Raw genomic sequence first — 115,343 nt, forward strand, 5'->3', positions numbered from 1 at the left:
ATCGAAGAGCCAACGGCATGAGAGGCTTGCATATCCACTTTCGTGTTTTTGGTGCGAAGATGATACTCCATCTCATCGTTTCTTACCCCTATTGTTACCTCCCCTTGGGCGCCAAGAGCAACATTGCCCTTGGCATCTATATCGGAAGCAGCAATATGGATATCTTTTCCAGAGAGAACAGTGGTCTCTTTTCCAGAACTTAGATGAGAGCCATTGTGTAAAGCAACATGAGATGTTTGATCCCCGCGATGGCTATTGGCACTGTTGCGTGTGGCATCAATAGAAACATTCCTCTCAGCTTGTAAGGAAAGATTATCCGTTGCTTGAACATCAGAGCCTAGAATATTCAAATCTTGTCCAGAGAGAAGTGGGCTTGATGTACTTTGAAAAATATTTTTTTAAACAAATGTGTGAATACACAACAACAAGTGTATTCCGTTTAGGGCGTTCTGTTTTGCATGAGGAGTATGTCCCATTAAAAAATGCAATAAACAAAAATGTAAGACAATGCATCATCTTCATTTTCATTATTTAAAAGACATTACTCTAAATGCTTTTGAAAACCGTAAAGCTAAATTAAAAGAAGATGATAAAGTTGGAAACTAGTTTTTCTTTTTGTAACTTTATATTCTTCTCCAATGAGGCTGTATTCCCGTTTCAGAACTTACTCCAACAGATATACGCAATACGCTCGCTCTAATCTGGCATATAAAAGTAAACTAAAGTTCATCACTGATTATGATCTTGTCCTATTTCTGAGATTAATTAAATACTTTTCACTTAAGCGTAAAATGATAGCCGTAATATAAGATTTTATGTAATAAGTAGTTATAAAATCGATGCATACTACTAATTCGCCTTTTATAATATAAAACTTTTTTTAAGCCTTATAATACAAAATGATACCAATAAAAATTAAGGGATTAAGAGAGATAAAATAGAGAGCTAATAAAATAAAGGCCCCGTTAAACGAGGCCTTAGTATTTTTTGTGCTGATAATTTCATTTTTTCGAAATTAGAATTTGTAAGCGACACCTACACGGAAGTCATTGGTTTTGTAGTTGAATTCACGTGTATCGTTTGCGAATTTCTTTTTACCAAAATCGGAGTAACGGTATTCTGCACGTAAAAGAACGTTGTCTGTCATTGCAAAGTCAACACCGCCACCAATAGTGAAACCAACCATTGTCTTCGTGTCATCAGCCCAAGTACCACCAGTCAAATCTACATTTTGCTTAACTGGTGGGTTTTCCACCACATCAGCATTCTGCTCAACCTTAGCTCTCTCTCCTTTTCCTGCAACTGACTGAATGCCCTGTACCTGCGCATAGGCAATACCACCAGCAATATAAGGCATAATACGGTCAACAGCAGCAAAACCGATACGAACGCGTGTAGCACCAGACCATTTTTCTTTGTAACTGTGCTTTTCCGTTACCTTGTCGCCTTTTTCAAACTGTTGCTGACCTTTTAATTCAACCTTAGCTTTTTCAAGGGCAGCATTAAAATCTGCTGCATTTTTTTCAGTAAGAGTCAATTCACGGGCTGTTTTTGATTCTTCACGGTCCGCCCAAACTGCATCAGTTTCAACACCGAGAATGAGACCATTTCCAAGGTCTACGTTAGATCCGGCATAAATCCCACCCATGAAACCAGAAGGACTAGGTGTATTATCTTTTTTGAAAAGTTCTTTATCTTCTCCTGGAATAGTTACTTTAGTTTTACTCGAAAAGTTACCAACTTGACCACCAAGATAAAAGCCTGTCCAAGAAAATGAAGGGGCTGCTGCGATAACTGCTGGGGCTGTTTCACGAGGGATGATAATATCAGCAGCTTGTGCTGCAGAAGCTGAAATTAAAGCGGCAATAGAAGTTGCTATTAAAGATTTTGTATTCATAATTTTGCTCCTAAATTAACTATCAAACGACCTTACAAGATTACAGATAGAAAAGCTGTAGTAAAAATATCACAATCATACAAATAAAACCCCAGAAAACAGCGGTTTTTTAAAAGTCAATATCTTTTGGAAATTTAATTTTTTATTAATACTTTTTATTCATAATTGCACTTTTGATGAAATTAGAACTTGTAAGCGATACTTACACGAAAGTCATTGCTTTTGTAGACTAGTTTAAGATAATCCTTTTTAAATTCCTTCTTAGCAAAGTCTAAGTAACAGTATTCCGCACGAAGCAGAATATGATCTGTCATCGCGAAATCTATACCACCACCAAGGATAAAACCCTCCATCGTTTTTGTTTTATCAAATACTGTAGCAGAAACTCTTTACTTGGCTTACCCATTTTCCCAACTTTTTTGTTCCTGAAACTTTACCAACACCTTGTATTTGCGCATAAGCAATACCACCAGCCACATAAGGCATAATGCTGTCAGCGACAGAAAAACCAACACGAACCCGTGTTGCACCAGACCATTTTCTTTGAAACCAATGCGATACACTGCTGTGTCACCCTTTTGAAACTTTTCATTTTCATCCAATGTGACACCAGCATCTTTAAATTTATCATTAAAATCATCAATCACAAGAATCTTTGAGACCGTCTTCGTCTCTCCTCGGTCTGCCCAGACTGCATCGGTTTCAACACCTAGAATGAGAACATTTCCAAGATCTACGTTGGAACCTAAATAAATACCACCGATGAAACCGGAAGGCATAGGTAGTGCATCTTTATCTAAAGTTTTTTCTTTTGTCTCAAAATCAAATACATAAACTTTGACTTGAAAAGTTGCCAACTTAACTACCAAGATAAAAACCTGTCTAAGAACACGAAAGAGCTGTGATAACTGTTGGAGCTGTTTTACGAGGAATGACAATATCAGCAGCTTGTGCCGCAGAAGCTGTAGTCATAGCGATAACAAAAGTTGTTACTAAAGATTTTATATTCGTAAACTTTGCTCCTCATTTATTTACGAGCACAGTATTATACGACTACAAAAAAAACGCTGTAGTAAAATGATACAATCATAGGAAACGAAAGCTGACGCAAGATAAAGTCATTTCATAACTTCACGTTTCATAAGAATTTTCATAAGAAATTGTAAGTTACAAGTATGTGTAAATTATTGATTTTATGGCATAATTGTTATCTGTCATTTATAAAAATCTTTTTAAGAAAATCTAAATAATATTTTTTACTCCCCTAATAAATATAGGGTATGTGATAATATAACAACAGAAAAGAATAGAGGCCCTGTCTTTGACAGAGCCTCTTGGAAGTTTATTTCGTTGTTGACGAAATTAGAATTTGTAAGCAACACCTACACGGAAATCATTGGTTTTGTATGCTAATTTATCCCCGTCCTTTACAAATGCTTTTTTACCATAGTCTGAGTAACGATATTCTGCACGCAATAGAACATTGTCTGTCATTGCAAAATCAATACCACCACCTACAGTGAAACCAACCATTGTTTTCGTTTCATCAAACACTTTAGCAGAAGCAATTTCGGCACCATCAGCTGTCGCTGCCTTAAGAGAATCAACCACTTGCAGCTGCGTATAAGCAATACCACCAGCAACATAAGGCATAATGCGATCAACGGCTGCAAAACCAACACGAACGCGTGTTGCACCAGACCATTTTTCTTTTATAGAGGTGCTATCTATACGTTTGTCAGTCGCCACGATACCAGCAATAGTTTTTCCTGTAGCAGGTGTAGCTTTAGCTTCTGTAAGCTCATCTTTGAAACTGTCAAGGCCTGCTTCCCCAATGACTGCTGAATGCGCTTTTGAATCTTCGCGGTCAGCCCAGACTGCATCGGTTTCAACACCTAGAATGAGGCCATTACCAAGATCTACGTTAGAACCTACATAAATACCACCCATAAAACCGGAAGGCTTAGGTGTCCAGTCTTTATCTGTAATTTTCTTTTTTGTTTCTGAATCAACTACATCAACTTTACCTGAAAAGTTACCAACTTGACCACCGATATAAAAGCCTGTCCAAGAAAATGAAGGGGCTGAGATAACTGCTGGGGCTGTTTCACGAGGGATGATAACATCAGCAGCTTGTGCTGCAGAAGCTGCCGCTATAGCGATAACAGAAGTTGTTACTAAAGATTTTATATTCATAAACTTTGCTCCTAATTTATTTATGAGCACAGTGCTACAAGATTACAGAAAGAAAAGCTGTAGTAAAAATGATACAGTCACAGAAAATGGAGGGCACATCCCAGACAAAATCGCTTCATAGCTTGATTTTGTACGAAAAACCTAAAGATATATATATATATAACTTATTGATTTTTAAATGTAATTCTTGTTTATTGTCTATGATTTTTTTAAGAAAACCTGAATAATATCTTTTCATATCCACAATAAATTATGTATTGTGTGATAATATAGCAACAGAAAATAACAGAGGCGCTGTTAAAGACGGCGCCTCTGTTATTTAACTTATCATCTGTTAAAATTTGTAAGCAACACCAACTCGGAAATCATTGGTTTTGTAAGATGTCTCATATTTATCATTTGAGAATTTCTTTTTACCAAAATCAGAGTAACGATATTCCGCACGGACAATAACGTTATTGGTCATTGCTAAATCAACACCAGCACCCAGAGTGTAACCAACAAGGGTCTTTGTTTCATCAGACAAGGTACCAGAAGCTATTACTTTGTCTGAATCTTTGCCTGTTATTGAAATCAATGCAGTATCTTGAAGCTGGGTATAAGCGATACCACCAGCAACATAAGGCATAATGCGTTCAGCTGCAAAACCAATACGTACACGTGTCGCACCAGCCCACTTTTCTTTAAAAGTGAAACTGTGGGTTCGTTTAGCACCAGGTTCAAGCGCATCTTTACCAATATTAATTCCAGATTCTGTTAATATCTTCTTAATATAATTTATGTGATTTGGAGCAATAACATATGTGTTTCCTGTCTTCGTATCATCTTTATTAGACCACATGATATCTGTATCAACACCTAGAATAAGGCCATTACCAAGATCAACGTTGGAACCTGCATAAAGACCACCCATGAAACCAGATAGTTTAGGCAAAAGGTCATCAGGCACTGGAATCTTTTTTCCATTACTGAGAATATCCATTTTCGTTTTACCCGAAAAACCACCAATCTGGCCCCCAACATAAAAACCTGTCCAAGAAAAAGTTGGAGCAACAATAACGGGAGCAACAGGTGTTGGACTTGGGGGAACAATAACATCTGCTGCTTGTGCTGCTGAAGCTGAAACAAAAGCGAAAGCAGAAGCTGTTATTAACCATTTCATATTCATATTTTCTCTCCATAGCTGAATATTTATTTGAACACACCATTTCATATAGAGCCCCATCTTCAGATATCTGTAGCAAAAATGATACACTTATAAAAAAAACAAAAAGCCAATCAAAGTACCCTTAATTGCTTGATCTGTAATAAATGAGAATAAAACTATGCCCATGCACAAATGATCTCTTTTTCTCACATTTGCTCTCCTTTATAAATTTTGTAAAAAAACTGCGTCACAATACCCTCCGTGTAAAGCGTGTGCTATTGGAATGAAAATACAATATATTGATTTATAATGAAAAAATATTTTTTATATTAATTCGTCTGCAATATTGAAGATGTTCTTATCTTAAGCCTTTTTATATTAAAGAAACCAAAACCATCCCCCTGCACCTCACAAACGAGCAAGTGTGTGAATAGCTCTTTGATTGTTTTTTCTTCATTGTAAAGAATGCTTATACCGCATAAAACAAGATCTCCACTACCCCATGGACTGCAACAAGATTACATGCAATTTCATTACACTTGCTCTTTGTTTTTAATTTAGGCATTTATGCCTTTTTGACATACTTACCATTTTTTTCTTCTCTCAACCTTATAGTAAATCTTTTCAGAGCTTCAGCCTTATTTGTAGGATATCATTTCATACTCCTTTACAAGACTAAATTGAAAAAAATGCCTAAAGACAGACAACCGGTATGATAAACATTAAAACTTATATAGAAATCTCCTTAAAGCTGAAAAAACGAGAAATCTTTCTTAAAGTTTTCACACCACACCTTGCTTTAAAAATCATGAATTTGGCAGAAAAAATATCTGATATTTTGAATCATAGACAAATGAATATTTTATAAACTGTAGTCGAAGCATACCATCAAAGATCAAAAGTTTAACATTTTTGTTGCTTCACTCGATTTTGATGAAGTATCCTCTCAGATCCTCTCTGCAAACAGCTTAGTTTCTTGTCAAGAGGATTTTTCTTAACTCCTTACTTATGTGATTCACTTAACTAAAGGCTCTCTGGACAAGCCCTACTCTAAAAACACTTATCAAGGAGTTTTATATGCGCTGTATAGTCACGCTTAAATGACAGTATTTACAGTATAACAGCGTAACCCAAAATCGGGAGGTTATATTTATCCAAACCCATGAATTTTGTAACGAGCGATTGCCATTATACAGAGTATTCTTGCACCGAAATCCACCTCCCCATATCTTTTCCAAATAGTACTCTTCACCCCCTCCTTACACAATTATAATACCCTTTGCGAACAACTGCTCCTCCACTTTTCAAATGATAAAAAATATCTCCTCTCTTCAATTCCCGATCATACGTTAGACCTCTTGATGTTGTTTTCTTACTTTTTAATAACTCATTGGACTTCGTCTAAATAAATCTGGTCGTCTTCCTTTCCTTAATCCTTTTTTAGGCTTTTGAAATCTTTTTTTACCAGAATATGATACAGGTACTAACTCAGCTGCTGTTATGCATTGGTTGTTATGCGTGCAAGAAAGTTCCATTTGAACAACTTCAGAGAAGATCTTGCTCAACTGTTCACTAGAAAAAAGATCTCTAGGAGGAACAAGAGAAGGTATACCCTCTATTAACTTTTGAGAAGACAAGAAAGAAGCACCCTGAGCTACAGAGATTGAAGCAAACGTAGCAAAAGCCGTAATAAAATATTTTATGTTCATAAATTTAACCTCGTATAAATATCCATAATGGATTTTATCTAGTGTCTTCATTGCAAATTTCCAGAAAAAATAGCATGTTTATAGATAAAAAGTGAGAATCCTCAAAAAACAAGGCTTTGAAGCATTTTAATTTTAAAATAAATGCAAATTGCCCCACTTTACAAACATAGAAATCACTTGTTTGGCAATGCATAAAAGCACAAAATATCGTCTGGGGAGAATAAACTACACAAATGTCATATCAACATATTGATTTATAAATCCCCCCTATTGAATGAGCGCTCTCAGTATCATAAGATTATCTTATTTTAAATTCGCTCATTATACATTAAGCAAAATTATTCGCTTACATGTCATAAATGAGGTTGATATATGGATAAGACTCTTGAAAAAAGGAGTTTTATCTTATAAAGTCATTTAAACGCAAAAGTTAACATTTTAACTTGGTAAAAGCATATTCCTTGCTAACTTGTTTCTAGGTCACTTTCTAGGTGTCGTTCTTTGCATTGTTCAGTATAATCGTGGTTATCTTTATATATTAATCATATAATATATTGATTTATAATGATAATATAGCGTTATCCATATTAAATTAGAACTCCGAATACCATAAAACCCTTTCATTCCAAATCTTCCTCATGTTGAATCAACCAAAACCATTTGTTTGTACATTACAAGTGGGGAAGCCTATGTGGAGTGAAACTGTACAATAAAGGACTAAAAATGCCTTTTATGAAACGTCTCCAGTGCCAAGGGTTGTCGCAAAATTGGGTGTTGGCAAAATGTGTGATAGTAGCGGCTTGTTAACTCTATAAGCGTAAGATGGTAGTGTTCAATAGATTTTATATTGGTATTGGAGGCTTTATCGTTATATCTTTTATGAGCACCGCCGTAAAATGAACTTGGGTGTCGGTTTCTTTACAAAAAGTACATGAATTAGCAACACAAATATATTCCGTTTAGGGCGTTCTGTTTTACATGAAGAACGTAAATCCATTAAAAAAGCATGAGGCAATGCGTAATCTCTATTATTTAACAGACATTGCTTTAAATACTTTTGAAAGTCGTAAAGCAGAATTAAAAATGATGGTAAAGATGAGATTGGTTTTTTACATTTACACATTCATATTCTCCCCCAATTAGGCTGTATACCGGTTTCAGAGATTTAAGTCTTCCAACCTACCGTATGTTTCCAGCCTCTCCTCAAAATTGCTTTGTTTCAAATAAAAGCTGTTACAAAAATAAAAAATATGAATTCGCAAAAGTACCTTTATTGCCTAAACTTCAAATGAAATAGCACTTAAGAATTTATTATAATTCTTATCAGAAAAGATGAGAGGATAAAATGCCCATAATGTACAAGCATTTTGTCCTCTCACATCAATAATTAACTCCATTTAAAAGCCAATTTTAAAGTTAGCCATGCGCAAAAATATCAACTTCCGCCCATCCTAAAAGATCAAGCCTAGCTCTCATAGGCAAAAATTGAAAGCATGCCTTGGCAACATTTTCTCGCTCTTCACGTCTTAAACGTTCTTCAAATATAACCTTTAAACGATGCAAATATAACACATCCGACGCAGCATATTCAATTTGTGCCTGTGATAACGTTTCTGCCGCCCAATCCGAAGATTGTTGCTGTTTAGAAATATTCACATTCAGCAATTCATTACAAATTTCTTTCAAGCCATGACGATCCGTATAAGTGCGCGTGAGTTTCGAAGCAATCTTTGTACAAAAAATAGCCTCTGGCATAACACCAAATGTATGTGCTAAAATAGCAAGATCAAAACGCCCAAAATGGAATATTTTTACGACTGCTTTATCTTCAAGAAGCTTGACCAAATTAGGTGCATTCTTTTGTCCTTTAGCAATCTGTATAATATCAGCAGTACCATCTCCAGAAGAAAGCTGAACAACGCATAAACGATCACGATGGGGTTGTAATCCTAAAGTTTCAGTATCAATCGCAACAGCATCAGTTTGATAATTATCTAAGTTTGGTAAATCACCTTGATGAACGCGAATCTCAGCCATTTACCCTCCTACTTGCTAAAGCAGCAAGAATACGCGCCCAAGACCGCTGCCCCTTATGAAACGATTTTAAATTATACTTTTCATTAGGAGAATGAATACGGTCATCAGCCAGTCCAAAACCAACCAAAAGAGTTTCCATACCAAGAATTGACCGAAAATCTGCTACAATTGGGATCGAGCCCCCCATGGCTGTCAAGACAGCAGGCACTTCCCACTCTTGTGATAAGGCATCCTTCGCCTCCTTGATAAAAGATGAATCATCAGAAATCTGAAGTGCCGGAGAAGAACCGTGATTCTTAAATTCAACCTTACAATCAGCAGGAATTGAGCTACGTACATAATCACGCAACGCTTGGCGTATTTTCTCTGGATCTTGCTTATGCACCAAACGACACGATACTTTTGCACTCGCTTGAGAAGCAATAACTGTTTTCATCCCTTCCCCTTCATAGCCGCCACTAATACCATTAATTTCCATGGTAGGACGTGCCCATACAAGCTCTAAAATGCTCCGCCCTTTTTCACCAGCTGGAACGGAAAGTCCTATAGGACCAAGAAAATTTTCAGCAGTACAATTAAGTGCATTCCATGATTGTAAAATCTGTGGAGGTGTTTCTTCTACGCCATCATAAAAACCAGGAAGTGTTGCCCTATTATTTTCATCGTGAAGTCCTGCTAAGATTTTCGTTAAAATACGAATGGGGTTAGCTGCTACTCCTCCAAAATAACCAGAATGCAAATCACGATTCGCTGCTGTGATAATAATCTCTTCTGCCATAATTCCCCGAAGAGAAAGAGCAATAGATGGTGTATCCGCATCCCACATTGACGTGTCACAAACTAATGCATAATCTGCCTTAAGTTCATCTGTATTTGCTTTTAAAAAAGGAATAAGGGAAGGAGAAGCACATTCTTCTTCTCCCTCAAATAAAACAGTAACTTTAATAGGAAGCTGCCCTGTTTCTTTCTTAAATGCACGACATGCTTCAATAAAAGTCATCAACTGACCTTTGTCATCTGAAGCTCCACGAGCACAAATAACTTTCTCTCCATCTCTCTCTTTTAAAGAAGGTGTAAATGGATCATCCTCCCATAAACTCAATGGATCAACAGGTTGAACATCATAATGTCCGTAAAACAACACATGCAAACAATCATCTGAAGGTCCTGGATGATGCCCAACAACCATTGGATGCCCCGGCGTATCACGGCGTGAAGCCTCAAAACCGATGCTTTTTAAATCCTCTACTAACCAATCAGCTGCTTTACGACATGCATCCTTGTAAGCCGAGTCTGTAGAAATCGATTGAAAACGTAAAAGAGAAAAAAGGCGTTCAAGGCTCTTCTCTATATTTCCATCAAGATGTGTTAGTACTTTATTCAGCATAAAAAAAACCTTTCAAGCCTTGTGTAATTATATTATAGATGCGATGACTTTAAGCCTCTTGTAAGATTTTGCAAGACACCTTATTCATTTTTGACATTGTGAGCAGTAAAAACTTGAACGTCCAGCCTGTAAAATGCGCATAATAGGCGCTCCACATTCCAAACATTGCTTGCCTTCTCGTCCATAAACTGAAAAAGTATGCTGAAAATAACCAAGCGAACCATCTATATGCATATAATCACGTAAAGAAGAGCCACCAGACAAAATGGCTTCAGAAATCACATTGCATATATTTTGTGCTAAAGAATCTGCAAATTCACGTGCACGTGCCGTTTTTGATGCCAATGTAAATGCACCACGTTGTGGAGACAAACGACTCCGCCAAAGTGCTTCGCAAACATAAATATTCCCAAGACCTGCAACAATAGACTGATCAAGTAAAACACCCTTGAGAGACATTTTTTTATTAACAAAAGCCTTTTGTAAATAACGACCAGAAAACGAATTACTCATAGGTTCAAGACCTAGCTTATTTAAAAGTGGATGTTCATAAAGCTTATCCGTATCGACTAAAAGCATAAACCCAAAGCGACGCACATCATTATAAATAAGACGATAAACGTCACCATTCTTTGTCTGAATCTCCATGACAAAATGATCATGTTTAACTAATTTACTTGACGCTGAACAAGCTTTTCTTAAAAAATCATTCTCTATACGCCATGAACCAGACATTCCTAAATGGCTTAAAATCGTTTCATCCTGAGAAAGATGAAATAATAAATATTTCGCACGCCGGCCAAGTTCTATAATTGTTCTGCCAATAAGGCGCTCAGAAAAAGCCTCAGGAAAAGGAAAGCGCAAATCTCTACGATTAAGTTTGACAGATACTATCTTTGCATCAGTTACAACGGACTCAAGTCCACGACGAACTGTCTCTACTTCAGGAAGCTCAGGCATTACTCTTCTTTAATAATTATACACTTTCCAATCGTATCTCTGATAAATTGACTTCTTCCCACCCCTCAAAGAACGAAGACTTCCTCTACATCTACTAAACAAATTCTTGATGAGTGGATTTTACTTGGATTCCTACTCATGTGAGTCATTTAACTAAAGGCTTTATGGCCAAACCCTGCCTTGAATATATACCACACACTCTAAAATACTTAACGTATCAATGAGGCTTACATCCCACCCCACCTCAAATGACCGTGTTTTATGGTAACAAAATTAAGCCCATTCACCCTTACGAAATACAGGAACTCTTACACCATCTTGGGTAATGCCATCTATGTCAATTTCACCAGAACCAATCATCCAGTCAATATGAATGACACTTTTATTCCCACCACGTGCTGCAATCTCTTCTGACGTCAATGATGCCCCATCTAAAAAGCATTTGGAATAACACTGCCCTAAAGCAATATGACATGCAGCATTTTCATCAAATAAGGTATTATAAAAAAGGAGGCCACTCTTAGAAATTGGTGAAGAATGGGGCACAAGGGCAACTTCGCCCAACCGGCTTGCACCCTCATCACTTTGCAAAACCTGCTGTAAAACTTCTTGGCCTGTTGATGCACGAGCCTCAACAATACGCCCTGCTTCAAAACGTACTTCAATATTATCAACCAGAGTTCCTTGATAGGAAAGGGGCTTTGTTGAGCGAACGAAACCTTCAACCTTATGAGCATGAGGAGTCGTGAAAACTTCTTCTGTCGGAATATTCGGATTGCAAATAACACCATTTTGAGCAACGGATGCACCACCATGCCATTCATGATCATCTGCCAAACCAACAGTTAAATCAGTCCCTGGCCCTGTAAAGTGTAAGGCAGAAAAACGCTGCTCATTAAGCCAAGATGATCGTTTCTTTAAATTCTCGTTATGGACAGTCCACGCCTGCACCGGATCTTCTCCTGTAACACGTGAAGCAGAAAAAATTGCATCGGCTAATTTTTTAATCGCCTCATTAAGTGGTAAAGAAGGAAACATTGCCTCAGCCCATCCTGCTGTTGGATAAGCAACAATCGACCAATTCATAGCAAAATTTGATATTTGCTTGAGTGCCGGCTGGTAAGCTATTGAAGTGGCTTTATTTAAACGTGAAACCTTATCAAAATCCTGATTGGAAAGGAGTAAAGGATTATCACCAACAATCGCTAAACGCGCTGCCCCATTTTCAAAAGCCTTTGCCATTCCCTCATAAAGCCAAGAAGGGGCACAATCAAAACTAGTTGTATGGGCATTTTCAAACCGTGTAAGCGATAACATATCATCACTAAAAATTGGTGTAATGACACCAGCACCAACCTTATAAGCATGATATGCAATACGCCGAACAAAAGGTAACGCTGAAACTGGAGCAGTTAAAACAAGATCCTGCCCCTCTTGTAAATTCAACCCCACTTTCACTGTAATTTCTGCAAGACGATTAAGCATTTCAGGCGAAATTGTCTCATGAATATCAAAGTACATTACCAATACCCTTCTTTAAATAGAATGCGTTCTTTATGTCGTCATATTATAAATTGTTTTTCAGATCCTTTGAGTTCGCTTTCTCTACGTATATTTATGCGTATCATTATCGCTAAAATTCACTTAATTCATAAACCGCAATGGGTATATCATCCTTCTTTGGTCATGAAAAACTTACTAGTTCCTGTGTCGTTTTTCTAACATTGCAACAATTGCATTTAACTGATCAGATGAAGGTAAAGCCATAATCGTTTTATTTTCCTCTTTCCTAGCTAGATGTTGAGGTGCATAGGCAGGAATAGGAACTTTATCAAGCTGTACCATAGCAAAAGGAGCAGGATGTGCCGTCTTGGACTGTGCTACTTCTGTCAAAGGAGATGTACTTTTCTCTGCCTTTACTCCCCTACTCTCTAAGCCTTCATCTATAAAGCTTGGCGCATGACCAGAACGTTCTTGAGCAAAAGCATAAGCAACATCATAAGGGCGATTATTTGTAGGAACTTGAAGTTCTCCATCACGTGATCGTTTTTCATAAAAAGCATTTCCCCCTGCAACCTGAACATAATGCATGTTTTTATACGGAAAAGACAAACCAGCGGTATGAAAAAACTTAGCGTGTTTAACTTTCTTATCTCGTTCACCCCGTAAAACGGCATCAGCCGCCTCTCTTACACGAGCAACAGATGCTTTCTCCGTCATAGGACGCGTTAAAACACCAGGAGCAAATTGCCTATATTGACCAACAACACCACAAATCGTCTTAGGATAGGCGGTTGAATTAACACGATTCATAACAACCGTTCCAACGGCAATCATTCCTTCACGGCTTGTGCGATTTGATTCAAAATACATCGCTCGCATAAGACATTGACGCTCTGTCAATGGATATGTAACCGTTTTTGTCTTATTATTATCTACTTTTCCAGCATCTAAATAACTTGAAGCACATCCCACAACAACTAACGGCGCTACACAACAGGTAACAAAAACATTCCAACGATTTTTTTTCATCTTATGCAACACATTCCTATAATCTCTGAGATATTCAAGTCTTGAAATGAGCTTTAAATGTATCTCTCAATAAAGTACATAGCTAATTGTTACCACTCAGTAAAATTTTAATACAAGAGGTAATCAAAAAGTATCTATGCAAAATAAAAAATAAAAAACTATTAATTTGCGGATCGATATTGTTATTCTTCATGGCTCAATATAGGCTATAATAACCCACACGTTTCAATTACAATAAAGTAACACTATCCACTTCTTCTACATACGAAAAAATAATACAGATATCCCCTTTAATATAAAATTTTAACAAAATGATCTGAAAGGAAATCCCCTAGAAAACTCCCCTCCTGCCACAATACGAGTGATGATATCATCCAATATACAAATATGTCAAACCAAGAGTTAACAATCTGCCATGCTTCTCTGAAAAAACTCTTTGTTGCTTCTTTGTGCTTTTCCATAGATGGTTATCTTATTCTTTCTATAGCTGCACTATAAGAGAATACTCATATATCTACAAACTGATTTTATATATATAAGAGAAATTTTAATCTATTTTCTTCTCACCTACCCCAACTTTATAAGTAAGGTCATCGCGAGGACGATCAGAGGACATATGGTAACCCGTTATGATATAATGCAGCATTTCAGCAATATTAGTAACATGATCACCAATTCGTTCAATATTCTTTAAACAAAACAGTAAGTGCGTACAAACCGTAATATTGCGCATATCTTCCATCATATACGTCAAAAGTTCACGAAAAAGAGAAGTATACAAAGCATCAATCTTCTCATCACGCTCACGCACCGCGTCAACACGCTCTAATAGGCGACTCGTATAAGCATTTAAGACTTCTTTTAATTGATTGAGTGCTAAAGCTGTAATTGTTTCAAGCCCATGATAAACAGAAGCAGATTGACGTATTTCTGAAAGTGCAACAGTCCTTTTAGCAATGTTTTTTGCCATATCCCCAATCCGTTCAAGATCAGAAGAAATACGAATGGCTCCAATAATTTCACGCAAATCGACAGCCATTGGTTGGCGTTTGCAAATAATAGCAACCGCTTTTTCATCAATGTCACGTTCTGCTTCATCTAAAAACACATCATCGGCAATCACTGTCGTTGCAAGTTGAAGATCACTACACACAACCGATGCGACAGAACGTTCAATCATCCTTTCTGCATGGCTCCCCATTTCTGTAATCCTTACTCTTAAATATTTTAGTTCTGCATCATAAGAACGGACAGTATGTTTCATAGACATATCTTATACTCCTCAATTCACCTATCCAAAACGCCCCGTAATATAATCTTGCGTCCGTTGCTCTTTTGGTGAGGTAAAGATCATTTCAGTCGCACCAACTTCTACCAAATGCCCTAAATGAAACATAGCCGTATATTGAGAAACACGTGCAGCCTGTTGCATGGAATGCGTTACGATAACAATTGTATAATTTTGCCGTAACGCATCGATAAGCTCTTCAATCCGTGCTGTCGCAATAGGATCAAGAGCTGAACATGGCTCATCCATCAAAATAACTTCAGGACTAACCGCAATAGCACGTGCAATACACAAACGCTGTTGTTGTCCCCCTGATAAACTTGTTCCAAGATCATGAAGGCGGTCTTTTACTTCTTCAAACAAACCTGCCTGCCTCAAACTCTTTTCAACGACATCATGCAATTCAGAGCGTGTTTTAACTAAACCATGAATGCGTGGACCATACGCAACATTCTCAAATATAGATTTTGGAAAAGGGCTGGGCTTTTGAAAAACCATTCCAACACGAGCGCGCAATTCTACAACATCAATCCGTGTGTCATAAATATTCTCCCCATCTAAGGTAATAAGACCAGTTGTTTTAGCGCCTTCAATCGTATCATTCATACGGTTAAAACAACGCAAAAAAGTTGACTTTCCGCATCCTGATGGACCAATCAAAGCAGTTACTTGATGTTCAGGAATATCAAGTGTAATACCGTGGAGTGCTTCTTTATCTCCGTAAGAAACCTTCACATCCTGACCGCGCATTTTAATCTTCATTACAAAAATTCACCTTACAAAAATCTTATCAAAGCTGTTGTTTTATTAAAATTACTGGCGGCGTTCAAATCGTCGACGTAAAAAAACCGCAGAAATATTCATGATCGCAAGAAAAATCATCAATACAATAATAGCACCTGATGTCTTTTCAACAAAAGCACGCTCTGCTTCACCCGCCCACATAAAAATTTGAACAGGCAAAGCCGTTGCTGGATCCATGGGGGTCGTAGGAATATTAACAACAAAAGCAACCATTCCAATCAAAAGCAAAGGAGCTGTTTCACCCAAAGCCTGAGCGACTCCAATAATTGTGCCTGTCAAAATGCCAGGCGCAGCTAAAGGAACAACATGATGAAAAATCATTTGTGTTTTTGATGCTCCCAACCCCAAAGCTGCTGCACGAATAGAGAGAGGAACAGCACGCAGAGCAGAACGTGTTGCAATAATGATCGTGGGAAGAGTCATGAGCGCTAAAACAAGACCACCAACAAAAGAGGCTGAACGTGGTAATCCTAAAAAATTAACAAAAAAAGAGAGTCCTAAAAGACCAAACACAATTGAAGGAACAGCTGCAAGATTATTGATATTAACCTCTATAAAATCTGTAAATTTATTTTTGCGTGCATATTCTTCTAAATAAAGAGCCGTTGCTATACCTATTGGAAGTGAAACTAATAAAACGATGCCTATCATATAAAGAGAACCAATGATCGCAACACCTAATCCCGCAGTCTCAGGACGACTTGAAGCGCCAAATGTAAAAAAACCAATATTAAATGTTTTATAAAGCGTACCATCATGCGCTAAACGCTTTATCCATTCTATTTGTCGATTAGAAACTTTACGGTTTTTTTCTGCTACACGCAAATCAATCTGTCCCTTATAAGCAGAATCAATATCCGCAGATGCCAAAACTTTAACTTTTTGCATTGTGCCAATCAGTTTTGGATTTTTTGTCACCATTTCACGCAGTTGAACACGGACACCATTCGAAAACATACGGTTAACGTCTCGAAGAGAGGCTCGATCATTTTGATTGATATTAAGTTTCTTTGCTAAAGCATTGCGTACAAGAAGTGGATAATTCGCCGTCATGAGCACTTGTGGTTTTGTTTTACGTTGACCACTTGGATCAATGATCTTTTCATCCAAATAAATCGACAATGTCATTTCACTTTGAAAAAAAGCTGTATAACCCTGACTAATGATAGACCATAAAAGCGCAAATAAAAAAAACAAACCAATAAAAATGGCAATCAAACCATAGGCACGAAAACGACGTTCAGCCCAATACCGACGATTGAGACTAATATTGCGACGAGGAAAAAAATCTTCATTCATTCATATTGTTCCCGATATTTACGCACAATATAAAGAGCTAGAATATTCATCAAAAGTGTCATAACAAAGAGCGTCATCCCTAAGGCAAAAGCCACCAGAGTTTGTGGAGAATTAAACTCAAAATCACCGGTCAATTGATTAACAATCTTAACAGTCATCGTAGTCATTGCTTCAAAAGGATTGAGTGTTAAGTTTGCTGCAACACCTGCCGCCAAAACCACAATCATTGTTTCTCCAATTGCACGCGATGCCGTCAACAAAATGGCCCCCATAATCCCTGGAAGCGCTGCTGGTATAACAACTTTTTTAATTGTTTCAGATTGCGTTGCGCCTAAACCATAAGAACCTTCACGTAAAATGCGTGGAACAGCCGTAATAACATCATCCGATAAAGAGGAAACAAAAGGTATCAACATAATTCCCATCACAACTCCAGCGGTCAAAACACTTTGTGCCATAATAAAACTAACCCCGTCTGAGAGAGAAGCAGAAAGATCACGTAAAAATGGTCCCACAACCTTCAAAGCAAAAAAGCCATAAACAATCGTTGGAATGCCAGCAAGAACTTCTAACAATGGTTTTACAATTGCTCGCAATCGCGCAGAAGCATACTCCGCCATATAAAGAGCTGAAAATAGTCCTATAGGTACAGCAAAAAGCATGGCAACAAATGCAATATAAAGCGTACCAGCAAGAAGCGGTATTAAACCAAATTGTCCTACTTCATCGCTGGAACCGCTCGCGGAAAAACGCGGATCCCAAACTGTTCCTAAAAAGAAATTTGAAAAGGATACAGACTGAAAAAAGCTTACTGTCTGAAAAAGCATAGAAAGCGCAATGGCTATTGTTGTCAAGACTGCAACAATAGATGCACAAATCAATCCAATAATAATAAAAGATTCAACCTTATTACGCGCACGTTGATGAGGCGCAATTTGCATCATTCCACAGATAAAACCAAAGGACGCAATAGCAAAAAGGAAAACATAACCTATAAATTTAAGCTTTTCAGAAGAAAATACCCACGACTGTGCTATTTTGAACACATCATCTGATGCTTCATCGGGTAAAATCAATCCCTTCGCGAGTAATTGTGCCTGCACTTCCTTATAGGAAGCGGTAGAAAGATTCCCCTCAAAACGATGAATCTTTTTGACGAGACTTCGAAGTGTCTCCCAAAGTAGATCGTGATTTACAAGCTCTGTTACATGCGCACTATACGCCCCCAGCTCTCGAGAAGCATTATATTCTAAATAAATTGTACTCCCAGCATCCCAAACAATTACAAAAACAAAAGCTGGAATAACAGTAATCAAAAATGTCCACCAGCCATAATAATACGCACGAGAATGCATTTTATGTTGTCTGTATTCAAGAATGCGTGCTCGCATATAAGAAATACAAAAGCCACAAAATCCAAAAATCAATAATAGCAAAACAATGAAGGAAATGCGCATTTTATCTTTCAGTTTTTATAAAAAAATAGCACCCAAATTTCCTATCTCAGAAATCCAACAAATTTTCCCTGCAAATTATTTCAATGTCATTACTCGACCAGCAGAAAAATCAGAACGCTGTGCTTGACGTTCCTTTTCAGGAGAAACAATCAAACCATATTCAGCCAAAGGACCCTCTGGACCAATCATTTGATCAGAAAGAAAAAAATCAACATACTCTCGCAAACCTGAAATAATACCTAAATGTGCTTTCTTAATATAGAAAAAAAGCGGACGAGAAACTGGATATTGTCCACTAGAAATCGTCTCAACTGTTGGCGCAAAACCGTTAATATCGGCAACCTTTAGCCTATCAGCATTATTTTGATAAAACGACAAACCAAAAATACCAACCCCTGTTTTATTAGAAGTTAGACGCGCAAATGTTTCAGAATAATCACCATCAATATCAACCGCTTTTCCATCCTTACGTACCGCAATACAAGCAGTGTGTATCTCCTTATCATCCATTCCTAAAGACTTCATCACCTCAACTGCCCCACTCTCTTTACACCCCTTAGTAAGTAATTTTTCCTCAAAAACTTCACGTGTCCCATGCTTCTCTCCAGGAATATACGCTGCTATCGTCCAATCAGGAAGAGCACTATTAACTGCACTCCATTTCAAAACATTATTCGGTTGCAACTTTCCGTCTATAATAATTCGAGCAGCAAGGGCTTTATAAACATCTACTGGCTGTAATTTCCAATCAGGCCCCTTAATATCAGTTGCAAAAACAATGCCATCATACCCAATACGTATTTCCTCAACATCTTTTACACCAGCATCAAAACAAGACTGTAATTCACTCGGTTTCATTGCTCGCGAAGCATTAACAATATCAACAGTGTTCTCCCCAATACCACGGCAGAATTCCTTAATACCAGCTCCTGTTCCTCCCGATTCGATAACAGGAACCTTAAAATGGGGATAAATTTCTCCAAATGTTTCAGCAACAATCTTTTGATAAGGTAAAACTGTAGATGAACCAGTAATCTGTATTTGATCGCGCGCATTGCCTCCATTTGCTGACAGCAGTAGCGCAAAAATCAATCCCACTCCAATTGATAATACTTTGTTCATCTATAAACTCCCTAAAAATTGAAAACAAAGCCTCTTAATTTATATCATACGGTCATTCTAGTTCACATTTGCAACATAACAAATATAAAAAACAACATGGATCATTTTTTTAAAACCATGTTTTTGTCCTCTGTCAAATAAATTCATTTGAACGCTTGAACTCAATAACATCCCAAAACAAATGAGCAACATCTATACCGCAGAAGCGTTTAATTTCACGAATTCCCGTAGGAGACGTCACATTAATTTCTGTTATATAATCTCCAATCACATCAATCCCCACAAAAAGAAGACCGCGTTCCTTTAAGGCTGGACCAATGCGTTCACAAATTTCATAATCACGTTTTGTTAACTCCACATTTTCCGCGCGACCTCCAACATGCATATTAGAGCGCACATCTGTTTCTGTCGGAATTCGATTAATAGCTCCAACAGGTGTACCATCAAGCAAAATAATCCTTTTATCTCCTTTTCGTACTGCCTCTAAATAGCGCTGAACAATAAAAGGTTCGTGATAAATTTCTGCAAATATTTCCAACAATGATGCTAAATTGCGATCATCTTGTTTTAAATAAAAAATACCAGCGCCCCCATTTCCATAAAGTGGTTTAACAATAATATCGCCAAATGTCTCTCTAAAAGCTGTTATTTCTTCAATATCTTTGGTAATTAATGTTTCTGGCATCAGATCAGAAAATTCAGTAACAAAAATTTTTTCTGGACTGTTGCGTACCCATGCCGGATCATTCACAACGAGTGTTTTAGGATGAATACGTTCTAACAAATGAGTTGTTGTGATATAATTGAGATTAAAAGGTGGATCTTGGCGTAAAAGAACCACATCCATATCTGTTAATTCCGTACGAACAGGCTTTTCTAATCGATAGTGGCTTCCCTCTTTATCATGTACAATCAATGGCTCTAGTCGTGCAATCACACAACCATCGTATAGAGATAAACGATCTGGTGTATAATGGAAGAGAGAGTGTCCACGTTCTTGGGCTGCTAAAGCGAGTGCAAATGTCGTATCTCCTTGAATCCGAACTGTTGAAATATGATCCATCTGAATGGCAATTTTCATAAATAAATCCTCTCTATCCTAAAAGCAGACTGGTCTATGCATCATAAACTTAGTAAACAATAAAAGAACTATGACAAGAGAAAATTTATGACACAAGAAACAGATATAAAATTAAACAACAAAGAAATCGAACGCTATGCACGCCACATCATTTTGCCTGAAATTGGTGGTGCAGGGCAACAAAAGCTAAAAAAAGCACGTGTTCTTGTTGTAGGCGCTGGTGGTCTTGGTGCTCCTGTCTTAACCTATTTGGCTGCCGCAGGTGTTGGAACTCTTGGAATTGTCGATAACGACATCGTTTCACTTTCCAATTTACAACGCCAAGTTATTCATAAAACAAATGCAATCAAAAAAAGTAAAACAGACAGTGCTGAAACCACTATAAAAGCAATAAATCCCCATGTTATAGTTGAAAAACACACCCTACGCTTAGACAAAAGTAATGTGGATAAACTGCTCAATGCTTACCACATCATTGTTGATGGAAGTGATAATTTTACGACACGCTATCTTCTTGCTGATCACGCTGCCCAATGTAAAAAACCTTTAATAAGTGGTGCTGTAGAACGTTTTAATGGCTCATTAACCGTCCTTATGCCATATAAAGACAATAATCCTCACTATCGCGATTTATTCCCCACCTCTCCAGCTCACGGGACTATCCCAACATGCGCTGAAACTGGAATCATCGGTGTTTTACCTGGCGTTATTGGAACCCTACAAGCAATGGAAGTTATTAAAATGATCACAAACATCGGAGAGCCATTAGTAGGAAAGATTCTTCTCTATAATGGATTATTAGCGCAATTTAATATTATTACTTATAAACGCTCAAATTATAAAGAAAATACCATAGTTATTAAGGAGCTTGGAGAATCATGATTATGTCCTCTCTTCCACTAATTTTTAGCACTCTCGCAATATGTATTGAAATACTAATTATTTTATCGCAAGTCATCGAAACATTGTAACCAATGAAACCTATTAAATTTATCACAAATATGGCAAACCTTTTGTGAAAAAATAATTCTCTATAATGGATTATCATCATAATTTCATGTCATCGTCTATAAATGGACAGAGACTCGTTGGAACGTAGCTGCTATCAGTATTCTTGTGTAAAAAATTTTCGACGTAGATAAAAATACAATCAGCAGAACTCTATTCAACTATTTTACTATTCACACATAAAAATTGTTTCACATGAAAGTGCTTACTTCAAACCATAACCTATAAATAAATAATCTAAGTCATATTTTAGTGATCGATACTATAAAAGGTCAATGATCTGTCCATACATCTCTAACCTCAAGAGAAAACGTCTATTCATCGAGCATCATAAAATGCAGCTTAGGATTATTGCACGTATAAGAACAATCAATTGTCTCTGTTCATAAGAAAAATACATGGGAATTGATGTAAAAGTACATAGGGATTGATGTGTATAGAAGGATTGAGATAAACTTCATGGAGAGCTTTAATTACATAATTATTGCATTCAGAAGCAGAAAGCTGCGGCTCATGAATTGATAATCCTTCAGCAATAATTTCACAGACAAGTATATGTAGAAAAAGTGAAGCACACAAATCTTGAAAACCAATCCGCAGATGACAGCGTAAAGAGTGCATTTTTATATAAGAGCTCTTTTTATAAAACTATGAAACTAAAATTACAAAAAAATCAGACTTCTTTCTAAAGTTAACATCTATGGTATAAGTTAATTTGGCTCGTTCGCTTTATTATTATCCATTGGTAAAGGAACAGGATGATCGGATAAACTGCGTAAATAAAGCAAAAGATCGGCACGATCTTGGTCATTTTTAATTCCACGAAAAGACATAATAGTCCCAGGAAAAGCTTCACGTGGAGAACGTAGATAACGATCCAAAGTGATAAAATCCCATTTTTGATCAGAATGAGCACGCAATGCCCGTGAATAAGCAAAACCTGCTGCTGATGCCAAAGGGCGGTCAACAATCTTCCAGAGAACTGGACCAACACGCCCTGCTTCATTGCGTCCAGAAGTATGGCATATGGCACATTGGCGAAAAATTTTACGGCCATTTTCAAAATTGCCTTGTTGAAGGCGGCTATTTAGTGATAGAGAAACATCAGGTGCTTTTTGTTTTTCTTGAAATATATCATTCTTGGCAACTGTATGATGATATTGGACTGATGTAGGATGATCGTAAACTATATTGCTGAGTGTGAAAATCCCCACAATAGCAACCAGCACACATAAACAAGCACAAATAAAATAAATAAATCTCGGGCGATTCATAAAAACTCAAATGTTCACGGTTTCATTACCATTTTTAGTTTAAGCTTTTTCTTTATAACACACAATATCATAAATGCATCACAGATGACATTGGGAATCTTACAATGGCTCTTGAACCAATTATTCTTATTCCTGCCCGTATGGGCTCAACCCGTCTTCCTCAAAAAGCTCTCGCTGAAATTGGCGGAAAACCGATGATTGTTCATGTCGCAGAACAAGCCAAAAAAGCTGGAATAGGACGTACAATCGTTGCAACAGATCATAATGATATCGCTAAAGCTGTTGCAGATTATGGGCATGAATATATCATAACACGAGGTGATCATAAGTCTGGATCTGATCGTATTTATGAAGCTTTAGTGCGCATTGATCCTGAACAACGCTACAACGCCATTTTAAATATACAAGGTGACCTACCAACAATCATGCCTCGTGAAATCATTCGTGCACTACGCCCTTTAGAAAATAGCTTTACTGATATTGCAACCTTGGGTGCTCAAATCATTGAAGAAAATGAAACAAGAGATCCCAACGTTGTCAAAATCATTGGTACACCGCTTTCTCAAAATCGCCTTCGTGCTCTTTACTTTACGCGCGCCAAAGCACCTTATGGAGAGGGTCCTCTTTATCACCATATTGGAATATACGCCTATAGGCGCGAAGCACTTGAGAAATTTGTATCATTCAAACCCTCACCACTTGAGAAACGTGAAAAACTTGAACAATTACGTGCATTAGAAAACAATATGCGTATTGATGTGGAAATAGTCGATACAATTCCCTTAGGTGTAGATACACAACATGATCTCGATAGAGTTTGTGAGATTTTAGCATGAAAATACTAAAAAAAACTAATAAAATTTCTTTCCAAGGAGAATACGGCGCTAATTCCCATATTGCTTGCTCCAATATGTTCCCCAATATGGATGCTGTTCCCTCTGCTACTTTCGAAGACGCCCTTAATTTAGTGGAAAGCGGGAAAGCTGATCTTGCTATGATCCCTATTGAAAATACCCTTGCGGGACGCGTTGCAGACATTCATCATCTTTTACCGCAGTCATCTCTTTATATTATTGATGAATATTTTTTACCTATCCATTTTCAACTCATGGTTTTGCCCGGCGTTACACATGACGAAATTAAAACCGTCCACAGCCATACGCATGCCCTTGCACAATGCCGAAAAATCATACGAAACAACGGTTGGAAACCTGTTGTTTCTGCTGACACCGCTGGAGCTGCAAAATTTATTAAAAAAAATGCTAAACGTTCACAGGCTGCCTTAGCACCTTTAATCGCAGCAGAACTCTATGGACTTGATATTCTTGAAAGAGATGTTGAAGATAACCCTCATAATATTACCCGTTTTGTCATCCTTTCACGCTCCAAACGGCATGTCCCCAAACCTCAAAATGGCGAAAAAATCATCACCAGTCTTCTTTTTCGAGTGCGCAATGTCCCCGCTGCTCTCTATAAAGCTATGGGAGGATTTGCAACGAATGGTATCAATATGACAAAATTAGAAAGCTATCAAATTGGTGGAAATTTCAATGCAACACAATTCTTTGTTGATATTGAAGGACATCCTGAAGACCCGATGATGAAACTTGCCTTAGAAGAATTATCTTTCTTTTCTGCAGAACTGCGTATTATCGGTACTTATCCAGCACAAAACGATCGAACATCGTATATATAAAAGCAATTAAGCTGCCATCATTTTTATTGATATCAAAAAACATCATAAAAATTTCATAATGCAACCCATCTTGAAAGGGCTCGTTTTTTCTACTCAACACCCTTCATAAACACTGAAGAAGAAAAAATAGCTCGTAATAGAATATATAAATTATTTTCATAATATTTTCTCACAAATTATATCATGATAAACCGCAATTCAATTCGTATAAAAACCAGTGTAAAAAACACAGTAACCAAAAATAAAAACGCTTGTACCATCTATTTCCCTTTATATATTCAAAGAGAGCTTCTTGAGAAAAGTCATTTCCTCTGACAATTTATTCCAATAAAGATAACGAACTTCTAAATTAGCTCTCAAAATAATTCAAATTATTATATATAATAGAGCATTCAAATCTTTTAGATTAATATCATTCTAAACATGGTTTAAAACTAGAAAATGCAACTTAGCCCTGTTTTTAGCGTTAAGTTTGAGCTTTTATCTTTATAAAAATTGATTTATGATTCACCTCACTTTAGAAAAAGGAGAGGATAATGAAAAAAATCTTCATGCAAGGATTATTAGCCGCAAATATTCTCGCCTACTCTAGTGTTGCGTTTGCTGGCTTTGGTGAGAAAAAATGGAATTTTGGGCTGGATGAAAGTGTTGTGATCATACCATCCGATATAATCCATCAAGGAGCTGAATACTCTTGTAGTATCTTTGAACCGAAGAAAGTATCCTTTACTTTATCGTACTCTAACCCTTCTGATTTAAACAAATTGAGAATTGCTGTTGATGATGAAAAAAAATAACCCATGATAAAGAAAAGAAGATCTTTATCCTAAAAAATATAAAATCTCTTCATATAAGTTTTCCTTCGTCAGGACATTATATTTTTAAAAATATTACGAAGAAAAAAGTTGTTGGAACAAATTGTGACACAGGAGATTATGATTAACAATATTTCTATAACATCTAAATTTGAGTAGAGTTATTCTTTTTTCAGGTATTTTTTCAAGATAGGGCATAATGAGCCATTAAAACTAATCGCTGAAGAGGTTATTTTTATACTAATATGGCAAACCTTAAGCTGCTCATAAGGTTAGATATTAAATAACTTTTGCGAAAACTAAAAGACTAAACTTAAATTGTTCTGTATTTTCTACTATCAGAGCTATTTTTTTAATAAGAATATAACTTCTATCTTCGCAACTGCTTTATTTTAAGTACTATAAAGCACATCGTACCCAAATCACTTAGATAAACAGAAAAGTAAAATTTGCATCTACAGATGCATTCCTCACTGCACTTTAAGTCATACTCATTCAGCTTTTTATAAAAATTTATCTCGCTTTTCCCTCCTTATTAAAGAATATAATTATTTGAAACTATAAAATGTCGCTTATATCGAATAAGAACCATTTTTATGCTTATAAAATCATTACCCCCTTATTTCTATAGCGTTTAATGTTGCATCTTCTCTTGCTGAGTACAATCCCTTAAAAATATATGAAATCTTTTCTCAAATAATGGAAATTCATATATTGATCCATTTTGTGATGAACATCAATGTTTTTTAATTAAAAGAACAAGCATGCAAAAAAAGAGCGATAACATTTACTTAGTATTTATATTCATATATGTTAAAAGCAAAAATATTACATATTTGATATTCTCATTCACTATAGAAATGAAGTGGTTCTCTTGTACGATATTTAAGATATTGACTTATCATTATAAGAGTTCGATTTTTTATAATGAATTACAACCACGAATAAAGTAAGATTCTCTCATCTTAAATCTCATATTGAAATCAATTAAATTTGTTTCCTTGAAAGTTACAAATGGAAGTGATGTGTGAGTAAAAACGATTAAAAAAGGAATAAAAATGCTTCTTATAAAGCCTCTCAAGTGCAAGGGATCGCAACATTGGGAGTTGTTAAGTAGTATGAGGGCTAAAATTTATACTTTTATTAAGCATAAAGAGGATAGTGCACAATGGATTTATACCTCAAGGGAAGCATATATACTATTTATGAGTGGAGTTTGAAATATAGTTAAGAGTATTGAACAATAGCTCTTTAAAAAGCCTGTGAATGTACAACATTAAATGTATTATGTTTGGGATGTTTTGTATAGAGGAGCAACACCATTAAAGCAATATTTTATAATTATTTAAATAGCACTCTTCCCCCTAACTTTCGAATGTTAGCCAATTACATGATCTATATACTTTATTTGCCTTTTTTATCGTTGCAAATTTTTAATCATTCAATTTCGTAGTTTTAGAACAGGCGTATCTATCCTAAAACTCTTATATGTTTCAGCGAATGAGAATAATTATACATTCAGACGATCTTAAGCGAAAAGATATTTTCATACCAAATAAATATGAAGAGCTACTGCTATAAAAACTGGTAAATCCACAATCTCTTTGTTGTTTATATGTCAATAAATTAAACGCAAAGGAAAATTCTTCGTCTTTCTTAGGATATTTTTCGTTTCTGAGCTTGATTTTTCATTCCAAATCGACAATATGAACTTGGGAGGTTGGTGGTGGACGAACTACTCGCCAACTGGGTCAGGTCTGGAAAGAAGCAGCCCCAACGAGTTCTGGTACGGGTCATCGTTCCAACCTCCTATTTTGCTGAAGAAATTATTTTTATGCTGTCTTTTAGCGAGGTATTTTTAATCTTCAGAGCGGCATTTGTATGCAGCAAATAAAGGGATTTGGTTATTTTAAACAAATTGTCCCATAAATAATTTGATTAAGAAAAAATCCTTTTATATGAGACTACAGTATTGATCTATGCTTTTGTATTATCAAAATGTACGCATAAAAAACTTCGAAGTTGGAAATATTCATGGAAAATTTACCGGTAGAAACAGCCTATCGTGTTCTTGCTCGTAAATATCGACCCCAAAACTTCTCTGACCTCATTGGTCAGGAAGCTATGGTGCGTACTCTCACCAACGCCTTTGAAAAAGGTCGTATTGCACAAGCGTGGATGTTAACAGGGATTCGTGGCGTAGGTAAAACCACAACAGCACGTATTTTGGCACGTGCGCTTAATTATAAAACAAAAGATATTGACCAACCAACAACTGTATTGGACTCTCTTGGTGAACATTGCACACAAATTATCGAAGGGCGCCATATTGATGTTATAGAAATGGATGCCGCTTCTCATACGGGCATTGATGATATTCGTGAAATTATTGAACAAATACGCTATCGTCCTGTTTCTGCACGCTATAAAGTTTATATTATCGATGAAGTACATATGCTCTCAACACAAGCCTTTAATGGTTTATTGAAAACTCTTGAAGAACCACCTTCCCATGTGAAATTTATTTTTGCCACAACAGAAATTCGCAAAGTTCCTATTACAATTCTTTCGCGTTGCCAACGTTTTGATTTGCGACGTATTGAATCAAAAGCTTTGAGTGCACATTTGCGCCAAATTGCGAAATATGAAAAGGTAGAAGTAGAAGATCAAGCACTCTCTATGATTGCCCGTGCTGCAGAAGGATCTGCACGTGATGCATTATCCATTTTTGATCAAGCAATCGCCCATAGCAATGGCAATGTTAATGCTATTGCGGTGCGTACAATGTTAGGATTAGCGGATCAAGCACGTATTATTGATCTTTTTGAATTTATCATGAAGGGCGATGTTGTCAATGCGTTACATGAATTACGCAGTCAATATGAAGCAGGTGCTGATCCTCTTACTATATTGACAGAACTAGCCGATTTTAATCATCTGGTCACACGTTTACGTTTTACACCAGAAATAGTGGAAGATTTCTCTCTGACTGAAGAACAACGTTTAAGAAGTTTAGACTTTTCAAAAAAACTTTCCGTTCCTATTTTATCCCGAAACTGGCAAATGTTACTCAAAGGTTTACAGGAAGTTAATCAAACTGCACGTCCTCTTCAAGCCGCTGAAATGCTTTTAATTCGTCTTGCTCACACGGCTGACTTACCAACTCTTGATGAGGCTTTAAAAAAGCTTACGCAAGAAAAAACGCCTCTCACACTGGTTAAAAATTCTTCTCATCAAGAATCTACAAATGCAAATAATATAACAAAAGAAACAATGGTCGGAGCCCATGCTTCCTCGAGCGTTTCAAATATATTAGCCGATCAATCAGATTTAAAAACATCTTTGAAAAACCAATTAGATCATTCCTTACAACCAGAAAATTTAGTTGAAAATCAAAACCACGACAAAATCAACGCCCAAGAAGTAACAGAAATTCTAGAAACTTCTCAATCTACTGATCTTTCTGAAAAGATTGCAAATTCATCGCATTCTGTCACGCAAAAAACAGAAAAGATTACTGAACCTAAAACTCTCGTGATTAATTCTTTGCACGATATTGTTCAATTAGCCGAACAGCATAATGACGTTCCTTTCAAACTCCTTGTTAAAGAATTTGTTCATCCTGTTTCTTTTGAAGCTGGGCATATTACCTTGAGACTTTCTGAAAATACCCCACAATTTCTTGCTCATGATATAGAAAAAAAGATATCTCAATGGACTGAAAAACGCTGGACAATAACTTTTGTTAATGAAGGAGGTGGCCCAACCTTACAGGAGGAAAGTATAGCGATTCAAAAGACTCTTTTTTCCAATGCAGAAACAGATCCTGATATCGCGAAAATCCTCAATCATTTCCCAGAAGCAAAAATTGTCGATATTCGACTCAATAAAGAAGAAAATGATCTTGATTTACTCCCCAATACCTTTAAAAATGCTAATATTTTTAAAAATAAAAATGATATCAATGATGAATAAGGATACCTATTCCTATGCGTGAAATGATGAGCATGATGAAAAAAGCTAAAGAAATGCAAGAAAAAATGCAGAAGATTCAGGAGGAAATAGCTAATCTGCAAGCTGTGGGCACTGCAGGGGGTGGTCTCGTCAATATCACTTTAAATGGCAAAAATATTATAACAGCAATTCAAATTGATCCTTCATTACTCAAACCTGAGGATGCTGAAATTCTTGAAGATCTCATTATGGCAGCTTATAATGAAGCAAGAACAAAAATCGAAGTCGCAATAGAAGAAAAAACCAAAAGTATGACGGCAGGACTACCACTCCCATCAGGTTTCAAGCTTCCATTTTAATGAAACGGATTTTTCCCGTGAGACAAAAATATGTCTAAATACATTGCAGGACCTGAGATTGAACGTCTCATTCAGATTTTATCACGGTTACCAGGTCTTGGTCCACGTTCAGCGCGTCGTGCTGCGCTGCATCTTATCAAGAAAAAGGAGACTTTGCTGGAGCCTTTAGGAGCAGCTATACAAGCAGCTATAGAAAAAGTCGGCATTTGTTCTGTTTGTGGAAATGTCGATACCATTGATCCTTGTTCAATTTGTACAGATTTGCGCCGCGATGATACAACAATCATCGTTGTTGAGGATATTGCTGATCTGTGGGCTCTTGAACGCGCAAAAACTTTAGCCGCACGTTACCATGTGTTGGGTGGACGACTCTCCCCCTTAGATGGAATAGGTCCTGACGAACTCAACATTGCCACCTTAATACAGCGTGTTGTACAAAACCCTATTACGGAAATTATTCTTGCTGTCAATGCGACTGTCGAAGGTCAAACAACTGCTCACTATATCACCGATCAGCTTTCCAATTTTCCAGTTAAAATTACACGACTTGCTCATGGTGTCCCTGTAGGAGGCGAGCTTGATTATCTTGATGACGGAACTTTAGCAGCAGCTGTACAAGCAAGAACAAATCTTTAAAAATTTCTTTCTCTTACCTGTTATTTCGTTTTATTTACTATTATTTCTTTGTATGGGGAAAATATTCAAGTGATAAAGAAAAAACTCTCACTTTTAAACGACTTTGGTCCTGGTATTCTAGTATGTTTACTCATATCAGCCTTAGCTTATGGCTTAGAAGTCGTAGAAAAACAGCTTTTTGGACAAGCTTGGCTTGAAAGCCTTGTTTTGGCAATTCTTTTAGGATCGATTATCCGTAGTTGTTTTCCTTTGCCAACATATTTTCAAAAAGGTATCACCTTTTGTGCAAAAACACTTCTCGAAATTGCTATCGTTCTTCTAGGAGCAAGCATTAGCATTAACGCAGTCCTTTCAGCTGGCTGGAATTTGCTTGCTAGTATCATATTCGTGATATTCGTAACGATTATCCTGAGCTTTGCAATCGGCCGACTTTTCGGGCTTTCTACACATTTAGCAATGCTGGTCGCTTGTGGGAATGCTATTTGTGGCAATTCAGCTATTGTCGCCGTTGCACCTGTCATAAAAGCAAAACATGACGATGTAGCCGCGTCAATTGCCTTCACTGCTCTTTTAGGAATTCTTATTATTTTATTTCTACCCTTTTTACATCCATCTCTGAATTTGTCATTTAGCCAATATGGTGTGCTTGCTGGCATGGTTGTTTATGCTGTACCACAGGTTTTAGCAGCAACAGCATCTGTCTCTTTTCTGAGTGTTCAAATTGCAACAATTGTCAAATTAGTACGGGTTCTCATGTTAGGCCCTGTTATTTTTACTCTATCAATCATTTATCGCCGATCAGCACAAACACGCTTGCGTTTACATACCCTCGTCCCATGGTTTATCATTGGCTTTATTATCATGATGCTTGTTCGCTCAAGTGGTCTTATCCCTGAAAAGGCTATCAATCCCATCAAATTTATTGCCCAGTTGTTTACTGTTATCTCAATGGCTGCACTAGGATTAGGTGTTGATATCCGATCACTAAAAAAAGCAGGATGGCGCGTCATTTTGGCTTCAACCTGCTCCATAATTATTCTCGGTATTTGTAGCCTTATCATGATACAATTAAATGATTTAAATCATATAACATTTTAAATGTGTATTGATTATTATTTTTTCAACGTAGTATGCAATCAACCCAAAGTCCTCATTATTATTAAAATCAGTTCTTTCATAAACCAGAAAAAGTTCTAAAATACTGCTCATTATTCTATACAAAAAATTGAAAGAGCTGATATTTAAGTGAAAACTGTCAAATTTGCTTTTCAGTCCATAATGATTTGCAACAGGGTAGTATCGAAATACGTAACTCATGCAAAACAATGCCATTTCTTTCATCTGCTCTCATTACGCTGAGGTTTTTATATAAAGACGGATAGAATATATTCTTATTTGGAAAAAATGTGGGGTCATAACTTTTCCTCTTTTAAATTACTTTTACTTACTATGTAATACAAGTGGCATCATCGTACTATTTGATAGCTTAAAAGTTGTGACAATCATTACATTTAAACGATTCGTGAAAGGAGTTTTTATTCTTTTCTTCAACAGTTTTGATTCATACGCTAACTCCGCTTGTAATATACAAGCTAATAACTTTAATTGTTTCACCATAAGTAGATTTAAAATAAGAGAATCTTACAATACTCAAGATACTCATTCAAAAAGTGATAAAAATAAGGATTAAATCAACATCTCGTTCTATCCCATAAAAAGATATTGTTGCTTATTGGCACTAGTAACTTTCTTACAAATGAAATATACGATAATGAAAATATTAAAAATACAGCAGGACTTTTATTTATCGTTTTATTCAACTAAAATATTTTTATGCTTATCCTTGCTATAGATACTGCTTCAATTTATTGTGCTGTTGCGCTTATTCGTCATAAATCTGTTATTGCGCGTATCAATGAGCGCATGAACAAAGGACATGCTGAAAAACTTATTGGGCAGATTACACAAATAATGACACAAGCCAATATGACGCTTGATCAAGTTGAGCGTATTGCTGTCAATATTGGACCTGGGTCATTTACTGGTGTACGTGTCGGTGTTGCAACAGCGCGCGCTTTGGCATTAGCACTTGAAATACCAGCTATTGGAGTGAGTGCTCTTGAAGCGTTAGCAGCACAAGTCATAAACAGTAAAAGTACAGCATCGGCAATTACTGTTGTCATTGAAGCAGGGAGAGGGATGTTCTACCATCAAAATTTTCATAATGATCTCACACCTTTGGGAGAGCCGGCATTAAAAACAATTGAAAATATCCTCGAAGATTTGCCAAAAAAAACCCGACTGACTGGCCCAGCTGCTGATGTCGTTGTGGAGCATGTTAAAAACCATAAAATATACGAAAAAATTGTCCTAGAAAAAATCTCCTGCGAAGCGGCTGATATTGTAAACTATGCTTATCTTGCTGCAAACAAACAATCAAAAAATTCACCTCGCCCACTCTATCTACGCAGCGCTGATGCAAAACAACAAACCAATTTTGCTTTACCACAAAAAAAATAATGCCCAAATTTTCATTGACAAAAAAGAATTTTGGAATTGCTCCGCTACAAGTTAATGATAGTGCTTCTCTTCATCAAATTCATCAGCATTGTTTTACACCTTCTTGGGAAAAACAAGCTTTTGATAATTTCTTAACAGATCACTCTATCTTCGGACACAAAGTTTTTCTCATTGATCGCTCTGATCAAATTTTAGGCTTTTGCCTATGCCGTCTCATCCTTGATGAAGCAGAAATCATCACAATTGCTGTTCATCCTCATTATCGTCAACAAGGAATTGGTACCTTTCTTATCGAAAGCACAGTTCACCATCTTCACGACAAGGGCGCCATAAAATTATTCTTGGAAGTAGAAGCCACAAATCTTTCTGCTTTGAACCTTTATCAACGCTTTGAATTTCAAAAAATTTCTGAACGTCTTGCCTACTACGCGTCAAAAAATGGTCGTGGTGATGCAATTATCATGCAAAAAACTTTTAAGCAAATAGATTGAGATTTGTGTAAAAAACATTTACACATGCGCTATGAATAAAATAAATCCTAAAAATACGCCTCCTTTTGCTCCTAAAAAGGTTTTTATCAAAACCTATGGATGTCAAATGAACGTTTATGATAGCCAACGGATGACTGATAGTCTCAGTTCGCAAGGCTATGTGACAACACAAATTCCCAATGATGCCGATCTTATTCTTGTTAATACCTGTCATATTCGTGAAAAAGCAGCAGAAAAACTTTATTCTGATCTCGGTCGTTTGCGCGTTATGCGTCAAGAGCGCACACCTGATAAACCCCTTATGGTTGGTGTAACAGGTTGTGTTGCACAAGCTGAGGGAAGTGAAATCTTGCGCCGTGCTCCAACAGTGGATCTTGTTATTGGTCCGCAAATGTATCATCGCTTGCCAGAATTGTTAGAAAAAGCCAAACAAGGGAAAAAAATTATCGAAACAGACTATGCTGTTGAAGATAAATTTGCTCATTTGCCGCCCCATAATAAACATGCAGTAAGAAAACGAGGTGTTAGCGCATTTTTAACAGTGCAGGAAGGTTGCGATAAATTTTGCACTTTTTGTGTTGTTCCGTACACACGCGGTGCTGAAATATCACGATCCGTTGAACAAATTACTGAAGAGGCCCTTCAACTCATCGAAGCGGGTGTCAAAGAAATTACGCTGCTTGGACAAAATGTCAATGGTTGGCATGGACAAAGTGCTGATGGCAAAACTTGGCGTCTTGGCGATCTTCTTTATCATCTCGCAAAACTCGATGGTTTAAAGCGTTTGCGTTACACAACCAGCCACCCACGTGATATGGATGATAGCCTTATTGCCGCGCATCGAGATCTTGATATGTTAATGCCTTACCTCCATCTTCCTGTTCAATCAGGTTCAGATCGCATCTTAAAAGCCATGAACCGACAACACAAAAGCTCTCATTATCTTCATCTTATCGAAAAAATTCGAACCGTACGGCCAGATATTGCCTTTTCAGGCGATTTTATTGTAGGGTTTCCAGGAGAAACAGATGAAGACTTTGAAGAAACCATTAAACTTATTCAACAAGTACAGTACAGTTCAGCTTATTCTTTTAAATATTCCCCCCGTCCTGGAACAGTGGGAGCCACAATGAAAAATCATGTTGATGAATCTGTAAAAGATGCCCGACTTCAACATTTACAAATCCTTCTCCTTGAGCAACAAAATGCATTTTTGCGTTCTAAAATTGGTCAAAAAACGAACGTTCTCATCGAAAAAACTGGACGTCACTCAGGACAAATGGTAGGGCGTTCCCCTTGGCTTTTACCTGTTGTCGTCGATACAGAAGCCTCTACAGGTAGCGTGATAGAAATTCATATTAAAAATGCAAGCTCAAACAGTTTTGTTGGTGAAGTGACAAATAGATAGACATGCCTCTAACACCTTGTTCACAATAAATATTTTGGAAAACTCTTTTATTTTAAAAGAAAATGATTACATCTAAAGCGTGCACTTTTTGTAAAAAATTGTCTTTTATAAAGTTTACTTAAAAAAATGTGCAATATTTATGTAGATATGGAGAATAGGCTGAAAGCTTCAACCGAAAAAATAAAGCGTATTAAAGAAAAAGTAAATACGTCCCTTGAAAAGGCTGATACCTTGAAACAAACAAGCGCTTCAGATCTGAGCCAAGTTGTTTTGATTTTCGAAAATAATCAATATGCAAAAGCAGTTTTTGGTAAATTTGACGAAAATCTCGCTTATATCGAAAAAAAACTCGAACTTAGTATTCATCCGCGTGGTAATGAAGTCTTAATCCGTGGAAATATTTCCGTTATAAAACGTGCGCAATATGTATTGCAGCAGCTTTATGAACGTGCCAAAACACATCAAGAGCTCACTTTATCAGATATAAAAGGAGCGATTGCTATGGCAAATATACCAAAGAAGCAGAAAGAAGACACAATAACACACAAATCTGCAACGAAACGTATACCAGCACGGTTGAGTACCCATAAAAAAATAATTCATGCAAGAACTCCAACACAAGACGCTTACATAAGTGCTATGGAGCATACTGAACTTGTGTTTGGTGTAGGACCAGCAGGAACAGGAAAAACGTATCTTGCTGTTGCTCATGCTGCAATGCTTCTAGAACGTGGTATCATTGAACGAATTATTCTCTCACGTCCGGCTGTTGAAGCTGGAGAACGTCTTGGTTTTCTTCCCGGTGATCTCAAAGAAAAAGTCGACCCATATTTACGACCACTTTATGATGCTCTTTATGATATGATGCCCGCTGAAAAAATAGAACGCATTTTAGCTTCTGGTGTCATAGAAATTGCTCCTCTCGCCTTTATGCGCGGACGAACACTTGCCCATGCTGCTGTTATTCTTGATGAGGCACAAAATACTACGCCCATGCAAATGAAGATGTTCCTCACACGTCTTGGAGAAGGAACGCGTATGATCGTTACCGGTGACGTAAGCCAAATTGATTTGCCTACAGGGCAAAAATCAGGTCTCATTGAAGCAGTTCGCATTCTTTCAAATATAGAAAATATTGCAATTGTGCATTTTGATGAAAAAGATGTTGTACGCCATCCACTTGTTGCTGCTATCGTTCGTGCTTATGATCGTGATTCCGAAATACAAAATAAAAAAAAATCATTCACACGCGATGCATTAAAAAATGAATTTGATTCATCATGATTATTATTGATATAATGATTAAAAGCGCAGGGTGGAATGATGAGAAAATGCTTTATAATATCACTGAAAAAGCATTAATGACAGCTATGCATCATGTTTCATTGGAAAATGTTGTAAGCGAGATTAGCCTGCTTTTTACGGATGATGAACATATGGCACAAATCAATGCACAATGGCGCAACAAAAACAAATCTACTAATGTACTATCCTTTCCTGCTTTTCCACTTAAAGCTGGAAATCGACCTGGTCCCATGCTCGGTGATATTATTATTGCCCGAGAAACTGTTGTTTTCGAAGCAGAGAAAGAAGGAAAAACATTTCAAGACCATTTAACACATATGATTGTTCATGGTATCTTGCATCTGCTTGGTTATGACCATGAAACTGATGATGAAGCATATAAAATGGAAAAGCTCGAAAGGGAAATTCTTCAAAAGCTTTCCATAAAAGATCCTTACGCATAATTGTCTATCAATGATAAAATTTAACTTTTAAAATCAATATTACCAGCATACCACTTAAAGCCTCTTATTTATCTGTTATAAAAGAAAGTCTAGAAGATTTCAAAACCATGGCAAACAAAATAAATGCACAAAATAATAATCAAGCATCTTCTAATAATGAAAAAGACCCCTCTCAGCAAACGAATCATACAGAAAAATATTCCCTGATGAATCATTTGTTTTCATTCTTACGGGGTCGAAATTGTGCATCTACGTCACTGCGCGATGATCTTACCGTTGCACTCACGACTAACAATGAAAAAGATACCGCCCTCTTCTCACCTGAAGAACGTACTATGCTGCATAACATTTTACGCTTACGTGAAGCACGCGTGGATGATGTTATGATACCTCGTTCTGAAATCGAAGCATTAGAAATAAACACCTCTCTTGGAGAAACCCTTAAATGTTTTGCAAAAATTGGTCATTCTCGTATCCCCGTTTATGCTGAAACTTTAGATGATCCGCGCGGCATGATCCATATCCGCGATATTCTTAACTACATCACTCGCTTTATTATCAATCCAACAAAAACCGAACAAAAATCCGATTTTCTTCAATTAAACCATACAGACTTGCATACTCCAATTGGTGAATTGGATTTGATCCGAACAGTTCTCTTTGTTCCCAGTTCTATGCTTGCAAGCAAATTATTAACACGGATGCAAACTACACGAACTCAAATGGCTTTAGTTATTGATGAACATGGAGGAACAGATGGTCTCGTTTCAATGGAAGATATTGTTGAGTTAGTCGTTGGAGATATCGAAGATGAACATGATAATGTCGACAATGCTATCGTACGTGAACCAAATAATAAATGGCTCGTTGATGCAAGAACTGAACTAGAAGATGTGGAGAAAGCTCTTGGTCCTGATTTTATCGTAGGCGAATATGGTGATGAAGTTGATACTATTGGTGGTTTGATCGTCTCAATTCTTGATCGCATTCCTGCCAAAGGTGAAATTGTCGAAGCTGTACCTGGCTATAGATTTCGTATTTTAGAAGCTGATAAACGCCGGATCAAACGGTTGCGCATTTTTCGCATTCCCAAAAATGAGAATCTTGAGAACAATGCCATCCCTAAAGAATAGTCCAGCGTTTTTAAACAATTTCATCGTTTTTTTATTCTCTGTTACAGGCTGGAAGCGCCAAGCATGGATATTTCTGTGTGGTGCTCTTACTTCTTTTGCACTTCCACCCTTTTATTTAACACCTCTTTGCTTTCTAACTTTCCCTCTCTTTATTGTTTTACTTGACTCAATACAGTCCACCAAAAACAATAAAAAACATTTTTTTACTTACGCTTTAAGCTGTGGAACCTTTGGTTTTAGTTATTTTATTTGCGGCCTTTGGTGGCTATGCAATGCTTTGTTAACAGATCCAGATTCTTTTGGTTGGGCCGTCCCATTAGCCATTTTAGTCCCTCCACTCTACCTTTCTTTTTATTGGTTTTTTTCTGGTTTCATTGTCGGTTTATTATGGACAAAAGGAATAGCACGCTTTTTTGTTTTAGCCTTTGCATTAGGATTATCCGAGTGGTTGCGTGCGTTTTTATTCACAGGATTTCCATGGAATTCTCTTGGCTATACAGCCATGCCAACCCCAGTGTTCATGCAATCTGATGCAATCGTAGGACTTTACGGAATGAATATTCTTGCTGTCTTAGCCTACAGTTTGCCAACTGTTTTATTAACGGATGAAAAAAAGAAAGTGGCACTTTCTCTTTGCTTATCACTTATATTAATTCACTGTGGTTTTGGGTTTTATCGTCTTCATACTATAGAAAACACAGCTGAAGATCAAAAAAGTGCTTATTGGGTGCGCATTGTTCAACCGTCCATCCAACAAAATATAAAATTGCGTGATAATACACGAGAATCTATGTTGGAAGCGCATATGAAGCTAAGTGCAACGCCAACAACCGATCAAAATTCAGAACCCGATTTTATCGTATGGTCTGAAGCTTCCGTTCCTTACCTTCTCTATGATAACTCATCTACCACAATGCGCATTGCCTCTCTTTTAAAACCTAAACAATGGGCTATCGTTGGAGCAATACGCGCCAGCAATGATCTACCTCATTCCCAAACACAATATTTTAATACAATTGCAGTCATTAATGCTCAAGGTAATATTTTAAATACTTCCGATAAACTTCATTTGGTTCCTTTTGGTGAGTATCTTCCTTATCAGAATTTATTGAAAAAAATTGGATTGCGTACCCTTGCCGATAATATTGGTGGATATAGTGCTGCAAGTGTGCGCAAAATTGTTACAATGCCAAACGGATTTTCTTATCTACCCTTGATTTGTTATGAAGCAATATTTCCCCATGAAATGACTTTTAAAGGCTCCCCGCCTCAAGCAATTATTAATATTACAAATGATGCATGGTTTGGTGTAACACCTGGACCCTATCAACATCTTCAACAAGCACAGCTTCGTGCCGTTGAACTGGGAATCCCCCTCATACGGGCAGCCAATAATGGCATATCAGCTGTTATTGATTCTTATGGACGAATCGTTGTAGCTCTTCGACAAAATGCTGTGGGCATTATTGATTCACGAGTTCCATCATCCATTACCCCTATAGGAAGCAATGAATACAGAACTTTCTCTACTTTTATCTTATTCATCCTTATGCTATTGTGTCGTATTGGTTTTGGTTTTACAAAACAGCTTAAATGATTCAAGTGCCCTTTGTACGGTATTATGTTGCGTGTACCAGTAATATTGGGAAAAAATATTACATATTGTTTTAATTATATGATAAATCAACTGCGCATAAATATGATGTTGGTTTAGAAGAAAAATGCTGGAAATAAAGAGTTGCATTATGACCGAAACTAAAAAAAAACCTGACCCTATAGATATCTATGTTGGAACTCGTATCCGTTTACGTCGTAATATTTTAGGACTCACTCAAGAGAAACTAGGTGAAAAATTAGGAATTACTTTTCAGCAAATCCAAAAATATGAAAAAGGAACAAACCGTATTGGTGCCAGCCGTCTTCAAGCGATAGCGGAAATTATGGATGTTCCTGTTTCTTACTTTTTTGATAAAGGTATTACCTCCCAACAAGTAGAGGGTTTTGCTGAAAGTGAACACAATTTTATAGACTTTTGTTCTAGCAGCGAAGGGATTCAACTCATGCGCGCTTTTACAAATATATCTGATGCTAAAGTGCGTCGAAAAATTATTGACTTGGCAAAAGCACTTTCTGAGGAAGATTTGACAAATAAGTTATAAATTAAAATTATATCTTTTCTCTTTTATTCATATACATTTGCATTGACTATTTGCTGTAGAATTAGCAAATGGTGACGACTTTAGTAAGCAATTGATTAAATCGTTGGTTTTCTTTTTTGAAGGAGTTCCTATGCCGCATCAAGATTATCTTTTTACGAGCGAATCGGTATCGGAAGGACATCCTGATAAAATTTGTGATCGTATTTCCGATGAAATCGTTGATATGATCTATAAAGAAGCTGAAAAGACTGGTACTGATCCATGGTTAGTACGCGTTGCCTGTGAAACTCTCGTCAGTGTCAACCGTGTTGTTATCGCTGGTGAAGTACGTGTTCCCGATACGCTATTAAAAAAAGATAAAAATAAAGAATTCATCTATGATGAAACTAGCTTTCCACTCATTAATCCCACACGTTTTCGTACAGCAGCCCGCCGTGCTATTCGTACCATTGGCTATGAACAAACAGGCTTCCATTGGAAAACTGTTAAAATTGATGTTCTTTTGCGCCCACAATCAGCTGATATAGCAAGAGGGGTTGATAATGCTACGGATCGGCATGGTGAAGAAGGAGCAGGTGATCAAGGTATCATGTTTGGATATGCTTGCCGTGAAACACCTGATCTCATGCCTGCGCCAATTTATTATGCGCATAAAATTCTCAAACTTCTTGCCGCAGCTCGTCATAAAGGAGAGGGAGAAACTGGAAAATTAGGACCAGATGCTAAAAGCCAAATAACCATACGTTATAAAAATGGAAAACCGATAGAGGTCACATCCATTGTTCTTTCAACGCAGCACCTTGATGAAAGCTGGGATTCCAATAAAGTACGTACAGTGGTTGAACCTTACATTCGCCAAGCTTTACATGACATTCCCATTGCAGCTCAATGCAGTTGGTATATTAACCCAACAGGAAAATTTGTCATTGGAGGACCTCAAAGCGATGCCGGATTAACGGGACGCAAAATTATTGTGGATACTTACGGAGGTGCAGCACCCCATGGAGGCGGTGCTTTTTCAGGAAAAGATACAACAAAAGTTGATCGTTCTGCTGCCTATGCGGCACGCTATCTGGCTAAGAATATTGTTGCTGCTGATTTAGCAGAGAGATGCACCATTCAACTCTCCTATGCAATTGGTATTGCACAACCTTTATCTATTTATCTTAATCTTCATGGAACAGGAAAAGTCGATGAAAAAGTTATTGAAGAAGCCATCCGCAAAATAATGGACCTTTCACCTACCGGCATTCGAAAACATCTTGACCTCAATAAACCTATTTATGCGAAAACAGCTGCCTATGGTCACTTTGGTCGTAAACCAAAACACGATGGTTCGTTTTCATGGGAAAAAACTGATCTCGTGAAAACGCTTCAAACAATGATCCAAATCCCATGATTAAACATAATATACGTAAGAGTGAAGCATTTTTTGGACGCCGACAAGGAAAACAACTTCGAAACAGTCAGCTTACACGTATACAAATGCTTCTCCCCAATTTGAATATTGATTTAAATGTCCCTCCTCCCTTAAACCTTACATCCTTATTTTCAAGCAAAGTAAGAGAAATTCGACTTGAAATCGGTTTTGGTGGAGGTGAACATTTACTTCATGAAATGGAATATTTTCCAAAAACCGGTTTTATCGGCGTCGAGCCCTTTATCAATGGCATGGCAAAAATATTATCGTCTCTTGAACAGCATCAAAACCATCAAAATCGTCTTCGCCTCTATAATGATGATGCTACACGCCTTCTTGATTGGCTCCCTGATAACTCGCTTGATGGAATAGACCTCTTCTATCCTGATCCTTGGCCGAAAAAGAAACACTGGAAACGACGCTTCATCAACATAAAAAATCTTAACCGTTTTGCTCGTGTTCTTAAAATAGGAAAGTTTTTGCGCTTTGCTAGCGATATAGACAGTTATGTAAACTGGACTTTGTACCATTGTGCACAACATGATCACTTTGAATGGAAAGCAGAAAGCCCTCAAGACTGGAAACTCCCTTATCCACTATGGAGCGGAACCCGCTATGAAGCAAAAGCTTTACGTGAAGGACGAACGCCTGCCTATCTTACCTTTATCAAGAAATAAATGATCAAGCGCTTTTCTCATAAACAACTTGAAAAATTTTGAATTTAAGAGTATCAATAGTTAAATTCTTGGTCTTATGATGAAGAGTGGGCCGTTGGACCCGCTCTTTTTTAATATCATAAAACTGATGAAACCAACTTGGATAAAATGTATGAACGAAGCTGAAAAAATAAGCAATCTTGACGAACCGCGCCTGTTTGAAGAAGATGGTATCGAAGCACAAGTTGCTGCTCTTGTCATACCACTACTTAAACCTTTAGGTTTTCGTTTGGTTCGTGTGAAACTTCTTGGTCAAAATGGTTTAACACTTCAAATTATGGTTGAACGTGCCGATGGTTCTATGACCATAGAAGATTGTGAAACTGTTAGTCGAACAGTTTCTCCCCTCCTTGATGTACAAAATGTTATTGAACGCAAATATCATTTAGAAATCTCATCACCTGGAATTGATCGTCCATTGGTAAGAAAATCTGATTTTTTTCATTGGCAAGGGCATCTTGCAAAAATTGAAACCAAAATAACAATTGATGGGCGCCGAAAATTTCGTGGGACACTTACAAATATCACGCAAGATGGATTTATTTTAAACACTGATAAAGCTGCTTATGGAGAAGCCATGTATACCCCTATTTCCTTTTGTGATATCATAAATGCGCATTTAGTGCTTACCGATGAGCTTATTCGCGATGCATTGAAACAAAATAAAGATTTAAGTCAACAATTCATTGCCGAAGAGAACGCTAACGACTCTATACAGACGCTCAATTTCAAAAAATAATATCACTGGGAAATACCCATCGTGTGGCACAAAGAAGGAGAAAATTGATGGCTACAAGCGCTAACAGGCTTGAGATTCTGCAAATTGCAGATGCTGTTGCACGTGAAAAGTCAATCGACCGTGAAATTGTCATTTCTGCGATGGCTGATGCTATTCAAAAAGCAGCACGTTCTCGTTATGGTCAAGAAACCAATATTCGTGCTGAAATCAATTCTAAAACAGGTGAAATTAAATTACAGCGCCTGCTTAAAATCGTTGATGTCGTTGAAGACTATACAACGGAAATTACTTTGTCTGATGCTCTCAAACGTCAAACAGAAGCAAAAATTGGTGATTTTTTTGCTGATCTTTTACCTCCTATGGATTTTGGACGTATCGCAGCACAATCTGCTAAACAGGTTATTGTACAAAAAGTACGCGATGCAGAGCGCGATCAGCAATATGAAGAATTCAAAAATAAAGTTGGTGAAATTATTTCTGGTACAGTTAAGCGTGTGGAATATGGTAACGTCATCGTTGATCTAGGACGCGGTGAAGCTATTGTTCGCCGTGATGAATTAATTCCTCGTGAATCATTCCGCTATGGAGATCGCATTCGTGCTTTTGTCAATGATGTACACCGTGAAACGCGTGGTCCACAAATTTTCCTTTCACGCACACATCCCCAATTTATGGTAAAACTTTTCACTATGGAAGTACCAGAAATTTATGATGGTATTATAGAAATCAAATCTGTTGCTCGTGATCCAGGTTCACGGGCTAAAATCGCCGTTGTTTCACGCGATGGTTCCATTGATCCTGTTGGAGCATGCGTTGGAATGCGAGGAAGTCGTGTACAAGCTGTTGTTGCTGAATTACAAGGCGAAAAAATTGATATTATTCCTTGGTCGCCTGATGCGGCAACATTTGTCGTTAATGCACTGCAACCTGCTGAAGTTTCTAAAATCATCCTTGATGAAGATGCTGAACGGATTGAAGTTATTGTGCCAGATGATCAACTTAGCCTTGCTATTGGACGACGTGGGCAAAATGTTCGCTTGGCTTCGCAACTAACAGGATGGAACATTGATATTTTAACGGAAAAGGAAGAATCTGAAAATCGTCAAAAAGAATTTACTGAACGGAGTAAATTGTTTATGGCAGCCTTAGAGGTTGACGAAATGATCGGACAGGTTATGGCATCAGAGGGTTTTTCTTCTATTGAAGAAATCGCCTATATTGATCTTGAAGAAATCGCTTCTATTGATGGTTTTGACCATGATACCGCCGCTGAAATCCAAAGTCGTGCCCGCGAATATCTTGATCATCAAGAAAAAGAACTTGATGAAAAACGCAAAAAGCTCGGAGTTTCTGACGAGTTGCGAACACTTCCTGGAATGACAAGTGCTATGTTGGTTGCTGTAGGTCAGGATGGTGTAAAAACAATAGAAGACTTTGCTGGCTATGCCGTTGATGATTTAGCTGGTTGGAGAGAACGTAAAGAAGGTCAAACACAGAATTTTTCTGGTATTTTAACCCCTTTTGACATTACACGCGCAGATGCAGAAGCTATGGTTTTAGCCGCACGTGTACAAGCAGGCTGGATAGACCAAGCTGATCTTGTTACAGAAAATCCTGTAGAAGATGAAAACTCTGCAGAAAATGAAAAAACAGATGATTTGGATGTGGATACACTTTAAATGAATGAACGGACTTGCATTGTGACCCGAAAAAATGCTTCAGCACAAACGCTGATCCGTTTTGTTATTGGTCCCAATAACCAAATTGTTCCTGATCTTAAAGCGAATTTACCAGGACGTGGCGTTTGGATTTCTGCCCATCACGCTGTTATTGAGAAAGCAATCAAACAGAAAGCTTTTCATAGAAATTTTAAAACAGATGTTGAAGTTACACCAAATCTTGTGCATGTTGTTGATACGCTTTTACTAAAAGCCGCTCTTTCAAGCCTTTCCATGGCACGAAAAGCGGGAGCAATTGTTATGGGAGCAACAAAGGTTGACGCTGCTATCCGCTCTGGTAAAGTTATTCTTGTACTTCATGCTAAAGAAACAACAGAAGATGGGAAACGAAAAATTGCACAGGCCATCCATTCAATACAACAACAAACAAATCGGACTATAAAAACCATATCTTTATTTACAAATGATGAAATGCGAGTGGCTTTTGGCTCTAATCCTGTAATGCACGCGGCCTTACTGGACACAAAAGCTGCTGAAGGATTTCTCAAAACGACATGTAGATTGATCAGCTATCGTGACGACAAGCATAGTAAGTCTAGTGAGATGACGGCACAAGCCGTGAAGGAAGTACAATGAGTGAAAATAACAACGACAAAACAACGGTCAAGAAGATACTAACTCTCAAGAGGTCTGTCTTGGAAACGAGCATGGTTAAACAAAATTTTAGTCATGGCCGTACGAAGGCTGTCGTTGTCGAAACCAAACGGCGTAAAATTACGCGACCTGATGAAAAAGCTGAAACCCTACAGCCCATTACAAAGCCGCATGTGGCCCCCCAGCGTTCTAAACCGCGTTTTGAGGAAAAAAAGCCTCAAGAATCTGTGGCCAAAAGCAATCTTTCATCAACTGAAATGGAAGCGAGACTTCGCGCGTTAGAAGAAGCACATATCCAAGAAAGAATAACGCGAGAACAAGCCGAAGAAGAAGCAAGACGCGCTAAAGAGCGTGAAGAAATTTTACAGCAAGAAATTAAAGAAAAAGAAATCCATCTCCAACAAGAAGAAGAAATATCGCCAGTGCAGACTCCACCTGTTCCCCCTCTCATTGAACAGGCAGATATTCCTATTGCCACTAAACAGACAACCGTGGTTGAAAAACGCAAAATAGATGACAATAATGAGGAAGAACGGCATAGTCGACGTGCTAATCCTGCTAAATCAGAAATACGTGTACCCAAAGTTGTCAAAGGAGCTGATGAGCGGAGACGCGGAAAGCTAACTCTGAATAGTGCACTGGATGAAGAAGGAAGCGCACGTGGGCGCTCAATGGCTGCAATGCGGCGTAGACAGGAAAAGTTTAAGCGTGCACAAAATCAAGAACCAAGAGAAAAAATTTCTCGCGAAGTTGTTCTTCCTGAAACGATTACCATTCAAGAGCTCGCACAACGTATGACTGAGCGTTCTGTTGATGTGATTAAATTCTTGATGAAACAAGGACAAATGATGAAACCTGGCGATGTTATTGATGCAGATGTTGCCGAACTCATCGCTGTTGAATTTGGCCATACTGTTAAACGTGTTTTAGAATCTGACGTAGAAGAAGGTATCTTTAATATAACAGATAATCCTCGAAACATGCAGCAGCGCGCCCCTGTTGTAACCATTATGGGCCATGTTGACCACGGAAAAACTTCTCTTTTGGATGCTATTCGTAAAGCAAATGTTGTTTCTGGCGAAGCAGGAGGTATTACGCAGCATATTGGTGCCTATCAAGTAGAACAAAACGGTCAAAAAATTACCTTTATTGATACACCAGGCCATGCTGCATTTACGGCTATGCGTGCACGCGGAGCTCGTGTTACTGATATTGCTGTTCTCGTTGTAGCCGCTGATGATAGTGTTATGCCTCAAACGATTGAATCAATCAATCATGCGAAAGCTGCTGGTGTACCTATCATTGTTGCTATCAACAAAATTGATAAACCAGCTGCGAATGCACAAAAAGTGCGTACAGAACTTCTACAACATGAAGTGTTTGTTGAAACTATGGGTGGTGAAACTTTGGACGTTGAAGTTTCTGCTAAAACTGGTCAAAATCTTGATAAACTTCTCGAAGCTATCCTTCTTCAGGCTGAAATGCTTGATCTGAAAGCAGATCCCCAACGAACTGCAGAGGGCGTTATCATTGAAGCCAAATTGGATCGCGGACGTGGGTCTGTTGCAACAGTTCTTGTTCAAAAAGGTACATTACACCCTTCTGATATTATAGTTGCTGGAAATGAATGGGGTCGTGTGCGTGCTTTGATTGACGACCATGGCCGCCATGTCAAAGAAGCCGTTCCCTCTACACCAATTGAAATTTTAGGCATGCAAGGAACACCACAAGCCGGAGACCGTTTTGCTGTTGTCACACATGAAGCAAAAGCACGTGAAATTTCTGAATATCGACAACGATTAGCACGTGATAAAGCTGTTGCGCGGCAAACTGGTTCGCGTGGTTCTCTTGAGCAAATGATGACAAAATTGCAAACGACTGGTGTTAAGGAATTTTCTCTTATTATAAAAGGGGATGTGCAAGGATCAATCGAAGCAATTGCTTCAGCATTGGAAAAACTTGGAAATGATGAGGTTCGTGCACGTATTGTACATTCTGGTGCTGGAGGAATTACCGAAAGTGATATTTCTCTTGCAGAAGCTTCTAACTCTGCTGTAATTGGCTTTAATGTTCGAGCCAATAAGCAAGCACGTGATTTTGCTAAAACACAAGGAATTGAGATTCGTTATTACAACATCATTTATGATCTTGTTGACGATATCAAGGCTGCCATGTCTGGATTACTCTCACCAGAACAGCGTGAAACTTTCCTTGGTAATGCTGAAATTCTAGAAGTCTTTAACATTACAAAAATTGGAAAAGTTGCAGGATGTCGTGTTACAGAAGGTAAAATAGAACGAGGAGCCGGTGTTCGCCTTATCCGCGATAATATCGTTATTCACGAAGGAAAGCTGAAAACACTCAAACGCTTTAAGGATGAAGTCAATGAAGTGCAAAGTGGTCAAGAATGTGGAATAGCCTTTGAAAATTATGAAGACATGCGTGCAGGAGACATCATTGAGACCTTCCGTATCGAACATATTAATCGCACATTATAAAATAATCCAATAACTTTACTCTGTTGTGAAATGAGAAAAGTTATTAGGTTTTATACACAATATCTCTTTTTACTTATCTAAATGGTCAAAAAAGAGATCTTGTAGCAAGGATAAAACTTTGATGAAAAATGCAGGGCCATCACAACGGCAACTTAGAGTAGCAGAGCAAGTACGTCATGCAATAGCGCATATATTACAGCGTGATATTTTGCTTGATGATATCTTAAAAGATATTGTTATTTCTGTCTCTGAAGTACGCATGTCACCAGATTTAAAAATTGCTACTTGCTTTGTATCACCTCTCAGCACTCTTAAAAATGCTTCTCATACCGATGTTGTTGATACCCTCAATAAACATAGTCGTTTTCTCCGTGGAGAAATCAGTCATGCGTTGCGACAAATGAAATATATGCCAGAACTGCGTTTCCGAATTGATAATAGTTTTGATAATTTTTCAAAAATTGATGCCCTCCTTCGCTCGCCTGAGGTTGCGCGCGATCTTCACCATAGTGATACAGATGAGGATTAAAGATATGGCGCGGCAACACAAGAAAAAAGGGCGTCCTGTTTCTGGCTGGGTCATATTTGATAAACCAAAAGGAATGAAATCAACAGAAGCTGTCTCACAAATCAAATGGCTCTTCCATGCTCAAAAGGCAGGACATGCGGGTACACTTGATCCTCTTGCTTCTGGTCTCCTTCCCATTGCATTGGGCGAAGCAACCAAAACCGTCCCTTACGTGATGCAAGGCAAAAAAACTTACCGTTTTCATATTGCTTGGGGGCAAGAGCGCTCAACAGATGATTTAGAAGGAGAAATAACGAAAACTTCTCTCATACGTCCAACACAAGAAGAAATACTTGCTCTTCTTCCTCAATATACAGGTGTTATTTTGCAAACACCTCCACAATTTTCAGCAATCAAAATTGCCGGAAATCGTGCCTATGATTTAGCGCGTGAAGGGGAAGTTGTTGAAATTCCGCCCCGTGAAGTGGAAATAGAAACTTTCAAGTTATTAGAAATGCCTACCAAAGAGCATTCTGTCTTTGAAATAACCTGCGGAAAAGGAACTTATGTGCGCTCTTTAGCACGCGATATGGGACGTGATCTCGGTTGCTATGGGTATATTGCTGATTTAAGACGTATTGCCGTCGCACCTTTTGATGAAGAAGATCTCATTACATGGGAGGAACTAAAAGCAGCCATTCCGCCAAATAAAAACACTACAGATGAAAATAATCGTTCTTTTGAAAAAAACTTCTCAACACTTGATGAGCTCTTAATTGACACAAGCGCCGCATTGGATTGCCTTCCTCACTATATCCTTAATGAAACTCAAGCACAGAGGATTATAAGAGGCCATTCTATCCTCTTGAATCATCACAAAGTACCTCTTGATGAAAAGGAAGTTTTTGTCCTCTATAAGGAACAACTTCTTGCTATTGGCACTCTCGACAAAGGTCTATTTAAACCAAAGCGGATTTTCACAATTTAATCGATTCTTTTCCCAACCACCTTTTGCGGAAAGATATTTTTCTCTATCAATTAAGAAACATATGGTGCTTTTCATTGTCTATATTTACCGTATTCATATCAAAATTTAAGTCAGTGCTATAAGCTAACACCACCACACACTTTTTCCTCTTAATGTCGCAACAATCCTTGCATTTAAAGGATTCATAAGAGGCTTTTTATTTCTTTTTTAATCGTTTTTTACTCATACTTTAGTCCTCGTTTATAATGTACAAGCAAAGATATGGACTGATTTACTCTAAATAGATTTGAAACGAGAAAAGCTTAAGATTTTCAGAACTATCACTCAACATGAAAAATAACAAATAACCATTATAAATCAATGCATTAAATATTGAAACAGCAATTTTTTTATGATTATGCTAACAAATTGATCGAAATAATATTAATATATTTAATATTTACAAAAACTGTTTTAACCCTAAGGGAGATGATCAGAGGAAACTTTTAAAAGCATCTCATTGGCTTGAGGTATTGTTTGGCGTTCAATCATGCGGTGCACTCTTATACCGTTAGGAGCACAATTTAAATGACGCAGACGCTTATTGACTTCTGCATCTGCTTTTGTACGACGATGATTATGGCGTAGATAATCTACCCATGTTGGCATATGATAAGCCTCTGTCCAATATTCAGGTCTTTCAAGATCTCGTAAAAGGACCCACTGACGCGCACCATCACGTAATCGAATATGGCGTCGACGCGTCATCACTTTGAGAAACTCTTCAAGATCATTTTCATGAATTTTATAATCGATCATTATCATGATCGGGCCACTTCTTGCTTTGAGGTCAAGTAATAATTCCGGCTCTCTAAAATGATCAAGAGGATTTAAATCTATCTGAGGAATTTCTTGAATTCTAAATTTTACCCCCGCAAGAGCACCAAAAATCAAGAATAGAGAACAAACGCTCAAAGCAATTGTTGGAGAATAACCATCAGCCAAAACTCCCCAGACTGCACTTCCAATAGCCATCCCCCCATAAGATGCCGTTTGATAAAGTGCTAAAGAACGTGCAACAACCCAGCGTGGTGTAGAGAGTTGTACAGATGTATTAAACAATGATAATGCCAAAACCCAACATAACCCTGCAGGAAATAAAGCAATATGGCTTATAATCAGTGAACGGCTTATTCCCAATAAAAAGCAAGAAAAGGCAAAACCAATAAATGCACTTGCAATAATTGTTTCTGAACGAAAATGATGCCGTACAACTGCATTAATAATACCTGCTGTCATGGCTCCTAACCCAAAACAACCGAGCAATGTACCATAAAGAAGGGCACTTCCTCCAAGAACTTTATGCGCAACAATTGGCAAAAGTGCTAAAATAGAAATTGCTCCTATACCAAAAAGGAACGCTCGAACCATAATACTCAGGAGATTAGGTGACATCGCAACATAACGCAAACCATCTGAGACAGCTCCTAACAGCCTTTCTCGTGGCAATGAGTTGTTTTCATAATTCGACTTCCAGAAAAACAACGCACCAATAAGAGGAATATAGCTTATAGCATTAAACAAAAAAGCAGCAGATGCCCCCAAAGTTGCAATGATGGCACCACCAATAGCAGGACCAACACTCCGCATCAAATTAAAGCCGACACTATTCAAACTAACAGCAGCAGGAATATTTTCCCTGCTCACAATATCTCCTATCGTTGCTTGCCAAGAAGGATTATAAAAAGCTGTACCACATCCAATCAAAAACGTAAAACATAACAAAAGCCAAGGTGTTAGAAATCCCATATAGGCTAAAACAGATAAACTCATGGATATGACCATCATCATAATCTGCGCACACAACATAATTTGACGCCGATTAAAATTATCCGCTAATGCCCCTGCCATCAAAGAAAACATAACAAGTGGTAATGTTGTGGCACTTTGAACAAGCCCAACCATGGAATGCGAAGAACTAATCAACGCCATTAACCACCCTGCTCCAACAGCCTGTATCAGCCCCCCTAAATTAGAAATAAGAGTAGATGACCATAGATTTCGAAATACCGAATTACGAAAAAGTTTTAATGTTGAAATGCTCTGCATCTTTTTCCTCCAAATCGGTATTTATCATCTTTGTTATCACACACACGCTCATAATCTTTGTATCAAAAGGATGCATAATTCTTTAAAAAACTTCTCATAAAACTCTATTTAAATCAATATTTCAAAACAAAAGCTTTTATTTAAAGAAAGACTTCAAAATGCTGTAAAGGACTAGTATTTTAACCTTCTTTCCTATATAAGGACGAAAATAGGTAAGAGTCTTTGACTCTTCTTGTTTCCTCACAGACCCTTGCTGAACGACATCTCGGCTATGGGTGACTTTATGTTTCTTCGTTTTTGGAAAGGATAATACGATGTCGATTACAGCTGAACGTAAACAAGCTCTTGTCGCAGAATACGCAAATAAAGTTGGTGATACAGGATCACCAGAAGTACAGATTGCTGTACTTTCTGAACGTATTTCTAATTTAACAAACCACTTTAAATCTCACAAAAAGGATAATCATTCTCGTCGTGGTCTTTTGAAGATGGTGTCTCAACGTCGGCGTCTTCTTGATTATCTTAAAGGAGTTGACCAAAATCGTTATCAGACACTTATCAAAAAGTTAGGTTTGCGTCGCTAAAAGAAAAATGGTGGTGGTGTTTAAAAAAAACCACCCATTTTTTCAACGTGTTGCTTTTAATTAAAAAATTTAAAAACTGACAAGTTATTATGGGATAGGACTGCTCATCATTTCGCATTTAAGGCAGTTTACTTCTCTATTCTCGTAACAAAGATAAAAAGTATGTTGTCCACCCCAGAGCTTGGAAATATGCTACGCAAAACCAGAATGTGAGCAATCAAAGATTTAAACACTGGTCATTAAGGATAAAAAATGTTCAAAACGCACAAGATAGAAATTGAATGGGCTGGGCGTCCTCTCACCCTTGAAACAGGGAAAATAGCACGTCAAGCTGATGGTGCAGTGATTGCTACCTATGGAGAAACTATTGTCTTAGCAACCGTTGTATCAGCCAAAAGTCCAAAACCAGACCAGGACTTTTTTCCACTCACCGTTAATTATCAAGAAAAATCCTATGCTGTTGGTCGAATACCTGGGGGCTATTTAAAACGTGAAAGTCGACCAAGTGAAAATGAAACTTTGGTTTCACGTTTGATTGATCGCCCAATTCGTCCCCTTTTCGTTGAGGGATATAAAAATGATACGCAAGTGATTGTTTCCGTTATACAGCATGATCTCGAAAATAATCCCGATATCCTTGCGATGATTGCATCTTCTGCTGCATTGACCCTGTCAGGTGTTCCTTTCATGGGTCCTATAGCTGGTGCCCGCGTTGGCTATTGTAATGGACAATATGTTCTCAATCCTCATATTGATGAAATGCCTGAATCAAAACTTGATCTTGTTGTTGCTGGAACAGAAAGTGCTGTTTTGATGGTTGAATCAGAAGCACAAGAATTACCGGAAGATATCATGTTGGGTGCCGTGATGTTTGGTCACAAAGGCCTTCAACCTGTCCTTGATGCCATTATAAAGCTTGCTGAAGTTGCTGCAAAAGATCCTCGTGATTTTGTTCCTGAAGATCTTTCTGAACTTGAAAAAACAATGCAGAAAATGGCAGAACAGTATATACGAAAGGCTTACACAATTACTGATAAGCAAGAACGTTATGCTGCAATTGATGCACTAAAGACAAAAATCCTCAGTAAATTTATGCCAGAAACAGAAGAAGACTGTAAGTTTAGTGCAGATCAAATTGCAACCGTATTTAAACAGTTGCAAGCAAAAATTGTTCGCGGGAATATTCTTGATACCCAAAAGCGGATTGATGGACGCAATCTTTCTACCGTGCGCCCTATCCAATCAGAAGTAAGTATTTTACCCCGCACACATGGATCAGCACTCTTTACCCGCGGAGAAACACAAGCTATTGTCGTTGCAACACTAGGAACTGGTGAAGATGAACAATATGTTGATTCCTTAACGGGAATGTATAAGGAAACATTCCTTCTCCATTACAATTTCCCACCATTTTCAGTGGGTGAAACGGGACGCCTTGGTTCTCCTGGTCGTCGTGAAATTGGACATGGCAAATTGGCATGGCGAGCAATTCACCCCATGTTGCCAACGAAAGAATCTTTTCCTTATACTATTCGTGCTGTCTCAGAAATCACTGAATCCAATGGATCTTCTTCTATGGCAACGGTTTGTGGGACCTCACTTGCTCTCATGGATGCCGGCGTTCCTCTAGCACGCCCTGTTGCTGGTATTGCCATGGGCTTGATTAAAGAAGGAGAACGCTTTGCTGTTCTGTCTGATATTTTAGGGGATGAAGATCATCTTGGAGATATGGATTTCAAAGTCGCAGGAACAGAAAATGGTATTACTGCCTTGCAAATGGATATCAAAATTGATGGTATTACCGAAGAAATTATGAAAATCGCGCTTGAACAAGCCAAAGGTGGACGAATCCATATCCTCAATGAGATGGCGAAAGCTTTAACCAGTGCACGTGCTGAGCTGAGTGAATTTTCTCCACGAATCGAAGTTATGAATATTTCTGTCGATAAAATCCGTGATGTTATCGGCTCTGGTGGTAAAGTTATTCGGGAAATCGTGGAACAAACTGGAGCAAAAATTAATATTGAAGATGATGGTACCATTAAAATTGCTTCTGCTGATGCTAAAACCATTGAAGCAGCAAAACGCTGGATCCATTCTATTGTCGATGAGCCTGAAGTTGGTGCTGTCTACCAAGGAACAGTTGTAAAAACTGCAGAATTTGGTGCATTTATAAACTTCTTTGGTTCTCGTGATGGACTCGTTCATATCTCTCAGCTTGCATCAGAACGCGTCACCAAAACAACCGATATTGTGAAGGAAGGTGACAAAGTTTGGGTTAAATTAATGGGCTTTGATGAGCGTGGAAAAGTTCGGTTATCAATGAAGGTTGTTGATCAAAAAACCGGAAAGGAAATCACCGGTGATAAAGCGATGAATGAAGAAAAGTGCGTGGATGAAAAAAAACAACCTGAAAATAAGCGCCGCCGTAAGAAAAAAGAAGAGTAAGTTTTTCCTCTTATCGTATCATGAAATGCCATCCCAACATTGGAGTGGCATTTTTCTTTGAAAGAGTCATATGTGTTATTATTTTTGCCTTTTGAAAATCATGAACTCCCATATCCTGATCCAAACCAATGTTGGTTAAGTTTCGGTTTAACAGAAATCCCAGCTCCAGAATGGGCACAGAATTTAAAAGTTATTACGCCTTGGCGACCAGATTTTTTAAAATTTGTCGATACTCAATTTCACTGCTCTCCCCAAATAGATAAAACCTTCAGCTATGATGGTGCATTTTTACATTTGAGCAAATATCGTGGTTTTAACCAAAATTGTTTTCTTGATTTATTAGAATGCGTTAAACCCAATGGATGGATTGTAATCAGTGGGAATAAAACTGCTGGTGCTGCTTCAATGATGAAGTGGGTCAAAACAATTGTTCCCATCACCAACAAATTGTCTAAAAATCATGGTCTTGTATTTTGGTTGCAAGTTCCTCAACAAATTGAGAGACATAACATTGCACAATTGCGCTCACCACCGCTCACTTTTGGTAAATTTCAAACCACTTCTGGTATGTTCTCACACGGACGTATTGATCCGGGATCCGCTGCACTTGCTTCTTATATGCCCAAAGTTATTTCTGGAAAAACAGCTGATTTTGGTGCTGGATGGGGCTATCTTTCTCACGTTGCACTTGAACGAAGTGAAAAACTCACCGCTCTAGACCTTTATGAAGCAGACTACAACGCTTTGAGAGCAGCAAAAAGGCACCTTAAATCCATAACTGCTCCTTTTCCAATTCATTTTTATTGGCATGACCTTGTGCATGAACCTATCACAAATCTATATGACACAATCATTTCAAATCCACCGTTTCACACACAACAAACGACAGATGTTTCATTAGGAAAAAATTTTATTATAAATGCTGCAAAGTGCCTAAAACCAGGCGGCAGCCTGCTTTTTGTTGCAAACCGCCACCTGCCTTATGAAACATTATTAAAAAATATTTTCCGCACAGTGTTGATACATGAACAAGCCCATGGTTTCAAAATTATCGAAGCGCGCAGATAAACAAAACAAGCAATAACTTTCAAAGAATAAAACGGGAAAGATCGATATCAGCAGCAAGCTCACCAATAGATTTTCTCACGTAAGCAGCATCAATTTTAAACGATGTTCCAGCTTTATCGGGCGCCGTAAAAGAAATCTCATCCAAAACGCGCTCCATCACGGTTTGCAAACGACGTGCCCCTATATTTTCAATCCTTGCATTTAAATCTACAGCAATATCTGCCAAAGCATCAATTGCATCATCGGTAATTTCCAAATGAACCTCTTCTGTTGCCATAAGAGCAATATATTGTTTAATCAAACTAGCTTCTGGTTCCGTTAGAATGCGCCGTAAATCTTCCCTTGTTAAAGGGTTGAGCTCCACACGGATGGGCAAACGTCCTTGAAGTTCCGGTAATAAATCAGATGGCTTGGAAACATGAAATGCACCTGAGGCAATAAAAAGAATATGATCTGTTTTGATTTGCCCATATTTTGTACTAACCGTTGTTCCTTCAACCAAAGGCAAAAGATCCCGTTGAACGCCCTCACGCGAAACGGCAGCACTGGCTCCACCATCCCTAGTTGCAATTTTATCAATCTCGTCAATAAAAACAATACCGTCATTTTCAGCAACACGAAGCGCTTCTTGAATAATTTGATCCTGATCAAGGAGTTTTTCAGATTCATCATCAATAAGCGGCTTAAAAGCATCCCTTACTGTCGTCTTACGAACTTTTGTACGACTGCCCATTTTACCCAAAATATCTGATAAATTCATAATACCCATTTGTGCCCCAGGCATACCAGGAATATCAAAGGTTGAAGCACTATTGCTATTATTATCGGCGACTTCAATTTCAATCTCTTTCTCATCCAATTCACCTTCACGCAATTTTTTGCGAAAACTATCACGGGTAGCGGGACTGGCTGTTTTACCAACAAGGGCATCTAAAACGCGCTCTTCAGCATTCACGTGAGCCTTTTCTTTTATTTCATCCCGTTTCTTTTCACGCACAAGAGAAATGGCAATTTCAACAAGATCTCGAATAATTTGCTCAACATCACGTCCCACATAACCAACTTCAGTAAATTTAGTCGCTTCTACTTTAACGAAAGGTGCTCCAGAAAGTTTTGCTAATCGACGTGCAATACCAGTTTTACCAACTCCTGTTGGCCCTATCATTAAAATATTTTTTGGCATAACTTCTTCACGCATCGGCTCATCAAGCTGTTGCCTACGCCACCGATTGCGTAGTGCAATAGCTACAGAGCGTTTGGCATCATTTTGGCCAATAATAAAACGATCAAGTTCAGAAACAGTTTCACGAGGGGAAAATACAACACACATTTAAATAGCTTTCTCTAAAGAAGATAATTCTGCATCCAATGTTTCAATCGTAAAATGATCATTGGTGTAAACACAAATTTTAGCGGCAATAGCCATAGCTTTACGAGCAATAGTTTCTGCATCCAAATCCAAATCCATGAGTGCACGCGCTGCTGAAAGAGCAAAATTTCCTCCAGAGCCAATTGCCATAACCCCATCTTCTGGTTCTAAGACATCACCAAGCCCTGTTAGAGCCAAAGTTACTTTCTTATCAGCCACGAGCATCATTGCTTCGAGACGACGCAAATAGCGATCTGTTCTCCAATCTTTTGCAAGTTCCACACAAGCACGCATAAGCTGATCAGGATATTGCTCAAGCTTTGTTTCCAATCTCTCCAGTAATGTAAAAGCATCTGCCGTAGCACCAGCAAAACCAGCAATAACCACTCCGTTCTTTCCAAGACGACGCACTTTACGTGCATTGCCTTTCATAATTGTCTGTCCAAGAGAGACCTGACCATCCCCGGCCATCACGACTTTTCCACTTTTTCGTACCGTAATAATTGTTGTACCATACATTATGTCTGGCTTATGTTCTGTCATAAGGAAACTCCTTAATATTAACTTTACTTTTTAATATTGATTTCTTTTCATACAATGTAAAACTCAATTACTATTGTCCTATTTAAGAACATATACAGCAAAACACAATGATTCAGCATAACTCAATTTGTTGAAAATGGAAAAATGATATCATTGTTGTCAATGTAAATTACTGCTAAATAGCTTTATATAAACAGTTTGTGCTTTTTAGAGGAAAATTATGAAAAAAATAGCCATAGGGACCTTAGGTGGAACAATTGCAATGACTGCTGATAGTTTTGGTCACATGCAACCGACTTTAACTTCAGATAACCTCATAAAAAGTGTTCCTGATTTAAATAACGTTGCTGATATTCATGCACAAACATTAATGCAAATACCAAGTGGATCTTTATCGTTTCAAATGCTTTTTGAAATAATTAAGTGGGCAAAACAACAAATAAACGCTGGTGCAGAAGGTATTGTTTTAACACAAGGGACTGATACTCTGGAAGAAACAGCTTTTTTTCTTTCTCTTTATTGGCAAGAAGCCGAACCACTCATCATAACCGGTGCTATGCGCATGCCTCATGAAGCAGGCGCCGATGGCCCCGCCAACATTTTAGCAGCCACTCGTGTCGCAGCAGCCACACAAAGTCGTAACAGGGGCGTTCTCGTTGTCATAAATGATGCAATTCATTCACCTTATTGGCTCTATAAAAGCCATACCATCAAAGTCGAAACATTTCAATCAGGTCTTGCAGGTGTTTTAGGAACTATTTTAGAGGGAAAACTTATTTATTTCAATGATCGAAAATTTTTCCCAAAAACGTTTGATCTTCCCCAAAACCATGATCATCAAATTGCACTCCTCTATTCCTCTTTATCATCTGATGCAAAATTAATGAAACTATGCCTTGAAAGTGGGTATTATGCTGGAGTTGTTATTGCTGGTTTTGGTGCAGGACACTGTAGTTTTCAAGAAGCAGACCTTGTACAACAATATGCACAAAAAATACCAATCATTATTGCTAGTCGTTGTTGTAATGGCTCAACAACTCGTATAACTTATGGCTATAAAGGCTCCGAAATCGATATGATTGCTTCTGGTGCTCTCATGTCTGGTTATTTATCAGCCGTAAAAGCGCGTCTACTTTTATGGACTTTTTTGGCGCAAGGGCACTCATTAGCACAAATCCGTGCAAACTGGAATGACTGGACTATAAGTTAATGAAAAATGATCTATTGTCTTAAAAGAAGAGAGCATGCAAAACAAAATTTACTTGAAAATAAAGCCGCTCATCTGTCTGCTCTTAATCAATTGCTGCTGCAAAAAATTCTCGACCAATACAAATGATTGATACGACTATACAAAAAATTAATCAGAAAGATAATCTGGTCAAATCCGTTTCTGACCGATATTCACCCTATCGCGTTTTTACTGCACAAGAATGGTCAGAGTTTCGTGCAGACACACCTCTTACTTTGACTTTTGATGAAATTAAGCGTTTACGCTCTATTGATGATCCTATTGATCTTAAAGAAGTCCAACGCATTTATCTTTCTTTATCGCGTCTATTATCATGCCATGTTGAAGCAGTACAGGAACTTTTTCACAAACGTCAGCAGTTTCTCCATCAAGAAGAGAGTAGAAAAACGCCCTTTATTATTGGAATTGCTGGTTCTGTAGCTGTAGGAAAATCAACCACGGCTCGCATTCTTCAAGAACTGTTGAAAAGATGGACATCTAGCCTTAAAGTTGATCTGATAACGACGGATGGTTTTCTCTATCCTAACGCAATCTTACAGCAAAAAAATCGAATGAATCGCAAAGGATTTCCTGATTCCTATGACATTAAAAAGTTGCTGTGCTTTCTTTCGGCGATAAAAGCAGGTATCGGAAATGTCCGTGCCCCGCTTTACTCACATATGATCTATGATGTTCTAGAAAATCAGACTATTACCATTGATCGTCCTGATATTTTAATTGTTGAAGGTATTAATGTATTACAGGTCAGTGATCTTCCTAAAGATGGGAAAGCTATTCCTTTCGTATCAGATTTTTTTGATTTTTCAATCTATGTCGATGCCGAAACAGAAGTCATTCGTCACTGGTATTTAGAGCGCTTTAAACGTTTGCGTAAAACAGCTTTTCAAAATCCTGAATCCTATTTTCATCGTTATGCCCACCTCAATGAAAAAGAAGCTTCAAAAATCGCTGAGGATCTTTGGCAAACGATTAATTTAAAAAATTTACAGGAAAATATATTGCCAACACGACCACGGTCCAATCTCATTCTACGAAAGGGAAAAAATCATTTGGTCGAATATGTCGCACTTAGACGACTATAAGGATCTCATAACTATGCAGCACCACCACATTCATTTTACCTCAACGCGTATCGATAACAGTTGCCCTATCATCTTGGTAAACCAAAGAACTCTTGCCAACTTATCACTTGATGCGTCAACAACAGCATGGATAAAAGTTAATGACTTTACTGGTAAAGCAGGACAAATACTCTTTATTCCTCACGAAACGGGACATTTAAAAAAAGTTTTATTTGGAATTGGCAATGGTAACGATCCTTTTATCACAGGACTGCTTGCTCAAAAGCTTCCTGCTGGTCAATGGCATTTAGAAGGTACAACCTCTGATGAAATAAATACCTATCTTGGATTGGCATTTGGTAGCTATCAATTTAATCGCTATCGTCAAAATTCTTCTTTCAAATCATTATCTATCCATGTCAATGAGGCTATTGATCTTAATGAGCTCCAACGAATTTATGAAGCTGTCTTTTTCGTCCGTGATCTCATTAATATTCCAGCCAATGATATGAACCCTGATGCTCTCGAAAAAGAAGCTCGAAAACTAGGAAAAACCTACGGTGCTCATATCAAAAGTATTTGTGGAGACGATCTCTTAACCCATAACTTTCCGATGATTCATGCTGTAGGACGAGCAGGCAGCACTGCACCACGACTGATTGAGTTACTCTGGGGGCAAGAACATCATCCTAAAATAACGTTGGTGGGCAAAGGCGTAACTTTTGATACTGGAGGTCTCGATATTAAATCAGCCAATAACATGTTGCTTATGAAAAAAGATATGGGGGGTGGAGCAAACGTTTTGGGATTGGCTAAACTTATCATGGACGCAAAATTGCCTTTCCGTTTACGCGTTTTGATTCCAGCTGTAGAAAATGCAATTTCTGGGAATGCTTACCGACCAGGTGATATTCTCAAAAGTCGTAAAGGTTTAAGTGTTGAAGTAGGTAATACAGATGCTGAAGGGCGAATTGTCCTTGCCGATGCACTCGCCTATGGTGATGAAGAAAGTCCACAATTCATGCTTTGTATGGCTACTTTAACAGGGGCAGCGCGTATAGCATTAGGACCAGATCTTCCCGCATTTTATTGTAATGATTCAATATGGGCACAACAAATTTCTGAATCTGCTCACGCTGTCTTTGATCCTCTTTGGCAAATGCCCCTTTGGAAACCTTACCAAGAGATGTTATCATCACCAATTGCTGATCTTAACAATGTAACTGGAAATAGCTTTGCTGGTTCTATAACGGCTGCTTTATTTCTTAATTCTTTTGTTGAAAAAGCTGAACATTTTGCGCATTTTGACCTTTATGGATGGGTTCCAAAAGAAAAACCAGGATACCCTATTGGTGGATCAGCACAAACTATTCGTGCCCTTTATAATATTTTTAAAAATGAATTTTGACACAAATATCCACAAAAATGGACAATTTTGCAGCTTAAAGAATAATTGGTCTTACACTGTGTTCTTAGTTTTGTTTGAGGATAAAAACCTTACCAATACAGTTTTCATGAGTTTGTTTAAAGGTAAGGAGTAACAAAATGGACAGCAAAAAGATGATCTCTAAAGACCCAAGGCTTTATGCATTCAGAGATGATCTAGCAGATCAACGTCTTGAAACAGAAATTACAGCCCAGCGCTTTGTTCAAGGTGAAAAAAAACGTGTTAATACAGCGGTCGCTGGACTTTTTAAAGAAAATAGTAAAAAAAGTGAAAGACAAACAGAATGCTTATTGGGAGAAGAACTTCTCATTTTTGAACAAGGGGAAACGATGTCGTGGGGGCAATCCCTTAAAGATGGTTATGTTGGTTATATTGATACAAAAGTTCTTTGTACATCAACCATAAAACAAACCCATGTGGTTTCAGTACCACGCACATTTAAATATTTACACGCTGACTTACGTGGACCAATAGTATCCCCATTATCTATGGGAAGCAAAGTCAGTGTTGTTGATGAAATTGAAGTCCGTGACACAATGTATTCTATTCTTGAAAATGGAACAGCAATCATTACGAGCCATCTCAGCCCCATTGGACGCGTATATGAAGATTATGTCACAGTTGCAGAAACCTTTATCCGTACACCTTATCTTTGGGGTGGTATCAGCGGTTTTGGAATTGATTGTTCGGGACTCATTCAGCTCTCTATGATGATGACTGATCAAATAGTTTTACGTGACACCGATATGCAGCAAAAAACTATAGGCAGTCCTCTTACAGATACTGATAAACTTCAACGAGGCGATTTAATTTTTTGGAAAGATCATGTTGCTATTATGGTTGATCATGAAAATATTATTCATGCAAATGGTTTTTCCATGGACGTTATGATCGAGCCATTAGAAGAGGCAATTACGCGTATAGCTAAAAAAAATCAATATCCCATCGCAAAACGTCGTCCAATGCAAGAAACTTAATACATGCCTCCTATAAAAAGTTAATTGAATGTTTTTATTATACAATAGATTGATTTATAAGGATAACTATCCATCATTCGCTCTGCATCAAGCATTCTAAATATCGTAAAATTCTCTTATTTCAAATCTGTTTTTATGTTGAATCAATCAAAATCGCTTGCTTGTTCATCACAAGCGAAATTGATGTATAAGTAAAAATGATTACGAAAAGAAAAAATATCCCTTCTGAATGCTCTCAAATGCCAAGAGCTATCATAACTAACATTGGAACCAGCTTACTCCTTCATAAGCGTAAAGATAGTGGCGCTCAATAGATTTTATCTTATAAGGCTTTACCATTATACCATTCACGAGTGCCAGCACAAAATGGGCTTTGGAATATTGCGAGATGTCTCTTTTAAACAACCCCGTAAATATGCAACACAATGGCGTTCTATATTACGTAAGGGATATGCCCCTCTTAATCAAAAGCAACATTTTTTGAAATTTTTCCTATTATCGATATCTTATGAAATAAATACTCCTAATATCTCTCGATGCATCCAAGACAATCTCTCAATAATAATCGCGAAAAGTATAAATCCATTATCTACCACCATTTTTATGCTTACGAAGCGCGCAAAGGCATCATTATACACTTTTTGCCAATTCTCAATGTTGCGATAACCCTTGGCTATTGAAGAGTGTTCTTTCAGCACGTATTTTATTTATTTCTGTCTTAAATAATTTTATCCACATGACCCGCCCCGCTTGGAACGTGCAAAAGAATGATTTTGATTAATTTAACATAAAACAGATTTGAAATGAAAAAATTTTTTATGACCCTGGACTTCCCCATTCAACATAAAAAAAATTATAAATTATTATTATAACTCAATATATTGATTTATATTTAAACAATATTTCCTTCTTATAACACATTAAAGAAGGTGATTTTTCAATACCTGAACCAATGGTTTATCAGCATCAGGCATAGGGTATTTATCAAGATCATTAATAAAAACCCATTCTAAATTTTGCCCTTCTCGTCCTTGCGCAACGCCCTCATAATGGTCACAAAGATACAATGGCATTAAGAGATGAAATGTTTTATAGCTATGACTTGCAAATGTTAAAGGGTGTAAATTATTTGCCTGAACATACACACCAAGCTCTTCTTCTAGTTCACGAATCAATGAAATTTCTGGAGTTTCACCTTGCTCAACCTTTCCACCAGGAAACTCCCATAAACCAGCCAGCGATTTTCCTTCAGGACGCTTGGTAAGCAAAACACGATTATTTTGATCTAACAGTGCACATGCAACAACAAGAAGAATGGAACTTTTCATACACATATCACTCCCCAATAGGGAACATAAAGATAACTGACTTTTCTATCATATCCCCTCTGCTCCTAAAAGAGCTCACATACCCCATTTGCTCTGAAAAATAATAAACTGTTAAATATAAAGTGCATCCATTAACTTCTGTAATCACTATTGATCATAACGTACTCTTTTGTTAAATCGCAAGACCAAACCGTCGCCGTGCTCTTACCCAAACCGATATCAACACGAATTGTGATGTGCTTACCTTGCATATAAGTACCTATTGTCTCTTCACAATACTCAGGATCTCGTACGCCATTCACGGCCACACGATGCTCACCAAACCAAATCGTCAATAGATCACGATCGACTTCAACACCGGCCTTCCCAACTGCCATAACGACCCGCCCCCAATTCGCATCTTCACCAGCAATAGCCGTTTTTACGAGCGGTGAATTTGCAATTGATAAAGCAATAGTTTTAGCTGCATTGTTTGTTGTAGCACCCATCACATTAACCTCAATTAAATGACGAGCACCTTCGCCATCACAAACAACTTGTAGTGCAAGTTCATGCAAAAGTGCACTCAATTGTTTCACAAAAACTCCATAACGCTGATCAGATTTACTTGTAAGACATGGGAAATGTTCTTTTCCTGTCGCAAACAACATAAGCGTATCTGAAGTTGAAGTATCGCTATCAACAGTAATTGAATTGAAAGAACCCTCAACTGCCTCTGATAACATGGATTGGAGTACATCCGAAGAAATAGTAGCGTCACTAACCACAAATGACAGCATTGTCGCCATATCGGGTGCAATCATACCAGCACCTTTTGCAATTCCATGAATGGTAACACGCTCTCCCCCACAGTCAAAAGTGCGCGTCGCAAGTTTTGGAAATGTGTCCGTTGTCATTATGGCTTTTGCAGCTTCCAACCAATTTCCCTCTTCTGCTGTCTCTGCCATACTTGGTAAAAGATTGACAATACCCGATGCATCCATTGGCTCACCAATAACCCCCGTAGAAGCTATAAAAATTTCATCTCCTCTAACCTTTAAAGCGTTTGCTGCTGCACAGATGATTTCATTGGTTGTGTGCTTTCCTTTTCTTCCTGTAAAAGCATTTGCATTTCCAGAATTCACAACAACACCCCTCGCAACCCCATGAGGAAGCGATGCACGACAATGCTCTACAGGAGCAGACGGACATTTTGAACGGGTAAAAACACCGGCCACACTCACTGGCTTATCGAATATGATGAAAAGAAGATCTGTACGATCTTTATATTTAATCCCAGCTTCAGCTGTTGCTATCCGTACCCCAGATAAGGAAGAAAGCTCCTGAATCTTTTGAGGCGACAAAGGAGAAATTTTCAAAACCACAATATGCTCTCTGTAAAAATAAATGAAATGATTGCAGATCAATAACCCCTCATAGAAAACTGCTAGGCTTTTTGAACAAAACTAACTTAGCAAATTATCTATTAAAGAGGCTATCCACTTATTTTTCCTAGCTATTCTGTATCTTCTTCATCTGATGTCTCATCGGGAAGTAGCGTCCCATTTTGATGAAGCGATTCCATGATTTTTGTAACATTAGGATCAGGGTATTTCACATCCATCTTGCTACGCAAATCAACAATCAGTTCTTGATAGCGCTTTTTTATCAGCTGTGTCCGCAACATCTCTTTAACATCATCAAATGCAGGAGGTTGTTTCAAACGACGATCTTCTAATTTAATAATATGCCAACCAAAAGGACTTTCAACGGGTTGTTTAGTGTATTCGCCAACTTTCAAACCAAATGCAGCATCTTCAAAAGGCTTGACCATTTGACCATGGCTAAAATAACCAAGATCACCCCCAACGGCAGCAGAACCATCTGTTGAACTTTTCTTTGCAATCTCTTCAAAATTTTCGCCTTTATTTAAATGCTTAATGATAGCTTCTGCTTCTTTTCTCGTTTTGACCAAAATATGACGCGCTTTAACCTCATCCTCTTTAGGTAAAGCAGCAACTTCTTGCTTATAAAGAGCTTCCAAATCAGTATCCGATATTTTGTCAACAATCGCCTGTTTAAAATAAAGCTGTTGAAGAACATTGTCACGCATGACTGCCATACGTTTATCGTAAGCTTCTGTCTTATCAAGACCTTTGCTTCTTGCTGCTTTTGCAAGTGCCTGCATATCTAAATAAGCTTTTAGAACCATCATACGACGTTGTTCATCAGGAAAACGTGCTAAATTAGGATTTATTTCAAGTGCTAAATCATCCAATTGGCCTACTGTAATATTTTTCCCATCAATAACCGCCATAACATGAGAAGGAGAAACGGCTTTTTCAGAAGCTTTCTCCAAAGTCTTTAAATCATTCGACGATGAATTCAAACCTTCTTGGGCTCTCACCCCTAAACTTGTACTTGCCAATAAAGTTGATGCTAAAAAAAGCGTGATAAAGTTAAATTTCATAAATATACTCCTTAAAAATGAAGGCAGGTTCAAGATTCCAATTTTCTTTAACATAACACTTTAATCTTTAAACATAGAGAAATAAATTAGTAATTTATTTTAAAAAAGTATAAAATTATCCTTTTATCTCAGTTTCTCCAATCCTATCTAATGCAGATGAAAAGCATGATAATAGAGAAAAATGACATATTGTATCTTAAATTACTTTGTATTGTATCAGTTAAATAGCATACTTAAAGTTGACATAAAGCGCTTAGCCTCTTATCTCTACTTTACAATTAGAGTGAAAAATTGCACACCAGCAAGTATAATGGTACCATCTGCATTTCATGATGTCTCCAATGATATCAGACAACCTGAAGGAAATGTAGAGTATGGGGAGAGCATATGAATTACCCAACAAGAGTGACAACAATTAAAAGAAAGGGCCAGAGATGGTCAGTTTAGGTGTTTTTGCCCGTAAGTTTTTTGGTTCAGCTCATGAGCGACATCTCAAAGCACTCCGCCAAAAAGTTGCACAAATTAATGCTTTGGAAGAACAATTCGTAAAATTAAGTGATGAGCAGCTTTGCCAAAAAACAGATGCCTTTCGTAAACGTCTTAGTGAAGGTGAAAGTGTTGATTTGCTCTTACCAGAAGCTTTCGCGACTGTTCGTGAAGCCGCAAAACGTGTTTATGACATGCGTCCTTTTGACGTGCAACTTATTGGTGGAATGGTCCTTCACGACTGTGGCATAGCTGAAATGCGTACTGGTGAAGGTAAAACATTAATGGCAACTCTACCAATTTATCTCAATGCATTGGAAGGTAAAGGCGTTCATGTTGTGACAGTAAACGATTATCTCGCCAGTCGTGATGCTGAAACAATGGGGAAAATTTTTAGTTTTCTAGGGCTTACAACAGGCGTGATTCTTCATGATCTTGATAGTGATGCCCGCCGAGAGGCCTATGCATGCGACATTACCTATGCCACAAATAATGAACTAGGTTTTGATTATTTGCGTGATAATATGGCCTTCGATCATAGTCAAATGGTCCAACGTGGACATCATTACGCAATTGTTGATGAAGTTGATTCGATTCTTATTGATGAAGCCCGTACCCCCCTTATTATTTCTGGTCCTCTAGAAGATCGTACTGACTTCTATAACCTTATTGATACATTTATTCCTGCCTTAACTCCAGAAGACTATGAAATAGACGAAAAACAAAAAACAACGACCTTTACCGAAGTTGGTACTGAAAAAATTGAAAAAATGCTCGAACAAGCTGGGCATCTTAAAGGTGAGAGTCTTTATGACATAGAAAATGTCGCTATCGTTCATCATGTCAATAATGCTCTAAAAGCTCATAAACTGTTTGCTCGTGATAAAGATTACATTGTTCGCAATGATGAAATCGTTATTATTGACGAATTTACAGGGCGAATGATGCCTGGGCGGCGTTATTCTGAAGGACTTCATCAAGCGTTAGAAGCTAAAGAGCATGTTGCTATTCAACCAGAAAACCAGACACTTGCTTCCATCACTTTCCAAAATTACTTCCGTATGTATAGAAAATTATCTGGCATGACTGGAACTGCAACAACAGAAGCCGAAGAATTCAGAAATATTTATGGTCTTGACGTTGTCGAAGTCCCTACCAATTTGCCAATACAACGTATTGATGAAGATGATGAGATTTATCGAACAGCAGAAGAGAAATATCGGGCAATTGTGCGTGATATCCGTCAAGCACACGAAAAAGAACAGCCTATTCTTGTTGGAACAACCTCTATTGAAAAATCAGAACAATTGGCAGAGCGTTTGCGAAAAGAAGGCATTACCGATTTTAGAGTCTTAAATGCTCGCTATCACGAACAAGAAGCATATATCATTGCGCAAGCAGGAGTTCCTAGAGCTCTCACCATTGCAACCAACATGGCAGGACGCGGTACGGATATACAGCTTGGTGGTAATGTTGAAATGCGCATCCGACAAGAGTTACAGGATATCCCCGAAGGTCCAGAGCGGACAGCTAAAATTGAAGAAATAAAAAAAGATGTTCAGAAGCTTAAAGAAAAAGCTTTAGCGGCTGGAGGGCTTTACGTTATCGCTACTGAACGTCATGAAAGCCGTCGTATTGATAACCAGCTTCGTGGACGTTCTGGTCGCCAAGGCGATCCTGGTCGCTCAAAATTCTTTCTCTCTCTTCAAGATGATCTTATGCGTATCTTTGGCTCTAACCGTATGGATAGTATGCTGCAAAAACTTGGATTGAAAGAAAATGAAGCTATTATCCATCCATGGATTAATAAAGCCCTTGAAAAAGCGCAAAAAAAGGTCGAAGCACGAAACTTTGAAATTCGTAAAAATCTGCTAAAATATGATGATGTCATGAATGATCAACGCAAGGTTATTTTTGAACAGCGTATGGAGGTTATGAACGCAGATGATTTATCAGAAATGATCCTTGAAATGCGCAATGAAGTCGTAGAGGATCTCGTAGAGGCTTATATTCCATCAGGGACATATTCTGAAAAATGGGATGCAAAAACTCTCGAAGAAGAGCTTCAACAACTCTTTAATCTTGAGCTTCCAGTGGAAGAATGGGCAAAAGAAGATGGAATTGCCGAGGAGCAAATTCTAGAGCGTGTATCAGATGCTGTTACAAAACTTGAAAATGAGCGTACTGAACGATATTCTCCAGAAGTTATGGCTTATTTTCACAAAGCAGTATTGCTCGAAACTATTGACACGTTATGGCGTGAACATCTGGTGAGTTTAGACCATTTGCGTTCTGTTGTTGGGTTTCGTGGTTATGCGCAGCGGGATCCGCTCAATGAATATAAGACAGAATCATTTGAACTCTTTCAAAGTATGTTGAAAAATTTGCGCCGAATTGTCACTTCTAAGCTTATGCGCTTTGAAATCATTCAACACCCCACAGAACCGACCATGCCTGAGCAAACTGATGCTGCTTCTTCTGTCTTTAATGATCAAAGTCAAGAAAATGCTCCCACCTTATGGGCACGATCACAAGAAAATAGATTTGTTAATCCACAAGATCGTGACCCTAACGATATAACCACATGGGGAAAAGTTGGACGTAATGAGCGTTGTCCTTGCGGTTCAGAAAAAAAATACAAACACTGTCATGGAGCCTTTGTTTGAAAAGCAAATTATGCAAATGAATAAAAAGCGAAATTATGAGCAAGAATTGCGCACAGCTGGTTTAAGAGTAACACGTCAACGACGAGTTATTCTTGATATTTTGACTGATACAAATGATCATCCTAATGCATTTGAAATTTTTCAGCGTGCAAACAAAATAGATTCGAATATTTCACTCTCAACTGTTTATCGAACCATGAAAATATTAGAAGGAAATGGAACAATTCATCGCCATAGCTTTAGTGGTGGTCCATCTCGTTTTGAGCAAGCAGATGGGCAACATCATGATCATCTCATTGATATAGAAACAGGACAAGTTATCGAGTTTCATTCTGATGTTATTGAAAAGCTGCAAGAGGAAATTGCAAAATCCCTTGGCTATGATATTATTCATCACCGCCTTGAACTTTACGGAAAAAAAAACTCTTAAAAAAGTAATCATATATCATTAGATAAAATACCTCAGGCAAATCAAATTTTATAAAAATTTACCTTTAAAATATAATAGTTTTCATTGGCAAAAAAAAAGAATTGCTTTATTACCCCTCTTTGTATGATGCTATACGGTAATTCATTGCCAATATTATAACAAAAAATCATTGCAACAAAATATTATAAAAATTGTATTATGAAAAATTAGGCCAATATTATCATGGTTTCTTTGCCACAAGATCGTATGAGACAGCTTGAAAAACGCTTTGAAATAATTGAAAGCCAAATGACGACGAATCCAAATGCTGAAACATATGTCAAATTAGCTTCTGAATATGCAGAACTACAACCCGTTATTACCTCTATACGCGCATTAAATGCTCTTTATGAAGAGATTACAGAATTAGAAACGATTATCAATGATAAACAAACAGATATAGAGATGCGTAATCTTGCTCAAGAAGAGCTACCATCGTTATATAAAAAAGTGGAGCAATTTGAAAAAGAACTCCAAATTCTGTTATTGCCTAAAGATGTTGCTGATGAAAAAAACGCTATTGTTGAAATTCGAGCAGGAACGGGTGGCTCAGAAGCAGCACTTTTTTCCGGTGATCTTTTCCGCATGTATGAACGTTATGCCCATGCTCACAATTGGAAAGTAGAAGTTATTTCACTTAGTGAGGGGGAAGTTGGCGGATATAAAGAGATTATTGCTACCATTTCAGGAAAAGGTGTCTTTTCTAAATTGAAATATGAATCAGGGGTTCATCGTGTGCAACGCATCCCTGAAACAGAGACAGGTGGGCGTATCCATACATCTGCTGCTACCGTTGCTGTGCTTCCAGAAGCTGAAGATATTGATATTGATATTCGTCCTGAAGATATTCGTATCGACACAATGCGTGCATCCGGAGCAGGAGGACAGCATGTTAATACAACGGATTCAGCTGTTCGTATCACGCATATTCCAACAGGAATTATGGTCGTACAAGCAGAAAAATCACAACATCAGAACCGAGCACGAGCCCTTCAAATTTTACGGGCACGCTTATTCGATATCGAACGACAAAAAGCGGAAAGTGAACGTTCAGCTTCTCGTAAAAGCCAAGTTGGTTCTGGTGATCGCTCAGAACGTATTCGTACCTATAATTTTCCACAAGGACGTGTCACGGATCACCGTATTAATCTAACCTTGTATAAGCTTGATCGCATTCTAGAGGGAGATCTTGATGAACTTCTTCATGCACTCATCTCAGATCATCAAACAACACTGCTGATGGAAATGGATAATAATTGAGCAAATATTCTTTCAAGAATGTTATCCAACAAATGCAAGAAAAATTGCGCACGAAAGGGATTGCTGAAGCCGATCTCGATGCGAAAATACTCGTTGAATGGATAACAGGAATAAATGCTGCTGAAAGAATTTCTAAACCAGATATGCATCTATCTTCTGAGCATATTATACAAATAGAACAGGCTTTACAACGGCGTATTGCAGGCGAACCCGTTTACCGTATTATAGGAGCACGAGAATTTTATGGTATATCTTTTACATTGTCTCAAGAGACGTTAGAACCTCGTCCTGATACAGAAACGCTGATAGATCTTGTTCTCCCTTTTCTCCAAAAACAGGTCGAAAATTCGAGAAGAACAACATTCCTTGATATGGGAACAGGAAGTGGCGCCATTGCTATTGCACTCCTTAAACAAATTCCCCAATCCTATGCGGTGGCAGTCGATATTTCTGAAGATGCCCTTAAAACAGCGAAAAAAAATGCAAAAAATGCTGAAGTAGCACACCGCTTCACACCTCTTCTTAGCGACTGGTTTGATTCTGTCACAGATCGCTTTGATTTTATTGTTTCCAATCCACCTTATATTCCCGCAAAAGATATCAAAAAACTTGCAAAAGAAGTGCGCTTACATGACCCATTACGCGCTCTGATAGGAGGGGAAGATGGACTTGATTTTTATCGAAAACTCGCCCATGAAGCAGCCAATTACTTAAAAGAAAACGGCTATGTCGCTGTTGAAATTGGTTTCTCTCAAGAAAATGAAGCCTGCAATTTGTTTGAAAAAAATGGTTTTCAATGTTTAGAAGTGCGCAAAGATCTAAGTGGAATACCCCGCGCACTTCTATTTGCATGCAAACATTAAAATTCCCAATCATCATCCGTAGTAGCAACCGCCTTGCCAATGACATAAGAAGAACCTGCCCCTGAAAAAAAGTCATGATTTTCGTCAGAGTTTGGTGATAAAGCTGCCAAAATAGCGGGATTAACACGACAAACCTCAGGGGGGAAAAGAGCTTCAAAACCTAAATTCATTAAAGCCTTGTTAGCATTATAATGAAGAAAAATTTTAACATCTTCTGTCAATCCAAGTGCATCATAAAGATCTTCAGTATATTTGCACTCGATATTATAAAGGTCAAAGAGCAGGTTAAAAGCAAAATCTTTAATTTCTTTCTTTTTGGCTTCATCAAGCTTTGCAAAGCCCAATTGGAATTTATAACCTATATAATAACCATGGACTGCTTCATCACGAATGATTAATCGAATGAGATCTGCTGTATTGGTCAACTTAGCGCGACTGGCCCAATACATGGGCAAATAAAAACCAGAATAAAATAAAAAGCTTTCCAGCAAAGTCGAAGCAATTTTTTTCTTAAGTGGATCATTTGCTTCATAACGCTCAAGTACTAATCTAGCCTTTTTCTGCAAATGAATATTTTCTTCTGACCATCTAAACGCATCATCAACTTCTACCGTCGAACAAAGGGTTGAAAAAATAGAGGAATAAGAACGTGCATGAACAGCTTCCATAAAGGCAATATTCGTCAAAACTGCCTCCTCATGCTCTGTTATCGCATCAGCCAGAAGCGAAATGGCTCCTACAGTGTTTTGAATTGTATCGAGAAGCGTTAGTCCTGTAAAAACACGAATCGTTAGCTTGCGTTCTTCATCCGTTAAGCTTGACCATGAGGGAATGTCATTGGAAAGTGGAACCTTCTCAGGTAACCAAAAATTCCCAGTTAAGCGGTTCCATACTTCAAGATCTTTCTCATCATGTAATCTATTCCAATTAACAGCGCACACAACAGGATTTTTGGTTGTAATCTTTGTCATATGATGATCTCCTATAAACTGCACGAAACACAGCCATCAACTTCTGTTCCACTTAATGCTACTTGCCGTAATCGTACATAGTAAATACTCTTGATTCCCTTTTTCCAAGCATAAATTTGTGCACGGTTAATATCACGTGTGGTCGCTGTATCAGGAAAAAATAATGTTAATGAAAGACCTTGATCAACATGCTGTGTTGCAGCAGCATAGGTATCTATAATTTTTTCAGGACCAATCTCATAAGCATCTTGGTAAAAATTCAAATTCGTATTATCCATATAAGGAGCGGGATAATAAACGCGCCCAATTTTTCCCTCTTTGCGAATTTCAATTTTTGAAGCAATTGGATGAATGGAAGAAGTGGCATGATTAATATAGGAAATAGATCCCGTAGGTGGAACTGCCTGCAAATTGCGGTTATAAAGCCCATACTCAATAACTAATTTTTTGAGTTCCTGCCAATCCTTTTGATCTGGAATAACAATATTATTCCGTGCAAAAAGCTCTTGCACAAGCGGAAATTGCGGTTTCCATTCTTTTTCAATATATTTTTCGAAAAAACGTCCATCTGCATAAGCTGATTTTTCAAACCCTGCAAACATTTCTTGACGTTCGTGCGCAATTAAATTGGAAGCCCGTATGGCGTGATATGTCACAATATAAAAATAGATATTGGTAAAATCAATCGCTTCTGGAGACCCATAATAGATCTGCTCACGCGCTAGAAACCCATGCAAATTCATTTGTCCCAAACCAATCGCATGACTTTCAGCATTGCCTTTCGCAATGGAAGGCACACAAGCAATATTGCTCATATCCGAAACAGCAGTAAGAGCACGAACAGCAGATTCCACGGTCTGTCCAAAATCAGGACTTTCCATTGCTTTGGCAATATTCATGGATCCAAGATTACAGGATATATCACTTCCAATCGTGCGATAAGTTAAATCTGTCTCCAGTTCACTCGCCTCACTCACCTGCAAAATTTCTGAACATAAATTGCTCATACTTATGCGCCCAGCTATCGGATTCGATCGATTAGCAGTATCCTCAAATAAAATATAGGGATAACCGGACTCAAATTGAATTTCCGCTAATGTCTGGAAAAAAACGCGTGCACTTATTTTCTTTTTACGAATCTTTGCATTATCAACAAAAGAACGATAATGCTCCGTTAAAGAAATATCGCTAAAGGGCTTACCTGTCACACGCTCGATGTCATACGATGAGAAGAGATACATATCCTCATTATTCCGTGCAAGCTCAAAAGTAATATCAGGAATAACGACACCAAGCGAAAGCGTTTTGATTCTAACTTTTTCATCAGCATTTTCACGCTTTGTATCCAAAAACTTCATAATATCTAAATGATGAGCATGCAAATAAACAGCCCCAGCCCCCTGTCGTGCCCCAAGCTGATTGGCATAAGAAAAAGAATCTTCCAAGAGTTTCATCACCGGTAAAACACCTGAGGACTGATTTTCTATTTGCTTAATTGGCGCCCCTGCTTCCCGCAAATTCGTTAAACAAAGCGCTACACCTCCACCACGTTTTGAAAGCTGCAAAGCCGAATTAACCGAACGACCTATCGATTCCATATTATCTTCAACACGTAGCAAAAAACACGAAACCAATTCACCTCGTTGTTTTTTCCCAGCATTTAAAAATGTCGGTGTTGCCGGTTGAAAACGTCCTGTAATAATTTCATCCACAAAACTTTCAGCAAGAGCTTTATTCCCTTGTGCCAAATATAAAGCTACAAGACAGACGCGATCTTCATAACGTTCAAGATAACGTTTCCCATCAAAAGTCTTCAGTGTATAGCTGGTATAATACTTAAATGCGCCTAAAAAGGTAGGAAAACGAAACTTAAATGCATAAGCACGTTTAAAAAGCTTTTTAATAAAAGAAAAATCATAAAGCTCAAATAAAGCTTTTTCATAATAACCTTCTTCTATTAAGTAATCTATTTTTTCCTTCAGGTTATGAAAAAAAACTGTATTTTGATTAACATGCTGAAGAAAATATTGCCGCGCAGCAAGCCGATCCATATCAAATTGAATATGACCATTTTCATCATAAAGATTAAGCATTGCATTCAACGCATGATAATCAGTAATCTGATCCGATTTCTGCGATTGTCCTATACCAATTGTTTCCAAAATCTTTCCAATCCCTTTTTTACATAAATAACGTCTTCATCAGTTCCACGCAGCTCAAAACGATAAAGGCAAGGTACACAACATTTTTCAGCAATAATTTTACTTGCTAAATTATAATAGCGACCAAAATTACGATTCCCACCGCCAATAACACCACAAATTAATTTTCGGTTCTCAGCTTCATTAAGAAACTGGACAACGGCTTTCGGCACGGCCCCTCTTCCTTCACCATCTGCATATGTAGGAATAACCAATACATAAGGTTCAGCAACCAATGCAGAAGGCTTTCTTTTATCAATTTTGAAGAGTCGTTGACCAAGCTGCGAGACAAAATGTTCTGTATTACCCGTTGCACTCGAATAATAAACAATAAGCCCCATTAAGCACAAAGACCACTAATCATATCTGGTCTAAAACCAGACCAATGATTTTCACCACAAACAACGACAGGAACCTGACGATACCCCAGAGATTGAACAAAACTGTATGCTTGTTCATCACAGGAAATATCAACAACACGATAATGAATGCCTTTTGCATCAAAAGCGCGGCGTGTAGCATCACATTGGACACAAGATGGTTTGCTATAAATAGTGATCGACATTTTCTTCAACTTTCACAATTCCAAACAATCAACCCTGAAAGGTCAATCTAATAATTTTATAGGTACTCAAGAATAACAAAAAACAGAAATTGTACGCAAAACATGTGGTTATTTTCAAATAATAGACAGCTTCCTGAACATAACAGAATTCCTCATCAAATAACTTCAAAAACTATGATGAGAATAAGCGATTATTCTACAACTTAAACGGCAAAGCCCCCTAGTTATAAAACAATCTTTTGCTTGCATTACAATTCCCTCCTGCTGTCTAAAAAACTAACGTTCTAAACTACCGTTTTTCAAGAGCTCTGTTTACTCTTTTACGGCAAAAATCAATTACAAAAACGAAAGGGAATCCTTCCAAAAGAGATTCTTCAGTAAAAATACTGCTATACCTTTGGCCAATAAACTCTTTACAATAATGGAAATAACTTAGATACCAAACGAAACACACTAACACCCTCTCTTGTGCTTATTTAGAATCACCAATCATTCTGATACTATATATAGTATATACTCTCTCTCTTTCGTCAAGGTGAATTCAATTATTATTTTTAATTTTCCACGATCTTCACACTAAAATTTTCAGTACTCAAAACTATGTAATAATATAACATTTTGTTGACAAACGTTATATTATTACATAGTTTCCAAAATAATAAGCAACGATGGTAAAAAATATGGATCTGTACTTCAATAAAACAACATTAGGCTATAGGAATAGAATAGCAATAAAGAACTTTTCAGCAAAGTTAAAAGCTGGTTCATTGGTTGCAATAACAGGTGATAATGGTGCTGGAAAATCGACACTGCTAAAAGCCATCGCCGGATTGATTAAACCTCTTAAAGGAAAAATTACAAAACCAAAAAAAAGCCGCATTGCTTATCTTGCTCAGCAATGTGATGTAGATCAAACATTTCCAATTGATGTGAAAACGCTTGTAAAAACAGGACTGTGGTCTTTTTGTGGATTATGGAAGAATCAGCGCCCTTATGATTCTAAGATTCAAAATGCTCTTAAAATGGTTGGGCTTACAGAACTCGCACCCCGTTCACTTGAAACATTATCAGGCGGGCAATTGCAACGCGCTCTTTTTGCACGTATCATTGTACAAGATGCCAATATTATTTTACTTGATGAACCTTTCAATGGTGTAGATCATAATACCCAAAAAGACCTTCTTGCACTGATCACATACTGGCAACAGCAAGGACGCACAATTCTCACAGCACTCCATAACCCTCTCATCGTGCAAGAATTTTTCCCCCAAATGATTCAAATTGATCAACAAAACGCCTTTTATGGAGAAACAACACAGTTTTTAAACAACACCATTCATCACGTTATGCCACATCTCATATCCAATTCTTTCCCTATTAGCGCACAAAAACAAAATCTTCTCATCAATGATTCTCTCTTTCTTAGGTTATAAGACGTGTATGCATTTTTTCTTGCCCCCTTTGTTGATTTCCAATTTATGCAAAACGCCCTTATCGGTTCTATTTTTCTGTCTATTAGCACTTGTCCTGTTGGTGTGTTTTTGATGCTCCGTGGAATGAGCTTGACAGGAGATGCTATCTCTCATGCCATTCTTCCTGGTGTTGCAACTGCTTTTCTGATTTGTGGTTTTTCCCTCATATCTATGACACTTGGTGGCATCTTCGCTGGTCTTATTGTTGCTTTAGCAACCATTTTGATTTCACGAAACAGCTTTCAGAAAGAAGATGCATCCATGACCGTCTTTTATCTTATTGCACTCGCGGCAGGTGTTATTATTATCTCACTGAAAGACTCAACAATTGAGCTGCTTCATCTCTTATTCGGATCGGTTCTTGCACTTGATGCACAAGCCCTTTGGTTAATCGCTACTATAATGCTGATTACACTATGCAGCCTTTGTATTTTTTGGCGTGCACTCGTTTTAGAAAGCTTTGACCCCCTCTTTTTTAAATCACTCTCTCCATTGAGTAAATATATTCATATTTCATTGCTTGGACTTGTGGTGTTGAATCTGGTTGGAGGCTTTCAATCATTGGGAACATTACTTTCCGTTGGCATTATGATGATTCCAGCCATTACAGCCCGTTTTTGGTTTTCACGGCTAGGCCCTATTTGCGCGCTTTCCACTCTTTTTGGAATCATTTCTAGCGTATGTGGTCTCCTGCTTTCTTTTCATCTTTCACTTCCCTCCGGCCCTGCTATCATCATTGCCGCAGGATTTATTTATCTCGTTTCCTGTTTGATAAGTCCACGTGGCTTTATTGTAACATGGTTTCCCCACCTCTTTTATACCTCCTCACTTTAAGGAAAAAATGTGCCTAAGTTTGCTCAAAAATTTGTTCTTCTTGGAGCTTTATTGCTTGCTCTTTCTCCATTTTCTGCTTCTGCACACAATAAAATCAAAGTTGTTGCGAGCTTTTCTATTCTCGCAGATCTCGTAAAAAATGTAGGAGACAACCATATCTCTATGACTACTTTTGTAGGTCCAAATGCGAATACCCACACTTATGAACCTACCCCCCATGATGCTCAAGCGCTTAGAAATGCTCAAATTATTTTCATCAACGGGCTTCATTTAGAAGGATTCATTGATCGCCTCATTACAGCAAGCGGTACAAAAGCACTTCTTGTCGAAGTTAGCGCTAACATTCCCTCTCTCAAAATGAAAAATCAAGAACATAATGCCCATCACCACCATAGCGTTATTGATCCACACGCTTGGCAAACAATTCCCAATGTCAAAATCTATGTGAAAAATATCGCTGCTGCTTTTTGTAAAATCGATCCACAATCCTGCACCAGCTACAAAAAAAATGCCGAAACCTACATCCAAAAACTTAAAATAGCACAAGATACCCTGAAAACAAAAATTGCTACCATTCCTAAAGATAAACGTATCATTATCACATCTCATGATGCCTTTGGCTATTTTGCCAAGGAATATGGTTTTACTATCCTTGCCCCTCAAAGTGCTTCAACAGAAACTGAAGCAACCGCAGCCGATGTTGCTAAACTTATAAAACAAATTAAAGCGAATAAAGCAACTGCCCTATTCGTTGAAAATATCTCTAATCCCCGTCTCATAAAACAGATTGCAAAAGAAACAGGTTTAACAATTGGTGGAACACTTTATTCTGATGCATTGTCAAACAAAAATGGCCCTGCAGCAACTTATCTCGATATGATGGAACACAATGTGAATACCATCATTGATGCTATCACAAAACATTAAGATCTTCTATAAAAGAGGTAAAAAAGAGTTCATAAAATCGTAGGTCTATGATTATGTTACTAATGATGCTCCAACAGCTATAATTGATAACATTGATATGAAATAAAGTTACTTTTACAGAGAAATTTATACTCTATAGATTCTAAGATAGATAAAGTAAGTGGATTTATTGCCTCATGGTGCCCAAACTGTCAGCAGTAGCATTCTATTTTTCAATGCTTCTTTTACAATAACTCTCGACACTTGAAACGATTCATAAGAAGAATTTGGTGTCTTTTTCTTAAAGTATTTTTATCTATCCAACTTCATTTATAACACGCAAGTAGAATTAGTGTATGAATAAAAACCACTTGAAGAAAAAATGCCTCTTATGAAGAGTCTCAACACAATAATTGTTGCAATGTTGGAGACTGAAAGAGAGTATGATGATGGCCCCAGCTTGCATTTTTATAAGCATAAAGATGGCGATACACAATGGATTTTATGTTATACTACTTATAAACGACTGCGTGAACAAATAGTTGGAACAACCTTGCAAGATATTTTTTAAAAAAAGTGCGTAAATTGGCAACCCAATAGCCTTCTGTTTAGGTATTCTGTTTTGTATGAGAGATGCAATTCTATTCAAAGAACGTAAAAAAATGTGTTCGGCAATGCTTAATCGCCATTATGTAAGAGACACTGGCTCAGATGTTTTTGAAAATTGCAATACTAAATTAAAAGATGATGCTAAAGACAGAATCTATTTTTTATCTTGATGCTTTCATATTCCCCCCCCTAAATTAAGCTGTCTCCTCATTTTAAAAATTACACAAGCAGATAAGCTTATTCTACTCTGGCATACAAAACTGAATACAGCACTGAACCGTCTTCATATTTGTCTCAAACATACTGCTGTATAAAGTTTAGGTTGATTTATAAGCAACAAAAAGCACGCGCTTTATAAGAAAGTAATATCATAAAACCATTAATAGACTGGTAATATATTGAAAAAATATACCAGCTTTTATAAAATGCTTTGTAAAACAATAATATAACTGTCTTTGTCTCTGCTGATTCTTATAGGTGTTCGCATCGATCCCTTATGCTATATTCATAAAGATCTGTTTGAGGATGATCTATAGGCAATTTTTAACTCAAGAATATAGAAAAGATCGATGAGATGTTACAGATGTGTTTCATCTGCTTTTATCGTTAAAAGTAATGAAAATTCTAAAACAAGCACGCCTTCTATCTCTCAGTGATTTTTTTGCAACTTATCAGATACCCTCGCTGAGAATTGCATAGTGATTTACATGAGAAAAAAATAAACTTGCAGCATGCGCGCATAGGTTTCTCTCTAATTTATGTGATTGGTAGAAAAAACAAATGCTTCTTATAGGAGCTCTGAAACCATTTTAGATCATATGGCCAGCGGTAAAATAGAATGCGCCTATTTTCGTACAGACTATTTAAAACAGCGTCGTATTTTGTGGATCAAGTAGACTTCTTATGTTAGGGGTCAAAGCCAAGATATGGGGCGCATCCTCCCTTATCTGTGACTCATTTTTTCTCTCTATTTCTCTCATTTACTTTTATAATACACATAAATTATTACATCAAGAAACATATTATAATATGTTTTTTTATAACAAAATTATAAATGAGTAAAAATATGGTTAATAAAGATTTATTCTATATTGATATTTTTTTATAATGAAAATGATGTTTGAAAATTATATTCTTCTTACAGACCGTGAAAATGCAAAATTTCTTCATATAAATGTTTTGACATTCTCAGCGCCATGGGACAATGGATCATTACCAAAACTGTTAAAATTTTGTTTTTAATCCCATCGGTTACAACCTGAGTTTGTAAATGTAATCGAGAAAGTCAAAACACAACATTATCATGACGCAGCATAAAAGAGAGTCGTGTCACATCAAGTAATGCTTACTTATTATTTGTGCGCTTTCCTGTGTTTTTATTAAAAGTATGAAAATTCTGATGAGCAACTGTGAAACTTAGTTTTTGACCATAGTCTTGTGTCAAGCGTTCTTTTATTTCAATCGTAAAGATGATACCATTCCAACGCGTTAAAACATGGCAACCTGTTCCAATAAGCTTGATAAGCTCAATTTTTGTGTGAAAGACAGGCCCTTTATCTGGATGTTGTCCCAATAAGATTATTTCAGGTCTGAATGCCAAAAGATCAGTTTCTTCGCCATAAGAAAATGAATGCCCTAAATGTTGTTCTAAGACATGGCGATCAAGAAAATTCATAGGAGGAGAACCAATAAAATCAGCAACAAATGTTGTTGCTGGAGTATCGTAAATTTCCATTGGTGTTCCAATTTGCTCGATAGCTCCTTTATTCAAAACGACTATTCTATCAGCTAATGTCATAGCTTCTAGTTGATCATGGGTAACATAGAGGCTCGTTGTTCCTAATGAACGCTGTAGTGTTTTTATTTCAATACACATTTGCGCCCGTAATTTTGCATCAAGATTTGAAAGAGGTTCATCAAAGAGAAAAACACGGGGTTGACGTACAATCACACGCCCCATTGCAACACGCTGACGTTGTCCTCCTGATAATTGTCGTGGTTTACGATCAAGAAATGGTTCTATCTCCAAAAGCTTTGCAGCATGTGCGATACGTTTTTTAATTTCTTCTTTAGGAGTTTTACGATTTTTAAGACCATATTCTAAGTTTCCACGAACTGTCATATGGGGATAAAGGGCATAATTTTGAAAAACCATAGCGATATCACGATCAGCTGGTTCACGATCATTGATACATTCGTTATCAATGCATAATTCACCTGAAGTAACTTGTTCAAGTCCTGCTATAATACGTAATAAGGTCGATTTTCCGCACCCTGAAGGACCGACAAGAACAAGAAGTTCTTTATCGGCAACAGTTAAATTTAAATCATCAATGACCAGAATGCCGTTGTCATACTGTTTTTTTATATTTGATAACTGGATTATGGCCACAATTACTTCTCCGTTTCAATAAGGCCTTTGATAAAAAGCCGCTGCATGAAGATAACAACAAGAACAGGGGGAACCATGGCAACAACCGATACTGCCATGAGTATATTCCATTGAGGATCATGTTGAAGTGATTCGACAATAAGCTGTTTTAAAATAATAAGGATCGTTTGATGATTTTGATCCGTTGTGATGATAAGAGGCCAGAGATATTGTATCCATCCATAAATGAACATAATGATAAATAAAGCAGCGATATTGCTTTTACTAAGAGGAAGAAGAATATCCTTAAAAAATTTAACTGGACCTGCACCATCAACACGTGCCGCCTCTAAGAGTTCATCTGGAACAGTCAAAAAAAACTGGCGAAATAAAAATGTAGCGGTTGCAGATGCAATAAGTGGAATAATCATTCCACTATAGGTGTTAACCATCCCCAATTTCGCAACAATCTCATAGGTTGGAAGAATACGAACTTCGACAGGGAGCATCAATGTAACAAAAATAAGAACAAAAGCAGTTTTTCGGAAGGGAAAGCGCATGTAAATAATTGCATAAGCAGACAAAAGTGAAATAATAATTTTTCCAACGCTAATCCCAAGAGCCATAATGAATGAATTCATTAAGAGTGGCCAGAGGTTGGGCAAACCCAGCTGTGCAAGGCCATCACCAAAGATTGTTTTATAATTTTCCAGAGCATATTTCCCAGGCAAAAGAGGAAGTGTTCCTGAGTTAAATGCTGCTGAACTATGAGTTGATGCAATGATAGCAACATAAACTGGAAAGCAAATAATGATAATACCAACAATAAGAGTAATATGGGTTAGAAATTTCAAAACAGGGCGATTTTCAACCATAATTTGTTTCCTAATATTGTACACGGCGCTCAATCCAGCGAAACTGGATAAACGTTAAGACAATAACCATCAACATCAATATTGTTGATTGTGCTGCTGATGCACCGATTATTTGATTTCTAAAGCCATCGTCATATACTTTATAGACGAGGATGCTCGTTGCACGCGCAGGACCTCCAGAAGTTGTATTATCAATAATACCAAAAGTATCAAACATAACATAATTGACATTGACAATAAGAAGGAAAAACGTCGTTGGTGAAATTTGCGGGAAAACCACTGTCCAAAATCGTTTAAAGGGACCAGCACCATCAATGGCGGCTGCTTCTATTTGAGAACGCGGAACAGACTGAAGACCTGTAAGAAAAAAGAGAAAATTGTAAGAAATTTGTTTCCAACTAGCCGCAATGACAATAAGAATCATTGCTTGAGTGCCATTAATACGATAATTCCATAGCACCCCTATTTTCTCGAGAAAAAAAGGGATAATTCCGATGGTGGGATGAAAGATAAACAGCCACAATATACCTGCCAATACTGGAGCAACAGCATAGGGCCAGAGCAAAAGCATTGTATAAGCCTTTTTTGCACGGATGACACGATCAACACAGACAGCTAAGAGAAGTGATATTGTCATTGAAGCGACAGTAACTGAGATGGAAAATACTGCGGTTGTAAGAAGCGATTGCCGATATGTAGGATCAGAAAGAACGGTTAGATAATTCTCAAAACCAATAAAGGTTGTTGTAAAGCCAAAAGGGTCTTCACGCTCAAAAGATGATTTTATTGCTTGAGCAGCAGGCCAAAAGAAAAACAAAAAAGTCACAAGAAGCTGAGGAAAAAGCAGTCCGTAAGAAAGTAGACTATTTTTAAAATATGCATGTTTTTCTTGCATTCGTAGGGCTCTTTAAATGTAGAGACTTTAAAAAGTAAACAAAAAGGACTCAACCGTTTTTGTTGAGTCTTTTTTGTTTAACAATAAAACGAAATTAATGATTAGATCTTTCAAATTCACGCAAGAGTTTATTTCCACGTTCAACGGTCTCATCTAAACCATCTTTCGGCGTTTTTGAACCACTAAGAACAGCTTCCAACTCTTGATCAAGAATGGCACGAATTTGTGGTAAATTACCAAATCTTATCCCTTTTGAGTTAACTGTTGGTGGATTAAGATTAATCTGTTTGATAGCTATATCCGCACCTGGCGTTTTTTCATAGAAATGTTGTTTTTTGCTCAATTCATAAGTCGCTTTTGTGGTTGGGAGATAACCTGTTTCCTGATGCCATTTTGCTTGATTTTCTGTTTTTGAAAGAAATTTAAGAAAAGCGGCTGCCCCTGCATATTCCTTTGGAGTATGGCCCTTAAACGCCCAAATAGAAGCTCCCCCAATAACTGAATTTTGTGGTGCTCCTTCTGTATCCTTATAGTACGGTAGCATACCAACCCCCACATTAAACTGAGCTTCAGAAACAATCCCAGCATGTGATCCTGAAGATTGCATAAAAATTGCACAATTTTGTGCCATAAACATTGGTGTTGAATCTAATGCACCTGCTGGACCACCATAACGGAAAATACCTTGATCAGACCACTTTTTCAGGTCAGCCCACATACGCACTTGTAAAGGTCCATTAAATGTAAGTTCTGAATCAAGTCCTTTAAAGCCATTTTCCTTCGTTCCAAAAGGAACATTATGCAACGCTGAAAAATTTTCTATACCGATCCATTGAGCGGCATAAGCCATTGTAAAACCACAATTTGCCGCTTTAGTCTCAAGAATTTTCTTGGAAAAGTTTTCTATATCTTGCCACGTTCTAGGAGGCTGTTCTGGATCAAGCCCTGCTTTTTTAAAGATATCTTTGTTATAATAAAGGATGGGTGTTGAAATATTAAATGGCATAGAGACGATACGTCCCTGTTCATCGGAGTAATAACCACTAATAACAGGGAAATAATCTGTAGGATCAAATTCTTGTTTTGTATCAGCCATAAGTTGATAAAATGGGTAGATTGCGCCTTTTGCAGCCATCATAATTCCAGTACCAACGTCATAAATTTGAGCAAGTACTGGCTGTTTCTTTCCACGAAATGCTGCAATGAGTGAAATCAATCCCTCTTCATATTCACCGCGAAATGAAGAAACAACTTTATACTCAGATTGACTTGCATTAAAATCGTTAATGAGACTTTCAGTTTGCTTTCCTAATTCACCACTCATAGAATGCCAAAAGCTGATTTTTGTCTGTGCAAAACTTTCTGTCATCCCCGCTGTGGACATTATGATAGCAACCGTGGCCGCTATGGAAAGATAAAAACGACTCATGCTTCACCCTTTCTGAAGTGATGGAATACAAACTACCCCCTAAATTTATAGTATTACACATGAACATGCTATGACAGTTTTATTTCAGAAACATATTCTCTCATTTAAACAGGAACCACCTAAAGGTCAAATGAATTTATTTAAATTTATTTATTTTCTTTTATAAGCTTTCTTATATATTCACGAAATACGCGTTTGTAACTATCTGAAAAAAGTGAGATGGCTTAAATAAGCAAAGTCACTTGGTAAAAAGATATGGATCGTAAATATCATTCAATGACTATTTTAATATCTGGATTTACTTTTTTAAAAAGAATTGTTTATTCCTTTATTATTTGTCTTATAACTTTCGGCTTATAACTTTAACACGATGTTGCTACTGAATTTAAAGAAGAGACAAATAGAATTTTTTTAAAATTAAGAAAATCATTTTGAAGCGCTTAATAGTCTCTTTCCCTGTAACAAGATCACACCCCTCATGCAAAACAAAATGACACTGTATGACCAATTTCCATGCTGTTAAAAAATCTTTCAATACATCTACATTTCATGATAGAACCTGTAAAATAAGCCATAAAGCCTCTCCATTAAAGTATATAAGACTTTTTGTATGCCATCATTTTTACACTTCATAAAAGTGCAAAACGACATCATCATATGAGACCCTAATGCTTAATAAGCCGTGCATTTGAAATACGTTAAATGAATATTTTTATTCTTTTCTCAATCATTTTTTATCCACACACCAACCCTACTTGTAATGTTCAAACAAATGATTTTGATTGATTCATTGTAAAAATATTTGAAATAAGAGAATCTTACGTATTAAGGTCTCTTACTCACATGAGTAAAATATTAATTATCATTATAAATCAATGTATTATTGTTATATATTAGATAATTTTTCTTCTTTCATTACGCTAACTTTATGAAGATATATAGTTCCTTTTGTGTTGATGTATTTTTACCTTTGTACACACAATTGCAATGCGAGATCAGGTTGATCTGTCGTAATATAATGTACAGGCATATCAAGCCAATATGATAACCGAGCTTTTCCATTAATTGTCCATACCCCTACAGTAAAACCAGCCTCAAGAGCTGATTCAATAAAGTTCTGTGAAACAATAGAGCCATCTAAACTTAGGTCAGAATAACCTAATTGCTTCCATTCAGAAAAATGACGGTACATATCACCTTCAAAATTATCAACACATGGACCAGATGGTATTCCTGCTTCAATAAAAGGACGAAGGATAAAAGGATCAAAACTAATTGCAGAAACCCGTTCTGATAAATTTCGGCTTTTTATTAGCGCAAGCGCTTTTTGGGATAATATTGTTTCGCGCTCCACTTCACCGCATGTCTTGATTTCAAGATGCAATGCAACATTCGTTGGTGCTAAAAGATCAAGCACTTCTTCTAATAAGGGAGGTGCTTCTTGGCTTCCTTTTACGCAGAGTTGTTTGCGTGTTTCATTATCAATGTCATGAATATACCCCTTTTTTCCAACCAATTGGTCTAGACGGAAGTCGTGAAAGACAACCACTTCACCGCTTTTTAGCAAATGAACGTCGCATTCAACTTCATCAACACCTAACGCTATAGCATTATTAAATGCCGAAAGGGTATTTTCAGGATAAAGATGAGCTCCTCCACGGTGTGCAACAATTTTTTTCTCAGACATGCAAAATCCCACACTTCTCAATTTTAAACGATATTGACGTACAGATTGTCAGATAAAGGCTTATATCATATGAAAATACACAATCATTTTTAAATGATTTTTTCTACACTTCTCAAATATCAAACCCTCAGTCATATTTTATTCTTAAAAAACTTATCCTTCATTTTAATTATTCCCATTCAATAGTACTAGGAGGTTTTGAGGTTACATCATATACAACACGATTAATCCCTCTAACTTCGTTAATAATACGTGCTGCTGTCTTACTTAAAAACGCCATATCATAGGGATAAAAATCAGCAGTCATTCCATCTACAGATGTGACGGCGCGAAGAGCACAAACAAATTCATAAGTGCGATCATCCCCCATCACGCCAACAGTTTGAACAGGAAGAAGAACAGCAAAAGCTTGCCAAATTTCGTCATAAAGACCAGCTTTATGGATTTCCTCAAGGTAGATAGCATCTGCTTCACGTAAAATTTCTAATTTTTCACGGGTCACAGTACCTGGACAGCGAATTGCAAGACCGGGACCTGGAAAAGGATGGCGACCAATAAACTGCTCCGGTAATCCTAACTCTCGCCCTAGCAAGCGAACCTCATCCTTAAAGAGCTCACGCAACGGTTCTACAAGTTTCATATTCATCTGTTCTGGTAGCCCCCCCACATTATGATGGCTTTTAATGGTTACCGTTTCACCAATAGCAGACACACTCTCAATAACATCTGGATAAAGTGTTCCTTGTGCTAAAAACTCTGCACCTCCTATTTTTTTAGTTTCTTCTTCGAAAACTTCAATAAAAAGGCGACCAATCGTTTTGCGCTTTTTTTCTGGATCTGTCTCACCTTCTAAAGCATTAAGAAATATATCGGCAGCATTAACGTGAATAAGCTCTATATTATAATGATCACGAAAGAGCGTGAGAACTTCTTCAGCTTCATTCTTGCGCATCAGCCCATGGTCTACCAAAATGCATGTCAGTTGATCTCCTATGGCTTCATAAAGGAGTACCGCTACAACAGATGAATCCACTCCCCCTGAAAGACCACAAATCACACGACTTTTCCCAACTTTTTGTCGTATCGTAGCAATTGCCTGCTCACGATAAGAAGCCATTGACCAATTGCCTTTAATAGCAGAGATCTTATGAACAAAATTTTGCAAAAGTTTTGTACCATCCGGTGTATGGATAACTTCAGGATGAAACTGTACCGCATAAAAATATCTTTTCTCATCAGCAATAGCCGCATAGGGAGCTCCTTTTGAGGTTCCTATGACACGAAAACCTTCTGGTAAAGCTGCCACACGGTCACCATGGCTCATCCATACTTGATAACGAGAACCTTTTTCCCACACTCCATCAAAAAGGGCACTCTCTTCTTGAACTTCCAAAAAAGCACGCCCAAATTCACGCTCATGTCCAGCTTCAACCTTTCCTCCAAGCTGAACACACATGACTTGTTCACCATAGCAAATGCCCAAAATCGGAACACCCGCCTCAAAAATTTCCATTGGAGCACGCGGAGAGCCCTCATCAATAACGGAATAAGGACTTCCTGATAAAATAATAGCTTTAGGATTTATGCGGCGCACAGCTTCTAAAGCCAATTGAAAAGGAGTAATTTCACAATACACTCCCATTGCTCGTACCCGTCGTGCAATAAGTTGTGTAACTTGTGAACCAAAGTCAATAATAAGAACAGTGTCTGGATGTGATATGCTCATAGAAAACCAATCAACAATTGTAAAAGAAAACTCATGAGAGTTATGATTCAATCTTTCTCTTTTCACAAGCCTGTTTTCTTAAGAAAAAGATTATTCTCGTAAAGTTTATGATAAAAAGTGTAAGAATATGGATCAATGTTTTTTTTGCAACACAGATAAAAAGAACCCATCTGTTTGTGTTGTGGCCGGCGACAAAGTAAGTCCATAATTTGAAAAAACTGGTTGCACAGGAGAAAAACTAAAATGTTTCTGCCAAAGCGCTGGCATATCTATTGGAGAAAAATGAGAATGTTGTTGAAGGAAATGGGAAATTTGTTCCTCATTTTCATCTGTAAAAAGAGAACAGGTAATATAGATTAGGCGCCCATTTGGCTTAAGATAAGCTATCGCTTCATTCAAAATATCCCTCTGTTCTGTTTGGCGTTGTTTCACCTGTTCTAATGTTAAACGCCATTTCGCATCTGGACGACGACGCCATGTTCCTGTCCCACTACATGGTGCATCTAGTAGAACTCTATCCATCTGGCCTATTAATGGCTTCAATTCTTCTTTTTGTGCTCGTGTTTGTACATTACGAACACCAGCGCGTCGAAGACGATCAAAAATAGGAGCTAAGCGCGCTTTATCAAAATCATAAGCATAAATTTGCCCACGATTGTTCATATCGGAAGCTAAAGCTAATGTTTTGCCCCCAGCACCTGCACAATAATCTAATACCTGCATGCTCTCTTGCGCTTCCACAAGGTGAGCAACAATTTGAGATCCTAAATCCTGTATTTCAAAGTGTCCTTTTTGAAAAGCTGGTTCCACTTGAACATTGGGATGACGATTAAACTTTTCAATCGGTGCAATTCTTAAAGCTTGCCCAAACCATGGAAAAGATTTAAGTTTGGTTTTTGCTAATTCTTTCAGCACCTTTTCTGGTGTTGCCTTTAGGTTATTTACCCGTAGGTCTAAAGAAGGACGCGTTGCTAACGCAGCCGCTTCAGTGATCCAATTATCACCAAATAAAGGACGCAGATGCGCTTGACACCATTGCGGAATATCACCACGAATATAGTCTGGAGCATCCACTAATTGCTGACCTTGCCACGATTTACGCTGTTTAGCCCCTAATAACTGCGGTGCAAACCGATCTTCTGCCAATTCACCGTCAATTTGCTCCAGCGTCATTTTTTCAGAATCTAATAAGGCACCAAAAACGATATCTCGGATATCATCACTCTCCATACGCCATTGTAAAGAATAACGTCGTCTTAAAACATCATAAACGATTGTACCAATAGCTGCACGATCACCTGCTCCAGCAAAGCGATGAGAAAGACCCCAATCCTTTAAAGCTTCTCCTACTGGGCGATGCTTCACTTCTATCTCTGTGAGAACATCTATTGCTGCTTGCAAACGCCCACCTAATCGCATTCATTTCTCCCATTAAAATAATAAAATTTTAAATCATCTAAAAAAATAATATTAGCCTTCTTGCCAATGAAACCTTCTCAAAGCCATAAAAAATTTACATTCAATATTAAAATGATCTGATCATACTTTTTTATAAGATCCAATTTAGAGTATCTAAATTTTTCCTTTCATCTTCTGCCCATTCGCTTTTTATCCTTCTACCTCTTATGCTAAAAGATACGTAGCCATCCATAAAGAACTTATTTCCGCCATGCATTACGAAAAAACCAAACTCTTTAATTTATTTGCGTAAAATAAAATTTACGAGGATTGTCTGAACAATAGAAAAAAATCAAATATCTCCCATCTTTATATGGCTATCCTTCTGAAAAAATAGAAAAAATCTTCTCATAAAATTAAACAAGTTCATCTTACGTTCAACAAAAAATTAACTTTTTAGAAAATGCTTGGAACCACTATTTGGCATGACCGTTTTTACTCTAATGGCAACTGCCAGACAATTTTAAAGGAGAAAATAATGACTTATAATAATGGAAAAACAACTTCGTCTAAAAGCCGTCATAATACAATGCCCTCAAACAACGGAAAGAAATCCGTCCAAAGTGATCAGACAAACACTCGCCAACGTGCGTCAAAGACTGGACGGAAGACAACAAAAAGTTAATTCTAATTTTATATAACTTATTTCATATAGTCTTAACAGAAAGAATTAGAGTTTTAACCTCTAATTCTTTCCTTTTTGGGATTATTACACCAAATTACAAACAGAAAAAAGCGCAATCTCTCTTTCTTGTTCTCGGAAAATTTTATATTTATGCAATATGATATTAGGCTCTTGTATCTTTAAACTGGTCCACGATAATTTGGACTCTCTCGTGTGATAGAAACATCATGCGTATGACTTTCATGGAGTCCCGCATTCGTAATACGTACAAACGTTGCTTTTTCACGAAACTCTACGAGATCTTTTGCTCCAACATACCCCATCGAAGCACGAAGTCCACCAGCAAGCTGATGTAGAACTGATGCTATAGGACCTTTGTAAGCCACCTGCCCCTCCACACCTTCAGGAACTAACTTAAGTTCATCACGAACATCATCTTGAAAATAGCGATCTGCCGATCCTCGTGCCATAGCACCAACAGATCCCATGCCGCGATAAGCTTTAAAGGATCGTCCTTGATAAAGATAAACTTCGCCAGGACTTTCTTCTGTACCCGCTAAAAGAGAGCCAATCATAGCAGCACAAGCCCCACCTGCTAAGGCTTTAGCAAAATCACCGGAAGCTTTTATCCCCCCATCAGCAATAACGGGAATGCCCGCTTTTTCAGCAACTTCTGCAGCATTCATAATGGCTGCAAGCTGAGGAACACCAACACCTGCAACAATTCGCGTTGTGCAAATAGAACCAGGACCAATCCCAACTTTTATAGCATCCGCACCACTGTCAATCAAAGCCTGTGTTGCTTGAGCAGTCGCCACATTACCAGCAATAATAGCTGGAGAAAACGTCATTTTTTTAATACGCTCAACAGTGTCTAATACACGCTGAGAATGTCCATGTGCAGTATCAATTACTAGAATATCAACGCCTGCATCAATTAATCGTTCAGCCCGCTCAAACCCATCGTTCCCTACACTACTTGCAGCTGCAACACGCAAGCGACCTTGTGAATCTTTGGCAGCGTTTGGATTTAATTTTGCTTTTTCAATATCCTTAACTGTTATCAGTCCGACACAACGATTCTGTTCATCCACAACTAATAATTTTTCAATACGATGATGGTGTAAAAGATACTTCGCTTCATTGAGTTGAACATTTTCACGCACTGTGATTAAATTTTCATGCGTCATTAATTCATAAATTTTTTGTTTGGGATCCGATGCAAAACGCACATCCCTATTTGTCAAAATGCCAACAAGCCGTCCAGCAGTTTCACCTTTAGCACCATTTTCAACAACCGGAATACCGGAAATACCATGAGAGCGCATCAAAGATTTTGCTTCTTCAAGTGTTGCATCTGGTCCAATGGTGACTGGATTAACAACCATACCAGATTCAAACTTTTTTACTTGGCGAACTTCTTCTGCCTGCTCTGCAGGAGACATATTACGATGAATAACCCCAAGACCACCAGCTTGAGCCATAGCAATTGCCAAACGCGATTCTGTTACCGTATCCATTGCCGCAGAAAGCAATGGCAAATTGAGCTTAATATCCGCTGCAATGCGCGTACTGAGATCCACTTGACTAGGCATAACAAGAGAATGACCGGGTTGTAAAAGTACATCATCAAAAGTCAGTGCCAATGCACCTGTCCCCGTTTCAACAATCTTTGCCATATCAAAATTCCTTTTATAATAAAACACCGCAAGAAGCTTTAAAATACAACTGCGGTTCTCATACATGGTAGATTGGCAAAAAATTATGCCATGCTACAAACAAAATGAAAAGAAAAATAAATATTTTTTTTAAGTGTGGTTTATAAAAATTTACAATTGTGATTCAATAGGTAACCAACTTATTATTTTTGCAAATGCGCGACGCCAAAAATTACTTTCTGGCTCATAGTCAATGCTATATTTTTTTTCATTTTCAATAAAATCCCAATAAATACGATTATTATCACCAAGACGCAGATGATAGCTCATTTCCCCTGTGGTTTCTTCAGAAAACAACAAATCTAATCTTGCTGTAATGGGAGCACATTCAAAAAGAATGCCCATTTCTGTATTTAATGATGCTGATCTTGGATCAAAATTTAAAGATCCAATAAAAGCTGTTTTACGATCAATTAAAAAAGCTTTAGCATGTAAACTTGCCTTACTCGATCGAAACAATCGCAACCCATGAGTATTGCCTTCCGCTTTTAATTCATAAAGATTAACACCACTTTTCAACAATGCCTTACGATAAGGTACATAACCACCATGCACTAATGCTACATCAGTAGCAGCTAAAGAATTTGTCAGAATTTTGACATCAACACCCTTTGAAACCAAATTACTAAAATTCTGCGTGCCAACCTTACCAGGAACAAAATAAGGTGACGTAATCTGAACCGTTTTTTTGGCATTTCCAATAACCTTTGAAAGTGCCTTCATAAGCCAATTGCTTGCTTTTTTACGCAATGCTTTTTCTGGAGGGTCAGAAAGAACAACAACTTTGTCTGCTAAAAATAACCGCTTTCCTGTTTGGATAAAACAATTAAAGTTAATGTGCTCTTTGACATAATCTAAATAAACTTTTGCAACCTTGGAATCACGAAACTTTCGTAATTTATCTTTCCAATAGCTAAGATCACTTGCGCTTTTAGGAACAACTAAAGTATGAATTGGCAAAACAACAGCACTATTCCAAAAATCATCAAAGATACTTTCTACCTTTTTAACAGAAGGACCGATTAACATCAAATCTAAATCTCGAAAATGGGATTCTTTACCAGCATCAAAATAAGAATCTGCAAGATTACGTCCTCCTACAAAAGCGACCCTGCCATCAACAATAAAAGCTTTATTATGCATTCTACGTGTTACAGTAATTGCCCGTAATATAATTTCTAAACCACGGCGTAAACCACCTTTACGCGATCGCCCTGGATTAAACATTCTCACCTCAATATGAGGATGTCTATCTAGCGCAATATAAGCTGGATCACGTGCCTGAGCATTAATATCATCCAAAAGAAGCCGTACCCGAACCCCTCGATCAGCTGCCTCAACTATTTCACTTAATAATAGGCGCCCCGTTAAATCATCATCCCAAATATAATACATCAGATCAAGGCTACGCCCAGCCTCTGCAGCTCCTATTGCACGAACACAAAACGCATCCAAATTGCTGATAATGAGGGAAAGGGCATCTTTATCAATCCCCAATCCATTTTCTTCCTCAGCTAATTGACTGACGATACGATCAAGCTTAGTTTCATCTTTCTGAATAGGTAACGCATAAGAACATTGCCCCCTAGCATTTTTCACAAAACGCCCATAGGTGTAGATTGCCAACATAGATGCAATAAAAAAAAGAGGACAAAACCAATAACAATCTGTAAAAGAGTCAAAGAGGGTAAACTTTCTATTTTAAACTATCACATCATCAGTAATGCAAACGATAACACTAATCACTTTATCTTAATCGTATAGCAGATAAAATGCCACTTCTTGCTTAAGAGAGTATAAATTTAATATTGATGATACAAAAATTTTAGCGGTAGTATTTAAAAGTTTTTAAAAATGCTTCTCTGTTTTAATAAATGTAAACTTAACTAAAATTGTATAAATTGAAACAAACGATTAAAATAGTCACATAAAATTTATATTTGATTTAAATCTACAAAATCATCCTCTATAGATAAATTTTACAATAAATGATTGTTTTCTTAAGCTTCCTCCACGGAATTTATCAAAATCCACTCTATTTTTTTGAAACGCATGCTTGTCATGAAGAGAAATTTGTTATGAATTTTACTTTCGTTCTTGATTTCTTATTGCTCTCAATTCTTCCATTTTTCTATAAAGTGTAGAGCGACCAATATGAAGGCGGCGCGCAATCTCACTCATATGTCCTTTATAATGTTTAATCGCTTTCTCTATAATATCATGTTCCATCTCTGCAAAAGTACGTACATGCCCATCAGTATTCAAAAATTTTATCGATTCTTGCTCATTATCTTCTTGCATATTACCCTCAATGATATTGGGAACACTCATTAATGAATTTCCCATTAATTGCGGAAAATCTCGAACAGTTAATAACGGTCCTTCACTGAGTAAAATCGCACGAAATAAAAAGGTTTCAAGCTCATTTCTATTGCCAGGCCAATCATACTGCATAAGCAAGGAAAGAGCAGAGCCTGCTAAACCATGGACATGTGATCGCCCTGTTTCTGTGATAATGCGATCAATCAAACGTTGTGTGATCTCTGGAAAATCATCCCTTAATTCTCGTAAAGCAGGGACGCTAATAGACAAGTGAGAAAATTGTTCAAACAAACTATGCAAAAAAAAGTTCTCATTAACCAAGTCCTTTAAACGCGATGTTGAAATAGCGATGATCCGAAAAGGAAAAAAATCTCCTTTTGTATCCCTTTCCCTTTCTTTAAGGTAATGAGCAAACCGTTTTTGCTGTATGGGCTCAAGTCGATCAATATCACAAAGGCAAAGTGTCCCTTTTTCAAGAGAAGAAACCAATGGTAGGAATTCTTTAAACCACTGCTGATTTTCTTCTTCTGGATCAACGATGGCTGAACATTGAAAGCGAACAAAAACACCCTCCGAAAATAATCCCTCATGATGAATAATCCGAGCTAATGTCTCACGTCCTGTTCCAGCTTCCCCCTCTATCAAAAGATTCTGTAAAGAAGTTGCTGCTTGTCTCGATTGTTCTAACACTATCTGCATAGCTCTACTTTTTACGCAAAGATCAGAAAACCGTAAATGATTCTCTTTTTTTCGCCGAATATCTCGAACCTCATGCTCCAAGGCAGAAATAAGAGCAAGGATATCCAAAGTAACTCTTACGCGTAATAATGTTACTGGATGGATCCAATAATCAATAGCTCCAGCTGTTAAAGCTTTCTGGAGTAAATGCTGATTCTCTTGTTGTGCTATAACGACAATAGGAACAGAAACACCAGCAACTCTAATCATTTTAATCAAATCGCTCACACTCAAATCACTCATAACAACATCAAGGAGTGCAAGCACAATGTTTTTACGCCTGTGTAAAAGATCAATCGTACGGAGACCATTTTCTGCTTCAATGACACGATAACCAAAACCTCGCAGCATAGAAGAAAGTTCTATACGTCTTCCATAATCTTCACTCGCAACAAGAATGGGACCAACCATAATGTCAATAATCTCCTTTGAGACTACTTAGCAGCTTAATATAAAAATTGTTGTAAACCATAAGAAATATTTTACCTCTTGTGTTTCACTTACGAACTTCATCAAGCTGTCAATTAAATACAACATTAAGGCATTTTTTTCCATTTTTTTGCTTTTTCATTGATTTTTATCAAATTTTTCATATTGACTCATGGGGTAATTTAATAATGTTATAGAAACTAGAGAGCAAAATAATCTAAATAGAGTGCAATAAATGAAACATCCCTATCATATTTTATGTCTTACAATTACCGCCTTGCTGTTAAGTGCCTGTAACTTTTCGCGATATTATAACTCAAATATGCCAACTGGAATTGATGGAAAATGGGTTGATGAGAATGGTATTATTTCTTCTTTCCACAATGGTGTTTTTGAAACGCGTGCAGCAGATACAGAAGAAAAACTATCAGAAGGAGCATATAATTATCTCAATGCCCAAAATATAGAAATTGAAATACGCTCTATTCTCCGTGGAACAATTTCTAGAGTCAATTGTACAATGTCATATGACGCCACACAACTTCTCTGCACCTCACATACAGGAGCACAGTTTTTCCTTAAGCGGAAATCTTAACAAAGTACAAGGGAAACCTCTCTTAAGAACAGAGGGAGCACACACATTAAGCAGAAGGCGATATCCTTTCTCCTCCTGATAGAAAATCCTCTCTAAAATACGCAAAGAGGCTAGTATAATCTAGCCCCTGAGAATTTTTTAAACATTATGAAATGCGTAAAATAATCATTTTCTTCCACAAAATATCAATAAAGCCACCTCACAATAAAATTGTAACTTTGTATCATTCAATCTATTTCAACCTATAACATTTTATTTGATAGGGAAGCTTAATCTAAGCAGCGCCAATGCGCAAAAGATCATGAAAATGAACAATTCCTATCGGTTTTTTATCTTCAACCACAAAAAATGCACCAATCTGATGATCATTAATAAAAGCTGTTGCTGCACCAACAAGTGTATTTGGCTTTACAACTTTAGGAGCTTTGGTCATCACCTCGTCAACATTAAATTTTGATAAATTAAAATGAATGTTACGTGCAAGATCGCCATCAGTTACAATTCCGATTAGTTCACCTTCTTGATTCACAACACCAACACAACCAAAATGTTTTTCCACCAAAACATTCATCGCTTCAGTCATAGCTGTTCCCTGCATAACCAAAGGAATATTATCACCCTCATGCATAATATCACACACGTATTTAAGGCTTGCACCAAGAGAGCCACCAGGATGATATATTTTGAAATCCGTTGCGGTAAAACCACGCATTTCTAAAAGAGAAACCGCTAATGCATCTCCCATTGCCAATTGCATAATTGTTGAAGTTGTAGGGGCTAAACCATGGGGGCAAGCCTCTTCTATCTTTGGTAATAATAGCACAATATCAGCTTGTCGTCCTAACACAGAGTGCTTACTTGATGTCATCGCAATAAGAGGAATACGAAAACGCGCCGCATAACTCATAATACCACTTAACTCTTGAGTTTCACCAGACCATGATAAAGCAAGAATAACGTCATCAGAACCAATCATACCAAGATCACCATGATTGGCTTCTGCAGCGTGCACAAAAAAGGCAGGTGTTCCAGTTGAGGCTAAGGTTGCTGCAATTTTTGTCCCTATATGACCACTTTTTCCAAGACCAGTAATGACCACATGTCCACAAGCATTTCTAATAGTTTGAACAGCCGCTTCAAAAGAAGAAGAAAGACTTTCCAGAAGAGCTTTTTCAAGGGCTTCAAGCCCCTGCTTTTCACTAGCAAGTGTTTTAAGCGCTGATGCAACTGCACCTTGCAAAGCCATATGAGGAGACGGTATTGTCATAATCAAATTCGATCAATAAAATTAAGTGAGAGATCTATATCACTTTTCAACATTAATGGTTTCTAGTAAATTTTTCAATGAAGTAGAAACGTGGCTGTGCATATCAGCGCGTGCCAAAGAAAATGCAACGTTGGCTTCAATAAAACCAGCTTTAGAACCGCAATCAAAAGTGCGCCCTTTTACTTGCAAACCCCAAAAATCTTGCTCATTTGAAAGCCGTATCATAGCATCTGTTAATTGAATTTCATTTCCTGTTCCCCGTTCTTGAGTGGAAAGAATATTAAAAATTTCTGGCTGCAAAATATAACGTCCATTGATGTACAAATTTGATGGTGCCGTTCCTTGTACTGGTTTCTCTACCATTTTTGTGATTTCAAAACCATTTGCAATCTGTTTGCCTTTCCCAACAATACCATATTTATGTGTTTCTCTAGGATCGCATTCCTGAACTGCTATAATATTTCCCCCACCCACCTTTTCATAAAGGCTCATCATTTCAGAAAGACAGCCCTTTTTCGCCTGTATCAACATATCGGGTAATAATAAAGCAAAAGGTTCCCCTGCAACTAATTCACGCGCACACCAAAGAGCATGCCCTAATCCCAAAGGTTGCTGTTGCCGAGTGAAAGAAGTTGACCCTGGTAATGGCTGTAAACGGTATAAGTGTGCAAGATCTTCTTTCTTTCCACATTCAGCAAGTGTCGTGTATAATTCAACTTGCGCATCAAAATAATCCTCAATGACTGCTTTGTTACGTCCAGTCACAAAAATAAAATGCTCAATACCAGCTTCCCTCGCCTCATCCACAACATATTGAATAACAGGTTTATCAACAACTGTTAGCATTTCTTTAGGAATCGTTTTTGTCGCAGGAAGGAAACGCGTACCAAGACCTGCTACTGGGAATACTGCTTTCCGGATTTTACGCACACTCACCCTCCTCAATGAATTCATATAACTTTTTTGTTTTATTTATCATATGTTTTTACGAAATGGTAAAAAAGATATCTTATTGTTTTGATTATCATTATAATGGGCAATCAAAAATGTAAAAAGAGTCTGAGAATTTATTGAAAGGATTAAAACGAATTATTTATTTCAGTTTTTTCCTCTTCTTGATCATATTATCGATTAAACTAAATACAAAATAAAGTTATTGCACATCTAATGAATTGAATATTAATGGGGATTTCAAAATGCAAAAAACAGAATTGAAGAATCTCTTTTTAGAGGAGTCAATAACTTGGAGAACTCTTTTCACTGTCTCTGCCGTTATTTTTTCTGCTTTTTTTATGTTTTTTATATCCCTTTCATATGCTGATAGCGGATTTAAACACTGGATTAAAGAATTTAAAAAAATAGCTATTGCTCACAATATTACCCCTTCTACGTTTCATATGGCGTTTAAAGGTGTTAATGCCATTGATCCAGAAGTTCTAAAAAGCGCCGCATACCAACCGGAATTTGTTGCTCCTTCATGGAACTATTTCGATAATCGTGTCCATGATATTGCAATTGAGGAAGGACGGCGCCAAACTCAAAAATGGAACAAATGGCTTCTTCAAATTGAAAAACGTTTTGGTGTTGACCGCAATATTCTGCTTGCTATTTGGTCAATGGAAAGCAACTATGGGAAGGTTTTAGCCAATAAAAGTGTAATGCGTGATACCATTCGCTCTCTTGCAACTTTAGCCTATGCTGATAAAAAACGTGGAAAATATGCATATACACAGCTGATTGCTGCTATGAAAATTCTACAAAGTGGCGAAATTAAACGCTCTCAACTCACAGGATCTTGGGCCGGTGCATTGGGGCATACACAATTTATTCCAAGCAGTTATCTCACCTATGCAGTTGATATGGACCAAGATGGACGGCGTGATATCTGGAACTCTGTTCCAGATGCTCTGGCTACTGCAGCTAACCTTCTCCACAAAAATGGCTGGCAACCTAATCTTATTTGGGGAGTAGAGGTAAAAGTGCCGCAGGGGAAAAACCTTCCTGAAGGCTGGTATTCCTTTGAACAATGGAAAAAATTAGGTGTAAAACACGCAAATGGGCATCCTCTTCCTACATTAGCTGAACAAGCAATATTAAAATATCCAGATGGAGCAAAAGGACCTATATTTTTAGTCACAAAAAATTTCTTTGTTCTGAAACATTATAATAATGCAGATCGTTATGCATTTGCTGTTGGCCTTCTTGCTGATCGCATCGCTGGACATCCTGGATTGGTGCATAATTGGCAAAGACCTTTTCAATCTATTACTTTCCAAGAATGTAAAGAACTGCAATCGCGCTTAAAGACACTGGGCTATTATAAAGGGAATGTTGATGGAAAAATCGGAACAGCCTCTCGCGAAGCAATTAAAGCTTTTCAACTCCGTCACGGACTAAAAGCAAATGGATATCCATCATCTCAAGTGCTTTTTCTCCTTCGCAAACAATAATGGAGAATAAGGTTTTGTCTCTTTCTCGCCTGATATACTTGACATTATTGCTGTTTTCACTTTCTATTGTGGGAATCTTACAGCCATCCCCAAGTAAAGCAACGAACTTCTTCAAATGGTTGTCACAACAAAACAAACAGACACAGCAGCCACCGCAAATTATAGAACAAAAAATAGACAAGCCGCAAAAAAAGATCGTAACACAAAAAAACATACAAAAGCTAAAAAATGAGAATGCAAAGCGCATTCTTGTCATAGGGGATTTTGCAGCTTCTGCTGTTGCTGATGCACTTAAGAAATTTTTTATAAATAATAGCGATATCGTTATCATGAACAACACAATGCCAGCTTCCGGCTTAGTTCGAACGGATTATTATTCTTGGCAAAGCAATATTTCTAAACTCATTGACCAAAATAGCCCCGATGTTATTATCATGATGATCGGTGCAAATGATAATCAACCCATCACAGACTCTCATAACATGATTAACACAGATCAGTCAGAATGGATGCGCATCTACAAACAAAGAATTATCGAAATTACTGAAAGTCTTCACGCCTCTGGAAAATCATGGATATGGATAGGTCAACCTTCTTTTGAAAATGACCTTTTGACACAAAAAATGAAAATTTTTAATGCGCTCTATAAACAAGAAACAGAAACAGCAGGAGGGTATTTTCTCGATATCTGGAGCGGCTTTAGTGATGAAGAAGGAAATTTTTCTTTTTCAGGCTATGATATTAATGGAAAAATAACCAAATTACGCACCAATAATGGCATGCATTTCACCCCTGAAGGAAAGAAAAAACTTGCCTCTTATTTAGAAAAACCATTGAAAAATATTTCAAATTTTTATGCCTTTTCTCATGAAAATTCTTACTCAACCGATCAAGTTATTCAAAAACTTATACAAGAATCAGAGAATCAAGAGCGGAGTAAAATTATGCGTCAGCCTCCAATGAGCCTCGATGATATGGCACAAAAAAACACTCACCTTTTAGGCAAAAGAAAGTCAAGTTTTATAAAAAAATCATGGTTTCCACCAAATGGGCATCAAAAAGATCGAGCTGATAATTTTTCTTTCCCATAATGTCTATTTAAAATACAAAATCTATTTTCCTCTATAAACAAAAAGCGAATAAGATAAAAAACTCTGTTTACAGAGCTATAATGAAGAGAAAATTTGCATAAATCGCAACTGCACCTTTCGAATAATATGAAAACGGCATGGTGTTAACCATACCGTTATATCTTATAGTCCACGTTTGTTAATCATTGCCTCTGGTAAAGGCATTCGTCCCCGAAAAGCTTTATAAAGCTCCTCTGGATCACGACTTCCTCCAGCGGAGTAAATAAAACGTTTCAACTTATCAGCAAGCTCTGAATTAAAAACATCTCCCGTTTCTTCAAAAGCTTGAAAAGCATCAGCATCAAGGACTTCCGACCACATATAAGAATAGTAACCAGATGCATAACCATCCCCCGCAAACACGTGCATAAAATGTGGGGGACGATGACGCATAATAATTGTATCAGGCATTTGCAGCTTTTCTAATTCTTGGCGTTCAAACACTGTTGGATCAGTGACTGTTTCACCTTGATGAAAAGCCATATCCACTAAAGCTGATGAGATAAATTCAACGGCAGAAAATCCTGCATTAAATGTCTGTGCTACTAAGACTTTATCTATCAACTCTTGTGGCATAGGATGGCCTGTTTTTGTATGTATAGCATAAGATTTTAATATCTCTGGTACTGTTAACCAATGTTCGTAAAGTTGAGAAGGTAGCTCAACAAAATCACGTGAAACAGATGTTCCCGACACAGATGGCCATGTGACATCAGAAAGCAAACCATGCAATGCATGTCCAAATTCGTGGAAAAGCGTACGTGCATCATCAAGTGATAAAAGAGCAACTTCCCCTTTAGGTGGTTTAGCAAAATTACAAACATTGTAGATAATAGGCTTTTGTCCGCCATCCAATTTATGTTGTGATTGCAAACTACTCATCCACGCACCGGAGCGTTTTGAAGAACGCGCAAAATAATCACCAATAAAATGCCCAAGTAGACTTCCATCAGACTTTTTTACTTCCCACAAACGTGCATCAGGATGCCAAAGTGTAACAGCGTTTTTTTCTTCAAATGTAATGCTAAAGAGTTTTTCGGCTACCCCAAAAGCCGCTTTAATCATAAGATCAAGCTGAAAATAATATTTAATCTCAGCGCTATCGAAAGAAAGTTTTTCAGTGCGAAGCTTTTCAGCATAATAACGCCAATCCCAAGCAGCTAAAGATTCATTGCTGCCCTGATTGTTGGCAAAATTTTGTAAGTCAATTTGCTCAGTAGAAGCTTTCGCTCTTGCGCGCTTCCATACAGGCATAAGCAAATCCATAACGGAATCAACACTTTTAGCCATAGTATTATCGAGCTTCAAATCCGCGAAAGATTTATATCCCAATAATTTAGCCTGCTCATCTCGAAGCGCAACAATCTCTACAATAATTGTTTTATTATCATTCTTGTTATTATTTTCACCACGTTTAGCCCAAGCTTGGAATGCAACCTCACGCAAATCACGACGATCAGAGAATTTTAAAAAAGGTTCAACAATCGAACGTGCTAGTGTTAATGCATACGCTTCTTCATTGCCTCTTTCACACGCAATTTCCTTCATTGAAGCAATGAGATCTTGCGGTAAACCAGATAAGTCTGTTTGTTTTAAAAACAGAATCCATTCAGCTTCATCATTTAAGACATTTTGTCCAAAAGTAGCATTTAAAAAAGCAAGTCTTTCATTAATTTCCAAAAGCCGTTTCTTAGCTTTTTCATCGAGTTTTGCCCCATGACAAACAAACTTTTTCCACCATAATTCAAGAACACGTGTTGTTTCACTCTCAAATGTGCTCAGCTGCGACTGTTTATAAAGCACATCTATTTTCGCAAATATCCGCGCATCCATCATCATTTTTGAAGAATAACGAGAAAGTTTTACAACGAACTCTTGCTCTAGCTGTTGAATTAATACATTCGTATGAGCACTGGTGCGTAAGAAAAATATTGAACAGACACGATCAAGCGCTTTGCCGCAAAGCTCAAAAGGCTGCAAAAAATTCTCAAGCGTTGGTGGTTCTTGCACCATCGCAATTGCCTCTAGTTCTTCTTCTGCTTCTTGAAGTGCCTGTTCAAAAGCGGGTTTAAAATCTTCATCACTTATAGAAGAAAAATCAGGAAGACCTGAAAATCCCTTCCAGTCCAGCACTGCTGCTTTTGTCATAATACTTTATGTCTCCATTATAAATTTAAACTGTAACAATTATCTTTACGACACAAATTGATAACATACTAAAACTATTTCGTGAGTTTCAAAACTACCTTTCAAAACGCTATTGAATAAAAAACCTGAAAATCGTAAAGCTCTTCCATTTCAAACCATATTATATTGAAGCAATAAAGATTATTCGCTCGCACATCACAATAGAATTGCATATTAACAAAAACACTTGGAGAAAAGCATAATCTCCACTCTTTATAAAATATTGCTGTAGATTCTTTTGAAAATCGCAAACTGCATTAAAGAAATGATGGTAAAATCAGAACTGATTTTTACATTTACGTTTTTATATTATCCTCAAATTAAGCTGTATTCTCGTTTTAGTGATTCAGAAACTTGTTTATAACTTATAATTTACCCTTGACTTTACTTCAAATATTAACAATTGGGAATATAGCTGGGGAGTTTTTTAAATCTTCCATAAACTTTTGTTTTTATCTCATCTATTATCTAGATTTACAACTCTCCAACTCTTCAGGAGGTACTTTATCATGACTGAAATCAAAACGGCCTTCGACTTCAAAAATTTTTCTACTGAAGCTCTCGCTGAAAAGTTAAAGAACCAGCATTTTGCAGACTCTATTGATATCATCAATGACCTCGATATCATGGAACGTGTAACTATTCTTAGTCTTCTGCCACTTGATTATGTTATCGAACTTTTTGATAAACCAGAGCTTGAGCAACCTGCTGCCATCCTAGAACTTCTCCCTATAAATCGTGCTGTTGAAATTCTTGATGGCATGTCTGCTGATGCTGCTGCAGACGTCTTTCAAGAAATGGATAAAGAAACCCGCACACGACTTTATGCCTTGCTTAACCCCTTAACGCGCGCTGAACTTAAAAAACTCACCAGTTATCCTGATCATACAGCAGGAGCACTGATGACAACAGAGTTTATAGCCGTTCCTTCAAACTGGACCATACAAAAAACTTTGGATCACATTCGTGAGGTCGAGCGAACACGTGAAACAGTTTATACCAGCTATGTAATTGATCCCAAAACAGGTACTCTTCTCAAAGCTGTTTCCCTGCGTAACCTTATTCTTGCCTCACCTGATGAACAAATTCTTAATGTCCCTACCCATGACTCGCCCATTACAATATCACCCTTCACACATCATGAAGATATCGCACGCCTTTTCCAGCGCCATGATCTTCTCTCTGTGCCTGTAGTTGATGAAAGTAACCATGTCATTGGCATTGTAACCGTTGATGACGTGCTTGATACTATGGTCGATGAGATGAATGAAGATGCCTATAAATTTGGGGGTATGGAAGCGCTTAATAAGCCCTATATGCAAATTAAGTTTCCTGAAATGATGAAAAAACGTGGCGGATGGCTCGCTTTACTCTTTATCGGTGAAATGCTGACAGCAAGCGCTATGCAACATTTCGAAACAGAACTCGAAAAAGCGATTATTCTTACACTGTTCATACCTCTCATTATGAGCTCAGGAGGAAATTCCGGCTCACAGGCTACATCCCTTATTATCCGTGCATTGGCTTTACGTGAACTCACGTTGAAAGACTGGTGGAAAGTGATCATTCGTGAAATTCCAACAGGACTATCCCTTGGTCTCTTACTAGGAATTATTGGTATTACGCGCATTGCTCTTTGGCAAAAACTGGGTATCTACGACTATGGCCAACATTGGATTGCTATTTCGACAACAGTGGGTACAGCTTTAGTTGGAATCGTTACCTTTGGTTCTCTTTCTGGATCTATGTTGCCTTTTATTCTTAAAGGTTTAAAATTTGATCCAGCAAGTGCTTCTGCTCCTTTTGTGGCAACTTTAGTAGATGTCATGGGCATTATAATCTACTTTTCTGTAGCTTCTCTCATTTTGTCAGGAACTCTTCTTTAAACATGTAAAGTAAAAACTCTTACTTATGGAAAAATCTTGTCATGTAACCTAAGATTCTTTCCATAAGAGAATAAGCTTTATTATTTATTTTCTAGCGCACCGCTCTATAGATAATTTATTATTTTTTTGAATAACAGCTCCGAATAACGTAATTTTACCTCATCATAAAGCTTCTCATATTAAATCGATTAAAGTCATCTTCTTGCCAGTCACAAACGAGATCGGTGTATGGCTAAAAACTATTCAAGAAAAAATAAAATACTTCTTATATCCTCTCTCTCTCGTATCAAAAACTGGCGCAATATTGACAGCTGAGAAAGAATAATAATGATGATACTCAACAGGCTTTATATTTCTTCACAAAGGCGTTAATAGTATACTATTCGCGTATGTTATATCATTTATGAGCCCTATCATGGAATGGATGTAGTGTACGTTAAGCAGTCTCTCTTAAGTACATGAATATGCAACAAAAAGTATATTCTGTTTAAAGTGTTCTGTTTGGCATAAAAAGCATACTCCTATTAGAGAGTGCAATTAACAAAAGTGTAAGGCAATGCACTATCTCCATGGTTTAAAAGATATTACTTTAGATGCTTTTGAAATCATAAATTGGATTAACAGCAAAGATGGGAGATTTTCTTTGGATGCCTTCATATTCTTTCTAAATAAGACTGTATGCCGGGTTCATAAATAAATCAAACAGATATAACTCTTGCCCTAATCTGGCATACAAAAGCTAGAACCTTCTTATAAAATTCTTAATCGTCTCAATATTTACCTCAAATACACGATTGCATTAGATCTGGATTTTGATTGACAAGTTATGGAATAAGAAAAAGCTTTATTTAGAATAAAAATGTTGTAAAGTTGTCAATAAATTGGCTATGGATTGAGAGATATTCCGGATTTTTATCAATCTCTTTGCAAAACAACAACAACAATACCGCTAGCTTTATACTTACTTACTCTTACAAGAATTCATATAAATTTCTTGTGTCATATTGATAAAAATCAAATTGACTGTGATTTTTGGGATAATTCTTAGCTCGAGAATAGAACATACGTACTATAAAAAACTTTTACGAAGCTTCAGAAATTGAAGCTCAATAGAGCCTTAAAGACTTGGATAAATAGTTTTGCCATAAAAATATTGCCTCCATCTTCCAAAATTATAAAAAAACATGTAAAAGGTTTTCTAATAGTCAGGCAAAGAATGTAAAGACTTTGCCTCAAATGAAATTTCATTAAACGAAAAGAAGAAAATTTATGCAATTGCGTAACATTGCCATCATTGCCCACGTTGACCATGGGAAAACAACGCTTGTAGACGGGCTTCTCAAGCAATCAGGAAACTTCCGTGATAATCAGCGTACAAGCGAACGTATGATGGATTCAAACGATATTGAGAAAGAACGCGGAATTACAATCCTAGCGAAAGTGACATCTGTTGTTTGGAAAGATACTCGAATTAATATTGTTGATACACCAGGTCACGCTGACTTTGGTGGAGAAGTTGAACGCATCCTCAATATGGTTGATGGAGCCATTGTACTTGTTGATGCTGCTGAAGGACCAATGCCACAAACAAAATTTGTCGTTGGCAAAGCATTGAAAATAGGATTGCGCCCTATTGTTGCTATTAATAAAATTGACCGACCGGATGCACGCGTTGATGAAGTCATTAATGAGGTTTTTGACCTTTTCGCTGCTCTTGACGCAACCGATGAACAGCTTGATTTTCCTATTCTTTATGGATCTGGACGCGATGGATGGATGGCTGAAGCCCCTGAAGGACCAAAAGATCAGGGATTAGGTCCTTTATTTGATCTTGTGACGCAGCATGTCCCTTCTCCTAGTGTAGCAGAAGGACCGTTTCGCATGATTGGAACTATTCTTGAAGCGGATCCGTTTTTGGGACGAATTATTACAGGACGGATTCATTCTGGCTCTTTAAAACCCAATCAAAATGTCAAGGTTCTTGGACAAGATGGAAAACTTTTAGAAACTGGGCGTATTTCAAAAATTTTAGCATTTCGTGGCTTAGAACGGCAACCTATTGAAGAAGGAAGTGCTGGTGATATTGTTGCGATTGCAGGTCTACAAAAAGGTACCGTTGCTGATACTTTCTGTGACCCTACTGTCAATGAACCCCTTACTGCCCAACCAATTGATCCTCCTACTGTTACTATGAGTTTTCTCGTCAACGATAGTCCCCTTGCTGGAACTGAAGGCAATAAAGTAACAAGTCGTGTCATTCGTGACCGATTGTTAAAAGAAGCAGAAGGCAATGTCGCTCTTAAAATTGAAGAATCAGCCGATAAAGATTCTTTCTACGTTTCAGGACGAGGAGAATTACAGCTTGCAGTTCTTATTGAAAATATGCGCCGTGAAGGATTTGAGCTTAGTGTTTCACGTCCACGTGTTGTTATGCAAAAAGATGAAAATGGAATAACTCTTGAGCCAATCGAAGAAGTTGTTATCGATGTTGATGAAGAATATTCCGGTATTGTTGTACAAAAAATGTCTGAACGTAAAGGCGAAATGGTGGAGTTACGTCCTTCTGGAGGTAATCGTGTCCGCCTTGTCTTTTATGCCCCAACCCGAGGACTCATTGGTTATCAATCTGAACTTTTAACGGACACACGTGGTACAGCAATTATGAATCGCCTTTTCCATGCTTATGAACCTTATAAAGGAGACATTGCTGGTCGTGTTAATGGTGTTATGATTTCAAATGACAACGGTGAATCTGTCGCTTATGCTCTTTTTAATCTTGAAGATCGTGGACCTATGATCATCGATGCGGGTGTAAAAGTCTATCAAGGTATGATTATTGGCATCCACTCACGAGATAATGACTTAGAAGTTAATGTGTTAAAAGGGAAAAAACTCACCAATATGCGCGCTTCCGGAAAAGATGAAGCCGTAAAGCTAACGCCTCCCATTAAAATGACGTTAGAACGCGCCTTATCGTGGATACAAGATGATGAGCTTGTGGAAGTAACCCCTAAAAATATTCGTCTCCGCAAACTCTATCTTGATCCTAATGAACGTAAACGTTTTGAAAAAACACGTGCATCAATTTCAAATTAATTTCATAATCTCTTTGGTAAAATATTTATAAAATATTTAATTGTATTGAGCCTCACTATATTCCAGAAAGGATGTCTCTATGAATATTAAGGAAATACCCGTAGGCAAAAATCCACCAGAAGATATTAACGTTATTGTGGAAGTCTCCCTTGGTGGGCAACCAATAAAATATGAGATGGATAAAAAGTCTGGTGCATTATTTGTTGACCGTTTTCTTCATACATCAATGGTTTATCCTGGAAATTACGGTTTTGTCCCTCATACGCTTTCAGATGATGGTGATCCTATTGATGTCCTTATCTGTAATACCCGTCCACTTATGCCTGGTTGTGTTATCAATGTTCGCCCCATCGGAGCTCTAATGATGGAAGATGATGGTGGTAAAGATGAAAAAATTATTGCCATTCCCACTACAAAATTAACAAAACGCTATATCAATATTCATGACTATACAGACCTGCCCGAGATTACACTCAAACAAATTGAACATTTCTTCAAGCATTACAAAGATCTGGAACCTGGAAAATGGGCTAAAATTGAAGGATGGGGTGATAAAAACTTTGCTCATGAATTAATTAAGCAAGCTGTTGAGCGCAATAAAAAAGTATAACGATTTTAATAAAATAAAGCCTATAAAAAATAGGCTTTGTTATTTATTTTTTCTACGAGATGTAATCTCTAAAGGATTGCCATATCTGCTTTAGCTTTTCTAAATGTGTTGAAAAGTAAAGTTGTTTGTAGCGAGATATTGCGCCGCTTTTCAGAGAAATAGAAGAAGATGGGATTTTCCACTGCTTCGCAAGAAATTTAATGAGAGCTTTATTCGCTTTTCCATCTTCAGGAACAGCCCGAAGGCGTATAACCAGATATTGTTTTTCACCATCCCTACATTCAATCCCTATTATTTTGTCAACTGATGATTTAGGAATGAGATATACAAACAAAATCAAGTTATTTTCATCAACTTGATAAAACATGTATTCGCCTCAAGTAATATTTCTATAAATACATGTTTGCGTAAACGCGCCACATGAAAGTACGAATAAAATAAATAATAATAAAAACTATAATAGGTGAAATATCAATTGTTCCAAAATTTGGTAAAATTTGCCGGATACGGCTTAGAATGGGATTTGTAAGACGATATAGAAAGCTTCCTATCAAAACAACAAAGCGATTGCGCGAATTTATGATATTAAAGACATAAAGCCAAGAAAAAATGACACTAGCGATTAAAATATCAATATAAATCTCAAAAATCAAATCAATCGTTCGAAGCAATGCATAAATCATGCGTCATCCCTTTCAATCAAGGAAACAGAAGAGCGTATAGAAAACCTTCATTAAAGCAGGTCTGTGTATCAAAAAATGGTTTTATATTTCAATACTCTTTTTTCTTGAATAAAAACCAGACATCTAAATTCTTCATCTCTCTATTTAATGACGATGCAGTTAGAAAACAAATATCAAAATTAAAAATAGCACATAAAATAGAAGAAACAGCAAAAAATCTGAATATTCCTTAATAGGATTAATCTTAAATCTCATCGTTTTAATTATTAATTATAAAAAACAAACAAACTAAAAGCGGCCTTTTAAAGTCCGCTTTTAGTTTTAAAATTATTTCTGCAAAGCAGTCAAACGATTAAGAGCACTGCTAAAACCATCTAGCTGAACAAATAAATCATTCAAAGCTGGTTCACCTGCAGCAGCAATTGTCATCGCCAACTTTAACTTTTTTCCAGAACGTAAAGCTGCTACGTGATTTTTGTCAAAAACGACAGGAACCACACAACCTGCTGGTACACAAGTCCGGATACCGGTTTCGATAACAGCTTTTCCCTCATCAACTTGTAAACGAACAGGCTTAGAAACCAAAATGCCAAAAGGAACTGTTAAATTACCAGATACAACACCCTCAGCATCGAGAGTAAGGCCCATAGCCACAACAACACGCCCCTGCTCATTCACTTCTTGACGGTGCATAAAACAAATTCTTTTCCCTTCTTGTATACCACAGTTAATAGTCCACAAACCGTAGGTTTCAGTCAAAGAAGAAGCTCCATTTGGCAATGTCGCTGCCGCATCTTTTGATGCAGGAGGCTTTGAACTTGTTGCAAATGCAACAGATGAAATACTCAAGAGAGTAAAAACTATAAGTAAATTAAATAACTTTTTCATTTTATATTCCTGTTCTTTACATAAAAGATAAACATGTTTATTATTTATTATAATATAAAGCATCTTAATAAAAAAAGCTTTCTCATAATCATATAGCTTTTATAATGGTCTAAGGCTACCTCGAAATTCGCTGACAACTTTCGTATAAACGTGCTTTTTAAAAGAAACAGCAATCAACGGAAGGGTTTCTAGATCAATCCATTTCCATTGATCGAATTCCGCTTTATTGCCATCTGGTGGCGGATTAATCGCAATTTCAGAAAGCTTTCCTGTAAACTGGAAAGCAAACCATTTTTGTATTTGCCCACGATATTTATTTGTTAATGTGCACCCAATAAGTTCTTGTGGAAAATCATAATGGAACCAATTTTGTGCTTCTTTAATCAACTTTACAGATCGAATACCCGTTTCTTCATAAAGTTCACGATATGCCGCATCTAATGGTTTTTCATCTTCATCAATCCCTCCTTGAGGAAGCTGCCAACGATGAGATATGTCAATATCTGCATCTGCATGAATGGGCATCATTAAACGACGCCCAACCCACACTTTCCCCTCATGATTAAAGACAACAATCCCAACACATTTGCGATATGGAAGAATCTTCAAATTAATATCTGCATCCATTTAATATTCCTCAAAATCGCAAGCTATAGATATCAATTCTCACTTTAACACATCCTTATTGGGATCTGGTGGAAATGCTGCATTTGCCATTTCACCTCGTAACAGTTTATAGGCCTCATTCAATTGAATATCATCTTTAGGGTCTTTGGGAACAAAAGCAGCTGAACCAGATCCTTTATTACTTTCTCGTTTTCCTTTGATATGTCCTTTTAATGCAGACTCACCAACTTTTACATCATAACCTTTATATTTTTCAGGAAGTGGTTGCTCTACAATAATATCAGGCGTAATCCCTGTTCCTTGAATAGAAGTGCCTGATGGCGTGTAATAAAGTGCTGTTGTTAAGCGTAAAGCCCCATTTTCACCCAAAGGAATAATTGTTTGAACAGATCCTTTACCAAAAGACTGCGTCCCTAAAATTGTTGCACGACGATGATCTTGCAATGCACCCGCAACAATTTCAGAAGCACTTGCTGAACCACCATTAATAAGAACAATGAGCGGTTTTCCATTGATGACATCACCTGGCTTCGCATCAAATCTTGTCACATCACTCTTTTTGCGCCCACGAGTTGACACAATTTCACCTTTATTGAGAAAAGCACTCGAAACATTAACAGCTTGATCTAAAAGCCCACCCGGATTAAGCCGCAAATCAAGGACGTAACCTTTTAGCTTATCTTCAGGAATTTTAGATTGGATATCTTTAATTGCCGCTAGAAGATTATTTAATGTCTGTTCAGAAAACTGGATAACTCTTAAATATCCAATATCACCCTCAACCCGATATTTCACCGCTTTTACTTTGATAATATCACGAACAATCTTCACTTCAAATGGCTTATCAACGCCAGAACGAATAATTGTTAAGGTAATTGGTGTTCCAGGAGCACCTCGCATCTTATTAACAGCTTCATTCAATGTTTGACCATTCGTTTGTACATCATCAATTTTTGAAATAAGGTCTCCTGCTAGAATACCTGCTTTTGAAGCGGGAGTATCATCCATTGGTGAAACAACTTTAATTAAGTTTTTTTCCATAGTGACCTCAATACCAAGACCTCCGAACTCTCCTTTCGTAGAATCCCGCATATCCTTGGCTTCTTCAGCATTCAAATAAGATGAATGAGGGTCCAGTGATGTGAGCATGCCATTGATAGCATTTTCAATAAGCTTTTTATCATCTGGAACTGTAACGTATTGCATACGCACACGCTCAAAAACATCGCCAAATATAGCTAGCTTTTTATATGCATTATCTTCATTATTCGCAGCAACAGACTGCACCATAATCATTGAACAGGCGCCGAGCAATACCCCAGCGACCAAAAGAATAACTTTACGAATCATTTTGGCTCCTTCTTATTTTTTCAGTCTGCCACCAAGGAGTTGGATTTACAGGTTTTCCCTGCTTTCTAAACTCAATGTAAAGCATTGGAGAAGTTTTTCCTATATCCAATGCAACACTGTTTGAAATAAATTGCATCTCCATTATACCCAGAGGCTCACCTGAAAGAACAAACTGCCCCTGTTTTACATTAATTCTCGACATTCCAGTAAGAATGATATGATAACCATTTCCAACATTGAGAATGATTAAATGTCCGTAAGAACGAAATGGCCCAGCAAAAGCAACAAAAGCATCCACAGGTGAAATAACAACAGCTCCTGACTCTGTTTCTATCGTTTCACCAAAGCGCGTAATCTGCGAACTTTTGTTAGAGTGATGTATTCTTTTTCCTGAAACAGGAAAAAGTAAAGAACCTTTTCGGCTTTCAAAATTGGACTGTTCTAACAATTGTAAACTTTTCCGTACCTGTACTGATGCATCAGAGCTAAGTTTTGACTGACGATCGAGCTCTAAAATCAATTCTTCCAAAGACTGCGCTTTTTTAGCAAGAGCAATATTTTTTTGTTGCTGTTCTGTAAGTTCTTTTTCTGATTTTTTTTGTAGTTTGTTTTTTTGGTCTAATAAAAGCTCTAGACGTTTTCGCTGCTCTGCTTGATTTTGCAGTTTTGTCTTTAATGCCGTATATTCCGTAGTAATGGAATTACTCAAATTGGTCAACTCCTTGAGTTCCCCTTTTAAATCTCGTGTTTTCTCTTGCATCTGAGGAATAACAGTACCTAATAAAACAGAACTACGTATAGAAGCCAACGCGTCCTCTGGCTGCATCATAAGAGCAGGAGGCGGATTCAATCCCATACGTTCCAAAATTGCAAGAACTTCCGCAAATTCAGCACGACGATTTTTTAAACTTTGATAGACTTGTACCCGCTTTTCTATCATTTTTTTAAGCTTTTCTTCCCTTTTAGCAATATCATCTGCTACTATACGTTCTTCTTTAGCCGCCTTTATGAGTGCATCACTCAAAACACGTTGATCTTTTTTTAAATGCTCAACTTGATGCATAAGAAAAATAACACGCTCACGCGAAAATGAAATATTTTGGCGAATTTCTCCCAATTCTTTATGTACTTCCGTACTCCTCATTTCTTCCGCATGCGATACAGAAAAGCAAAAAAACATACTCAAGAGCAGAATGACAAATATGACGCACTCCTCATATAAATATAGCATCTTTCTATGAAGAAGCTTTTTCATTTGCAAAAACCATGACACCTCATCGTATACATTAGAGATGCTTTAAATGGTGTCAGCTAAAACAATATTAATAAACATATAAATAAGTGCTAAAAATTGAACAAAAATATTAAAAACGATGATACGGATGATTATTTTCAATTGTTACAGCGCGGTAAAGTTGTTCTGTAAGAAGAATACGTGCAATTTGATGTGGCCACGTCATCAAACCAAAAGATAAAAGAAAATCAGCATGCTTCCTTATTTGTTCATTATGCCCATCAGGTCCTCCCAAAGCGATGACGACATCTCGAATGCCCTCATCACGATAACACCTCAATTTTTCAGAAAAAGAAGTTGAAGAAATCGATTCTCCACGCTCATCTAACACAATTAATCGACATTTTTCAGGTAAAAATTCAATAAGTTTTCTCCCCTCTTCCTCCATACGTTGACAAACTGTTTGAGCACGACTTTCTGGTATCTCTTGTAACTTTTTTAAATGAAAGCCCACATCTCCAGAAATTTTAGAAAAACGATCCAAATAATGCTGAACTAGTTTTTGCTCCGCCCCACTTTTCATACGACCAACCGCAAAAACAGAAATTTGCATTTTAATGATCTCCGAAGAGAAGCAAAGCCGTATCGTTTAAATCCGGCGTCATCCATATTTTTTCTAAATTATAAAAAAGACGAATTTCTGGACGAAAAAGATGAATGATAATATCACCTGTATCAATCAATACCCAGTCACCTCCAGCAAGCCCTTCTACACGCACAAGCCCCTGCCCACTATCTTTCCAAGTATGTAATAAATGATCAGCAACAGACGATACATGACGCTGCGAATTTGCTGAAGCTATGACCATATAATCAGCCAAAGATGACTTCCCTCGAATATCAATAGCAACAATATCTTCTGCTTTTGTATCTTCTAAACTCTTGAGAATAACTTCAAGACTCTCACTCACAGAAAAAACTTTTTTTTCTTTTGAAGGCATAATTTCATAAGAGTGTTTGTGTGCAACGTTTTTCAGATCAATATCCTTTCTTATCGTTGTGGAATCTAAAAGAGACTTCTCTAAAGAGAAGCAGAATCTTATGAAATGTTCAAGAAAAATCATTTTTCTTCAAACGAAGGTTTGTTGAAGATTGAAAAGATAAAGGTCCATGCAAATAAGTCCAAACTGGTGGCTTGATAAAAGGTAATCGCTTACTTTCTCTCTCATCCAAACGAAAACGGCGATAAATATGTGCCATAGGAGAAGAAAGTGCTGACCGATTGCCTAAAGGACGATCAATAATCGCAATAGGAAGCATAGAGACGATATCATGCCATCGATACCAATGATGTATCGTCGCAAAACTATCTGCCCCCATAATCCATACAAAATTTACGCCACTGTAATGGGTAAGAATATGAAAAATCGTATCTACTGATACTTTGCTCCCTATAGCCTGTTCAAAACCTGTTAAGCGAATTTTTGGATGGTCAATAAGTTTAAAACTTAATTGCATTCTCTCCTCTAAAGAGAGCAACTGTGTGCAATCCTTTAAAGGATTTCCTGGAGTGATCATCCACCATAACTGATCAAGATACAAACGCCGAATGGCAATTTTTGCAACAAGAAGATGCCCCGCATGCGGTGGATTAAAGGAACCACCAAAAAGACCCACAACATTAGATCTTTCAACATGTGGCATACAATTTTTCCATGGAAAAAATAGTGTTCTCAAGCTCTAACCTGACCATTTCCTTTAACGTGATATTGAAATGATGTTAGCTGTTCAACACCTATGGGACCACGTGCATGCATTTTTCCTGTTGCGATACC

At 37.4% G+C, this 115,343-nt stretch carries 95 protein-coding genes, 1 other RNA gene and 3 pseudogenes (1 of these 99 running past the window's edge); 47 read left to right on the forward strand and 52 right to left on the reverse strand.

What is annotated here, in order from left to right:
- The 18 genes and pseudogenes from ACFIK1_RS01320 to gshB form a co-directional block, all read right to left on the reverse strand.
- Nucleotides 1-377: pseudogene (locus ACFIK1_RS01320) on the reverse strand (hemagglutinin repeat-containing protein); the annotation flags it as partial.
- A gap of 638 nt (nucleotides 378-1,015) precedes the next feature.
- The gene (locus ACFIK1_RS01325; RefSeq protein WP_375634569.1) at nucleotides 1,016-1,897 is read right to left on the reverse strand and encodes an outer membrane protein; all 882 of its coding nucleotides are present in this window, start codon (nucleotides 1,895-1,897) and stop codon (nucleotides 1,016-1,018) included.
- 182 nt (nucleotides 1,898-2,079) lie between these two features.
- Complete coding sequence (locus ACFIK1_RS01330) at nucleotides 2,080-2,250, reverse strand: outer membrane protein (RefSeq protein ID WP_375634570.1); 171 nt, start codon at nucleotides 2,248-2,250, stop codon at nucleotides 2,080-2,082.
- A 45-nt stretch (nucleotides 2,251-2,295) separates the two neighbouring features.
- The gene (locus ACFIK1_RS01335; protein ID WP_375634016.1) at nucleotides 2,296-2,766 is read right to left on the reverse strand and encodes a porin; all 471 of its coding nucleotides are present in this window, start codon (nucleotides 2,764-2,766) and stop codon (nucleotides 2,296-2,298) included.
- 493 nt (nucleotides 2,767-3,259) lie between these two features.
- Nucleotides 3,260-4,093 carry a porin gene (locus ACFIK1_RS01340; protein ID WP_375661904.1) on the reverse strand — a complete coding sequence of 278 codons (834 nt, stop codon included), beginning with the start codon at nucleotides 4,091-4,093 and terminating at the stop codon, nucleotides 3,260-3,262.
- A gap of 334 nt (nucleotides 4,094-4,427) precedes the next feature.
- Nucleotides 4,428-5,261 carry an outer membrane protein gene (locus ACFIK1_RS01345; protein WP_375618016.1) on the reverse strand — a complete coding sequence of 278 codons (834 nt, stop codon included), beginning with the start codon at nucleotides 5,259-5,261 and terminating at the stop codon, nucleotides 4,428-4,430.
- 1,358 nt (nucleotides 5,262-6,619) lie between these two features.
- Nucleotides 6,620-7,000 (reverse strand): hypothetical protein, encoded by a 381-nt coding sequence (locus ACFIK1_RS01350; protein ID WP_375634013.1) that lies wholly within the window; start codon nucleotides 6,998-7,000, stop codon nucleotides 6,620-6,622.
- A 1,365-nt stretch (nucleotides 7,001-8,365) separates the two neighbouring features.
- Complete coding sequence (locus ACFIK1_RS01355; protein ID WP_375661905.1) at nucleotides 8,366-8,986, reverse strand: ribonuclease D; 621 nt, start codon at nucleotides 8,984-8,986, stop codon at nucleotides 8,366-8,368.
- Nucleotides 8,979-10,373 (reverse strand): M20/M25/M40 family metallo-hydrolase, encoded by a 1,395-nt coding sequence (locus ACFIK1_RS01360; RefSeq protein ID WP_375611787.1) that lies wholly within the window; start codon nucleotides 10,371-10,373, stop codon nucleotides 8,979-8,981. The genes ACFIK1_RS01355 and ACFIK1_RS01360 overlap by 8 nt, the downstream gene beginning before the upstream one ends.
- Nucleotides 10,374-10,457: 84 nt before the next feature.
- Entirely contained in the window at nucleotides 10,458-11,333 is an 876-nt protein-coding gene (gene mutM / locus ACFIK1_RS01365) for a bifunctional DNA-formamidopyrimidine glycosylase/DNA-(apurinic or apyrimidinic site) lyase (RefSeq protein ID WP_375618020.1), read from the reverse strand.
- A 273-nt stretch (nucleotides 11,334-11,606) separates the two neighbouring features.
- A complete protein-coding gene (locus tag ACFIK1_RS01370) occupies nucleotides 11,607-12,854 on the reverse strand; it encodes an aminopeptidase (protein WP_375634007.1) in 1,248 nt (415 codons plus the stop codon).
- Nucleotides 12,855-13,031: 177 nt separating this feature from the next.
- Nucleotides 13,032-13,865, reverse strand: a complete 834-nt coding sequence (locus ACFIK1_RS01375; RefSeq protein WP_375634006.1) for a cell wall hydrolase — start codon at nucleotides 13,863-13,865, stop codon at nucleotides 13,032-13,034.
- A gap of 547 nt (nucleotides 13,866-14,412) precedes the next feature.
- Nucleotides 14,413-15,135, reverse strand: a complete 723-nt coding sequence (gene phoU, locus ACFIK1_RS01380; protein ID WP_375634004.1) for a phosphate signaling complex protein PhoU — start codon at nucleotides 15,133-15,135, stop codon at nucleotides 14,413-14,415.
- Between the two features lie 21 nt (nucleotides 15,136-15,156).
- Nucleotides 15,157-15,915 carry a phosphate ABC transporter ATP-binding protein PstB gene (pstB, locus tag ACFIK1_RS01385; protein ID WP_375611792.1) on the reverse strand — a complete coding sequence of 253 codons (759 nt, stop codon included), beginning with the start codon at nucleotides 15,913-15,915 and terminating at the stop codon, nucleotides 15,157-15,159.
- Between the two features lie 51 nt (nucleotides 15,916-15,966).
- Complete coding sequence (pstA, locus tag ACFIK1_RS01390) at nucleotides 15,967-17,256, reverse strand: phosphate ABC transporter permease PstA (protein ID WP_375634578.1); 1,290 nt, start codon at nucleotides 17,254-17,256, stop codon at nucleotides 15,967-15,969.
- A complete protein-coding gene (gene pstC / locus ACFIK1_RS01395; RefSeq protein ID WP_375661906.1) occupies nucleotides 17,253-18,713 on the reverse strand; it encodes a phosphate ABC transporter permease subunit PstC in 1,461 nt (486 codons plus the stop codon). The genes pstA and pstC overlap by 4 nt, the downstream gene beginning before the upstream one ends.
- A gap of 75 nt (nucleotides 18,714-18,788) precedes the next feature.
- On the reverse strand, nucleotides 18,789-19,835 hold the full coding sequence (locus ACFIK1_RS01400; RefSeq protein ID WP_375627631.1) for a substrate-binding domain-containing protein: 1,047 nt from the start codon (nucleotides 19,833-19,835) through the stop codon (nucleotides 18,789-18,791).
- Between the two features lie 133 nt (nucleotides 19,836-19,968).
- Nucleotides 19,969-20,916, reverse strand: a complete 948-nt coding sequence (gene gshB, locus ACFIK1_RS01405) for a glutathione synthase (RefSeq protein WP_375634580.1) — start codon at nucleotides 20,914-20,916, stop codon at nucleotides 19,969-19,971.
- A gap of 87 nt (nucleotides 20,917-21,003) precedes the next feature.
- On the opposite strand from gshB, the gene ACFIK1_RS01410 reads away from it, so the two are divergent.
- Nucleotides 21,004-21,798: a molybdopterin-synthase adenylyltransferase MoeB gene (locus ACFIK1_RS01410; protein WP_375636671.1), complete on the forward strand. Its 795-nt coding sequence runs from the start codon at nucleotides 21,004-21,006 to the stop codon at nucleotides 21,796-21,798.
- Nucleotides 21,799-22,634: 836 nt separating this feature from the next.
- Here the strand turns inward: ACFIK1_RS01410 and ACFIK1_RS01415 are convergent.
- Nucleotides 22,635-23,198, reverse strand: coding sequence for a c-type cytochrome (locus tag ACFIK1_RS01415; protein ID WP_375661907.1), 564 nt, complete (start codon nucleotides 23,196-23,198; stop codon nucleotides 22,635-22,637).
- Between the two features lie 104 nt (nucleotides 23,199-23,302).
- Between ACFIK1_RS01415 and ACFIK1_RS01420 the strand changes: the two genes are divergently transcribed.
- From ACFIK1_RS01420 to truB, 24 genes and pseudogenes are all read left to right on the forward strand, one after another.
- Entirely contained in the window at nucleotides 23,303-24,034 is a 732-nt protein-coding gene (locus tag ACFIK1_RS01420; protein WP_375618030.1) for a 3-deoxy-manno-octulosonate cytidylyltransferase, read from the forward strand.
- Nucleotides 24,031-24,894, forward strand: coding sequence for a prephenate dehydratase (locus ACFIK1_RS01425; RefSeq protein ID WP_273790573.1), 864 nt, complete (start codon nucleotides 24,031-24,033; stop codon nucleotides 24,892-24,894). Before ACFIK1_RS01420 ends, ACFIK1_RS01425 begins: the two co-directional genes overlap by 4 nt.
- Before the next feature lie 536 nt (nucleotides 24,895-25,430).
- Nucleotides 25,431-25,837: pseudogene (locus ACFIK1_RS01430) on the forward strand (hypothetical protein).
- A 1,587-nt stretch (nucleotides 25,838-27,424) separates the two neighbouring features.
- Nucleotides 27,425-27,522, forward strand: an RNA gene (gene ffs / locus ACFIK1_RS01435) — signal recognition particle sRNA small type.
- 221 nt (nucleotides 27,523-27,743) lie between these two features.
- The gene (locus ACFIK1_RS01440) at nucleotides 27,744-29,684 is read left to right on the forward strand and encodes a DNA polymerase III subunit gamma/tau (protein WP_375661908.1); all 1,941 of its coding nucleotides are present in this window, start codon (nucleotides 27,744-27,746) and stop codon (nucleotides 29,682-29,684) included.
- Nucleotides 29,685-29,698: 14 nt separating this feature from the next.
- Nucleotides 29,699-30,022, forward strand: a complete 324-nt coding sequence (locus tag ACFIK1_RS01445) for a YbaB/EbfC family nucleoid-associated protein (protein ID WP_375661909.1) — start codon at nucleotides 29,699-29,701, stop codon at nucleotides 30,020-30,022.
- A gap of 30 nt (nucleotides 30,023-30,052) precedes the next feature.
- Nucleotides 30,053-30,658, forward strand: a complete 606-nt coding sequence (recR, locus tag ACFIK1_RS01450) for a recombination mediator RecR (protein WP_273790577.1) — start codon at nucleotides 30,053-30,055, stop codon at nucleotides 30,656-30,658.
- A gap of 69 nt (nucleotides 30,659-30,727) precedes the next feature.
- Nucleotides 30,728-31,756, forward strand: coding sequence for a YeiH family protein (locus tag ACFIK1_RS01455; protein WP_375621200.1), 1,029 nt, complete (start codon nucleotides 30,728-30,730; stop codon nucleotides 31,754-31,756).
- A 735-nt stretch (nucleotides 31,757-32,491) separates the two neighbouring features.
- Entirely contained in the window at nucleotides 32,492-33,178 is a 687-nt protein-coding gene (tsaB, locus tag ACFIK1_RS01460; RefSeq protein ID WP_375661910.1) for a tRNA (adenosine(37)-N6)-threonylcarbamoyltransferase complex dimerization subunit type 1 TsaB, read from the forward strand.
- Nucleotides 33,178-33,669, forward strand: a complete 492-nt coding sequence (gene rimI, locus ACFIK1_RS01465) for a ribosomal protein S18-alanine N-acetyltransferase (RefSeq protein ID WP_375633989.1) — start codon at nucleotides 33,178-33,180, stop codon at nucleotides 33,667-33,669. The genes tsaB and rimI overlap by 1 nt, the downstream gene beginning before the upstream one ends.
- A 31-nt stretch (nucleotides 33,670-33,700) precedes the next feature.
- The gene (miaB, locus tag ACFIK1_RS01470) at nucleotides 33,701-35,077 is read left to right on the forward strand and encodes a tRNA (N6-isopentenyl adenosine(37)-C2)-methylthiotransferase MiaB (protein WP_375661911.1); all 1,377 of its coding nucleotides are present in this window, start codon (nucleotides 33,701-33,703) and stop codon (nucleotides 35,075-35,077) included.
- Nucleotides 35,078-35,236: 159 nt separating this feature from the next.
- Nucleotides 35,237-36,361: a PhoH family protein gene (locus tag ACFIK1_RS01475; RefSeq protein ID WP_375634606.1), complete on the forward strand. Its 1,125-nt coding sequence runs from the start codon at nucleotides 35,237-35,239 to the stop codon at nucleotides 36,359-36,361.
- Nucleotides 36,358-36,825 (forward strand): rRNA maturation RNase YbeY, encoded by a 468-nt coding sequence (gene ybeY / locus ACFIK1_RS01480; RefSeq protein WP_375633985.1) that lies wholly within the window; start codon nucleotides 36,358-36,360, stop codon nucleotides 36,823-36,825. The genes ACFIK1_RS01475 and ybeY overlap by 4 nt, the downstream gene beginning before the upstream one ends.
- 107 nt (nucleotides 36,826-36,932) lie before the next feature.
- Nucleotides 36,933-37,958, forward strand: coding sequence for a hemolysin family protein (locus tag ACFIK1_RS01485; protein ID WP_375634586.1), 1,026 nt, complete (start codon nucleotides 36,933-36,935; stop codon nucleotides 37,956-37,958).
- The gene (gene lnt / locus ACFIK1_RS01490; protein WP_375634587.1) at nucleotides 37,921-39,555 is read left to right on the forward strand and encodes an apolipoprotein N-acyltransferase; all 1,635 of its coding nucleotides are present in this window, start codon (nucleotides 37,921-37,923) and stop codon (nucleotides 39,553-39,555) included. The genes ACFIK1_RS01485 and lnt overlap by 38 nt, the downstream gene beginning before the upstream one ends.
- A 148-nt stretch (nucleotides 39,556-39,703) precedes the next feature.
- Complete coding sequence (locus ACFIK1_RS01495) at nucleotides 39,704-40,117, forward strand: helix-turn-helix domain-containing protein (RefSeq protein WP_375633981.1); 414 nt, start codon at nucleotides 39,704-39,706, stop codon at nucleotides 40,115-40,117.
- Nucleotides 40,118-40,247: 130 nt separating this feature from the next.
- Nucleotides 40,248-41,516: a methionine adenosyltransferase gene (gene metK / locus ACFIK1_RS01500; RefSeq protein ID WP_375633979.1), complete on the forward strand. Its 1,269-nt coding sequence runs from the start codon at nucleotides 40,248-40,250 to the stop codon at nucleotides 41,514-41,516.
- Nucleotides 41,513-42,214 (forward strand): tRNA (guanine(46)-N(7))-methyltransferase TrmB, encoded by a 702-nt coding sequence (locus ACFIK1_RS01505; RefSeq protein ID WP_375634588.1) that lies wholly within the window; start codon nucleotides 41,513-41,515, stop codon nucleotides 42,212-42,214. Before metK ends, ACFIK1_RS01505 begins: the two co-directional genes overlap by 4 nt.
- A 127-nt stretch (nucleotides 42,215-42,341) precedes the next feature.
- The gene (gene rimP, locus ACFIK1_RS01510) at nucleotides 42,342-42,992 is read left to right on the forward strand and encodes a ribosome maturation factor RimP (RefSeq protein WP_375611870.1); all 651 of its coding nucleotides are present in this window, start codon (nucleotides 42,342-42,344) and stop codon (nucleotides 42,990-42,992) included.
- Between the two features lie 47 nt (nucleotides 42,993-43,039).
- Entirely contained in the window at nucleotides 43,040-44,671 is a 1,632-nt protein-coding gene (gene nusA / locus ACFIK1_RS01515; RefSeq protein ID WP_375634589.1) for a transcription termination factor NusA, read from the forward strand.
- On the forward strand, nucleotides 44,672-45,307 hold the full coding sequence (locus ACFIK1_RS01520) for an RNA-binding protein (protein ID WP_375633975.1): 636 nt from the start codon (nucleotides 44,672-44,674) through the stop codon (nucleotides 45,305-45,307).
- Nucleotides 45,304-47,823, forward strand: coding sequence for a translation initiation factor IF-2 (gene infB, locus ACFIK1_RS01525; protein WP_375661912.1), 2,520 nt, complete (start codon nucleotides 45,304-45,306; stop codon nucleotides 47,821-47,823). The genes ACFIK1_RS01520 and infB overlap by 4 nt, the downstream gene beginning before the upstream one ends.
- Before the next feature lie 121 nt (nucleotides 47,824-47,944).
- On the forward strand, nucleotides 47,945-48,352 hold the full coding sequence (gene rbfA, locus ACFIK1_RS01530; protein ID WP_375633973.1) for a 30S ribosome-binding factor RbfA: 408 nt from the start codon (nucleotides 47,945-47,947) through the stop codon (nucleotides 48,350-48,352).
- A gap of 4 nt (nucleotides 48,353-48,356) precedes the next feature.
- On the forward strand, nucleotides 48,357-49,319 hold the full coding sequence (gene truB, locus ACFIK1_RS01535) for a tRNA pseudouridine(55) synthase TruB (protein ID WP_375661913.1): 963 nt from the start codon (nucleotides 48,357-48,359) through the stop codon (nucleotides 49,317-49,319).
- Between the two features lie 459 nt (nucleotides 49,320-49,778).
- Here the strand turns inward: truB and ACFIK1_RS01540 are convergent, their stop codons facing one another.
- Nucleotides 49,779-51,407, reverse strand: coding sequence for an MFS transporter (locus tag ACFIK1_RS01540; protein ID WP_375661914.1), 1,629 nt, complete (start codon nucleotides 51,405-51,407; stop codon nucleotides 49,779-49,781).
- Between the two features lie 314 nt (nucleotides 51,408-51,721).
- Here ACFIK1_RS01540 and rpsO point away from each other — a divergent pair, with 314 nt between their 5' ends.
- The 3 genes from rpsO to ACFIK1_RS01555 all read left to right on the forward strand — a co-directional run bounded on the left by rpsO (nucleotide 51,722) and on the right by ACFIK1_RS01555 (nucleotide 55,507).
- Nucleotides 51,722-51,991 carry a 30S ribosomal protein S15 gene (gene rpsO / locus ACFIK1_RS01545; RefSeq protein WP_005774142.1) on the forward strand — a complete coding sequence of 90 codons (270 nt, stop codon included), beginning with the start codon at nucleotides 51,722-51,724 and terminating at the stop codon, nucleotides 51,989-51,991.
- A gap of 252 nt (nucleotides 51,992-52,243) precedes the next feature.
- Nucleotides 52,244-54,439, forward strand: coding sequence for a polyribonucleotide nucleotidyltransferase (gene pnp, locus ACFIK1_RS01550; RefSeq protein WP_375661915.1), 2,196 nt, complete (start codon nucleotides 52,244-52,246; stop codon nucleotides 54,437-54,439).
- Between the two features lie 72 nt (nucleotides 54,440-54,511).
- The gene (locus tag ACFIK1_RS01555) at nucleotides 54,512-55,507 is read left to right on the forward strand and encodes a class I SAM-dependent methyltransferase (RefSeq protein WP_375661916.1); all 996 of its coding nucleotides are present in this window, start codon (nucleotides 54,512-54,514) and stop codon (nucleotides 55,505-55,507) included.
- A gap of 19 nt (nucleotides 55,508-55,526) precedes the next feature.
- Here ACFIK1_RS01555 and hslU read toward each other — a convergent pair whose 3' ends face one another.
- Together hslU and hslV are read right to left on the reverse strand one after the other, a co-directional pair.
- Nucleotides 55,527-56,837, reverse strand: a complete 1,311-nt coding sequence (gene hslU / locus ACFIK1_RS01560; protein WP_375661917.1) for an ATP-dependent protease ATPase subunit HslU — start codon at nucleotides 56,835-56,837, stop codon at nucleotides 55,527-55,529.
- Nucleotides 56,838-57,419 (reverse strand): ATP-dependent protease subunit HslV, encoded by a 582-nt coding sequence (gene hslV / locus ACFIK1_RS01565; RefSeq protein WP_375661918.1) that lies wholly within the window; start codon nucleotides 57,417-57,419, stop codon nucleotides 56,838-56,840.
- 220 nt (nucleotides 57,420-57,639) lie between these two features.
- Here hslV and ACFIK1_RS01570 point away from each other — a divergent pair, with 220 nt between their 5' ends.
- The 4 genes from ACFIK1_RS01570 to ACFIK1_RS01585 all read left to right on the forward strand — a co-directional run bounded on the left by ACFIK1_RS01570 (nucleotide 57,640) and on the right by ACFIK1_RS01585 (nucleotide 62,153).
- Entirely contained in the window at nucleotides 57,640-58,629 is a 990-nt protein-coding gene (locus tag ACFIK1_RS01570; protein ID WP_375661919.1) for an asparaginase, read from the forward strand.
- A 122-nt stretch (nucleotides 58,630-58,751) separates the two neighbouring features.
- A complete protein-coding gene (gene coaA, locus ACFIK1_RS01575; protein WP_375613301.1) occupies nucleotides 58,752-59,750 on the forward strand; it encodes a type I pantothenate kinase in 999 nt (332 codons plus the stop codon).
- 13 nt (nucleotides 59,751-59,763) lie between these two features.
- Nucleotides 59,764-61,137 carry a M17 family metallopeptidase gene (locus ACFIK1_RS01580; RefSeq protein WP_375661920.1) on the forward strand — a complete coding sequence of 458 codons (1,374 nt, stop codon included), beginning with the start codon at nucleotides 59,764-59,766 and terminating at the stop codon, nucleotides 61,135-61,137.
- 152 nt (nucleotides 61,138-61,289) lie between these two features.
- Nucleotides 61,290-62,153, forward strand: coding sequence for an NlpC/P60 family protein (locus ACFIK1_RS01585; protein ID WP_375661950.1), 864 nt, complete (start codon nucleotides 61,290-61,292; stop codon nucleotides 62,151-62,153).
- Between the two features lie 920 nt (nucleotides 62,154-63,073).
- Here the strand turns inward: ACFIK1_RS01585 and mutT are convergent.
- The 3 genes from mutT to ACFIK1_RS01600 all read right to left on the reverse strand — a co-directional run bounded on the left by mutT (nucleotide 63,074) and on the right by ACFIK1_RS01600 (nucleotide 65,930).
- Nucleotides 63,074-63,487 (reverse strand): 8-oxo-dGTP diphosphatase MutT, encoded by a 414-nt coding sequence (gene mutT / locus ACFIK1_RS01590; protein WP_375661921.1) that lies wholly within the window; start codon nucleotides 63,485-63,487, stop codon nucleotides 63,074-63,076.
- A 125-nt stretch (nucleotides 63,488-63,612) separates the two neighbouring features.
- Nucleotides 63,613-64,845, reverse strand: coding sequence for a bifunctional glutamate N-acetyltransferase/amino-acid acetyltransferase ArgJ (argJ, locus tag ACFIK1_RS01595; RefSeq protein ID WP_375661922.1), 1,233 nt, complete (start codon nucleotides 64,843-64,845; stop codon nucleotides 63,613-63,615).
- A gap of 131 nt (nucleotides 64,846-64,976) precedes the next feature.
- Nucleotides 64,977-65,930: a peptidylprolyl isomerase gene (locus tag ACFIK1_RS01600; RefSeq protein ID WP_375661923.1), complete on the reverse strand. Its 954-nt coding sequence runs from the start codon at nucleotides 65,928-65,930 to the stop codon at nucleotides 64,977-64,979.
- A 434-nt stretch (nucleotides 65,931-66,364) separates the two neighbouring features.
- Here ACFIK1_RS01600 and secA point away from each other — a divergent pair, with 434 nt between their 5' ends.
- From secA to prmC, 4 genes are all read left to right on the forward strand, one after another.
- Nucleotides 66,365-69,082: a preprotein translocase subunit SecA gene (secA, locus tag ACFIK1_RS01605; protein ID WP_375661924.1), complete on the forward strand. Its 2,718-nt coding sequence runs from the start codon at nucleotides 66,365-66,367 to the stop codon at nucleotides 69,080-69,082.
- Complete coding sequence (locus ACFIK1_RS01610; RefSeq protein WP_375618055.1) at nucleotides 69,021-69,512, forward strand: Fur family transcriptional regulator; 492 nt, start codon at nucleotides 69,021-69,023, stop codon at nucleotides 69,510-69,512. The genes secA and ACFIK1_RS01610 overlap by 62 nt, the downstream gene beginning before the upstream one ends.
- A 222-nt stretch (nucleotides 69,513-69,734) precedes the next feature.
- The gene (prfA, locus tag ACFIK1_RS01615; RefSeq protein WP_375633948.1) at nucleotides 69,735-70,811 is read left to right on the forward strand and encodes a peptide chain release factor 1; all 1,077 of its coding nucleotides are present in this window, start codon (nucleotides 69,735-69,737) and stop codon (nucleotides 70,809-70,811) included.
- Nucleotides 70,808-71,674, forward strand: a complete 867-nt coding sequence (gene prmC / locus ACFIK1_RS01620) for a peptide chain release factor N(5)-glutamine methyltransferase (RefSeq protein WP_375618057.1) — start codon at nucleotides 70,808-70,810, stop codon at nucleotides 71,672-71,674. Before prfA ends, prmC begins: the two co-directional genes overlap by 4 nt.
- Here prmC and nrdF read toward each other — a convergent pair.
- From nrdF to nrdH, 4 genes are read right to left on the reverse strand one after another with little or no spacing between them, the layout of a single operon-like run.
- The gene (gene nrdF / locus ACFIK1_RS01625; RefSeq protein WP_012754609.1) at nucleotides 71,671-72,645 is read right to left on the reverse strand and encodes a class 1b ribonucleoside-diphosphate reductase subunit beta; all 975 of its coding nucleotides are present in this window, start codon (nucleotides 72,643-72,645) and stop codon (nucleotides 71,671-71,673) included. The two genes, prmC and nrdF, sit on opposite strands and share 4 nt — an antisense overlap.
- An 11-nt stretch (nucleotides 72,646-72,656) precedes the next feature.
- Entirely contained in the window at nucleotides 72,657-74,807 is a 2,151-nt protein-coding gene (nrdE, locus tag ACFIK1_RS01630; protein WP_375633944.1) for a class 1b ribonucleoside-diphosphate reductase subunit alpha, read from the reverse strand.
- A complete protein-coding gene (gene nrdI / locus ACFIK1_RS01635; RefSeq protein ID WP_375661925.1) occupies nucleotides 74,789-75,187 on the reverse strand; it encodes a class Ib ribonucleoside-diphosphate reductase assembly flavoprotein NrdI in 399 nt (132 codons plus the stop codon). The genes nrdE and nrdI overlap by 19 nt, the downstream gene beginning before the upstream one ends.
- Nucleotides 75,187-75,411, reverse strand: a complete 225-nt coding sequence (gene nrdH / locus ACFIK1_RS01640; protein ID WP_005774163.1) for a glutaredoxin-like protein NrdH — start codon at nucleotides 75,409-75,411, stop codon at nucleotides 75,187-75,189. The genes nrdI and nrdH overlap by 1 nt, the downstream gene beginning before the upstream one ends.
- 680 nt (nucleotides 75,412-76,091) lie before the next feature.
- On the opposite strand from nrdH, the gene ACFIK1_RS01645 reads away from it, so the two are divergent.
- The 4 genes from ACFIK1_RS01645 (at nucleotide 76,092) to ACFIK1_RS01660 (ending at nucleotide 79,194) form a co-directional block, all read left to right on the forward strand.
- Nucleotides 76,092-76,844: an ABC transporter ATP-binding protein gene (locus tag ACFIK1_RS01645; RefSeq protein ID WP_375661926.1), complete on the forward strand. Its 753-nt coding sequence runs from the start codon at nucleotides 76,092-76,094 to the stop codon at nucleotides 76,842-76,844.
- Between the two features lie 3 nt (nucleotides 76,845-76,847).
- The gene (locus tag ACFIK1_RS01650; protein ID WP_375661927.1) at nucleotides 76,848-77,717 is read left to right on the forward strand and encodes a metal ABC transporter permease; all 870 of its coding nucleotides are present in this window, start codon (nucleotides 76,848-76,850) and stop codon (nucleotides 77,715-77,717) included.
- 9 nt (nucleotides 77,718-77,726) lie between these two features.
- Nucleotides 77,727-78,644: a metal ABC transporter solute-binding protein, Zn/Mn family gene (locus ACFIK1_RS01655; protein ID WP_375613291.1), complete on the forward strand. Its 918-nt coding sequence runs from the start codon at nucleotides 77,727-77,729 to the stop codon at nucleotides 78,642-78,644.
- Nucleotides 78,645-79,014: 370 nt separating this feature from the next.
- Nucleotides 79,015-79,194, forward strand: a complete 180-nt coding sequence (locus ACFIK1_RS01660; protein ID WP_375661928.1) for a DUF4102 domain-containing protein — start codon at nucleotides 79,015-79,017, stop codon at nucleotides 79,192-79,194.
- 1,383 nt (nucleotides 79,195-80,577) lie between these two features.
- Here the strand turns inward: ACFIK1_RS01660 and ACFIK1_RS01665 are convergent.
- The 7 genes from ACFIK1_RS01665 to ACFIK1_RS01695 form a co-directional block, all read right to left on the reverse strand.
- Nucleotides 80,578-81,624, reverse strand: coding sequence for a sn-glycerol-3-phosphate import ATP-binding protein UgpC (locus ACFIK1_RS01665; RefSeq protein WP_375634596.1), 1,047 nt, complete (start codon nucleotides 81,622-81,624; stop codon nucleotides 80,578-80,580).
- A 2-nt stretch (nucleotides 81,625-81,626) separates the two neighbouring features.
- Nucleotides 81,627-82,478, reverse strand: coding sequence for a sn-glycerol-3-phosphate ABC transporter permease UgpE (ugpE, locus tag ACFIK1_RS01670; protein WP_375633937.1), 852 nt, complete (start codon nucleotides 82,476-82,478; stop codon nucleotides 81,627-81,629).
- Nucleotides 82,479-82,488: 10 nt separating this feature from the next.
- A complete protein-coding gene (gene ugpA / locus ACFIK1_RS01675; protein WP_375621175.1) occupies nucleotides 82,489-83,373 on the reverse strand; it encodes a sn-glycerol-3-phosphate ABC transporter permease UgpA in 885 nt (294 codons plus the stop codon).
- Nucleotides 83,374-83,467: 94 nt separating this feature from the next.
- Nucleotides 83,468-84,802, reverse strand: coding sequence for a sn-glycerol-3-phosphate ABC transporter substrate-binding protein UgpB (ugpB, locus tag ACFIK1_RS01680; RefSeq protein ID WP_375661929.1), 1,335 nt, complete (start codon nucleotides 84,800-84,802; stop codon nucleotides 83,468-83,470).
- Nucleotides 84,803-85,766: 964 nt separating this feature from the next.
- Nucleotides 85,767-86,489, reverse strand: a complete 723-nt coding sequence (locus tag ACFIK1_RS01685) for a glycerophosphodiester phosphodiesterase (RefSeq protein ID WP_375661930.1) — start codon at nucleotides 86,487-86,489, stop codon at nucleotides 85,767-85,769.
- 169 nt (nucleotides 86,490-86,658) lie between these two features.
- Nucleotides 86,659-88,215, reverse strand: coding sequence for a glutamine-hydrolyzing GMP synthase (gene guaA / locus ACFIK1_RS01690; RefSeq protein WP_375661951.1), 1,557 nt, complete (start codon nucleotides 88,213-88,215; stop codon nucleotides 86,659-86,661).
- Nucleotides 88,216-88,347: 132 nt separating this feature from the next.
- Nucleotides 88,348-89,634, reverse strand: coding sequence for an RsmB/NOP family class I SAM-dependent RNA methyltransferase (locus ACFIK1_RS01695; protein WP_375661931.1), 1,287 nt, complete (start codon nucleotides 89,632-89,634; stop codon nucleotides 88,348-88,350).
- Nucleotides 89,635-90,151: 517 nt separating this feature from the next.
- Here ACFIK1_RS01695 and ACFIK1_RS01700 point away from each other — a divergent pair.
- Nucleotides 90,152-90,298 carry a hypothetical protein gene (locus ACFIK1_RS01700; protein WP_273722522.1) on the forward strand — a complete coding sequence of 49 codons (147 nt, stop codon included), beginning with the start codon at nucleotides 90,152-90,154 and terminating at the stop codon, nucleotides 90,296-90,298.
- A 179-nt stretch (nucleotides 90,299-90,477) separates the two neighbouring features.
- Here the strand turns inward: ACFIK1_RS01700 and guaB are convergent, their stop codons facing one another.
- From guaB to ACFIK1_RS01715, 3 genes and pseudogenes are all read right to left on the reverse strand, one after another.
- The gene (gene guaB, locus ACFIK1_RS01705; RefSeq protein WP_375613284.1) at nucleotides 90,478-91,977 is read right to left on the reverse strand and encodes an IMP dehydrogenase; all 1,500 of its coding nucleotides are present in this window, start codon (nucleotides 91,975-91,977) and stop codon (nucleotides 90,478-90,480) included.
- 150 nt (nucleotides 91,978-92,127) lie between these two features.
- Nucleotides 92,128-93,698: pseudogene (locus ACFIK1_RS01710) on the reverse strand (phospholipase D family protein).
- A 403-nt stretch (nucleotides 93,699-94,101) separates the two neighbouring features.
- Nucleotides 94,102-95,487, reverse strand: coding sequence for a sigma-54-dependent transcriptional regulator (locus ACFIK1_RS01715; RefSeq protein WP_375655127.1), 1,386 nt, complete (start codon nucleotides 95,485-95,487; stop codon nucleotides 94,102-94,104).
- A 253-nt stretch (nucleotides 95,488-95,740) separates the two neighbouring features.
- Here ACFIK1_RS01715 and ACFIK1_RS01720 point away from each other — a divergent pair, with 253 nt between their 5' ends.
- Nucleotides 95,741-96,100 carry a hypothetical protein gene (locus ACFIK1_RS01720; RefSeq protein ID WP_375618071.1) on the forward strand — a complete coding sequence of 120 codons (360 nt, stop codon included), beginning with the start codon at nucleotides 95,741-95,743 and terminating at the stop codon, nucleotides 96,098-96,100.
- 274 nt (nucleotides 96,101-96,374) lie between these two features.
- Here the strand turns inward: ACFIK1_RS01720 and ACFIK1_RS01725 are convergent, their stop codons facing one another.
- Both ACFIK1_RS01725 and ACFIK1_RS01730 read right to left on the reverse strand, forming a co-directional pair.
- Nucleotides 96,375-97,367, reverse strand: coding sequence for an SIS domain-containing protein (locus tag ACFIK1_RS01725; RefSeq protein WP_375661932.1), 993 nt, complete (start codon nucleotides 97,365-97,367; stop codon nucleotides 96,375-96,377).
- A gap of 39 nt (nucleotides 97,368-97,406) precedes the next feature.
- Nucleotides 97,407-98,297, reverse strand: coding sequence for a UTP--glucose-1-phosphate uridylyltransferase (locus tag ACFIK1_RS01730; protein ID WP_375661933.1), 891 nt, complete (start codon nucleotides 98,295-98,297; stop codon nucleotides 97,407-97,409).
- A 266-nt stretch (nucleotides 98,298-98,563) separates the two neighbouring features.
- Here ACFIK1_RS01730 and ACFIK1_RS01735 point away from each other — a divergent pair, with 266 nt between their 5' ends.
- Together ACFIK1_RS01735 and ACFIK1_RS01740 are read left to right on the forward strand one after the other, a co-directional pair.
- Nucleotides 98,564-99,817 carry a lytic murein transglycosylase gene (locus ACFIK1_RS01735; protein WP_375661934.1) on the forward strand — a complete coding sequence of 418 codons (1,254 nt, stop codon included), beginning with the start codon at nucleotides 98,564-98,566 and terminating at the stop codon, nucleotides 99,815-99,817.
- Between the two features lie 14 nt (nucleotides 99,818-99,831).
- Nucleotides 99,832-100,908, forward strand: coding sequence for an SGNH family hydrolase (locus tag ACFIK1_RS01740; RefSeq protein ID WP_375661935.1), 1,077 nt, complete (start codon nucleotides 99,832-99,834; stop codon nucleotides 100,906-100,908).
- A 162-nt stretch (nucleotides 100,909-101,070) separates the two neighbouring features.
- Here the strand turns inward: ACFIK1_RS01740 and ACFIK1_RS01745 are convergent, their stop codons facing one another.
- The gene (locus ACFIK1_RS01745) at nucleotides 101,071-103,095 is read right to left on the reverse strand and encodes a M3 family metallopeptidase (protein WP_375661936.1); all 2,025 of its coding nucleotides are present in this window, start codon (nucleotides 103,093-103,095) and stop codon (nucleotides 101,071-101,073) included.
- A 548-nt stretch (nucleotides 103,096-103,643) separates the two neighbouring features.
- Between ACFIK1_RS01745 and mgtE the strand changes: the two genes are divergently transcribed.
- The 3 genes from mgtE (at nucleotide 103,644) to ppa (ending at nucleotide 108,726) form a co-directional block, all read left to right on the forward strand.
- Entirely contained in the window at nucleotides 103,644-105,020 is a 1,377-nt protein-coding gene (gene mgtE / locus ACFIK1_RS01750; protein WP_375661937.1) for a magnesium transporter, read from the forward strand.
- A gap of 1,269 nt (nucleotides 105,021-106,289) precedes the next feature.
- Complete coding sequence (gene typA / locus ACFIK1_RS01755) at nucleotides 106,290-108,116, forward strand: translational GTPase TypA (RefSeq protein WP_375661938.1); 1,827 nt, start codon at nucleotides 106,290-106,292, stop codon at nucleotides 108,114-108,116.
- A gap of 79 nt (nucleotides 108,117-108,195) precedes the next feature.
- Nucleotides 108,196-108,726, forward strand: a complete 531-nt coding sequence (gene ppa / locus ACFIK1_RS01760) for an inorganic diphosphatase (protein WP_375661939.1) — start codon at nucleotides 108,196-108,198, stop codon at nucleotides 108,724-108,726.
- A gap of 52 nt (nucleotides 108,727-108,778) precedes the next feature.
- On the opposite strand, the gene ACFIK1_RS01765 is transcribed toward ppa, so the two are convergent.
- The 10 genes from ACFIK1_RS01765 to ACFIK1_RS01810 all read right to left on the reverse strand — a co-directional run.
- Nucleotides 108,779-109,093 carry a DUF167 domain-containing protein gene (locus ACFIK1_RS01765; protein WP_375661940.1) on the reverse strand — a complete coding sequence of 105 codons (315 nt, stop codon included), beginning with the start codon at nucleotides 109,091-109,093 and terminating at the stop codon, nucleotides 108,779-108,781.
- Nucleotides 109,094-109,115: 22 nt separating this feature from the next.
- Nucleotides 109,116-109,409 (reverse strand): YggT family protein, encoded by a 294-nt coding sequence (locus ACFIK1_RS01770; RefSeq protein ID WP_375633909.1) that lies wholly within the window; start codon nucleotides 109,407-109,409, stop codon nucleotides 109,116-109,118.
- Nucleotides 109,410-109,736: 327 nt separating this feature from the next.
- The gene (locus ACFIK1_RS01775) at nucleotides 109,737-110,297 is read right to left on the reverse strand and encodes an invasion associated locus B family protein (protein ID WP_375633907.1); all 561 of its coding nucleotides are present in this window, start codon (nucleotides 110,295-110,297) and stop codon (nucleotides 109,737-109,739) included.
- Between the two features lie 99 nt (nucleotides 110,298-110,396).
- Nucleotides 110,397-110,924 carry an RNA pyrophosphohydrolase gene (locus ACFIK1_RS01780; protein ID WP_375611860.1) on the reverse strand — a complete coding sequence of 176 codons (528 nt, stop codon included), beginning with the start codon at nucleotides 110,922-110,924 and terminating at the stop codon, nucleotides 110,397-110,399.
- A 39-nt stretch (nucleotides 110,925-110,963) separates the two neighbouring features.
- On the reverse strand, nucleotides 110,964-112,274 hold the full coding sequence (locus tag ACFIK1_RS01785) for a S41 family peptidase (RefSeq protein ID WP_273790634.1): 1,311 nt from the start codon (nucleotides 112,272-112,274) through the stop codon (nucleotides 110,964-110,966).
- A complete protein-coding gene (locus ACFIK1_RS01790; RefSeq protein ID WP_375661952.1) occupies nucleotides 112,264-113,505 on the reverse strand; it encodes a murein hydrolase activator EnvC family protein in 1,242 nt (413 codons plus the stop codon). Before ACFIK1_RS01790 ends, ACFIK1_RS01785 begins: the two co-directional genes overlap by 11 nt.
- 133 nt (nucleotides 113,506-113,638) lie before the next feature.
- Nucleotides 113,639-114,121, reverse strand: coding sequence for a 23S rRNA (pseudouridine(1915)-N(3))-methyltransferase RlmH (gene rlmH / locus ACFIK1_RS01795; RefSeq protein ID WP_375661941.1), 483 nt, complete (start codon nucleotides 114,119-114,121; stop codon nucleotides 113,639-113,641).
- 1 nt (nucleotide 114,122) lies between these two features.
- The gene (gene rsfS / locus ACFIK1_RS01800; protein ID WP_375661942.1) at nucleotides 114,123-114,509 is read right to left on the reverse strand and encodes a ribosome silencing factor; all 387 of its coding nucleotides are present in this window, start codon (nucleotides 114,507-114,509) and stop codon (nucleotides 114,123-114,125) included.
- 109 nt (nucleotides 114,510-114,618) lie between these two features.
- A complete protein-coding gene (locus tag ACFIK1_RS01805) occupies nucleotides 114,619-115,212 on the reverse strand; it encodes a nicotinate-nucleotide adenylyltransferase (RefSeq protein ID WP_375661943.1) in 594 nt (197 codons plus the stop codon).
- A 29-nt stretch (nucleotides 115,213-115,241) separates the two neighbouring features.
- Nucleotides 115,242-115,343, reverse strand: partial view of a glutamate-5-semialdehyde dehydrogenase gene (locus tag ACFIK1_RS01810; protein ID WP_375661944.1) — the 3' portion only. The gene runs 1,155 nt beyond the window's last position; only the last 102 of its 1,257 coding nucleotides appear in the window; the start codon falls outside the window, past its right edge; it ends in the stop codon at nucleotides 115,242-115,244.

The organism is Bartonella sp. OC16QHHD, assembly GCF_042194035.1.
In the GTDB taxonomy this organism is placed as follows: Bacteria; Pseudomonadota; Alphaproteobacteria; order Rhizobiales; family Rhizobiaceae; genus Bartonella.

Coding starts and splice junctions, on each gene's coding strand:
- ACFIK1_RS01610 (WP_375618055.1), top strand. CDS start 69,021: ATGAGCGTTGTCCTTGCGGTTCAGAAAAAAAATACAAACACTGTCATG.
- ACFIK1_RS01350 (WP_375634013.1), bottom strand. CDS start 7,000: ATGAAGACACTAGATAAAATCCATTATGGATATTTATACGAGGTTAAA.
- ACFIK1_RS01775 (WP_375633907.1), bottom strand. CDS start 110,297: ATGAAAAAGTTATTTAATTTACTTATAGTTTTTACTCTCTTGAGTATT.
- ugpE (WP_375633937.1), bottom strand. CDS start 82,478: ATGGTTGAAAATCGCCCTGTTTTGAAATTTCTAACCCATATTACTCTT.
- rimP (WP_375611870.1), top strand. CDS start 42,342: ATGAAACCAACTTGGATAAAATGTATGAACGAAGCTGAAAAAATAAGC.
- ACFIK1_RS01735 (WP_375661934.1), top strand. CDS start 98,564: ATGCAAAAAACAGAATTGAAGAATCTCTTTTTAGAGGAGTCAATAACT.
- miaB (WP_375661911.1), top strand. CDS start 33,701: ATGAATAAAATAAATCCTAAAAATACGCCTCCTTTTGCTCCTAAAAAG.
- truB (WP_375661913.1), top strand. CDS start 48,357: ATGGCGCGGCAACACAAGAAAAAAGGGCGTCCTGTTTCTGGCTGGGTC.
- nusA (WP_375634589.1), top strand. CDS start 43,040: ATGGCTACAAGCGCTAACAGGCTTGAGATTCTGCAAATTGCAGATGCT.
- ACFIK1_RS01805 (WP_375661943.1), bottom strand. CDS start 115,212: ATGCCACATGTTGAAAGATCTAATGTTGTGGGTCTTTTTGGTGGTTCC.
- lnt (WP_375634587.1), top strand. CDS start 37,921: ATGAGAATCTTGAGAACAATGCCATCCCTAAAGAATAGTCCAGCGTTT.
- gshB (WP_375634580.1), bottom strand. CDS start 20,916: ATGAAAATTGCCATTCAGATGGATCATATTTCAACAGTTCGGATTCAA.
- ACFIK1_RS01720 (WP_375618071.1), top strand. CDS start 95,741: ATGAAACATCCCTATCATATTTTATGTCTTACAATTACCGCCTTGCTG.
- ACFIK1_RS01785 (WP_273790634.1), bottom strand. CDS start 112,274: ATGATTCGTAAAGTTATTCTTTTGGTCGCTGGGGTATTGCTCGGCGCC.
- ACFIK1_RS01745 (WP_375661936.1), bottom strand. CDS start 103,095: ATGACAAAAGCAGCAGTGCTGGACTGGAAGGGATTTTCAGGTCTTCCT.
- ACFIK1_RS01580 (WP_375661920.1), top strand. CDS start 59,764: ATGCAGCACCACCACATTCATTTTACCTCAACGCGTATCGATAACAGT.
- ACFIK1_RS01400 (WP_375627631.1), bottom strand. CDS start 19,835: ATGAACAAAGTATTATCAATTGGAGTGGGATTGATTTTTGCGCTACTG.
- pstA (WP_375634578.1), bottom strand. CDS start 17,256: ATGAATGAAGATTTTTTTCCTCGTCGCAATATTAGTCTCAATCGTCGG.
- infB (WP_375661912.1), top strand. CDS start 45,304: ATGAGTGAAAATAACAACGACAAAACAACGGTCAAGAAGATACTAACT.
- metK (WP_375633979.1), top strand. CDS start 40,248: ATGCCGCATCAAGATTATCTTTTTACGAGCGAATCGGTATCGGAAGGA.
- ACFIK1_RS01370 (WP_375634007.1), bottom strand. CDS start 12,854: ATGTACTTTGATATTCATGAGACAATTTCGCCTGAAATGCTTAATCGT.
- ACFIK1_RS01645 (WP_375661926.1), top strand. CDS start 76,092: ATGGATCTGTACTTCAATAAAACAACATTAGGCTATAGGAATAGAATA.
- ACFIK1_RS01700 (WP_273722522.1), top strand. CDS start 90,152: ATGACTTATAATAATGGAAAAACAACTTCGTCTAAAAGCCGTCATAAT.
- tsaB (WP_375661910.1), top strand. CDS start 32,492: ATGCTTATCCTTGCTATAGATACTGCTTCAATTTATTGTGCTGTTGCG.
- mutM (WP_375618020.1), bottom strand. CDS start 11,333: ATGCCTGAGCTTCCTGAAGTAGAGACAGTTCGTCGTGGACTTGAGTCC.
- ybeY (WP_375633985.1), top strand. CDS start 36,358: ATGATTATTATTGATATAATGATTAAAAGCGCAGGGTGGAATGATGAG.
- typA (WP_375661938.1), top strand. CDS start 106,290: ATGCAATTGCGTAACATTGCCATCATTGCCCACGTTGACCATGGGAAA.
- ACFIK1_RS01425 (WP_273790573.1), top strand. CDS start 24,031: ATGAAAATACTAAAAAAAACTAATAAAATTTCTTTCCAAGGAGAATAC.
- ACFIK1_RS01695 (WP_375661931.1), bottom strand. CDS start 89,634: ATGCGATTAGGTGGGCGTTTGCAAGCAGCAATAGATGTTCTCACAGAG.
- ACFIK1_RS01505 (WP_375634588.1), top strand. CDS start 41,513: ATGATTAAACATAATATACGTAAGAGTGAAGCATTTTTTGGACGCCGA.
- ACFIK1_RS01375 (WP_375634006.1), bottom strand. CDS start 13,865: ATGAAAAAAAATCGTTGGAATGTTTTTGTTACCTGTTGTGTAGCGCCG.
- ACFIK1_RS01685 (WP_375661930.1), bottom strand. CDS start 86,489: ATGTCTGAGAAAAAAATTGTTGCACACCGTGGAGGAGCTCATCTTTAT.
- ACFIK1_RS01600 (WP_375661923.1), bottom strand. CDS start 65,930: ATGAAATTTAACTTTATCACGCTTTTTTTAGCATCAACTTTATTGGCA.
- rbfA (WP_375633973.1), top strand. CDS start 47,945: ATGAAAAATGCAGGGCCATCACAACGGCAACTTAGAGTAGCAGAGCAA.
- guaA (WP_375661951.1), bottom strand. CDS start 88,215: ATGAGCATATCACATCCAGACACTGTTCTTATTATTGACTTTGGTTCA.
- ACFIK1_RS01725 (WP_375661932.1), bottom strand. CDS start 97,367: ATGACAATACCGTCTCCTCATATGGCTTTGCAAGGTGCAGTTGCATCA.
- ACFIK1_RS01360 (WP_375611787.1), bottom strand. CDS start 10,373: ATGCTGAATAAAGTACTAACACATCTTGATGGAAATATAGAGAAGAGC.
- prfA (WP_375633948.1), top strand. CDS start 69,735: ATGGTTTCTTTGCCACAAGATCGTATGAGACAGCTTGAAAAACGCTTT.
- ACFIK1_RS01445 (WP_375661909.1), top strand. CDS start 29,699: ATGCGTGAAATGATGAGCATGATGAAAAAAGCTAAAGAAATGCAAGAA.
- nrdF (WP_012754609.1), bottom strand. CDS start 72,645: ATGACAAAGATTACAACCAAAAATCCTGTTGTGTGCGCTGTTAATTGG.
- pstB (WP_375611792.1), bottom strand. CDS start 15,915: ATGAAGATTAAAATGCGCGGTCAGGATGTGAAGGTTTCTTACGGAGAT.
- ACFIK1_RS01440 (WP_375661908.1), top strand. CDS start 27,744: ATGGAAAATTTACCGGTAGAAACAGCCTATCGTGTTCTTGCTCGTAAA.
- ACFIK1_RS01410 (WP_375636671.1), top strand. CDS start 21,004: ATGACACAAGAAACAGATATAAAATTAAACAACAAAGAAATCGAACGC.
- ACFIK1_RS01540 (WP_375661914.1), bottom strand. CDS start 51,407: ATGCAGAGCATTTCAACATTAAAACTTTTTCGTAATTCGGTATTTCGA.
- ppa (WP_375661939.1), top strand. CDS start 108,196: ATGAATATTAAGGAAATACCCGTAGGCAAAAATCCACCAGAAGATATT.
- rsfS (WP_375661942.1), bottom strand. CDS start 114,509: ATGCCTTCAAAAGAAAAAAAAGTTTTTTCTGTGAGTGAGAGTCTTGAA.
- phoU (WP_375634004.1), bottom strand. CDS start 15,135: ATGTCTATGAAACATACTGTCCGTTCTTATGATGCAGAACTAAAATAT.
- mgtE (WP_375661937.1), top strand. CDS start 103,644: ATGACTGAAATCAAAACGGCCTTCGACTTCAAAAATTTTTCTACTGAA.
- ACFIK1_RS01415 (WP_375661907.1), bottom strand. CDS start 23,198: ATGAATCGCCCGAGATTTATTTATTTTATTTGTGCTTGTTTATGTGTG.
- ACFIK1_RS01585 (WP_375661950.1), top strand. CDS start 61,290: ATGATCTCTAAAGACCCAAGGCTTTATGCATTCAGAGATGATCTAGCA.
- ACFIK1_RS01495 (WP_375633981.1), top strand. CDS start 39,704: ATGACCGAAACTAAAAAAAAACCTGACCCTATAGATATCTATGTTGGA.
- ACFIK1_RS01570 (WP_375661919.1), top strand. CDS start 57,640: ATGAAAAAAATAGCCATAGGGACCTTAGGTGGAACAATTGCAATGACT.
- ACFIK1_RS01770 (WP_375633909.1), bottom strand. CDS start 109,409: ATGATTTATGCATTGCTTCGAACGATTGATTTGATTTTTGAGATTTAT.
- nrdH (WP_005774163.1), bottom strand. CDS start 75,411: ATGTCGATCACTATTTATAGCAAACCATCTTGTGTCCAATGTGATGCT.
- coaA (WP_375613301.1), top strand. CDS start 58,752: ATGATTGATACGACTATACAAAAAATTAATCAGAAAGATAATCTGGTC.
- ugpA (WP_375621175.1), bottom strand. CDS start 83,373: ATGCAAGAAAAACATGCATATTTTAAAAATAGTCTACTTTCTTACGGA.
- secA (WP_375661924.1), top strand. CDS start 66,365: ATGGTCAGTTTAGGTGTTTTTGCCCGTAAGTTTTTTGGTTCAGCTCAT.
- ACFIK1_RS01340 (WP_375661904.1), bottom strand. CDS start 4,093: ATGAATATAAAATCTTTAGTAACAACTTCTGTTATCGCTATAGCGGCA.
- pnp (WP_375661915.1), top strand. CDS start 52,244: ATGTTCAAAACGCACAAGATAGAAATTGAATGGGCTGGGCGTCCTCTC.
- ACFIK1_RS01330 (WP_375634570.1), bottom strand. CDS start 2,250: ATGGAGGGTTTTATCCTTGGTGGTGGTATAGATTTCGCGATGACAGAT.
- ugpB (WP_375661929.1), bottom strand. CDS start 84,802: ATGAGTCGTTTTTATCTTTCCATAGCGGCCACGGTTGCTATCATAATG.
- ACFIK1_RS01765 (WP_375661940.1), bottom strand. CDS start 109,093: ATGTTTTATCAAGTTGATGAAAATAACTTGATTTTGTTTGTATATCTC.
- ACFIK1_RS01345 (WP_375618016.1), bottom strand. CDS start 5,261: ATGAATATGAAATGGTTAATAACAGCTTCTGCTTTCGCTTTTGTTTCA.
- ACFIK1_RS01715 (WP_375655127.1), bottom strand. CDS start 95,487: ATGGTTGGTCCCATTCTTGTTGCGAGTGAAGATTATGGAAGACGTATA.
- rpsO (WP_005774142.1), top strand. CDS start 51,722: ATGTCGATTACAGCTGAACGTAAACAAGCTCTTGTCGCAGAATACGCA.
- pstC (WP_375661906.1), bottom strand. CDS start 18,713: ATGCGCATTTCCTTCATTGTTTTGCTATTATTGATTTTTGGATTTTGT.
- mutT (WP_375661921.1), bottom strand. CDS start 63,487: ATGTGTATGAAAAGTTCCATTCTTCTTGTTGTTGCATGTGCACTGTTA.
- guaB (WP_375613284.1), bottom strand. CDS start 91,977: ATGGCAAAGATTGTTGAAACGGGGACAGGTGCATTGGCACTGACTTTT.
- ACFIK1_RS01520 (WP_375633975.1), top strand. CDS start 44,672: ATGAATGAACGGACTTGCATTGTGACCCGAAAAAATGCTTCAGCACAA.
- rlmH (WP_375661941.1), bottom strand. CDS start 114,121: ATGCAAATTTCTGTTTTTGCGGTTGGTCGTATGAAAAGTGGGGCGGAG.
- ACFIK1_RS01780 (WP_375611860.1), bottom strand. CDS start 110,924: ATGGATGCAGATATTAATTTGAAGATTCTTCCATATCGCAAATGTGTT.
- ACFIK1_RS01660 (WP_375661928.1), top strand. CDS start 79,015: ATGAAGAGTCTCAACACAATAATTGTTGCAATGTTGGAGACTGAAAGA.
- ACFIK1_RS01325 (WP_375634569.1), bottom strand. CDS start 1,897: ATGAATACAAAATCTTTAATAGCAACTTCTATTGCCGCTTTAATTTCA.
- nrdI (WP_375661925.1), bottom strand. CDS start 75,187: ATGGGGCTTATTGTTTATTATTCGAGTGCAACGGGTAATACAGAACAT.
- ACFIK1_RS01790 (WP_375661952.1), bottom strand. CDS start 113,505: ATGCTATATTTATATGAGGAGTGCGTCATATTTGTCATTCTGCTCTTG.
- recR (WP_273790577.1), top strand. CDS start 30,053: ATGTCTAAATACATTGCAGGACCTGAGATTGAACGTCTCATTCAGATT.
- ACFIK1_RS01485 (WP_375634586.1), top strand. CDS start 36,933: ATGGCAAACAAAATAAATGCACAAAATAATAATCAAGCATCTTCTAAT.
- ACFIK1_RS01420 (WP_375618030.1), top strand. CDS start 23,303: ATGGCTCTTGAACCAATTATTCTTATTCCTGCCCGTATGGGCTCAACC.
- ACFIK1_RS01355 (WP_375661905.1), bottom strand. CDS start 8,986: ATGGCTGAGATTCGCGTTCATCAAGGTGATTTACCAAACTTAGATAAT.
- rimI (WP_375633989.1), top strand. CDS start 33,178: ATGCCCAAATTTTCATTGACAAAAAAGAATTTTGGAATTGCTCCGCTA.
- hslU (WP_375661917.1), bottom strand. CDS start 56,837: ATGTGTGTTGTATTTTCCCCTCGTGAAACTGTTTCTGAACTTGATCGT.
- hslV (WP_375661918.1), bottom strand. CDS start 57,419: ATGACAGAACATAAGCCAGACATAATGTATGGTACAACAATTATTACG.